This window comes from Flavobacterium sp. HSC-32F16, from assembly GCF_024171645.1.
GTDB lineage: Bacteria > Bacteroidota > Bacteroidia > Flavobacteriales > Flavobacteriaceae > Flavobacterium.
Window position 1 is genome coordinate 173,015 of record NZ_JALKAC010000008.1, and the last position, 103,348, is coordinate 276,362.

The following is a 103,348-nucleotide window of genomic DNA, read 5'->3' on the forward strand; positions in this document are numbered from 1 at the left end:
TATAAATGCTTTTTTTGAAGAAAAAAAAGTGCCCTTAGATCCAATTTATACAGGAAAGATGGTTTTTGGCGTTATAGATTTAATCAGCAAAAATTATTTTCCTGCCCATTCAAAAATTTTACTCATTCACACTGGCGGATTACAGGGAATTGAAGGGATGAATATAAAATTGAAGCAGAAGAAATTACCAATACTCAACACCAATGATTAAAAAAATTGTATTGCTCTTTACAGTTATAGTTTTGGCAAGTTGTTCGTCAAGCAAACCTGCTATCGCAACGACCAAAAAAGCGGCTGTGCACCAAACAAGAACTGCAGCTGCTAAAAAGCCTGTTTATTCTAAACCTACAGCTAAATATCCTTCTACCAATAATACAACTGAGGTTATTCAATCTACTTCAAAAACAGTTGTAACTACCGATTTAATCAATAATTATGTTTTGCAGTATAAAGATATTGCAATGGGAAACATGAAAACTTATGGTATTCCAGCGAGCATTATTTTAGCGCAGGGAATTCTGGAATCGGGAGCGGGAAGAGGAGATTTAGCGCTTGAAGCCAATAATCATTTTGGAATAAAATGCCATAAAGACTGGCTGGGAGAAAGTGTTCGCCACGATGATGACTCGGCTCAGGAATGCTTTAGAAAATACCCTCAAGCTTCAGAATCATATAAAGATCATGCTTTGTTTTTAGTTGGTAAAAAAAGATATGAAACTTTATTTACTTACGAAAAAGACGATTATAAATCTTGGGCAAAAGGTTTAAGAGCTGCAGGTTATGCCACAGATCCAAAATATCCAGATAAATTAATTAGTTATATTGAACGTTACAATCTGCATCAATATGATTGTCAGGTTACAGGAAGAAACTATGTGCCAATAAATACATCGGCTCCAACGAGGAGTTCTTCTTCAGTTGCCAATTCCGATCCAAAGATCAACATGAATTCATACGATCCAAATTCATATGAAGTTCAAAAAGGAGATACACTGTATTCCATTTCGAAAAAATTCAATTTATTAGTTGAAGATTTAAAGCAGAAAAATAATTTAACTGATAATGCCATTTCAATTGGACAGAGGTTAAAGGTAAAGTAATTTTTAATCGCAGTCTCAGTGGCAGTTTTCAGTTTGAGATAATCTAAAATCCAAAATAAGTTTTCAGTTTAAATTTATAATCTGAACTCAAAAATCTAAAATAAGAATGTTATATAAAAGAAGTAGTCAGCTTTTTGCTGCAGCAGAAAAAGTAATTCCGGGAGGAGTAAATTCACCAGTAAGAGCATTTAAAGCTGTTGGCGGAACTCCAATTTTTGTAAAAAGTGCCAAAGGTGCTTATTTATATGATGAAGATGGAAACAAATTAATAGATTACATCAACTCTTGGGGGCCAATGGTTTTGGGTCACGCTTATCAGCCGGTTGTTGATGCGGTAATCGAAAAAGCAAAACTGGGAACTTCATTTGGAATGCCGACAGAATTGGAAACAGAAATCGCAGCTTTGGCCGTTTCTATGGTTCCGAATATTGATAAAATTCGTTTTGTAAATTCAGGTACAGAAGCTTGTATGAGCGCGATTCGTCTGGCTCGCGGATTTACAAAAAGAGATAAAATTGTAAAATTTGCAGGTTGTTACCATGGACATTCTGATTCATTTTTGATTCAGGCGGGAAGCGGTGCGGTGACTTTTGGTTCGCCAAATAGTCCCGGTGTTACAGAAGGAACTGCAAAAGATACTTTGTTAGCGAAATACAATGATTTAGAGAATGTAAAAACTTTAATCGAAGCTAATAAAGGAGAAATTGCTGCGATTATTATTGAAGCAGTTGCGGGAAATATGGGATGTATTCCGCCTGCAAAAGGTTTTCTTGAAGGTTTAAGAGAATTATGTACTGCAAACGGAATTTTACTGATTTTTGATGAGGTAATGACAGGTTTCCGTTTGGCTCGCGGAGGAGTTCAGGAATTGTATAATATCAATGCTGATATTGTAACTTTTGGAAAAGTAATTGGCGGAGGGCTTCCAGTTGGAGCTTTTGCTGCTCGTGAAGAAATTATGAATCATTTAGCGCCGCTTGGACCAGTTTATCAGGCAGGAACATTATCTGGAAATCCGTTGGCGATGGCTGCAGGATTAGCTATGTTGAAAGCATTAGATAATGATCGTGAAATTTTTACTCGTTTAGAAGAAAAAACAGCTTATTTAGAAGCAGGAATTGACAGAGTTTTAAAAGCTAATAATGTTGTTTTTACCATTAATAGAGTAGGTTCTATGATTTCGGTTCACTTTGATGCAAATCCAGTTACCGATTTCCAGACTGCTGCAAAAGGAGATAACGAAACGTTTAAGAAGTTCTTCCACGGATTACTGCAAGAAGGAGTTTATATTGCACCATCTGCATACGAAACTTGGTTTATTACAGATGCTTTAACGTATGAAGATTTAGACTTTACTATTAATGCCATCGACAAGGTTTCGAAAATATTTTAATCAAAAAAAAAGAGGCTTTTAAAGCCTCTTTTTTTTTGATTAAAATTATTGTTTTTTGTCTTTTTTATGTTGTTTCATTTTGTCTTTGTGTTCTTTTTTAATGGCAGTCCATTTTTTATATTGATCAGCATTCAAAATAGATTTCATTTTAGCATCAGCAGCTTTGTGATCTTCTTCCATTTGTTTTTTCATGGCTTTTTTATCAGCTTCAGTTGGCTGTACACCAGAATCTCTTCTGCTTTTTTTCAGCATGGCCATTTTTGTACTTCTGTCAGATAAAAGTTCGCTGACTTGTTTTTGCTGATCGGAATTCAAATTTAAATCAGTCGTTAATTTTTGCAAATGTTCCTGATCACGTTCTTGTGGTGTTTTGTGATCTTTATGTCCGCCTTTTCCTCGATGATCTTTATGTTCTTTTTTAAGAGCCGTCCATTTTGTGTATTGATCAGTGTTTAAAATAGCTTTCATTTTAGTATCGTTGGCTTCTTTGTCAGCTTTCATTTGTTTTTTGAAAGCTTCTCTTTCAACATCAGTAGGTTTTGTTTTACTGTCCTTTCTTACTTCTCTAAACTTTTCTGCTTTCGCATTTCTTTCAGCCAAAAGTTGTTTCACTTGTTCCTGCTGTTTTTTATCTAAATTCAAATCAGAAGTTAATTTTTGCAAATGTTTCTCACTGCGCTGTTCCGGAGTTAATTTTTCTCTTTGATCGCGTGTGGGTTTCTGATTGATGTCTTGCGCAAAACTTACTATTCCAACGAATAATAAAGCAGCAATAAATAATTTTTTCATTTTTCGTCTTTTTTAAAGGTTTATAGCAATTAGACTTCTACAGGTTTATTAAGTTTAATTTGATTTTCAGGTTTATCTTTTATTTAACAATTAATCTTAAAATTCAGTTTTAAGATTTAAGACTTGATGTTCTTGCTAATTAATATACCTAATTGTATTTTTTATTTAAGTAATTGCCTAGCTTTGAAAGCTTGATATATAGGGTTTATGAGGTTAAGAAAGATAACAATAAATGAAAATATTTATTTGTATAAAATACAGGGAGAAGTAAATCCTGTAACAAAAAACAGTGTGTTATCAATAAAAATATTTTTAAATGATTACAAGCTGACTCCTTTATTGCTAAATTTTCATACTTGGGATGATCCTATAATTGGTTTTCCATTGAATCATGGTTTTCCGCTTTTTAATTCCTTTACAGATACAGAAGAAAAAGTTAATCTTAACAGGCCAAAATATATCAGAGAATGTGTTTTGTACGGTGAAAAAAAAGGCTGGAACGGTAAAAACAAACTAGAACCGCTCGATGGTTTAAAAATGTTGAAAGATTTAGGATATGATATTTCTGTTCTTCTTCCTAAAATAGAATAAAAAAAGAGGCTTGAACGGCCTCTTTTTTGTAAACTAAAATTAGTTGTTTTCTTTTTTGTACTCTTTCATTTTTTCTTTGGCTTTGTCTTTATTTTTTTCTTTTAAAGAATGCCATTTTGTGTACTGATCAGCAGTTAAAATTGTTTTCATTTTAGCATCATTAGCTTCTTTTTCAGCTTTCAGTTCATTTTTAACAGCTTCCCTTTCAGCTTCAGTCAGTTTAGTGCTGCTGTCTTTTTTATCCTTTCTTTCCTCTCTGAGTTTTTCTGCTTTTGCGCTTCTCTCAGCCAGCAATTGTTTTACCTGAGCTTGTTGATTGGCGTTTAAACTCAATTCAGAAGTCAGTTTTTGTAATTGTTTTTCATTACGTTGTTCCGGGGTTAATCTTTCCTTTTGTTCACGTGCTGGTTTTTGATCTGTATCTTGTGCAAAGCTTGCTATTCCAACAAATAACATTGCAGCTATAAATAATTTTTTCATGATTTGTCTTTTTAAAGTTATAGGGGTTAGACTATAATAAACTGAATTGGTTTAATTTATATTGTTTAGATTGTGTATTTAACTTTTGAAATGAAACCGCTTATACATTATAAGATTGAAAATATTTTCTTATTTTTAAGCTATCAACAAATTAAAATCCAGAAAACATTATGAGTAAAATTGCTTTTTTCTCAACTCAGCCTTACGACAAAACTTTCTTTAATAAATACAATACTGACTTTGGTTTTGAATTAGACTTTTTCGAAACACAATTGAATCCACAGACCGTAATTTTAATTGAAAACGCTGAAATTGTTTGTGTATTCGTAAATGATATTGTAAACGAAGCAGTAATCAAGCAATTGGCCGAAAAAAATGTAAAAATCATTGCGTTACGTTGTGCAGGTTTTAATAATGTTGATCTGGAAGCAGCAAAAAAATACAATCTTAAAGTTTGTCGTGTTCCGGCTTATTCGCCGCAAGCAGTTGCGGAGCACGCAATGGCGATGATTTTAACTTTAAATAGAAAAACACATAAAGCGTATAACAGAGTTCGTGAACAAAATTTCTCTCTAAACGGATTGTTGGGTTTTGATTTGTTTGGAAAAAAAATTGGAATCATAGGAACGGGAAATATTGGAAAAGCGTTTGCCAAAATAGCTTTGGGATTTGGCTGTAAAGTTTTGGCTTATGATATTGTTGCAAATGATGAAATGATTAAAGATGGTGTTTCTTTTACTGGCTTAGAAGAGATTTTTAAATCGAGTGATATTATTTCGCTTCATTGCCCTTTAAATGATCAGACTAAACACATTATAAACAAAGATTCTATTGTTTCAATGAAAGATAATGTTATGATTATCAATACAAGTCGCGGTGGATTAATAGAAACTTCGAGTGTAATTGAAGGTTTGAAAGAAGGGAAAATTGGTTATTTAGGAATCGATGTTTACGAACAGGAAGAAAAGCTGTTTTTTAGAGATTTGTCTGCCGATATTATTCAGGATGATGCCATTCAGCGTTTAATGAGTTTTCCAAATGTTTTGGTAACGGCGCATCAGGCATTTTTTACTAATGAGGCTTTGACACAAATTGCGTTGGTGACTTTTAATAATATAAAATCGTTGTTGACCCAAAATTATATTGAGAATAAAGCGGCTCTGCTGGTTTAAATTACCTTAGGCGGAACCCGAAAACCCCGAAGCCTCGGGATGAAACCTGTCAGGTTTGGAAAAAAATATAATTTAAAATATCAGATTATGAAAAATAAAGTTCTAATTCTAGTTTCAATTCTGGCATTATGTTCATGTCAGAATAAAAACGAATCCAAAAATATCATCAAAACTATTGTTCAGGATACATTATCTAAAACAATAGGAGGAACGGCAGATTTAAGTGATGCTCCGCCAAGAGATGATAAAGCAGTTGAATTGATCAGGAAACAATTAAATGTTCTATTAAAAAAAGACATTCCTGCAATGACAAAAGAGGATCGTTATTTTTATTATGAAGAATTTGATCTAAATAACGATAAGAAAAACGAATACTTTGTTGGTTTTTCTAATTCCTATTTCTGCGGAAGCGGAGGTTGTTCAGGTTATATTTTGAATAATGACGGAAGTGTACTTAATCATTTTACCGTAACCGATTTTCCCATTTATGTGACGACTTCATCAACGGAAAATTTTTATGATCTTTTGATGAAAAGCGGTGGCTTATTTCATCATATAAAATTGAAAAATGGAAAATATCCTTCGAATCCATCAATAGAAGAAAAATGGAAAGGTGATGTTCCAAAAGAAAGTACTAAGGTTTTGGATGTTCATGATCAAAAATATGAGAAGTATTCATTTTAAAAAACAAAACCCGACAGGTTTTAAAACCTGTCGGGTTTGATATATTAGTTAATTTTAGAATTTCTAAAAATCAAATTCTCCAATGAGAATTTTACTATCGCTTTCACGCTTGTTTTCTTTCTGGCTCTGGAAAACAGCAATTTTTCGCTCTTGTCTTCCGTCAGAATAGTATAAGTATACTTCTGCCATTACAGTTGTTGGACCAGAAAGAATATTCTGTCTCTCACCGAAAAAATTGGTTTTAATTTTATATTTCCCTTTGACAGCTTTTTTGAGTAAAAATTGTTCAGGACCAAAACCCTGAGTGAAATCGTTACTTAATCTTCCTCCAATTTCCGTAGATCTATGTGAGTAAGAACAGTCTTCTCCTTTAGGATCTGTAACCCAAAGATCAATATCTGTATTGTCTTTATTCCAGTTAATTACAACGCGGATGTCTACTGGAAGATTTGCTTTTAATCGATCATCGACTTTGCTTGCATCAACGTTTTTGTTTTGGCTCAAAATATTATTGATTTCCATAATCAAAATCTCTTCAATACCAGTATCTCTAACAGAAATTTCATCTGTATATTCCTGATATAGCATAGCTTTATAAACATTAAGAGCTTCTTGAGGTTTTTTATTGTCAACCAAAGCCAATGCATAATCTCTATGACTTTGAGGATCAAATGGTCTCCATTCTAGAATCTTTTGGGTAATCCACAATTCTTTGTCATAATTACCTCTCTGTTTCAATAAATAAGATATCGTTTTGTATAGTTCTTCATTCTCCAAATCAAGTTCTGCTAATGTGCTTAAAACCTTTAGAGAAAGTACTTTGTCACCTTTTTTGAATAGCAGTTTAGAAACATCAAAATAGTACGTTACCTGTTTTTCATATTTAGGACGATTTTCAAGATATTTTTGGTAAATCAATTCAGGCGACTGTAAAGTCTGAAAATCTTTCATGTACTCTTGATTGCTTTCTACATCTACCAAAGTTATTTTACCTGTGGATGTTTTTTTATCGGCAATGGAGTTCCTTGTTTCAGCACTTGCAGCATATACAGCATTGTCGCTAACAGCACTTTCTTGTCCCGATTTTAATGACTGCTTAGACAATGTAGGATACTGTTTCTTTTCTGTAGGTTTAAATTCGGTATTCCACCAAGTTGTCAGTTCGCGTGTTTTATCAAAAGCTTTTGATAGAAGATTTTTTCTTTGTTCTAAAATTTGTCTTTTATTCTGGGAAACGATTTTATTGTATTCTGCTAATAATTCTTGTGGAGGAGTGATGCCAAAACGTACATAATCATTGACATCATCCAATACTATAAGACTGGTATTTTTGCTTACCACTCCAAACTGTTCGCTCAAATTTCTGATTTCATCACTGTTTTGAGTTGAATTAAGTTCAAGATCATTAATTTTTCGTTGTGCCCAAAATTGTGCAATTGGCCATTTATCTTCTTGTACAGCTGTATTAAAATCTACAGGGACTTCAAATTTTTTGTTTCCTACAGAAAAAACAGCAGTAAGCTTGCCCAAATTTGCAGATGCAATTCCAAATATATTGACAGGCTCATTTACTGCAGTTCCCACATTTGGAAACAATTCCTGAATTGTATTAGTTTCTTTAAAACCTAAAAATATGATAGGAAGTCTATTAAAAGTTTTTAAAGCAGATGGAGTATCTAATTCGTTAAGATTGATAAAATTTCCTCCAGATTGCGATGCTAAAAGTTTAAGCAGGTTAAAATCAGAAGTTGGAGTGCTTGTTATACTGTTGAGCGGTTTTTTGAATTTTAAAGTTAAATCTCCAAAATTTGAAATTCCGTCAGAAAATAAAAGATATTGGTCTATTTGCGGTATTTCTTTTAAAGCACTAAAGTCAGTTCCTCCATCATATTTCAGATTAAGGATTCTGTCTTTTAATGCGCCCCAGTTTCCTCCAGAAACAGTAAATTCTTCAGTTTTCTCTAGAGTATTATTTAAGAGAGCAAAAGATACAGCAATATCCTTGTTCTCTAAAAAATAAGCATTAAGAAAGTCCAGTTCTTTTTGGTGATTTCTCTTTGATCCGCTGAATGAATTATCCCAAATAATAGCAATTTTTTGAGATTTTGTTTTTTCTTTTACAGGGAAATTCATTGAAACACTTGCAGCAAAATAAAATTTATCGTCAGAGGCTTTTTTAAGCAGTACATTGGACGACTCGTTTACTTTTGGAATACTTATTTTAAGACTTTCATTTGGCGTGAAATTTGTTTTGTTAATCTCAGCAATCCATTGATTTCCTTGCTTTTTAAAAGTAAAATTTCCGTCTGGATTTTCCGTAATTTTAGGAGTAGCCTGACTTTCAGTAACTAATACTTTTAGATTGAATTTTGGAACATTAACTGCATTGGCAAAACTTAAAAAATAGAGATACTCTGTTGCGGAATTTTTTAATTCCTGATTGTATGTAATCTTAATAGTTCTGCTGCTTCTAGCGGTAATTGGATAGATTCTGGTTCTAAAATTATTTCCGGCTACTTTTTCAATAATACCAGGATCTACATTTCTTTTTTCAATACTTTCAAATACTTCTTTAGCTCGTTCTTTTGGAACAGGAACCGCGTCTCTTAAGCTTCCGTTTATGTCTAAAGCATAACCGCTTACACTTACTCCTTCAGGTAACGGAATGGTAAGTTTTCCTTCTAAAATTCTGTCACCAGGATTGTAGAATTTATATGTTGCAGTTGTTGCTGCAAGATTTCCTAAAATTTCAGTTTCAATTTTTACTTCCTGTAAGACTACAGTATTTTTTTTCTGATTTTCGACATCCAGAGTTGGAATCTGTGAAAAAACGACACTAAAGAACAGTAGTGCGCAGATATTAAAAATTTTATTCATAATTAATAAGCGTGATTTTTTATTTGACTGTAAATGTAGGAAAATTCCGTGCAATTAAAAGCTTTTTTTGCTTTTTCAAACTAAAGAGAGTTAATATGTTTAGCCACGATTCCAAAATTTATACCCTGAACCTGATCTACTCCACTGAAATTAACTGCAATCAGTTGGCCACATTCATTAAAAACCGGTGCACCGCTGGCACCATGCGTAGAGGTTATACTATATTGAATTTTATTACCGTCTGACTCTTTACTTATTTGGCCATTATAAAGCTGTACTTTTAGTCCTGAATTTGTCTGTGCCAAATCCATTCCCAGCGGATAACCCACCATTATCGCTTTTTGACCAGGAGCTAAAGATGCATCATCTTCAATGGCATTATCCAGATTGATAATATTAGTAACAGTTTCTGGGGTTTTATGATTGGTTAGTTGTAAAATGCCTAAATCAATATTGGCGTCTTCTGAAACTTTTTTAATTTCACAATTAAGCCACTCATTATCAGAATTATGAATAGCTATTTCGATGTCTAAGGTTTTTACATATACTTCAATATTTTCCATAGAAACATATTCTTTTACCGGAATAGATGCTGCAATATCTGTTGATACTTGTGATGTATCTGTTTCTGTTTCATTAGAACTAACAAATTCTTCACCTCTGGACTCGCTAGGTTCTTCATAATCTCCATCACCTTCACCTTCGCCTTCACCATTGTAGGATACTGAAGCATCTTTCCAGTTTCTGTGAATAAAACTTTCATATTCATCTTCAGAAATATCAGTAGTAAGAATAGAAGCAATCTTCATTGTTAGATTTCGTATAGTAGTACTTACTTTTTCACTGTCTTCCTCGGATGAATTCCATGGTTGTAAAACATGACTATTGGTTATCATATTTCCGTTTGTATCTACAAAAAAACCAGTCCCGTAAATTGTTTCTTCTTTGGCGTCCTGAACAGTAAGTTGGAATTCTTTCCCATTAATCTTTGTAAAATAGCCGTATCTATGTTTTATAAGTACAACAGCATCTTTGTAGCTTTCATAGATTTTTGTGTCTGTACCTAAACAAATTGGATTAGTGTTATTAGTTTCAGTTTTAAAATATTTATATCCCAAAAATGATGTGGTCGAAATAAAGATAATAGTGATGAGAACAAATTTGAAACGCTTTCTTCTTTTGTTATAAGCTGTAGCTAAATCTTCGTTATTTTTTATTTTTCTAATTTTCATTTATTAGTATTATATGGTTGTAAAATGTTAATTTTTTGTATTTGGCTTAAAAAAAAATAGACTTTATATGAGGTCTAATTTTTTTCAAATGTAGTAATTTGTTTGCTAAAAAAGTGTAAATACAGAATCAATTCTGTATTGAATAATAATCTCAATTTTGATTAATTTTATTAGAATATCTCAGTATTTAGTAATGTATTTTGCTGTAAAATAATTTTTTGATATTAAATCATTGTTTTTCAGTTTTTTGTAAATATGGATTGATTCTGGTCTTAATTTTTCAATATATAAAAGTATCCTTAATAAAAATAAAAAACCCGACAGGTTTTAAAACCTGTCGGGTTTGTACTTATAAAAAATCAATTTGGAATTTTAAAAAAAGTTATCCGGCCAATTCTACAGTTTTAAATTCGCCGTCAACGACAACTTTAGTCAAACCATGTTTAGATAAGTTTTTCATAGATGCATCCCATTTTTTACCACTTAAGTTAGCGGTAACTTTTAGCTGCGACAATTCCATTTTATTTTCGTTTCCTTTCAATAAAGTAATGATTATTTTTTCTTCGTCAGACAATTCAATCTGAGCTAGTTTTTTCTCAGGACGCATTTGCGGGAACAATAATACTTCCTGAATAGAAGCATTGTTTGTTAAATACATAATCAAACGATCCATTCCAATTCCCATTCCTGACGTTGGAGGCATACCATATTCAAGAGCTCTTAAGAAATCCTCGTCAATGATTCCATTTGCTTCATCGTCTCCTTTTGCTGCCAAACGCATTTGATCTTCAAAACGCTCACGCTGATCAATTGGATCATTTAATTCAGAATATGCATTTGCAATTTCTTTACCACAAACCATTAGTTCAAAACGTTCTGTAAGTTCAGGATTGTCGCGGTGTTCTTTACAAAGCGGCGACATTTCTTTAGGATAATCAGTAATAAAAGTTGGCTGAATATAATTTCCTTCACATTTAGCTCCAAAAATTTCATCAATCAATTTTCCTTTACCCATTGTTTTGTCAACGTCAATTCCCATTCCTCTTGCCGCTTCAAACAATTCTTCTTCGGTTTTTCCTGAGATATCAAAACCAGTAAAATGTTTGATAGAATCGGTCATTGTAACGCGTGCATAAGGCGCTTTAAAGTTAATTTGGTGTTCACCAAAAGTCACTTCGCTAGTGCCATTTACAGCAATTGCACAATGCTCAAGCAAACCTTCAGCAAATTCCATCATCCAGTTGTAGTCTTTGTAAGCTACATATATTTCCATTGCGGTAAATTCAGGATTATGTGTTCTGTCCATTCCTTCGTTACGAAAGTTTCTTGAGAACTCATAAACACCTTCAAAGCCGCCAACAATTAATCTTTTTAAATATAATTCATTCGCAATACGCATATAAAGCGGAATATCAAGTGAATTATGATGTGTAATAAAAGGTCTAGCCGAAGCACCACCAGGAATTGACTGTAAAACCGGAGTATCAACTTCCAAATATCCTGCGTCGTTAAAATAACCACGCATTGCAGTAAATAATTTGGTACGTTTGATGAATGTTTCTTTTACGTGTTGATTCACTGTTAAATCTACATAACGCATTCTGTAACGTAACTCAGCATCATTAAATGCATCGTGAATATTTCCTTCTTCATCGACCTTAGGTAAAGGAAGCGGACGTAATGTTTTACTCAAGAAAGTAAATCCGCTTACACGAATACATTTTGCACCAACTTGCGTAGTAAACAATTCTCCTTCAATACCAATAAAGTCACCTAAATCAGTTAATTTTTTAAATACCTGGTTGTATAAAGTTTTATCGTCACCTTCACACAAAACATCGCGGTTTACGTACAATTGAATACGTCCTTCGCTATCCTGCAATTCAGCAAAACAAGCTTTTCCCTGATCTCTCACGCTCATCAAACGACCCGCAACAATAACCTTCTTACCTTCTTCAAATGACTCCTTTATTTGCTTAGAAGTATGATTTACAGGAAAAAGATTAGCTGGATAAGGATTGATTCCCAGACTGCGTAAGTTTTGAAGTTTTTCTCTTCTGATGATTTCTTGTTCTGATAATGCCATTTTGTGCTCTTTTTTTAAGTGTGCAAAGATAAAGAAAAGAATGTAGATTTTAGAATGCAGATTTTAGATTTTTTACAGCAACAATTTATTGGGTTTCAATCTGTAAAATGATTTAGAAATGGTGCGCGGATTTTGCGGATGGTTAGGATTGAGCAAGTTTTTTTTATTACAGTTAGGAATTTCGTCAAAGTTTAAGACTTTGGCAAAGCAGGAGCAAACAAAAATAGCGGCTTAAATCTCTGCCACCCGTAAAATTTCTGGGTACCTTATGTCAAAAACAATTTCCAATCTCAGCAGCTTAGAATCTCAGAACCTCAGAATCTTTAAAAACAAAATAGAGTTCGTATATTTGATAAAAAATTATACTACGATGAAATTATATAAACTACTTAGTTTTTCTTTTTTAATAGCAGCTTTAACAAGTTGTACTTTCACCGAAAACATTCACATCAACGATAACGGAACAGGAAAATTTTCTGTAGACATGGATGGTTCTGCTTTAATGGAAATGGCTGGCGACCAGATCGGAAATCAAATGGGAGCCGATGCTAAAAAAGAGATCGATTCAAGTTTTACTTTTAAACAATTATTTGATGAGAAAAAAGACAGTATCTCAAAGCTGTCTCCCGAAGCTCAAAAAGAAATTAAAAAACTCGAAAACTTTGTAGTAAATACTAAAATGAGTTCTGAGAAAAAGCAGTTTCTAATGACGCTGTCTACGGATTTTAAAAACGTAAATGAAATGCAGGATATTCTGCAAACCCTCAGTACACTTCAAAAACTTGAAGGCGGAGCTGCTGCATCTCCCCTTGGAAGTGGTTTTGGAGATAATTACAGCAAATTGAGTTACAGTTACGATGGAAAAAAATTCACCAGAAAAGCAGTTATCGACACTCAAAAAAAGGCACAAAAAGCAAAGGATTCTGCCGCAGATATGTCTAAAATGGTGTTCGCTTCATCGACTTATGTGGTGAAATATCATTTTCCAAAAAAGATTAAAAAAGTATCCAATCCAAACGCATTATTCAGCGACGACCGAAAATCAATTACAATTCAATACTCTTTCACGGATTATATGGAGAATCCTGATAAACTTAACTTTGATGTTGAGTTTGAAAAATAATTAAAATGAATAAAACAATTCAACTTCAGGATCTGGGAAACAGAGATTATAAATCGACTTGGGAATATCAGGAAAAACTTTTTCAGGATATTGTTGATTTAAAAATCAAAAACAGAAGAGAAGAACTAGACTTGCCAACATCCAATTATTTATTGTTTGTTGAGCATCCGCATGTTTATACTTTAGGCAAAAGCGGTGATTTAGAAAACTTATTATTAAACGAAAAACAGCTCGAAGCAAAAGGAGCGACTTTTTATAAAATCAATCGCGGCGGTGATATAACGTATCACGGACCGGGACAAATTGTAGGATATCCAATTCTGGATTTAGAAAATTTCTTTACAGATATTCATAAATACCTGCGTTTGCTTGAAGAATCTATGATTTTGACTTTGGCAGACTACGGATTAGAGTCGGGCAGGAGCGAAGGTGAAACAGGAGTCTGGCTAGGAGTTGGAACTCCGTTTGCACGCAAAATATGCGCAATGGGTGTTCGTGCTTCACGATGGGTAACGATGCACGGATTTGCTTTAAATGTCAACGTAGATTTAGGTTATTTTGATAATATAATTCCGTGTGGTATTCGCGGAAAAGGCGTTACCTCTTTAAATGTAGAACTTGGCGTAGAAAAAGTAGATGAAGACGAAGTAAAGTCTAAAATCATAAAACATCTAACCCATTTATTTGAAGCAGAATTTATTAAATAAGCTTCCAAAAAATATAGGATGAAAAATGCTGAAGAAAATAACAATTACAGAATTGCGGTTCCTTCAGCATTTGAAACTGTTTTTTCGCACTTTTATTTTGCCGAAAATAAAACAGAATTTCCTATCACAAAAACCTTATTGCCGAGTTTTCAAACCATTCTTGTTTTTAACTTCGGAACAAAATCATCTTTAAAATCACAGCAGAATACTTTTTTGGAGGTGGAAAAATGCATTGTTTTAGGTCCGGTAAAACAAGCTTTTGATTATACTTTGGAACCTAATTCAGAAATTTTAGCAGCCAATTTTAAAGAAGATGCTTTTTACAGATTTTTTGGCGACGTCCTTTTTGATTCTCTCCCCATTCATCCTGATGATTTAATCAATGAAAATTGCTTTACTCTTTTGTGGGAAGAACTTCAAAAACTTTCTGATACAAAAGAACGTGTTGATTATATTTTAGATTTCTGTAAACCCTATTTGAGAGAACAAAAAGAAATTACGACACTTTTGACAGATTTTCAGAACGAGAATCTAAATCCGATAAAAACAATTGCTTCGCAGATTAATCAAACGGAAAGAAATATTCAACTCAATCAAAAAAAGATTTTTGGATATACGATTAAAGAAGCCAATCGGTACGGAAGGTTTCTAAAAGCAGTAAATAAAATTCAGAAAAATATAATAAACGAGTCTAAAACAGATTGGATAACGATTGTTGACGAATGCGGTTATTACGACCAAAGTCAGCTTATTCATGACTTTAAATATTATATGAATATTTCTCCAACGAAATTCCTCAAATTTCAAAACGATATATGCAGCTCAAAAGAGCAATAAAGCCGATTTCGTTTTCTTACAATTGCTGCCCAAACAAGCGTTTTACATTTGTCATGTTCAATCTTTAAAAATAAAAAACATGAAAAATTTAATTATTTACGCGCACCCAAATCCAGCAAGTTTAAATCATTTCTTTAAACAAACAATTCTTGAAATTCTAAAAAAATCAGGAGAAGAAATCGTAGTTCGGGACTTAAATGAAATCAATTTTAATCCGGTTCTTTCTTTAAACGATATGCACGGACAAAGAATGGGACAAGTTTCTGAAGATGTAAAAAAAGAGCAGGATTTTATTTCCTGGGCAGATCAGATTATTTTTATTTATCCTATTTGGTGGACAGGAATGCCAGCTGTTATGAAAGGTTACATCGATCGTGTTTTTAGCTACGGATTTGCATATAGATATGATCAAGGCGTTCAGAAAGGATTATTGACCGGAAAGCATACCGTTATTATTAATTCGCACGGAAAGTCAAATACTGAATATGAAGAAATGGGTATGGATAAAGCTTTGGCATTAACTTCCGATACTGGAATTTTTACATATTGTGGTTTAGAAATCAAAAAACATTTTTATTTTGATAAAGCAGATCGTGCTTCTGAAGAAGATATATTAAAATGGGAAAAGGATCTTAAAATGTTTTTTGAGAAAAAAGCGTTGTGTGGTTAACTTGGTGTTTCGCTATAGATTATTTTACTTTAAAAAAGACTTATCGTTTCTAGATAAGTCTTTTCTATTATTCGAAAAAATTAAGCTCTAATTGATCTGGTAAAAGCCTAAAACTCATTCGATGATATTTTGTTGTGCCATATTTTTTAATGGCTTCACGATGTTCTTTCGTTGGATATCCTTTGTTTTGTTTCCAGTTATACATTGGAAATTCTTCATGAATTTGATCCATATATTCGTCCCTATATGTTTTTGCTAATACAGAAGCGGCAGCGATACTTAGAAATTTTGCATCCCCTTTAATGATACTTTGATTTGGAATTGATTTTAATAATTCAATTTCCTTGTCAGAGAATTGTTTCCCAAAAGTATTTTTAAGTCCCAATTTAGCGTTTAAGGATCGGTTTCCATCCACAATAATATATTCTGGAATATGCTTTAATTTAAGAATGCATTCCTGCATTCCTTTCATTGAAGCGTTTAAAATATTGATTTCGTCAATTTCGTTGGGGAATAAATGAGTCACAGAAAAACAAAGAGCCTGTTCTTCGATTATAGGTTTTAAAAGTGCGCGTGCTTTTTCAGATAATTGTTTACTGTCGTTTAATATTTTATTTTCGAAAATAGTGGGTAAAATTACCGCAGCTGCGGTAACTGGCCCCGCTAAACATCCTCGTCCAGCTTCGTCAGTTCCTGTTTCTAAAGAAAAACCTGAGTAGTTAAGTTGCAGCATTTTTAATTTTTTTGAAGCACAAATATTATATTTTTTTTTCAAAAACCATTAAAAAGACACTTTGAAAAGAAAGAGAATAAAATCTTTTGTTTTGAAAAAATACTGGACATTTTTTTAGTTTTTAACAAAATGATTAAATTTAAAACGCTTGTTTTTTAAAAAACACTGAATTTAATTAAAAAATTGAGTGTATAATAATTTGAATAAATTTTAAGTTTTTTATTCCTTTATTTATATATTAAAGTAAGAAAAGTATTTATATTTAACGTTTTAAAATTTGTTTTGTAAGAAAATAAATTGATTTTTGTCAAGTTATTAACTTAAAATAATTTTAAAATGAGATTAAAATTTACGTTTATTTTAACATTGTTGATGTTGTTCTGTCTGCAGCTTTCATTTGCACAAGAAAGAACAATCTCAGGAGTTGTTACAGATGGAGGTGGAGTGGTTCCCGGAGTCAACGTGATTGTAAAAGGAACCAAAAACAGTGCCCAAACTGATTTTGACGGGAAGTATTCAGTAAAGGCCAAAACAGGAGATATTTTGATATTCTCTTATATGGGGATGCAGGATTTTGTTGCTGCAGTAGGAAGCAGTTCAGTTGTGAATGCTAAAATGCAGGAAGATGGTAAAGAATTACAAGAGGTAGTAGTTGTAGCATTTGGTACACAAAAAAAACAAGAAATTACAGGAGCTGTATCTAAAATTGATTCAAAAATGTTAGAGACTTCTCAGGCTTCTAATGCGGTACAATCACTAACAGGAAAAGTTGCTGGTGTACAAATTAGTGCAAATTCAGGTCAGCCTGGAGATCCTCCTCAGGTAAGGTTTAGAGGTATTGGGTCGATTTCATCTTCGAATGCTCCTTTATATGTAGTAGATGGCATACCATTTAATGGAGATATTAATTCTATATCAACTCAGGATATTGAATCAATTAGTTTTTTAAAGGATGCATCATCTAATGCATTATATGGAAGCAGGGGAGCAAACGGGGTAATCATTGTTACGACTAAAAAAGGAAAGAAAGGACAATTGTCAGTTACCTATGAAACTAAAATAGGAGTCAATTCAAGAGCTGTACCTGAATATGATATGATTAAAAATCCAGCTGATTACTACAAAACAGTATACAATAGGATTAGGAATGGATTAATTTATCAAGGGCAAACACCAGTTAATGCTTCAAATATAGCGGCTCAAAATTTAATAACTGGAGAGACGTATTCTCTTGGATATAATAATTACAATGTAGCAAATAATCAGGTTATTAATCCGGAAAGAGGAGAAATAAACGCTGATGCTAAGCTGTTATATCATGACGATTGGTCAAAAGCATTATTTAGAGATGCTATTAGACAAGAGCAATATTTAAGTTTGTCGAGCAGTACAGATAATCTTAATTCTTATTTATCTATTGGTTATTTGTCAGATGATGGTTATACTATCAATTCAAATTTTGAGCGTGTAACGTTGAGAGCTAATGTAGATTACAATGTTTCTAGTACAGTGAAAATTGGAACAAATGTAAATTACGCACATTCAAATCAAAATGCTCCAATTTCAAAAACATCATCTTCAACTTATAGTAATTTGTTTAGCTGGGCTAGAAATATAGCACCTATATATACTATTTGGCAAAGAGATGAAAATGGTAATATGGTTTATAATGAAAATGGTACTAAATCTTATGATTTTAATCAACAAGGAGACAGACCATATGGTTCAAATCTAAATCCATACGCAACTACATTATTAAATACAAAGTTAAATGAAGAAAATAAATTTGGAGCCAGAGCATATATTTCTATTGATTTCTTAAAAGAATTTAATTTCAGATATAATATTGGATATGATTTATTATCTGGTTATTACTTGACAAGTACAACAGGTGAAGGCGGAGATGATATGGGGGTTAATGGTAGAATAGGAACTGCTTCTAAAAATGAATATACACTAACTAATCAGCAATTACTATCCTGGAAAAAAAAATTTGGAGAACATACATTTGATGTATTAGTTGGTCATGAGTCATCTGATTTTACTTCAAAAATGTTAGCAGGACAAAAAAGTAATGTGGTAATATCTAATTTGCCAACTATTAGTAATGCAACTAAATATGGTTATTTAGACGGTTATAATGATCTATATAAAGTCGAAGGTTATTTTTCTAGATTAAGTTATAACTACAAAAATAAATATTTTGTTAACGGAAGTTTTAGAAGAGATGGATCTTCAGTATTTGCTCCTGAAAATAGATGGGGTAATTTCTATGGTTTTGGAGCTGCATGGTCTGTGATTAAAGAATCATTCTTTCCAAAAACAAAATGGATTACAGATTTTAGAATAAAAGGAAGTTATGGAGAGCAAGGAAATGACAATATAAATTATCCTGTTACTTCGCAAATTAGTCATCGCAGTTATTTTGGAAGTTTGAGAAACTATTATGCTTACGAAACCCAATATGAAATAGTACCGGATTCAGAGGGTAATGCAAGTGTTTTAAATGTTTTTGAAGCAGATAAAAGTGTTAAATGGGAAAAATCTAAAAATTTAAATGCTGGATTTGATATTAACTTATTTGATAGAATTTCTATTGAAGCTGAATATTTTGAAAGAAATGTTAGTGATTTGATATACAATTTTCCTATCGCTTTATCCACAGGAACTTCCTTTGTTTCAAAAAATATAGGAGATATGGGGAATAAGGGAGTTGAAATAAACTTAGGAATTGATATTGTTAAAAATGAAAATGTAGATTTTAATATTTGGGGTAATGGAACAAGTTATAAAAATAAGATAACATCGTTGCCAAAAGCATTCACAGATGGAATTTACCGTTTTGAGGTTGATGCTCCTGCTTATTCATATTTTTTAAGAGAATTTGCCGGAGTTGATAAGACAAATGGAGATGCGTTATGGTATAAAGACGAGAAAGATGCCGATGGAAACTTAACGGGAAATAAAGTAATTACAAATGTCTATGGAGATGCTGGAACATATCTAAGTAAAAAAGATGCCAATCCAGATGTTTATGGTGGTTTTGGAACTTTGTTTAGATACAAAGACATCACATTTCAAGCTAGTTTTGCTTATCAATTTGGAGGTTATATGTATGATGGCGTTTACCAATCTGCAATGTATTCCGGATCAGATAATATAGGTCAGAATTATCATAAAGATGCTGCAAAAGGATGGACAATTGATAATCCAAATTCTGAGATACCAAGAATTGATCATATTTCAACTTTTCAAATGGCTGCTTCTGATTATTTCTTAATAAAATCTGATTATATAAGCCTTCAGGATGTTTCAATAGGATACAATTATAACGAAACATGGCTTAGGGATTTAGGTATCCAATCTACAAAATTTACTTTGATGGGTTCAAATTTAGCATTATGGTCTAAGAGAAAAGGCATGGATCCAAGATTAAATAGATTAGGAGAAAGGGTAAATAATGGACAGTCTCTTAATGTATATGGTGTAATGAAAAGTGTTTCATTTGGTTTAACAGTAAATTTTTAAAAATGAAAAAAACAGTAATAGTAATTGTATTTCTATTGGCACTTACAGGATGTGATAAAGAATTTTTGGATACAGTCCCTGAATCGACAATTAATAAAGAACAATTAGCCACTTCTGCATCGGCTAATCAAGCTATCGTAAGTGGAATTTATTCTGCATTGAGATCATATGGATTAGCAATTGGAAGTAATCATGAAGATTATGGTCATAAATCCGTGCTGTCTGCAATGGATATGATGTCTAATGATATGCTAATGACGAAAGCAAGCTGGTATCAGTCATTCTATATTTATATTGGCAGACAACAAACTAACACAAGATCCAGATTGGTATGGAATACTTATTATCCTCAAATTAAATCAACAAATATTGTGCTTGGCGGTATTCCATCAAACACAAATGATGAAAAATTAAAATCAATTAGAGGTCAAGCTCTAGCCTTAAGAGGTTACTTTTATTTTATGCTGGCACGTACTTATGGGCCAACTTATGTTAATAATGAAGCTAAATTATGTGTGCCGCTTTATACAGAACCAACATTAGAAGGTAAGGCAAGATCTACAGTAACTGATATATATAGTCTAATAGAAAATGATTTGAAAGAATCAATTGAATTATTAGGATCATATAAACGTTCAAATAATGATTCTGTAGATCAGTCGGTAGCACAAGCTTTTCTAGCAGAGGTATATTTGGAAATGGGAAAATATGCAGACGCTGCAAATATGGCTCATTTGGCAAGACAAAAATATACTTTGCTTAATGAAGCGGAATGGATGAACGGTTTTTATATAACCAAATCTAATGAAACAATGTGGGGGGCAACATTAAATTCTTCAATTAGTACTTTTGTTGCAAATTTCTTTGGACATTTTGATAATACAAATCCATCTGGATACGCTGGAGGAATGGGGATTTATAAAAATATTGACAAAAATTTATATAATAGTATTTCAGAAAGTGATTTTAGAAAAAATGTCTTTGTTTCGCCATCTGGTAATACAACTTATCCATCTTTGCCAGCTTATGCAAATATAAAATTTAGAGATCCGACTATTGATTCGGGAAGTTATATTTATTTAAGATCTTCTGAAATGTATTATATAGAAGCTGAAGCACTTGCCAGATCAGGAAATGAATCTTCGGCTAAACAAGTACTATACGAAATAACAATGACGAGGGATCCAGCTTATGTGCTGTCTACAAATTCAGGTTTGGAATTAATTAATGAAATAATTCTTCAAAAAAGAATTGAATTATGGGGAGAGGGCTGTGCCTGGTTCGACATGAAACGTTTAGGAGTCGCTTTAACAAGAGATTATAATGACTCAAATCATCCTGCATTTGGCAAGTTTAATATTCCGGCAGGCGATAATAGATTTATTTTTCAAATGCCACAAGCAGAAATAGATGCCAACCCATTAATAGTTCAAAACCCATTGTAATTACATTTTTATAATTTGATGTTAAACTGCCCAAAATGTTGGGCAGTTTTTTTTTATTTAGCATTAAAAACTTCTCAATACTAACAATTTGTTTTTTTTCGTTAATACGTTTTTATCTTTTACCTTTGCTCAACAAATTTTGCCGAAATAATTTTATATAACGCTATCAAATGAGAATATTCATTTTTCTATACCTATTAATTATACCGACTTTATTGTTTTCTCAAGAAAAAACTACTTCAAAAGGCAGTTTAGATATGAATTCACAATATTCAAGTATAACAGACACTGTTAAAAAGAAAAAGTCATTAGTAGCCAAGATAGATCAATATCAGATTATTACGTTGGAGCATGATACTATACATGTTGATACTTCTCTGACTATAAAAAGTGCTTACAAGCAAAATCATCTTAGAAAAGATCTTTTTGGTCTTTTAGAATTTCCTAATATAGGACAGCCGTTAAATATCTTACAGTATAGTTTAACAAGTTATTCACCGTATCCTGAAATTGGTTTCAGTGCTAAACATTATAACTATATTCAAGCAGATGAGGTAAGATATTATTCAGCTCCAACACCCTTAACAGAATTGTTTTTTAATACAACAATTAATAAAGGACAAAATGTAGATTCGTTTATTACGCTGAACACATCAAAAAATCTTAATTTTTCTATCGCTTATAGAGGATTACGTTCAGAGGGGGATTATATAAATCAACTGGTAAGTGCCGGGAATTTTAGATTTACAACAAGTTATGCCACTACAAACAGACGATACGCATTAAATGCACATTATACCTATCAGGATAATTCAAATGAAGAAAATGGAGGTATTACAACACCAGAAGATTTTGAAAGCGGTAATCCTGATTTTAAAAACCGTCAGCGTTTGCAGGTTTATTTAACAGATGCAAAATCATTTTTAAAAGGAAGACGTTTGTTTTTTGATCATGCTTTTAGAATAAATCCCAGAAACGGAAATAATAACTTATATATAAACCACCAGTTTAACTACGAAAATAAATTTTTCGAGTACAACCAGCCCACCGTTCTTTCAACTGTTGATGGACTTCAGGAACAAGTACAACGTTTTGGAGAATCTTACGTAACAAGCAGTATAAATGATCAAACGCATTTTGAAAGACTTTACAACAGAGTTGGAGCGGCTTATGAAAATTCTCTTTTAGGAAAATTCAATTTCTTTGTTGATGATTATAGATCAAATTATTCATATAATCGAATCTTGAGAGATAGTTTAGGAAATGTTACTCCTGATAATTTATTTTTACAGATCAATAATTTTGGAGGACAATATGAATACCAAAAAAACAAATGGAATGGTCGGTTTTTGTACACCAGATCAATCACCAACCAGTCACTTTCAGATCTTGATGCTAAATTGCGTTATGCTTTAAATGAGAAAATACAATTCGATTTTAGATATAGAAATATAAATAAACTGCCTAATAATAATTACAATTTATACCAAAGCAGTTATGTGCAATACAACTGGTCGAACAATTTTAAAAATGAAAAAATAAATTTGTTAGGAGCAAATGTTTCAACACCATGGGTAAATGCCGAAGTTCAATATACAACTTTAAAAGACCATTTGTATTTTGTAGATCAGGCAACACCTGAGCAAATGGCAGTTCGAACACAAATAGTAAAACCTGCCCAATATGGTAATGTGATTAACTATTTAGAGATTAAAGCCAATAAAGAATTTAAATTTGGAAAATTTGCCTTAGATAACACCTTGTTGTATCAAAAAGTAGATCAGTCAGATTTGATTTTAAATGTGCCTGATTTTGTAACCAGAAATACGATTTATTACACGAACTACTTTTTCAAAAAAGCATTATATGCTCAGGGAGGAGTTGTATTTAACTACTTTACCAAATATTATGGAAATAGTTACAACCCGGTTATTGGAGAGTTTTTTGTACAAAATACTAAGGAAATTGGCAATTATGCCACCTTTGATGTTTTTATCAATGCTCGAATTCGTCAAACACGTTTCTATGTAAAAGCCGAACATATAAACGCTCTATTTTCAGGAAGCAATTATTATTCAGCTCCTGATAATCCGTATCGTGATTTCGTAATCAGATTTGGTTTGGTTTGGAATTTCTTCCAATAAAACCAATTTAATTTATTTTAATACCACATAAAACTTAAATAAAAATGGACTTTTCAAATAACATTTTAGAAACAATTGGTAATACACCATTGGTAAAACTCAACAAAATTGTTGCTGAAATTGATGCGTTAGTATTGGCAAAAGTCGAAACATTTAATCCGGGAAATTCTGTAAAAGACAGAATGGCCGTAAAAATGATTGAAGATGCTGAAGCTGATGGCCGACTTAAACCTGGAGGAACTATAATTGAAGGTACTTCTGGAAATACTGGAATGGGACTGGCACTAGTTGCTATTATAAAAGGTTACAAATTGATCTGTGTAATTTCAGATAAACAATCTAAAGAAAAAATGGACATTCTTCGTGCTGTTGGAGCAAAAGTTGTCGTTTGCCCTACAGATGTTGAACCTACAGATCCTCGTTCGTATTATTCAGTTTCAAAGCGTTTAGCCGAAGAAACACCAAATTCATGGTATGTAAATCAATACGATAATATGTCAAATTCATTGGCACATTATGAGCAGACGGGACCAGAAATCTGGAAACAGACAGAAGGAAAAATTACTCATTTTGTGGTGGGTGTTGGAACTGGCGGAACAATTTCGGGAGTTGGAAAATACTTAAAAGAGAAAAATCCAAATATTAAAATTTGGGGAATTGATACATACGGTTCTGTTTTTAAAAAATATCATGAAACAGGTATTTTTGATGAAAACGAAATCTATTCGTATATAACAGAGGGAATTGGAGAAGATATTCTTCCAAAAAATGTTGACTTTTCTTTAATTGACGGTTTTACAAAAGTAACCGATAAAGATGCTGCAGTTTACACAAGAAAAATTGCTCTTGAAGAAGCTATTTTTGTTGGAAACTCTGCCGGAGCTTGTATAAAAGGATTACTTCAGTTAAAAGAGCATTTTAAACCAGATGATGTTGTGGTTGTTTTATTTCACGACTCCGGAAGCCGTTATGTAGGTAAAATGTTTAATGACGACTGGATGCGTGAGCGTGGTTTCTTAGAAGAAAATGTTACTAAAGCAGAAGATGTTATCAAAGATCATATTGATAAAGAATTAATTGTTGTTCGTACAGAAGAATTGGTTTCGCATGCAATCGAGCGTATGCGTAAATACAAGATATCACAGATTCCAGTTGTGGATATCAACGGTTTTGTAGGTTCTGTTGATGAAACGGATTTATTTAGAAGTTATGTTGCAGATAAAAACGTGGCCGAAAAACCAATTAAAGAAGTAATGGGGAAACCTTTCCCGATTGTAAAATTAGGAACTCCAATCGAGGAAGTATCAAAACTTTTTAGCAAAGAAAATGATGCCGTTCTGGTTGATTTAGGAAACGGAAATCATCATATCATTACTAAATACGATATTATTGGTTCGATTAAATAAGAACTTAAATACATATTTTATCCATAAATCTAATTGTACTGCAATTGGGTTTATGGATTTTTTATCTCTTAAAAGACTAAATGAATTTTACAGCTATAGATTTTGAAACTGCAACAGGATATCATCCCTGTTCTGTTGGTATTGTTACCGTTGAAAACGGAATTATCATTGATGAGTTTGTTACTTTAATAAAGCCGCCAAAAAACGAATACAATCCATTTACTATTCGTGTTCATGGTATTTATCCAAAAGATACTATAAACTCAAAATCATTTTTGCAAGTTTATCCTGAGATTGAAAAAAGATTAAAGAACAGAGTTGTAGTAGCTCATAATGAAAGTTTTGATCGTAACGTTTTAGTTAAATCTATGTTGCTGTACGGTTTAAACTATGAAGATTTGAATATTGCTGTAAAATGGGAATGCACGATGAAAATTTATAAAGCAAAAGGTTTGAAGCCAACTAAATTAAGTGACTGCTGTCATGAAATGAAAATACAATTAAATCATCACGAAGCACTTTCTGATGCCAGAGCTTGTGCCAAACTATATATGCTTCGTTAAAAATAATTATTTTATTTGTAAGAATAATATTAAATTTTTATTATTTTTAGATTTTTGTAATACTATAAAATCTAAAAAATGAAAGAAGACTTCCTTCATTATCTCTGGAAATTCAAGAAGTTTGATACTTTGAATTTAAAAACTGTACAAAATGAATCCATAACAATCATTAAAACAGGTGATTATTTAGAACTTTCGGGACCGGATTTCTTCAATGCGCAAATAAAAATTGGAGATCAAAAATGGGCCGGAAATGTTGAGATTCATTTAAAATCTTCCGATTGGTATTTGCACAATCATGAAAAAGATCCTGCTTATGAAAACGTGATTCTACATGTAGTCTGGGATAATGATACTGCAATTTTTAGAGAAAATAATACCGAGATTCCAGTTTTGATACTTAAGGATTATGTCTCTCAGGAAATAATAGAAAGTTACAATGCACTGGTTTCTCCAAAGACATGGATTTCCTGCGAGAAACAAATAAGTGAGATTAATGATTTTGTTTTTAAGAACTGGCAGGAAAGATTGTTTTTTGAACGTTTAGAGCGCAAATCCACATTTGTTTACAATCTTCTGGAAGAAACAAATCAAGATTGGGAAGCGGTTTTATTTTGTCTGCTTGCTAAGAACTTCGGTTTGAATGCAAATGGTTCTTCTTTTTTACAAATGTCAAAATCAATTCCTTTTTCGACTATAAGAAAAGAAAGCTTTGAAGTTGAAAATCTGGAATCATTACTCTTTGGAACTTTAGGTTTATTGAATGATGAGAAAGAAGATGTTTATTTTCAGGATTTAAAATTCAGGTATTTTTATCTTCTTCATAAATATCAATTAGAAAAAACGTTTATTGATCCCGTTCAGTTTTTTAAACATAGGCCAGATAATTTTCCAACGATTCGGCTTTCGCAGCTTGCGAATTTATATTGTAAGCATCAAAACTTCTTTTCTAAAATAATTGCATTAAAATCGGTCTCAAGCGTTTATGAATTATTGAATGTTTCAGTAAGTTCATATTGGAAAAATCATTACCAATTTGATAAGGTAAGTCCAAAGAAAGCCAAAATATTATCCAAATCATTTCTTGATTTAGTGATTATAAATACCATAATTCCAATTCAGTTTGCTTATTCAAATATAATGGGAGAATCAATTTCTGAAGATTTAATCGAATTTATGAATCAAGTAGCGCCAGAGAAGAATGCAATTATAGATAAGTTCAATTCTTTCGGTATTAAATCAAAAAGTGCATTTGAAACACAGACTTTATTAGAACTAAAAAATGAATACTGTAATCATAAAGCTTGCTTGAAATGTGCTGTAGGAATGGAGCTTTTAAAAAATGATTAGATAATTGACAAATTAGATAATCAGAAATTAGTATTTTTGTAATCTAAAATTAAAAAAATGTCAGCTATTTTAAAACTAAAATTCTTTTTTGAAAAATACGGTTTTCATGTATCATCAAGACTGGCAGATAAGCTGGGAATGCGTGTAACGAGCGTTAGGCTTTTTTTTATCTACATATCATTTGTTACGGCAGGTTTAGGTTTTGGAGTGTATCTTACGTTGGCTTTCTGGATTCGTCTAAAAGATCTAATCCGCGCTAAAAGGACTTCTGTATTTGATTTATAAACCAATTACTGAGCATAAAAAAAGGGATCATAATTAATTTATGATCCCTTTTTTAAGTTATATCAGAATTATTTTTCCGGATTATTTAATTTACTGTTTTTCTTACCGTAAACAAAGTAAATAAGAATACCTAAAGCCATCCAAATTACAAGTCGTGCCCAGCTCTCATTTGGTAAAGAATACATTAAAGCTAAACAAATAACAATTCCTGCAATTGGAACAAACGGAACCCAAGGAGTCCTGAAAGATCTTGGCGCATCTGGCATTTTTTTACGCATTACCATAACACCAACGCAAACCAATACGAATGCTAATAAAGTTCCAATACTTACCATGTGTCCTAAATCACTTACTGGTACAAGTCCAGCAAATAAACTTACGAATACTAAAAAGAAAAGATTAGTTTTCCAGGGAGTACGGAATTTAGCGTGAATTTCACTAAAGAAAGGAGGTAATAAACCATCTTTACTCATTGTATAGAATACACGGCTTTGTCCCATAAGCATTACTAGCATTACAGAAGTATAACCAGCTAAAATGGCAATAATTAAACCAGTTTGTAAAAAGTCATATCCAGTTACAGCAAACGCAGTAGCAGCAGGTTTTGCATCTCCGGCAAATTTATAGTAAGGTACAAGTCCTGTCATAACATGAGAGAACAATACATATAATAAAGTACAAATTACTAATGAACCCAAAATACCAATTGGCATTCCCTTTTGAGGATTTTTAGCTTCTTGTGCGGCTGTAGAAACAGCATCAAAACCAATAAAAGCAAAGAATACAGTACCGGCTCCGGCAGCAATTCCAGACCATCCAAATTTTCCAAAAACACCTGTATTTTCAGGAATATAAGGAATATAGTTTGTTGGGTCAATAAATTTCCATCCTAGTACAATAAAGATAATAACTACAGCTACTTTTACAACTACTAATATATTGTTGATAGTTGCAGATTCTTTTGTTCCTTTAATTAACAATAAAGAAAGAAGAGAAACGATGAAAATAGCAGGTAAATTTATAATTCCGCCTTCAATTACAGTACCGTTGCTCAATGTTAAGGTTTCCCAAGGAGAACATATTAAATCCGGCGGCAGATGAATGTTAAATTTAGCAAGTAACTCGAGCAGGTATCTAGACCAGCTGACTCCCACGGTGGCGGCGCCCAAAGCATATTCTAAAACTAAATCCCAACCAATGATCCAGGCCATAAATTCTCCCATAGTCGCATACGAATAAGTATAAGCGCTACCGGCAACAGGTATCATTGAAGCAAATTCAGCATAACAGAGTCCTGCAAATGCGCATCCTACTGCTGCTAAAACAAAAGAAATTGTAACGGCTGGACCAGCATGATCTGCTGCTGCAATTCCTGTTAGCGAAAATAATCCCGCTCCAATAATTGCTCCAACTCCAAGTGCAACAAGCGAACGTGAAGATAAGGTTCTTTTTAGTCCTTTTTCAGATTCGGATGCTTCACCAAGCAATACCGAAAGAGGTTTAGTTTTCCAAATTGACATACTATAATATTGGTTTATTTGTTATTAAGCTCCAAATGTATTGTTTTTTGTAAAAAATAAAAACATTTATCATATTTTAAGTTATAAATTATTTAATTTTTTGCGGAAACGTGAAAACAAGATTGTTTGTGAGCTGAAATTCATCAATTTAATTGAGAAGCACCTGTAGGGCATATAATTCTGCTAAAAATCGATTTCTTACTATTTTTCTTAATAAATTAATTTGTTTTTTGTTATTTTATACTTTTTATATACGGTCTATATTATAGTTAAAATGAATTTTAAAGCACTCAATGCCTATTTTAGGTATACAAATCAACAGAGAAAAGGTCTTTTTTTATTTTTTACTGTTGTTATTTTATTGCAGTCAATTTATTTCTTTTACGATTTTACTCAGCCAGAAGAAAATATGTCTGCCGAAAAAGATTGGTTGTCTTTACAAAAAGAAGTTGATGCGGCTAAACTATTGAAGTTAAATGGTGAACAAAAAGTTTACACTTTTAATCCCAATTTTATTTCCGACTATAAAGGATATAAACTTGGAATGTCTGTTCAGGAAATTGACAGATTGTTAGCTTTTAGAAAAGAAAATAAATATGTAAACTCGGCTGCGGAGTTTCAGGAAGTGACTCAAATTTCAGATTCGCTGTTAAAAGTGCTTTTGCCTTTGTTTAAATTTCCGGACTGGACACAAAAGAAAAATGATTTCAAAGCAGAGAAAAAAGAATATGCTCAAAAAACTTTTGTGAAAAAAGAAAAGGTTGTATTAATAGATATTAATCAGGCTGGTCAGGAAGATTTAATTAAGGTTTACGGAATAGGAGAAGCATTGTCCTCCAGAATACTCAAACAAAAAGAAATTTTAGGAGGTTTTGTCTCTATGGAACAGCTTGGAGATGTTTGGGGATTATCGCCTGAAGTAATAATTGAATTAAACAAATATTTTAAAGTTATTGTGCCTGCAAATTTTAAAAAGATACCTATAAATGATGCATCCTTAAAGGAGTTATCTCAATTTCCTTATTTTAAATATTCTCTTGCAAAACAAATTGTAACCTATAGAAGTATGAATGGAAATTTTAATAATATTGAGGATTTGTCAAAAATTAAAGGTTTTCCTGTTGAAAAAGCAAAAATAATTAGTTTATATTTGGAGTTCTAAAAAATTACTAAAATGAATTTTGAATATAACGAAATGCAGTTAATGATTGCGCAATCTATAAAGGACTTTGCAGAAAAAAACATTAAACCTTATATAATGGAGTGGGATGAGGCGCAGATTTTTCCTGTCGACTTATTTAAGAAATTGGGTGAAATGGGATTTATGGGAGTTTTAGTTCCAGAGGAATACGGAGGTTCAGGATTAGGGTATCATGAATATATTACGGTAGTTGAAGAAATCTCTAAAGTTGATCCTTCAATTGGATTATCTGTTGCTGCACATAATTCGCTTTGTACTAATCATATTTTGACCTTTGGAAATGATGAGCAAAAGAAAAAATTTTTACCAAAGCTGGCAACGGCAGAACATATTGGAGCATGGGGACTAACCGAGCATAATACAGGTTCAGATGCAGGAGGAATGAATACAACAGCTGTAAAAGACGGTGATTTCTGGGTAATTAATGGGGCTAAAAACTTTATTACTCATGCTGTATCAGGTGATGTTGCGGTTGTGATTGTTAGAACGGGAGAAAAAGGCGATTCAAAAGGAATGACTGCTTTTGTGTTGGAAAAAGGAATGGCAGGTTTTTCATCGGGTAAAAAAGAGAATAAATTAGGTATGCGTGCAAGTGAAACTGCCGAATTGGTTTTTGATAACTGCCGTGTGCCTGATGCAAATAGATTAGGTGAAGTAGGTCAGGGATTTGTTCAGGCCATGAAAATTTTGGATGGAGGCCGAATTTCAATTGGTGCTCTATCTTTGGGGATTTCAAAGGGAGCTTACGAAGCAGCATTGAAATATTCAAAAGAAAGACATCAGTTTGGGCAGCCAATTAGTAATTTTCAGGGCATTTCATTTAAATTGGCAGATATGGCGACTGAAATCGAGGCATCAGAGTTGCTTTTGCATAAGGCAGCTTATTTAAAACAGCAGCATAAACCAGTAACTACATTAGGCGCTATGGCAAAAATGTATGCATCAGAAGCTTGTGTGAAAATTGCAAATGAAGCTGTTCAAATACATGGAGGCTATGGTTATACTAAAGATTTTCCGGTAGAAAAATTTTACAGAGATTCTAAATTATGTACCATTGGAGAGGGAACAACTGAAATTCAAAAATTAGTTATCTCTAGAAATCTTCTGAAAGAATAAAGAATAAAGAAGCTCTGTCTATTTTCTATTCTCTATTCTCTCACAAAAAAAAATCACAATTTATAACTCATAATTCATAATTAATTTCTACATTTGCAGCCTTAACGAGAGGAGGTGTCTATATTATGTTAATTATACCAATTAAAGACGGAGAAAATATCGATAGAGCATTAAAGCGCTATAAAAGAAAATTTGATAAAACAGGAACTGTTCGTCAATTAAGAGCACGTACTGCTTTTATTAAGCCTTCTGTTGTAAAAAGAGCTCAAATTCAAAAAGCTGCTTACATTCAAACTTTAAAAGATAGTTTAGAAAGTTAGTATTTTGCTTTTAAAAAATAATTACCGTTAGTGATCAAAATGTATTAATTTTGATTCTAACGGTTTTTTGTTTTTAAACCTTTTTTAATTTGTTAAAGATATGAAATCGAATAAACAGGCATTTCAGGATTATTTGCAGTTTGAGAAAAAATATTCTCCTCATACTGTAAATGCTTATTTAAATGATTTAGGTTTTTTTGAAAGCTTTAATAAAGAACGTTTTGAGCAGGATTCTATTGAGAAAGTGAATTATAGTCAGATTAGGAGTTGGATTGTTTCTTTGGTGGATCAAGGGGTTTCTAATGTTTCTGTAAATCGCAAAATGGCTTCTTTGAAGGCTTTTTATAAGTTTCTTTTAAAAGTAAAGCAAATAGAAGTAAGTCCAATGCTTAAACATAAAGCGCTTAAAACTCCAAAAATTGTTCAGATTCCGTTTTCTGAAAAAGAAGTAAATGATTTGATGCAGGGGGTTGTTTCTCCGGTAGGGTTTGAAGAGATAAGAGATAAGCTTATTGTTGATTTGTTTTATACAACGGGAATGAGGCGTGCAGAGCTGATAGGTCTGATGTTTAGAAATGTTGATTTGTCTTCAAGTGTTGTAAAAGTTTTAGGTAAAAGAAATAAAGAGCGTATCGTGCCGTTGTTGTCAATTGTTACGGATCAGATTTATTTGTATTTAAAAGAGAGGGAACGGCTTGAGCAGATTGTAGATTCTGATTATTTTTTTATTTCGAAAAAAGGGTTAAAATTAAGCGAATCTTTTGTGTATCGTTTAATAAATTGCTACTTTAGTAGAGTCTCTGAAAAGGTAAAAAAAAGTCCTCATGTGCTTAGGCATACATTTGCGACTCACTTACTTAATAATGGGGCGGATTTAAATTCAGTTAAGGAGTTATTAGGGCATTCGAGTTTGGCATCTACGCAGGTTTATACTCATAATAGTTTGGCAGAGTTAAAAAAAGTGTATTCAGACGCACATCCTAGAAATAAATGATAACTCCAAAAGTTTAACCCTAAAATTATTATTATGAAGGTAGATGTTCATGCAGTTAACTTTACTGTCGACAGAAAATTAGTGGATTTTATTCAAGAGAGAATGGATAAGCTTGAAAAGTATTACGACCGAGTAGTTTCGGCTGATGTTTTTTTAAAGGTTGAAAGAACAAGTGAGAAAGAGAATAAGGCGGTAGAGATTAGGATTAATGTTCCGGGAGATGAGTTTTTGGTAAAAAAACAATGTAAAACCTTTGAGGAGGCTGTTGAGCTTTCGGCGGAATCATTAGAACGTTTGCTGGTTAAGAGGAAAGAAAAAATAAGAGCGCATATATAATTGAAATTTTTTTTAAAAAATGTTTTGATTAAAAGATAAAATAGCTACATTTGCAGTCCGTTAGAAATAGCGGACTTTTTTAATGTATTCGCCGATGTAGCTCAGCTGGCTAGAGCAGCTGATTTGTAATCAGCAGGTCGTGGGTTCGAGTCCCTCTATCGGCTCAAAAATATTTCAAATGCGATTTGAAATAAGTTCTTTTAAAGTGTTGAAAAATAAGAATTTGTGATTTTATTGATGATTGTGGGTTAATCTGGAATCTGATATTAAAATTATAAGTTATTCGGGGAGATACTCAAGCGGCCAACGAGGGCAGACTGTAAATCTGCTGTGTGAACTTCGCAGGTTCGAATCCTGCTCTCCCCACAAAAAAAGAAGTTAAGATTTTGGATTGTAGCTTTTGGTTTTAAAAATCTAAAAGCGAAATTCAAAAATCTAAAATCAGAACTCTCTGCCGGTGTAGCTCAGGGGTAGAGTGCTTCCTTGGTAAGGAAGAGGTCTCGGGTTCAAATCCCGACATTGGCTCAAGTAAGTAGGAAATTGAAAATTAATATATAACTAAGATTAAAAATTAAGTAAAATGGCAAAGGAGAATTTTAATCGTTCCAAACCGCACTTAAACATAGGTACAATTGGACACGTAGATCACGGAAAAACTACATTAACTGCTGCAATTACAAAAGTATTGTCAGATGCTGGTTACTGTCAAGCAAAATCGTTTGATCAAATCGATAACGCTCCAGAGGAGAAAGAAAGAGGTATTACTATTAATACATCACACGTAGAGTATGAAACTGCTAACCGTCACTACGCTCACGTTGACTGTCCTGGTCACGCGGATTACGTAAAGAACATGGTTACTGGTGCTGCTCAAATGGACGGTGCTATCTTAGTAGTTGCTGCTACAGATGGTCCAATGCCACAAACTCGTGAGCACATCCTTTTAGGACGTCAGGTTGGTATTCCAAGAATCGTTGTTTTCATGAACAAAGTGGATATGGTTGATGATGCTGAGTTGTTAGAGCTTGTTGAAATGGAAATTAGAGATTTATTATCTTTCTACGAATATGATGGAGATAATGGTCCTGTAGTTCAAGGTTCTGCTTTAGGAGGATTGAATAATGATCCTGCTTGGGTACCAAAAATCATTGAATTAATGGAAGCTGTTGATGCTTGGATCGAAGAGCCAGTGCGTGACGTAGCTAAACCATTCTTGATGCCGGTTGAAGACGTATTTACAATTACTGGTCGTGGAACTGTTGCTACAGGTCGTATCGAAACTGGTATTGCTAATACAGGTGATGCTGTTGAAATCATTGGTATGGGAGCTGATAAATTAACTTCTACTATTACAGGAGTTGAGATGTTCCGTAAAATCCTTGATAGAGGTGAAGCTGGAGATAACGTAGGTTTATTGTTAAGAGGTATTGATAAAGAATCTATCAAAAGAGGAATGGTTATCATTAAGCCAGGATCAGTAAAACCACACGCTACTTTTAAAGCTGAGGTTTATATCTTGAAAAAAGAAGAAGGTGGACGTCATACTCCATTCCACAATAACTACCGTCCACAGTTCTACGTACGTACAACTGACGTAACTGGAGTTATTACTTTACCAGAAGGAGTAGAGATGGTAATGCCAGGAGATAACTTGACTATCAATGTTGCTTTATTAAGCCCAATCGCAATGAGCGTAGGTTTACGTTTTGCTATCCGTGAAGGTGGTAGAACTGTAGGTGCAGGTCAGGTGACTGAAATCGTAGGATAATCCTATAAAAAACTATAAAAAGCCAGTTGATTTTCTTAACTGAAATCACTGGCTTTTAATTACGGGCGTAGTTCAAGGGTAGAATAGCGGTCTCCAAAACCGTTGATGGGGGTTCGAATCCCTCCGCCCGTGCAATAAAAAAATAGATCAAATGACAAAAGTTACTAATTATTTATCAGAGGCTTTCGAGGAATTAAAGTCAAATGTTACTTGGCCTGCTTGGGCTGAAGTTCAAAAATTGACAATTGTTGTGGCTGTATTTTCGATTCTTTTCGCTTTGGCAACTTGGGGAGTAGACGAATTTTTTGCAAAAGCTTTGGCTGGATTTTTTAACTGGTTAAAAGGATAATTTTTTTGTGATGGCAGATAATAATGTGAAAAAATGGTATGTGGTTAGAGCTGTAAGCGGCCAGGAGAACAAGGTTAAAGCTTACATCGAAACTGAGATTGCCAGACTAGGGATGGAGGATTATGTTTCCCAGGTTTTAGTGCCTACTGAAAAAGTAGTTACTGTAAAAGAGGGAAAAAAGATGTCTAAGGATAAAGTATATTTTCCTGGATACGTTATGATTGAAGCTAACTTAGTTGGTGAGATACCTCATATTATTAAGTCTATTACTAGTGTAATTGGTTTTTTGGGGGAAATTAAAGGAGGAGAACCTGTTCCTTTGAGACTTTCTGAGGTAAATCGTATGTTAGGTAAAGTGGATGAACTTGCTGTAAATACAGATACAAGATCGATTCCATTCAGCTTAGGAGAGACAGTAAAAGTGATCGATGGTCCTTTTAATGGTTTTAATGGTACGGTTGAAAAAATCAATGAAGAAAAGCGTAAACTTGAGGTAATGGTTAAGATTTTCGGAAGAAAAACTCCATTAGAATTGAGTTTTATGCAAGTTGAAAAAGTATAATTTTTTGTTACATATAATATCCATCGCAATCGCTTCCAATTGATTGTGGTGTTAAATTTTTTAAAAATGGCTAAAGAAATTAGTAAGGTAGTTAAACTACAAGTTAAGGGAGGTGCTGCGAACCCGTCGCCACCGGTTGGACCTGCTTTAGGAGCTGCTGGGGTTAATATCATGGAGTTTTGTAAGCAATTTAATGCTAGAACTCAGGATAAACCTGGCAAAATTTGTCCAGTGCAAATCACTGTGTACAAAGACAAATCATTTGATTTTGTTGTTAAGACTCCTCCAGCGGCAGTTCAGTTAATGGAAGCTGCAAAGCTAAAATCTGGTTCTGGTGAGCCTAATCGTAAAAAAGTAGCTAGTGTTACTTGGGAACAAATTAGAGCTATTGCTGAAGACAAAATGCCTGACTTAAATGCTTTTACAGTAGAAAAAGCAATGAGTATGGTTGCAGGAACAGCTAGATCTATGGGTATAACCGTATCAGGAGATGCTCCTTTTTAATTAAGAAAAAGACATGGCAAAATTAACAAAAAAGCAAAAAGAGGCTGCTTCAAAAATTGAAAAGAACAAATTATACTCTCTTAAAGATGCTGCGGCATTATTGAAAGTTGTTGCTTCTGCAAAATTTGATGAGTCTGTTGATATCGCAGTTCGTTTGGGTGTAGATCCAAGAAAAGCGAATCAAATGGTAAGAGGTGTGGTAACATTACCACACGGAACAGGAAAAGATGTTAAAGTATTAGCATTGGTTACTCCAGATAAAGAGGCTGAAGCAAGAGAAGCTGGAGCAGATCACGTTGGTCTTGACGATTACTTACAGAAAATTAAAGATGGTTGGACAGATGTTGATGTTATCATCACTATGCCAGCTGTAATGGGTAAATTAGGTCCATTAGGTCGTATTTTAGGACCTAGAGGTTTAATGCCAAACCCTAAAACAGGTACTGTAACTATGGATGTTGCAAAAGCTGTTCAAGAGGTTAAAGCTGGTAAAATTGACTTTAAAGTTGATAAAACTGGTATCGTTCATGCAGGAATTGGTAAAGTTTCTTTTGGAGCTGAGCAAATTGTTGATAACGCACACGAAATTATTCAAACATTAATAAAACTTAAACCAACTGCTGCTAAAGGTACATACATTAAAGGTATTCACCTTACAAGCACTATGAGTCCTGCGATTGCATTAGACCCAAAAGCAGTATAATTGGTAGTTAAAAATTTTTAGTATGACTAGAGAAGAAAAATCAATCGCGATTGAAAATTTAACTGCGCAGTTAGCTGGTACAAATATCATTTATGTATCTGATATTTCTGGTTTAAACGCAGAGACAACTTCAAACTTGCGTAGAGCTTGCTTTAAAGCAGGTATTAAATTAGAGGTTGTTAAGAACACTTTGCTTGCAAAAGCAATGGAAGCTTCTGCTAATGATTATGGTGATTTACCTACAGTTTTAACTGGTAACAGTGCTATATTTATTTCTGATGTGGCTAATGCACCTGGAAAAATTATCAAAGATTTCCGTAAGAAATCTGATAAACCAGTTTTAAAAGGAGCATACATCAATTCTGAAGTATATATTGGAGACAACCAATTAGAAGCATTAGCGACTATTAAATCTAAAGAAGAGTTACTTGGAGAACTTATTGGATTATTACAATCTCCAGCTCAAAGAATTATTTCTGCTTTACAAAACAAATTCGCAGGAAGCGAAGAAGAAACTGAAGCATAATAATCAAAACAAGGGAGCTTGCTGCCTTGTTGCTTAATTAGCGCACAATAATTAAATTATATTTTTACAAATCATTTTAAACGATAGAAAAATGGCAGATTTGAAACAATTCGCAGAACAATTAGTTAACTTAACAGTTAAAGAAGTTAACGAATTAGCAACAATATTAAAAGACGAGTATGGTATCGAGCCTGCTGCTGCAGCTGTAGTAGTTGCTGCTGGTGGTGGAGAAGGTGCTGCTGAAGAAGCACAAACTGAATTTACAGTTGTATTAAAAGAAGCTGGTGCTTCTAAATTAGCAGTTGTAAAATTAGTAAAAGAACTTACAGGTTTAGGTCTTAAAGAAGCTAAAGATGTAGTTGACGGTGCTCCAAGTAACGTTAAAGAAGGTGTTTCTAAAGAAGAGGCTGAAGGTCTTAAAAAATCATTAGAAGAAGCTGGAGCTGTTGTTGAGTTAAAATAACAAAACACAGTTTAGAACTAGGTTTAGACCTTGGATGGGATCATCCAAGGGTCTAAACCATTTTTCGTATAATAAAATATATTAAATTTTATTATCAAATTAGTTTAAAATACGAAAAAGTTTTTGATCAATACGAAGAAAAAAAATTGAACTGAATTCTTAGTTTATTTTTAAAGATGTATTGATTTTAAAAAGAAAGTATAAACTACGCAGTGTGTTTTTACACAAAAAAATTACTTTTTTTTAATCAAAATTTTGTCCATTGATGATAACAAATCAGACTGAAAGATTGAATTTTGCCTCTACAAAAAATATTCCTGACTATCCGGATTTCTTGGATGTTCAGGTTAAATCTTTTAAGGATTTCTTCCAATTAGAAACGAAATCTGACGAAAGAGGCAACGAAGGGTTATACAATACCTTCATGGAAAACTTCCCTATTACAGATACGAGAAATAACTTCGTATTGGAATTCCTAGATTATTTTGTTGATCCGCCACGTTATACAATTCAAGAATGTATAGAGAGAGGTCTTACTTATAGTGTGCCTTTAAAAGCCAGGTTGAAACTATACTGTACAGATCCAGAACACGAAGATTTTGAAACTATTGTACAAGATGTTTATCTTGGAACAATTCCTTACATGACTCCTAGTGGTACTTTTGTAATAAATGGTGCCGAACGTGTTGTAGTATCTCAATTACACCGTTCTCCAGGGGTTTTCTTTGGACAATCATTCCACGCAAATGGAACTAAACTTTATTCTGCCAGAGTAATTCCTTTTAAAGGTTCTTGGATAGAATTTTCTACAGATATCAACAGCGTTATGTACGCTTATATCGATAGAAAGAAAAAATTACCTGTTACAACTTTATTCCGTGCAATTGGGTTCGAAAGAGATAAGGATATCCTTGAAATTTTCGACTTAGCAGAAGAAATTAAAGTTTCAAAAACTGGTATTAAGAAATATATTGGAAGAAGACTTGCTGCACGTGTATTGAATACATGGCACGAGGATTTCGTTGATGAAGATACTGGTGAGGTAGTTTCTATCGAACGTAACGAAATCATCCTTGATCGTGATACAATTATCGACAAAGATAATGTGGAAGAAATCATCGATTCTAACGTTAAATCTATTTTGTTACACAAAGAGGATAATAACCAGGCAGATTATGCTATTATCCACAATACATTACAAAAAGATCCAACAAACTCTGAAAAAGAAGCTGTAGAGCACATTTACCGTCAGTTGCGTAACGCTGAACCGCCTGATGAGGAAACTGCTCGTGGTATTATAGATAAATTATTCTTCTCTGATCAACGTTATAACTTAGGTGAAGTTGGTCGTTACAGAATGAACAAAAAATTGAATTTAGATATCCCTATGGATAAGCAAGTGCTTACCAAAGAAGATATCATTACAATTGTAAAATATTTGATCGAATTGATCAACTCTAAAGCAGAGATTGATGATATTGATCACTTATCAAACCGTCGTGTTAGAACAGTTGGTGAACAATTGTCTCAACAATTCGGTGTTGGTTTAGCACGTATGGCTAGAACTATTCGTGAGAGAATGAACGTTAGAGATAACGAGGTGTTTACACCAATTGATTTGATTAATGCTAAAACATTATCATCAGTTATCAACTCTTTCTTTGGAACTAACCAGTTATCTCAATTTATGGATCAAACGAATCCATTAGCTGAGATTACGCACAAAAGAAGACTTTCTGCACTTGGACCAGGTGGACTTTCGAGAGAGAGAGCTGGTTTCGAGGTTCGTGACGTTCACTATACACACTATGGTCGTTTATGTCCGATTGAAACTCCAGAGGGACCAAACATTGGTTTGATTTCATCTCTTGGTGTTTATGCAAAAGTAAACGGAATGGGATTCATCGAAACTCCATACCGTAAAGTAACTAATGGTGTAGTTGATTTAGAAAGTACTCCAATTTACTTAAGTGCTGAAGAAGAAGAAGGTAAAATGATTGCTCAGGCAAACATTGAAATGGATGAAACTGGTAAAATTACAGCTAGCAATGTTATTGCTCGTGAGGAAGGTGACTTCCCGGTTGTTGAACCATCAGTAGTTCATTATACAGACGTTGCACCTAACCAGATCGCTTCGATTTCTGCGTCATTGATTCCTTTCTTGGAGCATGATGATGCGAACCGTGCGTTGATGGGATCTAACATGATGCGTCAGGCGGTTCCTTTGATCCGTCCAGAAGCACCAATCGTTGGTACAGGTTTAGAGCGTCAGGTGGCTTCAGATTCAAGAGTATTAATCAATGCTGAAGGGCATGGAACTGTTGAATATGTTGATGCAAATATCATTACTATTAAATACGATCGTACAGAAGACGAGAGAATGGTTAGTTTTGATGCTGATGAGAAAACATACAACCTTATTAAATTTAGAAAAACCAATCAAGGTACAAGTATTAACTTGAAACCAATCGTAAGAAAAGGTGACAGAGTTATTCCTGGACAAGTATTGTCAGAAGGATATGCTACTCAAAATGGAGAATTAGCTTTAGGTAGAAACTTAAAAGTTGCGTTCATGCCATGGAAAGGGTATAACTTCGAGGATGCGATTGTAATTTCTGAAAAAGTAGTTCGTGATGATATTTTTACATCTATCCACGTTGATGATTATTCATTAGAGGTTAGAGATACTAAGTTAGGAAATGAAGAGTTAACAAACGATATTCCTAACGTTTCTGAAGAAGCTACTAAAGATTTAGATGAAAACGGTATGATCAGAATTGGAGCAGAGGTTAAACCTGGCGACATTTTGATCGGAAAAATTACACCAAAAGGAGAATCAGATCCTACTCCAGAGGAGAAATTGCTTCGTGCAATCTTCGGGGATAAAGCAGGTGATGTAAAAGATGCTTCATTAAAAGCTTCTCCATCTTTACATGGTGTAGTTCTTGATAAAAAATTATTTGCAAGAGCCGTAAAAGATAAACGTAAACGTACTCAGGATAAAGATGCTTTAGGCGCTTTAGAAATGGAATTCGAAACTAAATTTGTTGAATTAAAAGACAGATTAGTTGAGAAATTATTCTTGATCGTTAACGGAAAAACATCTCAAGGTGTAATGAATGATTTGGGTGAAGAAGTTTTACCAAAAGGTAAAAAATATACTCAAAAAATGCTTTACGCAGTAGAAGATTTTGCTCACTTAAGCAAAGGTCAATGGGTTGCTGATGACGCTACAAATAAAATGGTTAATGATTTAATTCATAACTATAAAATTAAGCTGAATGACTTACAAGGATCTTTAAGAAGAGAAAAATTCACTATTACAGTTGGGGATGAATTACCATCTGGAATCTTGAAATTAGCGAAAATTTATATCGCTAAAAAACGTAAATTGAAAGTGGGGGATAAAATGGCAGGACGTCACGGTAACAAAGGTATTGTTGCAAGAATCGTTCGTCATGAAGATATGCCTTTCTTAGAAGATGGAACACCGGTAGATATCGTATTGAATCCACTTGGGGTACCTTCACGTATGAACATTGGTCAGATTTATGAAACTGTTCTTGGATGGGCTGGTATGAACTTGGGTAGAAAATTTGCTACTCCAATTTTTGACGGTGCTTCTCTTGACGAAATCAATGCTTTGACTGATGAAGCTAACGTACCACGTTTCGGACATACTTATCTTTATGATGGTGGAACTGGAGAGCGTTTTGCACAAAAAGCAACGGTGGGTGTAATTTACATGCTTAAATTAGGACACATGGTTGATGATAAGATGCACGCACGTTCTATCGGACCATACTCATTGATTACGCAGCAACCACTTGGAGGTAAGGCTCAATTTGGAGGTCAGCGTTTTGGAGAGATGGAGGTTTGGGCACTTGAGGCTTATGGAGCTTCTAGTACACTACGTGAAATCTTAACTGTTAAGTCTGATGACGTTATTGGTAGAGCTAAAACTTACGAGGCTATCGTTAAGGGTGAAACTATGCCAGAACCAGGTTTACCAGAATCATTCAATGTATTAATGCACGAATTGAAAGGTCTAGGTTTAGATCTTCGTTTGGAAGAATAAATAAAAGTTTCTAGTTATAGTCTCAGTATTCAGTCCCGCACTGAAAACTGAGACTTTTGACTGAAACAAATGTTAGAAGTTTTTAAAGATTTATACCCGTAAACCGTTCCGATTTTTTATAATAATGTAAGCCATTTTATAATTAGCACTTCAAATTTAATTTTGAGGTTTAGAGAAGTAACCCGAGGTAGTAGCTGAATGATTAACTCTTTGTTTTTAAAGAGTAGATTATAAATCTAAATTCAATTTTTTAATTGCAAATAAATCAATAGTAAAAACTATGATGAATAACAGAAACAATAATAAAGATAAAAATCCAGTTAAAAGATTTAATAAAATCTCTATTGGATTGGCTTCACCAGAATCTATCCTTAAAGAATCAAGAGGAGAGGTTTTAAAGCCTGAAACAATTAACTATAGAACTCACAAACCTGAGCGTGACGGACTTTTCTGCGAAAGAATCTTCGGACCAGTAAAAGATTTCGAATGTGCTTGTGGTAAGTATAAAAGAATTCGTTACAAAGGTATCATCTGTGACCGTTGTGGTGTTGAAGTTACTGAGAAAAAAGTACGTCGTGACAGAGTAGGACACATCAACCTTGTTGTGCCAATTGCTCATATCTGGTACTTCCGTTCTCTTCCAAACAAAATTGGTTATATCCTTGGTCTTCCATCTAAAAAATTAGATATGATCATTTACTACGAAAGATACGTAGTAATTCAGGCTGGTATTGCTAAAAATGCAGATGGAGAATCTTTACAAAGACTAGATTTCTTAACTGAAGAAGAATATTTGAATATTTTAGATACTCTTCCACAAGAAAATCAATATTTAGATGATATGGATCCTAATAAATTTGTTGCCAAAATGGGAGCAGAATGTATTATGGATTTATTAGCTCGTATCGACTTAGATGAATTGTCTTACCAATTGAGACATAGTGCTAACAACGAAACATCTAAACAACGTAAAACTGAAGCTTTAAAAAGATTACAAGTTGTTGAGTCTTTCCGTGAGTCTAACTTAAACCGCGAAAACCGTCCTGAATGGATGATTATGAAAGTGGTTCCAGTTATCCCGCCAGAATTACGTCCGCTTGTGCCGCTTGATGGAGGTCGTTTTGCAACTTCAGATTTAAATGACTTATATCGTCGTGTAATCATCCGTAACAACCGTTTGAAAAGATTAATGGAGATTAAAGCTCCAGAAGTTATCTTAAGAAACGAGAAACGTATGTTGCAAGAATCTGTTGATTCATTATTTGATAACACTCGAAAAGCTTCTGCTGTTAAAACAGAATCTAACAGACCATTAAAATCATTATCTGATTCCTTAAAAGGTAAGCAAGGACGTTTCCGTCAAAACTTACTTGGAAAACGTGTGGATTATTCTGCTCGTTCGGTAATTGTTGTTGGTCCTGAGTTAAAATTATTCGAATGTGGATTGCCAAAAGATATGGCATCTGAGTTATACAAACCTTTTGTTATCCGTAAATTGATTGAAAGAGGTATTGTAAAAACAGTAAAATCTGCTAAGAAGATCATAGACAAAAAAGAGCCTGTAGTTTGGGATATCCTTGAAAATGTAATTAAAGGTCACCCAGTATTACTTAACCGTGCTCCTACGTTACACAGGCTTGGTATTCAGGCTTTCCAGCCAAAATTAATTGAAGGAAAAGCGATCCAATTGCACCCATTAGTATGTACGGCTTTCAACGCCGATTTTGATGGGGATCAGATGGCAGTTCACTTACCATTAGGACCAGAGGCTATTTTAGAGGCACAATTATTAATGTTGGCTTCTCACAATATTCTTAACCCTGCAAATGGTGCTCCAATTACTGTACCTTCTCAGGATATGGTCTTGGGTCTATATTATATGACCAAAGAACGTATCTCTACACCAGAACACATAATTTTAGGTCAAGACTTAACTTTCTATTCTGCTGAAGAAGTAAATATTGCATTAAACGAAGGAAGATTAGAATTGAATGCTCGTGTGAAAATTAGAGCAAAAGATTTTAATGACGCTGGAGAATTAGTGTACAAAATTATTCAAACAACTGCAGGACGTGTATTATTTAACGAAGTAGTACCTGAAGCAGCTGGATATATCAATGACGTATTGACTAAGAAAAACCTTAGAGATATTATCGGACACATTTTGAGTGTGACTGATGTACCTACAACTGCGGCTTTCTTGGATAATATGAAAGATATGGGTTATAAATTTGCATTTAGAGGAGGTTTATCATTCTCTTTAGGTGATATTAGAATCCCAGAACAAAAAACGAAGTTAATTGCAGATGCCAGAGAGCAAGTTGAAGGTATCTCAACTAACTATAACATGGGTCTTATTACAAATAACGAGCGTTACAACCAAGTTATTGACGTTTGGACTTCAGCAAATGCTCAGTTAACAGAATTGGCAATGAAAAATATTAGAGAAGACCAACAAGGTTTCAACTCTGTATATATGATGCTTGATTCTGGGGCGAGGGGTTCTAAGGAACAGATTCGTCAGTTAACTGGTATGCGTGGTTTGATGGCGAAGCCTAAAAAATCTACTGCTGGTGGTGGTGAGATTATTGAAAACCCGATTCTTTCTAACTTTAAGGAAGGTCTGTCGATCCTTGAGTATTTCATTTCTACTCACGGTGCTCGTAAAGGTCTTGCGGATACGGCTCTTAAAACAGCCGATGCTGGTTACTTGACAAGAAGGCTTCATGACGTTTCTCAAGATGTTATTGTTAACATTGAAGATTGTGGAACTTTAAGAGGTGTTGAAGTTGCTGCATTGAAGAAAAATGAGGAAATCGTTGAGTCGTTAGGAGAAAGAATTTTAGGACGTGTTGCATTGCAAGATGTTATAAATCCACTTACTAATGAAGTAATAGTTCAATCTGGCCAGCAAATTACTGAAGCAATTATGAGAACTATAGAAGCTTCTCCAATTGAAAAAGTAGAGGTTAGATCTCCATTAACTTGTGAGGCTTTAAAAGGTATTTGTGCTAAATGTTACGGTAGAAACTTAGCTACTGGAAAAATGACACAAAGAGGTGAAGCTGTCGGAGTTATTGCTGCTCAGTCTATTGGAGAGCCAGGTACACAGTTAACACTTCGTACGTTCCACGTTGGAGGGGTTGCTGGAGGTATTTCTGAAGAATCAAGTATCATTACAAGATTCAACGGTAGACTTGAAATTGAAGATTTAAAAACTGTTAAAGGTGAAGACAGCGAAGGTAATGCGGTAGATATCGTAGTATCACGTTCAACTGAATTAAAATTAGTTGACGAAAAAACTGGAATCGTCTTAAATACACATAACATTCCTTACGGTTCTAGTATCTTTGTTAAAGATGGAGAAACTGTAGCTAAAGGAAGTGTAATCTGTAAATGGGATCCATATAATGGTGTAATTGTTTCTGAGTTTACAGGTAAGATCGCTTACGAAGATTTAGAGCAAGGACAATCATTCATGGTTGAGATCGATGAGCAGACTGGTTTCCAGGAAAAAGTAATTTCTGAGGCTAGAAACAAAAAGTTAATCCCGACTTTATTAGTTTATGGTAAAGAAGGTGAATTAATTCGTTCTTACAACTTACCAGTAGGTGCACACTTAATGGTTGAAAATGGTGAGAAAATTAAAGCCGGTAAAGTATTAGTAAAAATCCCTCGTCGTTCTTCTAAAGCAGGCGATATTACGGGAGGATTACCAAGAATTACTGAGTTGCTTGAGGCTCGTAACCCTTCAAATCCAGCAGTTGTATCTGAAATTGATGGTGTTGTTTCTTTTGGAAAAATCAAAAGAGGTAACCGTGAGATCGTTATCGAATCTAAATTTGGTGAAATTAAAAAGTATTTAGTTAAGCTTTCAAGCCAAATCTTAGTACAAGAAAATGACTTCGTAAGAGCGGGAGTGCCATTGTCTGATGGTGCAATTACACCAGATGATATCTTAAGAATTCAAGGACCGGCTGCTGTTCAACAGTACTTGGTAAATGAAATTCAAGAGGTTTACCGTTTACAAGGGGTAAAAATTAATGACAAGCACTTTGAGGTAGTAATTCGTCAAATGATGCGTAAAGTAAGAGTTGAAGATCCAGGAGATACTTTATTCCTAGAGGACCAATTGATTCACACGAAAGACTTTATCCTTCAAAATGATAAATTATATGGTATGAAAGTGGTAGAGGATGCTGGAGATTCTTCAGTATTGAAACCAGGTCAGATCATTTCTCCTCGTGAGCTTCGTGATGAGAATTCATTATTGAAACGTACAGATAAAAATCTTGTTGTAGCAAGAGACGTAATTACTGCAACTGCAACACCAGTTTTACAAGGTATTACAAGAGCTTCGTTACAAACTAAATCATTCATTTCTGCGGCTTCATTCCAGGAGACAACGAAAGTACTTAACGAAGCTGCAGTAGCTGGTAAAGTAGATGATTTAGAAGGATTAAAAGAAAATGTAATTGTTGGACACAGAATTCCTGCTGGAACTGGTATGAGAGAATATGATAACACTATCGTAGGATCTAAAGACGATTACAACGAAATGATGGCTAATAAAGAAGAATACATTTATTAATTAGGGAAACTATGAGTAATCCGAAACAACAACAAGAGCAAATTAATATTGAGTTAGACGAAACTATTGCAGAAGGAATTTATTCTAATCTGGCAATTATTAATCATTCATCTTCAGAGTTTGTTTTAGATTTTGTGAGCATTATGCCAGGTATTCCTAAAGCCAAGGTAAAGTCAAGAATTGTCTTGACACCACAACATGCTAAAAGATTATTACGAGCAATTGGTGAAAATATCCATCGATTTGAAGCCGCTCATGGCGAAATCAAAGAGACAGAGCAAGCGCCAATACCGCTTAATTTTGGTCCGGCAGGACAAGCATAATTTTCAAAAGCCCCATTAAAAATGGGGCTTTTTTTTTTGATATCCTATTTAGAATTAAATGTCGTTTGTCTGATTTAATTTACTTTAGTCGACAAAATTTCTTTTTAAAGTTCTATTATTCTAAATTGGCAGTTCCTATGATAGATTAATTTTTGAAATATAATGACTTAGTAAGGTTGATTTAATTCAAAGTTTAAGAAAGCACTAATGTAATTAGTGCTTTTTTTTTGTCTGAAAATGAGTTGATTGAGTTTTTATTTGAAAAATATTTCATTTCTTCCCAACCTTTTTATGAAAAATGTACTCTATATAAGTAAGAACCCCTTTTGAAGGTTTTTAACCTAAATAAAGTATTATATGAAAAAGAAATTCACTCTAGAAATAGCAAGTCCCTGTTCTGAAAACTTTGATAAAATGATTCCTAACGCAAGCGGTTCATTTTGCAATTCCTGTATGAAAAATGTAATTGATTTAAGCAAGAAAACCAATTCAGAAGTTGCTAGATTTATTGCTGAGAATAAAGATAAGTCTATTTGTGCGAGGTTAAAAACAACTCAGATGGAAGAACAGTTCGAATACAACGAAATTTCTAAGATTAATACTTTAAAATATGCGGCAGTTGCGGCATCAGTTTTACTTGTATCTAATCTTTCAGCACAAGAAAAACAACCTGTAAAAACAGAAATAAACTGCCCAAAACCTAATGTTTATAAGCTAGGTAAAGTGGCTTATAACCAAACTGTAAACAAAGAAGTATCCATAACGATTAAAGGAAAGTTATTAGAAGCAAAAACAAATAAACCTTTTAACAGCAAAATATATCCTAACTTAATGCTTTCCGTTGATGGCTCACAAAACCCTGTAAAAGTAAACCCTAAAACAGGGGAGTTTTCTATAGAAGCGAAAATTTTAAAATACAGTAAAACTTTAATGGTTACAATTACTGGAAATGATTATTATTTATCAAAAGAAGTATATGTTGATGCTAATTCGGCTAAGAATAATGTTTTGACACAAAATATAATCGTTGGAGCAGACGAACTCACTAAAATCTATATTGCCGGCGGATTGGGAATTAATTATACCGGTCAATAATTCAAATTTACATTTTGGGGAATGTAAATAAAAAAGGCTGTCTAAATAAAATTGACAGCCTTTTTGCTTTTTATCTGAAAAGAATATTAATCAAATTCAGAAGTAAAATATAATTTCACGGTTGGATATTTGCTTTGCGTCATTTGAATAGTAAAATCAGAATCGGCTAAAAATACCAGCTGACCATATTTATCATGAGCAAGGAATTTTTGTTTAATTCGTTTAAACTCTTTAAATTCTTCGTTTTTAGCATCATCTGGTTTTACCCAGCAGGCCTTATGAACAGGGAAATTTTCGTAAGTACATTTAGCACCATATTCATGCTCTAAACGGTATTGAATTACCTCATATTGAAGTGCTCCAACTGTTCCGATAATTTTACGATTGTTCATTTCTAATGTAAACAACTGAGCAACACCTTCATCCATCAACTGGTCGATACCTTTGTCTAATTGCTTAGCTTTCATAGGATCGGCGTTGTTAATGTATCTAAAGTGTTCTGGTGAGAAACTTGGAATACCTTTAAAACTCATTATTTCGCCTTCTGTTAAAGTATCTCCAATCTTAAAGTTTCCTGTATCGTGTAAACCAACAATATCGCCGGGATAAGAAATATCAACGATTTCTTTTTTCTCGGCAAAAAAGGCATTCGGGCTTGAGAATTTTAAATTTTTCTTTTGACGAACGTGATAATAAGGTTTGTTTCTTTCGAAAGTTCCAGAAACAATTTTTATAAAAGCTAAACGGTCACGGTGTTTCGGATCCATGTTAGCGTGAATCTTAAATACAAAACCAGACATTTTTTCTTCTGCAGGATCAACCAAACGAGTTTCAGAATCTTTTGGTCTTGGAGACGGAGCAATGGTAACGAAACAATCTAATAATTCACGAACTCCAAAATTATTCAAGGCAGAACCAAAGAAAACGGGCTGTATTTTACCATCTAAATAATCCTGACGCTCGAATTTTGGATACACTTCATCAATCAATTCTAATTCCTCACGAAGTTTTTCAGCTGCTTTTTCACCTACAATTTTATCTAATTCCGGATTATTTTGAACATCAGAAAAAGCGATGGTTTCTTCAATATTTTTGCGACTGTCTCCGCTGAAAAGATTGATGTTTTCTTCCCATAAATTATAAATTCCCTGAAAATCATAACCCATACCGATTGGGAAACTTAATGGAGTAACTTTTAAACCCAGTTTTTGTTCTACTTCATCCATCAAATCGAAAGCATCTTTACCTTCACGATCTAATTTGTTGATGAAAACAATCATAGGAATGTTACGCATTCTACAAACCGAAACCAATTTTTCAGTTTGTTCCTCAACCCCTTTTGCAACGTCAATAACCACAATTACACTATCAACAGCAGTAAGAGTTCTAAAAGTATCTTCGGCAAAATCCTTGTGTCCCGGAGTATCAAGGATATTGATTTTTTTATCTTTATAATTAAAAGCAAGTACAGAAGTCGAAACCGAAATACCTCTTTGGCGTTCGATCTCCATAAAGTCACTCGTTGCTCCTTTTTTAATTTTATTATTTTTTACAGCTCCAGCTTCCTGAATAGCCCCTCCAAACAACAGTAATTTTTCCGTTAATGTTGTTTTACCGGCATCGGGATGCGAGATAATTCCAAATGTTCTTCTGCGTTGTATTTCTTTTAAAAAGCTCATATTTTGTATAAATAGGTTGCAAAAGTACTATTAATTACGGCTTAATAAAAATATTCAGTTCTTAAATTGAAAGCGATGATTTTTCAAAACACTACTTTTTGTGAAAAAATAAGGCTGTTTTTAAAAACAGCCTTAAATAGATATTAAAAAATAAATTATTGGTTAATTGACCAGACAGAATATCCTTTTGGCGGACATTCTATTTTTACCCATTTATCAGCCTGAGTTGTAGGATACCAGGTTGAGTTTCCTGTAAAGTCTTTAATCTGAGTATTTGCCCAATTGGTTTGAATCCATCTTTCCTGCCAAGCATCAGAATTGTTAATATAAACTACTAATCCTGGATTTCCATTGTAACCATTTCTTCTTGCCACATATTCATCATTATCAGAATATAAAATAGAAGTTGTCCCTGTCGCTTTATTATTATGAATCCAGATTAAATTGTTCAATTTGTTTTTATCCAGCCATTCTTCATAATCTCTATAGAAAATTGTTGGATAACCTTCGTGAGTTAATATATAGGAGTATGCAAGCATTTTGCTGTAAATTTCATCAGTATCATGATTGGTTACAAAAGTTACTGCTTTGTACGGATTTCGTTTCCACATCATATCATCATTTAAAAGAGCCAGATTATTACCGTCAAAAGCATCATTCATTTTATAATAACAAGCAAAATCAAATACAGAACTATTGGCATTATTGGCCCAGTAATTCAATACATTCACATTCGAATCCCATAATTCTCCAACCGAAAAACCGCCTACATTCGCATTCCATGCATTTACAACCCATGCTCCAAATCCTTTTACATAATCAAATCTCCAGCCGTCAAATTTCATGGTGTTTTTATAATATTTACCAACTCCGTCAGCTCGCAGCCAAAGCCAGTCTTGTACATTTGGAGCTGCATGGCATAAATCAGGAAATCCTCCAAAGGCTCCTTCATCATTATTTCCGTAGCTGTTTTTATAAAAATCGTTATAAGTACGTTTAAATTTTCCAGAAGAAATTCCGGTAAAATTAGTCCATGTATTAGTTCCCGTAAATGGATTGGCTTCAGATTGACCGCCGCTATTGTGATTGATAACAATATCAGCATAAACTTTCATATTTTCAGCGTGAGCATTCGTAATTAAATTTACCAATTCCGTTTTTGAACCAAATCTGGTTTCAACGCTTCCATTTTGATTGTAATCACCAAAGTCAAAATAATCCGTTGGGTCATATCCCATAGAAAAAGCTCCGTTTTGCGCTTTTGATGCCGGAGGCAACCAAATAGAACCAATTCCGGCATTTGACCAAGCGGTTACTTTACTACTTACAGTATTCCACCAATTTCCTCCAGCTGGAACATCCCAATAAAAAGCCTGCATCATAACGCCCCCGCCTGGGTTATCAACATATTTTCCGGTTAAAGAAGATGAAGATTGACCGGTGCTGAAAGGTTTTCCATCGTGGTTGGTAACATTGATGATTTTAAACTGCTGACTTTCAGCTTTAGAATCATCATCATTTGTTTCATTTTGCGAACAAGAATACAGAAATCCTGCAATTGTCATAACAAAACATAATCTTGCAATAGGTTTTTTCATAATAGATGTGGTTAAGGTTAAAATGTAAAGTTTTGTAATTGCTTAATTTTTGGATTAAAAATCAAAGGAATTCCTGATTTTCAACATCATAAATTGTTAATTACGCATCTAAAGTAGGAGTTTTTTGATTTGGTTTGTTTTTGTAAGAAAATAGTTTATTACGAAAACGTTGTAGTGTTTAAAACTTTTTTTTAGTGAATTATAAATTAGTGGTTTAAGTTTTTGTTGATTTTGGAAGAATATGATTTTAATAAAGAAAAAGAGTAAAGAATGAAAGTTGAGATATTGTATTTAATTAGGTTCCACATAATTTTTTGTTAATACTATGGCTGATAGTTGTATTATGTAATTGAATTGTTATTTTTGTTCGTTTTATATAAGAGAAATAGAAGTTGATTGTTTGATTTTTCAGAATAGCTTTTGAAAGAATAGATGATAACTGATTAAAATTTTAAAGTACAGATCTTTAACATCCAAATTAAATTTAAAATAATGTTATTAAAAAAATTACAGCTAAAAACTATTGATTATAAGTTAATCGTAACAATGTGTTTTTTACTTTTTTTCACTTCAATAGTTTCAGCTCAGGAAATTATTAAGGATGTTGTAGCTGAGAAGCCTGTAGAACCGGTACATGGCAGACAAAAAATTGACGGTATTATCGCTACAGTTGGAGATTATATTGTTTTAGATTCTGATATTGATAAAGGTTATTTAGAGATTGCCAGCCAGGGAGGTAGTATAAAAGATATTACAAGATGCCAGATGCTTGGTAAACTTTTAGAAGATAAATTGTATGCACATCAGGCCATTCAGGATAGTATTATCGTGAGCGATGCCGAAGTGAGAGGTATGATGGAAGAACGTTTGAATTATATGATTCAACAAGTTGGTGACATCAACAAAGTAGTTGAATACTACAAAAAAAGTTCTGTTGAGGAATTTAAAACTTATTTTGCAGATATCTTAAAAGAGCAAAAATTAGCCTCAGAAATGAGAGATAAAATTGTTAAAGATGTAGAAATTACGCCAGAGGAAGTTAGAAATTTTTTCAAAAAAATCCCTAAAGATGAATTGCCGACTTTTGGAGCTGAGATGGAAGTAGCGCAAATTGTGGTAGAACCAAAAGTTTCCAAAGAAGATAAACAAAAAGTAATTGATCGATTAAATGCTATCCGAAAAGATGTTTTAGAAGGATCAAGTTTTGCAACAAAAGCAGTTTTATATTCACAAGATCCAGGATCTGCTCCTAATGGAGGATATTATAAAATGACTCGTAAAACACCTTTCGTAAAAGAGTTTAAAGATGTTGCTTTTAGTTTGCAGGAAGGTGAAATTTCAGCACCGTTCGAAACGACTTTTGGATACCATATTATTATGGTTGATAAAATAAAAGGCCAGGAAGTTGAATTACGTCACATATTAATTTCTCCAACCGTTTCTGATAGTGCTTTGAAAGAAGCTAAAGAAAGAATTGCAAACATCAGAGCTAAAATTGTAAGCAAAGAACTTACGTTTGCTGAAGCTGCAAGAACAGAATCTGATGAAAAAGAAACCAGAGCAAATGGAGGAACATTAATAAATCCAAATACACAAGATACTCGTTTTGAATTGACTAAAATGGATCCAACCTTATATGGTCAGGTTTCAAATTTAAAAGATGATGAAGTTTCTCAGCCGCTTTTAAATACAGACGATAAAGGAAAGAAAACGTATAAGTTAATTACTGTTACTAATAGAATTGATGAACATACAGCTGATTATGCTAAAGATTATACTAAAATTAAAGAATTAGCATTAAAAGAAAAACAAATCAACGCAATTGCAAAATGGTTTGATACAAAGATTAAAGATACTTACATCAAAATTATTGGAGAATACAGAGATTGTACATTTGCTAACAATTGGTTGAAAAAATAATTTTTATTAAATAAAGAAAAAGAGTTAGTTTTATGAATTCATTAAACTAACTCTTTTTAATTTTAAATATACTCATAAATGTCTGACGTAACAGCAATTCACAACTTAGTTCAGAAACGTAACGAATTAAAAAACGAAATAGCAAAAATCATTGTAGGGCAGGATGCCGTGATTGACCAAATTTTACTTTGTATATTTTCAGGCGGACATGCACTTTTAATAGGTGTTCCGGGTTTGGCAAAAACCTTAATGATAAATACTTTATCTCAGGCTTTAGGTTTAGATTTTAAGAGAATTCAATTTACTCCTGATTTAATGCCTTCGGATATTTTAGGAAGTGAAATTTTGGATGAAAACAGACAATTTAAATTCATAAAAGGACCAATTTTCTCTAATATTATTTTGGCTGATGAGATTAACAGAACGCCGCCAAAAACGCAGGCCGCTTTACTTGAAGCAATGCAGGAACGTTCGGTAACAATTGCAGGTCAGAATTATAAACTAGATTTGCCTTATTTTGTATTGGCAACACAAAACCCAATTGAGCAGGAAGGAACATATCCTCTGCCAGAAGCTCAGTTAGATCGTTTTATGTTTGCTGTTAAACTAGAATATCCCACTTTTGAAGAAGAAGTAAAAGTAGTTAAACAAACAACATCTGATAATAAAGTAGAAATAAGACCTTTATTTACTGCTCAGGAAATTATTGATTTTCAGCATTTAATTCGTCGGATTCCTGTGGCCGATAATGTTATAGAATATGCGGTAACTTTAGTTAGTAAAACTCGTCCCGATAATGCTTTGACAAACGATTTTGTAAAAAATTATCTGGATTGGGGGGCAGGACCAAGAGCTTCGCAAAACTTGATTTTGGCAGCAAAAGCTCACGCAGCTTTCAACGGTAAATTTTCGCCGGATATTGAAGATGTAAAAGCAGTGGCAACCGGAATTTTACGCCACAGAATTATTAAAAACTACAAAGCAGACGCTGAAGGAATAACAGAAGAAGTTATTATTAAAAAGCTGATGTAAGATATATCTAAAAAGCCTGATTTTTAATCAGGCTTTTTTTTTATTTCAATTCTTTAATACTCGTTTCGTTTATCAACCGTACCGTTTTGTTGTGAAAAAGTTTTAGCAGTAAAACTTCTGTAAGCGACGTGTATTTTTTATTGTCATATTCGTACCACCAATAAGAGAAATATCTAATATTATTCTTTTCCAATTTTGTGAGCCATATTTTTTCATTTCTTCTCATGATTTCTTTAGACTCAATGATTTTATATCCGTTACCTGTCCAGCAAATTAAAGGCTTGTGAATAGGTGTTTTGATATAAATTAAGGTTTCTGGAGCGGCAATTTTAAAAACTTCATTATTGACCCAAACTCCTTTTTTAATATTATAATGAGGGTTGAGATTTTCTAACAGCGAATAATTTTGTTCCTTTTTAAGCTCTAAACTAGTAATAAACAATATTCCGGTCGCAATTATCATTGGTAAAAGTTTTGGAAAAAATGAATTGTCGGTTATGTTTTCTTTTTTTGGATTAAAGAATCGTATTAGAAATAGAAGAGGAACAATTTGATAAAATACAAAACACATAATTCCAATAGCGTGATGCAGTATATTTTCTTCGGTACAATTGAATAAAACCAAAGTAATAATTCTGAAATAATTGGAAATAATATTCAGGATTACTATTACACAGCAAAACAATAAAATTTGCAGAATATTGAAATACTTTTGGTTTTTACGTTCTTCTAAAGTCAATAAAAAAGCGCCGAATAATAATCCTGTTTTAAACATCGACAAACCCATACAAGCGGTATCTATCGAAACTTTCGCATTATTGATATAAAAATTAACGCCTTCAATTTTAGTTATCGGAATGAAATTTTTTAATGTTAAATACACTCCGTAACAAAGTGCCTGTTTTATTTCGACAGTTAAATAATTGAATAACTGATCAAAAACTGACGAAAACAAAAAGAGACAGATAAAAGCGATAAAAGAAATTTTTTGTGTAAAGCTGTAATAAACAAAACAGGCAAATAGTAAAAGAGCATGAAAATGCAATGACTTTGTATGCAGTCTGTAACTTATAAATTCTAATAAAAAAATTAACGCAAGCAGCGGATAACTGATACTTAAAGTAGTTTTTCTTCCTGCATAAAGAAATAGGAAAATAGAAAATATAACGCCAAAAAAATTATTGTCTAATCTTGTTGATACAATACTATAGTTTAGAACTAAGAGCATAATTATAGCAAGAATAGCAATTAATTTGGCGTGTGGCTGCAGTAAAACTTTCATTAAGCTTTTTGTTTTTTGTTCCTTTGATAGTAAAATAAAAGTGTAGTCAGGCCAATAATAATCATTACCCATTCATGAGGTTCCGGAACCGCACCGTCATTTTTAATTGAAGCATTTCCGAGAGTATCCACATTTTTTTCAATTCCGTTATTTTCATAATCGGCATCCGTTTCCAAAACAATTAAAGACGAAATTGGTGTTACCACATTGGCATCTTTTGCAAGGGTTACGTATTTATTTGCTGCTAAAGTATCATTCTGAATTTTAACTTGTTCTTCTAAAACTTTTCCAAAAGCATACATTCTGTAAATATGATTTGGTCCGTTACTTTTAGAAATACTGTCTTTAGCTGTTTCCTGAATCGAAATATTTGCAGGTTCAATATTAACTAAGTTTTCATCGGTTTTATACAATACAAACTGATTCTGATTTATCATTTGTAAACTCTTTTGAAGAGAAGCCTGATAATAATCAAGATATTTTTGCTCTTTCACAGTCTGCCAAAACGGATTAATTTCTCCGGAAATATTAATCACTTTTAAATTTTGCTGTTTGGTTCCTGTTTTTATTTTGTTTAAATATTGAGATTCATTTAGTTCTTCAAAATTGGCCGAAAATGCACCAGATTTAGTAATAATCAAACTGTTTTTAGCAATCTTATAAAGCGGCAGTAATGAATAATGCAGATTTTTAAATTCCCATTGAATTTCTTTAAAATTCTCTTTAGTTATTTCTTTTTTTTCTTTGTCGCTATATACATAAATTGATTTTCGTGGTAAGTTGACAAATGACTCTATTTCGTTTAAAGTCCAGCTGCTATTTAAATCCAGAATAATTTCTGAAGCTGTAAATGGAACATTCACTTTTTGAATTTCTTTCACTTTATACGTCTTATCTTTCCATGTAAAAGAACTCGAATTGATTTTATTTAAAGGTATAGCGGCTTCCCAGTCATCTAACCCTTTTGATTCGTTAACATAAAAATTATTTTTAAACTCAAAGTCTTTGGTTGTTCTGACTTTTGCATTGCCCGCAATCTGAATTCGGGAAAGAGTAGAAGCATTTGAAATGTTAGGGCCTTTTATCGAAAGACTTTGATATTTCATTTCATTATTACCCGCTTGTAAAGGAGTCGTAAAACCACATTTAAACGTTCGGGGTTTTTCGTGACTTACAGGAAAAACGCGAACCACAATTTTGTTTCCTTCTTTCCATTGCATCAACGACGGATCACGACTTTCTACTCCAACAATTTGTTTATAAGCAGCCTGCGCTTTTTCTTTAGTTGTTAAAACACCTTTACGTTCTATGCCGTTTACCCATAAAGAAAGAGAAGTAGCAACAGAACCTTCCGGAAGTTGAAAAGAATAAATAGCTTCCTTGTCTTGCCAGGATTCTTTCTCGCAGGCAATATTCATCGTAATTTCGGTGTAGGCTAATCTTGATTCTGGGTAAATTTTGACATCCTCTTTAATGTCTTTGGTAAACAAATCTTCGCCGCTCCATAATTGCTCTTCTGTCTCTAATCTTTTGTCAAAATTTGATTTCAGAATATTAATTCTGTCGTCAGTACTCAAATTAAGTTCGTTGCAAAAAGCATAAGCAATGTTTATAAACGGATTATGAACTTTTCTTTCATTATACTTAGAACTTCCAAATGAATCCAAGCCTCTAAAACTAAAGAAATCCTCACTGCTTTTGTAAACAATGTCTTTTTTAAGTAAAACTTCATTGAAAAAATTAGGCTCTAAATGCTGTGAAATCTTGATATAAGCTGGTAAATCATCATTATAATCAAATGATTTTGCAATTTCGTTTTGGCTAATTCTTTCACTTTCAATATTCAGTCGATAAGTAAAAACAAACAAAGCTATTAGCACGCTTAAAATACCACAGGCAAAAGAAATGAAGTATTGTCTGTCTTCCTGAAAGAATTTTGATAATCGTATTAAATGTCCTATTGAAATTATTGCCGGAACTAAGCCGTAAAATCCTATTCCTAAAACTATAATTCCAATCACAGAAATTAATGTAATAGGTAAGAGATATAAAGCGTAGTATAATATTAATGAATAAGATAATCCATTAATAAAGAAAAGTGCCAGAGCAGTATTGCTTTTATTTTGTGTAGAATAAATAAAGAAATTTGAAATACAAAAAGTCAAAGTAATGAGATAAACCCAAACCGGCAGATCTTCAAAAATAGAAAAGAAAACGTTAAGACAAAAGCACCCAATAAGCCAGTTTAAAAACAAAAAAGGAAGTAAATGAACGTATTTTTCTTTTTTTCTTAAAAGAAAAAAAGAGAGCGTAACACAATAAGTGAATTCAAATATCAGGCTTATTACACATAAAGGTTCTGCGCCGCGTGAATCGAAGGCAGAAAAGATTAATATAATGCAGAGTAAAAACAAGCAAATTGATGAAACAACTAAGCTCATTATGACTCCTTCATTTTGAATGTATTCTTTAAATAACTGTAATTTGTTTTTCATAGAGTTTTATTTTTAAAAGAACTTTGAATTGCAAAGTTAATAGAAAAATTGAATTACAAATATTTTGTGTATTTTTTTTTCATCCAAGATTTAAGTAAAATCTGGCTATTTAAAAAAGGCAGAATTTGGCGTTCAAAATCGCAACTATAACGTTATAATTATTTATTTAGAAAGATTCTTGGTTAAAACAGAAGTAAAATCCTACTTGCATTATAACATTAAATTTCGACTTTGTTAATGAAAAGATTTTAAAATATCAATAATTCATTTTTTTAATGCAAAATTGATGTTTTGATAAAAACAAGCAGTGAAAATCGTTTTTTAACAATAATAATTTTTGAAAAGGCTACTTCTATTATATTATTTTTAATTATCGGCTTTAATGCTTAAATTTGCATAAAAAAAATAAATCTGCCTTAACTATGAACATTTATAAGGATTATATCCAAGAGATTGAAGAACGTAAAAATCTGGGACTTCACCCAAAACCAATTGATAGTGCTGAATTAGTAAGCGAAATTATTGCACAAATTAAAGATTTAGATAACGAATACAGAGAAGATTCTCTTAAGTTTTTTATTTACAATACATTACCAGGGACTACAAGTGCTGCTGGTGAAAAAGCTGAGTTTTTAAAAGAAATTATTCTTGGTCAGGAAGAAGTAAAAGAAATTACTCCTGCTTTCGCTTTTGAATTATTATCTCACATGAAAGGCGGACCTTCTATTAAGGTATTGCTTGATTTAGCTTTAGGAAATGACGATGCTATTGCAAAAGATGCTGCAAAAGTTCTTAAAACACAAGTTTTCCTTTACGAGGCTGACACAGATCGTTTAATAGAGGCTTTTAAAAATGAAAATGCAATTGCAAGAGAAATCCTTGAAAGTTATGCGCAAGCTGAGTTTTTTACAAAACTTCCAGATGTAGCAGATGAAATTAAGGTAGTTACTTTTATTGCTGGTGAAGGTGATATCTCAACAGATTTACTTTCTCCGGGAAATCAAGCTCACTCACGTTCAGACCGTGAACTTCACGGACAATGTATGATTACACCACAAGCCCAGGATGAAATTAGAATGCTGCAGGCACAACATCCTGATGCAAGCGTAATGTTAATTGCCGAAAAAGGAACAATGGGAGTTGGTTCTTCAAGAATGTCAGGTGTGAATAACGTGGCACTTTGGACAGGAAAACAAGCAAGTCCATATATTCCTTTCGTTAACATAGCTCCTATTGTTGGAGGAACAAATGGTATTTCTCCAATTTTCCTTACTACTGTTGATGTTACAGGTGGTATTGGTTTAGACCTTAAAAACTGGGTTAAAAAAGTTGATGCAGAAGGGAATGTTATTCGTAATGAAAATGATGAGCCAATTCTGGAGCAAACCTACTCTGTTGCTACAGGAACTGTTTTAACAATTAATATTAAAGAGAAAAAATTATATAACGGCGATCAGGAATTAATTGACATTTCTAAGGCATTTACGCCTCAAAAAATGGAATTCATTAAAGCTGGCGGTTCATATGCTATTGTGTTTGGTAAAAAACTTCAAACATTAGCGGCGAAAATTTTAAATATTGAGGCTCCTCTTGTATTTGCTCCGTCAAAAGAAATTTCTTACGAAGGACAAGGGCTTACGGCTGTAGAAAAAATCTTCAATAAAAATGCAGTCGGTATTGCTCCGGGAAAAGTATTACACGCTGGTTCTGATGTTCGTGTAGAAGTTAATATCGTAGGTTCGCAAGATACTACAGGTCTTATGACTGCTCAGGAATTAGAATCTATGGCAGCTACGGTAATTTCTCCAATCGTTGATGGTGCTTACCAATCAGGTTGTCACACTGCTTCGGTTTGGGATAAAAAAGCGCAGGCAAACATTCCAAAATTGATGAAATTCATGAACGATTTTGGTTTGATCACAGCTCGTGACCCAAAAGGTGTTTATCATGCAATGACAGACGTTATCCACAAAGTACTTAACGATATTACTATCGACGAGTGGGCTATCATTATTGGTGGTGACTCTCATACAAGAATGTCAAAAGGTGTTGCTTTTGGTGCTGACTCAGGAACGGTTGCTCTTGCACTGGCTACCGGAGAAGCTTCAATGCCAATTCCAGAATCTGTAAAAGTTACTTTCAAGGGAGATATGAAAGGGTATATGGACTTCCGTGATGTCGTTCATGCTACTCAAGCACAAATGCTTCACCAATTTGGAGGAGAAAATGTTTTCCAAGGAAGAATCATTGAGGTTCACATTGGAACACTTACTGCAGATCAGGCTTTTACATTTACAGACTGGACTGCAGAGATGAAAGCAAAAGCTTCTATCTGTATTTCTGAAGATGATACTTTGATTGAATCATTGGAAATTGCTAAAGGCAGAATCCAGATTATGATCGATAAAGGTATGGATAACGATAAACACGTTCTTCAAGGATTAATCAACAAAGCAGATAAGAGAATTACAGAAATTAAATCTGCTGAAAAACCTGCTTTAACTCCAGATGCAAATGCTAAATATTATGCTGAAGTTGTTGTTGATTTAGATCAAATTTCTGAGCCAATGATTGCAGATCCAGACGTAAACAACGTTGACGTTTCTAAAAGATATACTCACGATACTATCAGACCGTTATCGTTTTACGGTGGAGTGAAAAAAGTAGATCTTGGATTTATTGGATCTTGTATGGTTCACAAAGGAGACATGAAAATCCTTGCCCAGATGCTTAAAAATATCGAAGGACAAAAAGGTAAAGTAGAATTCTTGGCACCGCTTGTAGTAGCACCTCCTACATATAATATCGTAGACGAGCTTAAAGCTGAAGGTGACTGGGAAGTTTTACAAAAATATTCAGGTTTCGAATTTGACGATAACGCTCCAAAAGGTGCAGCTCGTACAGAATATGAAAACATGTTGTATTTAGAGCGTCCAGGATGTAATCTTTGTATGGGTAACCAGGAAAAAGCAGCAAAAGGAGATACTGTAATGGCAACTTCAACTCGTCTTTTTCAGGGTAGAGTTGTAGAAGATACAGAAGGTAAAAAAGGAGAGTCATTGCTTTCATCAACACCAGTTGTAGTGTTGTCTACAATTTTAGGCAGAACTCCAACATTAGATGAATATACAACTGCAGTTGAAGGTATTAACTTAACTAAGTTTGCGCCTTCTAATAAATCGTTAGTAATGTAATTTTACGATTATTAATATATAAGAAGCCTGAGTGATAAACTCGGGCTTTTTCTTTTATGGCTCTTCTATTTTTCGTAACTTGTGATGTCAAAATAAAACAGAAAAACAAAAAACAATTATATACTTATGGCTTTTGATATTGAAATGATTAAAAAAGTGTATGAGAACATGCCAGGTCGTGTTGATAAAGCACGCGAGATTGTTGGTCGTCCACTTACTTTAACAGAGAAAATTTTGTACAATCACCTTTGGGATGGAACTCCAAACCAGGCATTTGGAAGAGGTGTTGATTATGTTGATTTTGCACCAGATCGTGTAGCATGTCAGGATGCAACAGCACAAATGGCATTATTACAATTTATGCATGCTGGAAAATCTAAAGTAGCAGTTCCTACAACAGTGCACTGCGATCACTTGATTCAGGCAAAAATAGACGCCGCAACCGATTTGGCCAGAGCAAAAACACAAAGTAATGAAGTTTTCGATTTCTTATCGTCTGTTTCTAATAAATACGGAATTGGTTTTTGGAAACCGGGAGCCGGAATTATTCATCAGGTAGTGCTTGAAAACTACGCTTTTCCAGGCGGAATGATGATTGGTACCGATTCTCACACCGTAAATGCCGGAGGTTTAGGTATGGTGGCTATTGGTGTAGGTGGAGCCGATGCTGTAGACGTTATGTCTGGTATGGCTTGGGAGCTTAAATTTCCTAAACTAATTGGAGTTAAATTAACTGGTAAATTATCAGGATGGACAGCTCCTAAAGATGTTATTCTTAAAGTTGCAGGTATCCTTACCGTAAAAGGTGGTACGGGGGCTATTGTTGAATATTTTGGCGAAGGTGCAACTGCTATGTCATGTACTGGTAAAGGAACAATTTGTAACATGGGGGCTGAAATTGGAGCTACAACTTCAACTTTTGGTTATGATGCTTCAATGAGTCGTTACCTGCGTTCTACAAACAGGGCTGATGTGGCTGATGCTGCAGATAAAGTAGCTTCTTACTTAACTGGAGATCCAGAGGTTTATGCTAACCCGGAAGAATATTTTGATCAGGTTATCGAAATCAATTTATCTCAATTAGAACCACATTTAAATGGTCCTTTTACTCCAGATTTGGCTACTCCAATTTCTAAAATGAAAGATGAAGCAATCAAAAATAACTGGCCGTTACAAATTCAGGTTGGATTAATTGGTTCTTGTACAAATTCTTCTTACGAGGATATTGCGCGTGCAGCTTCGTTAGCTAAGCAAGTTGCGGCTAAAAACTTAAAAACCAAAGCTCAATTTACTATAACTCCGGGTTCTGAAGTTGTTCGTTCTACAATTGAAAGAGACGGATTTATTGATACTTTTAATAAAATAAACGCCACTGTATTTGCTAATGCCTGCGGACCATGTATTGGTATGTGGGATAGAGAAGGGGCAGAAAAGGAAGAAAGAAATACAATCGTTCACTCTTTTAATCGTAACTTCTCAAAACGTGCAGATGGTAATCCAAATACTTTAGCCTTTGTAGGTTCGCCGGAATTGGTAACAGCCTTAGCTATTGCGGGTGATTTAGGATTTAATCCTTTAACAGATAAATTAATTAATGAAGATGGTGAAGAAGTAATGCTGGATGCTCCAACAGGAGATGAGCTTCCTTCTAAAGGTTTTTATGCCGAAGATCCGGGATTTCAGGCTCCCGCAGCAGATGGTTCAGGTGTTCAGGTTGTAGTTAGTCCTACATCTGAGCGTTTGCAGTTATTAGCTCCTTTCAATGCCTGGGATGGAAAAAATATTACTGGCGCGAAATTGTTAATTAAAGCATTTGGAAAATGTACTACTGACCATATTTCTATGGCTGGGCCATGGCTGCGTTTCCGCGGGCATCTGGATAATATTTCTAATAATATGCTCATTGGTGCTGTAAATGCATTCAATCAAAAAACAAACTCGGTTAAAAATCAATTGACAGGAGAATACGATGCTGTTCCTGCTGTAGCTCGTGCATATAAAGCAGCCGGAGTTCCATCTATCGTTGTGGGAGATCACAACTATGGAGAAGGATCCTCTCGTGAGCATGCTGCAATGGAACCTCGTTTTTTAGGAGTAAAAGCAGTATTAGTGAAATCTTTCGCTCGTATCCATGAAACAAACCTTAAAAAACAAGGTCTTTTAGGATTGACTTTTGCAAACGAAGCAGATTATGATAAAATTCAGGAAAACGATACAATCAATTTTACTGATTTAACTGAGTTTGCTCCGGGGAAACCATTAACGTTAGAGTTTGTTCATGCAGATGGTACAAAAGATATTATCCTGGCCAACCATACTTACAACGCAGGCCAGATTGGATGGTTCGTTGCAGGTTCCGCACTAAACTTAATTGCAGCTGGAAAGGCTTAATTTTTTAAGATTTGATTATACTAAAAGTGCTCTGTGAAAACAGAGCGCTTTTTTTATTTAGGTATTTTTTAAAAAAGAGAAGAATGTTGTGTCTTGTTTTTAAAAGAAAATTAGATTATAAAATTGTTATAAAAATCAAAAACGTAATCATCAGAAAAACTATAAGTTACGGTTTTTTGAAATTAAAGGTGTAAAATTGAAGTAAATTAGTTGTTAAAAAACGTGTGAAATTTACTTTAAAAAGTTAAATTCGCTTTTTAGGCAATATATTTGTGCTTTTTGAGTTTCAAATGAGTGTCTAAACTTAAAAAAGGAGTAAATAACTTTAATAGGTGAGTATGGTTTTTAGATTAATTATAGTATTGTTTTTTTTTAGTGCGGGTGTTTTTTCTCAGGAAAAATTTATCAAACATAAAATTTCAAAAGGAGACAATCTTACTGTAATTGCTAAAAAATATGGAGTAAAAGCAAAAGATATTCAAGAAGCAAATCCTAATGCTCCTAAAATTTTAAAACTAAATTCGGTTTTACTTATTCCGAATAAAAATGCAAAACCTGCTCAAGCCCCGGTACAAGTTGCAATAAATACTACTCCAGGATCACACGAAGTTTTACAAAAAGAAACGCTTTGGGGAATCTCTAAAAAATACAATGTTTCTGTCGATGATTTAAAAAAAGCCAATCCGGCCTTAGAAACCGAAGGATTAAAAATAGGACAGCAAATCGTTATTCCAACTAATACTAATATAGCGGCGGTTTCTGAAAACATTCCTAATACTGAAACAGAAAAGCCGGAAATAATCCCTTCTACAGATGTTGAGCTTGCAGTTGAAGTACAGCCAAAAGAAACTAAATACGCAATAGCTAAAAAATACGGAATAACTGTAAAAGAGTTAGAGCGTCAAAATCCACAAATAAAAGCAAAACTTCCAGTTGGTTATGTCTTGAAAATAAAGACAACCAAAGAAAAAGCAGATGCGATAAATGCTTCAAATGCCCCTAAAACTTTATTAGATGAAAACTTTGGTTCTGAACCTCAAATAGCAGATAATACAGCAGTTAAAAAAGATTCAACATTTGTTTACAATGGAAATCATTCTGATTTAATCGACCAGATTATTGTAAGTGCAACCGAAAATATTGGAACCCGTTACCGTTCAGGCGGTACTACAAAAGCAGGTTTTGACTGCTCAGGGTTAATGTTCTGCACCTTTGGAAATTTTGATATAAAATTACCAAGAAGTTCAATAGAACAATCTCGTATAGGAACAAAAGTAGCTTCTGCCGAAGCGCAAAAAGGAGATTTAATTTTCTTTAAAACAAACGGAAGACGCCATATTAATCATGTTGGAATGGTAGTTGAAGCCGGCGATGGCGAGATTAAATTTGTACATTCTTCAACACACGGAGGTGTTATAATTTCTTCTACTAAGGAAGCTTATTATCAAAGATCTTTTTCTCAGGTAAATCGTATTTTAGAATAAGAAACTATTTAAAAATTTCTTTTTCAGTTCGTCAATAGGAATAGGTTTGTTTAAAAAATCTCGAACGAATTCATTTTTTCGAATCTGTTCTATTTCATCAGAATCTAAAGTAGAAGAAACCACATAAATTTGAGTTTCTTTTTTAATCTCCTCATTAAGCGTTTGAAAAATATCCAAAAATTCAAAACCATCCATCACAGGCATTTGTATATCTAATAGAATAACTAGCTTTTGCTGCGTTTTTTTATTTTTTATAATCCACTGTAAACCTTCTAATCCATTATTGGCTATAAAAACCTGATTGATATCAAGAACTTTTTTCAGCAGTTGTTTGGTAACAAGCTGGTCAATTAAGTTATCTTCGATTAATAAAATAGTGGAGCTAAATTCCATATGAAGTGGGTATTGCAACAATAAATTTACTGCCAATATTGTTTTCTGAAATAACAGAAATGTTTCCTTTGATGTTTTCTACAGCTTCTTTTACAATATAAAGCCCTAATCCTGAACCTTTATTTTTGTTTGTTCCAAAGTACATTTCAAAAATATAATCTTTGCAATCGTCCTTAATGCCAATTCCATTATCAGAAACCTCAATTCTGTTAAAACCTTCAGAAATATAAGTTTTAATAGAAATAAACATTTCCTGCTTGTTGTTGTCAGCATACTTAATGGCGTTAGAAAGTAAATTGTTTATGATGATTTTTAAACGCAGGCCATCGCTCTGAATTTGATCTATCTGTAATTCTTGCGTAAAAGTAATTTTGTTTGCATTTTCAATATGCATTAATTGTAAAATGGCTTCATTGAATATTTCTTTAAGACTTACAGGTTCAATAATAATTTGTTTTCTTTTGTTTTTAGAGTAGTCAATAATATCACTTATAAATTGATCCTGCTTTGTTAAGCTCTGATGCATTAATTGTAGATAATCTTTTATTTGACTTATGTCGTCTTCTAATTGTGTAATCTCAATTAATCCTTTTAAAGAAGTTATAGGAGATCTCAAGTCGTGAGAGGCACTGTAAACAAAACGGTCTAATTCATGATTAACTAAAGTTAAATTTTCATTTTTAACCTCAATTTCCTTTTTGGAAATTGTTAATCTTTTTACCATTATCGAATAATACGAACAAACGCTCAATACGATTATTAAAATAAAAACAATGTTAGTTATAGTTAAAAGTGTTTTTATTTTTCGGGTTCCTTCACCCAGAGTATTCGAAAAGTTGCGTTGATTAATCGTAAGCTTATCGCTGATTTGACTTATTTTAGAAATGAATTTTTTCTGATCCGCTTCGGTTAATGAATTGTGTTCGATTTTAGCATTAATTTGAGTTCCAATTATAAAAAGTTCATTAATTAAATTATCTCCCTGTTCCCATTCGTGAATTGCTTTTGCAAGGAATGAAACCTTTTGAAAGTTTACAAATAACCAAACAAGATCGTCCAGATCATCTTTATGATTACGTCCGGCTAAAAAGCCCTGCCTTGCTACTAGATTATCGCCGGCTTTTAAAAGAGTTTTTCGGGCAATTCCATCTCCTTGAGGTACTTTTAATTCTTTATTATACAGTTTCCATTGATTTGGATCTTTGTTGTAGAGGTAAGTTATAAGATGACGCGAAGCATCTTTCTGTCCTTTTGAATAATGAGATTCACCATTAACATAAGCTCTGTTGGCAGATAAAATTTTGATCGTAAAAAAATTAATGCATATTAATAATGCACAAGAAATGAATACGATTAATATTAGGACAAAAACATTTGGCAAACGGAGGTTCTGTAAAGATCGAACCTTATGCATGATTTTCATATTAGTAGGTTTAATATTAATGTTCTGCCTTATATTTAGTTGCATTATTTTTTTTCTTTTAAATCATCTTTGAGGCTGATTATTTAAAAGAGCTAAAAATAAACAATTGTTAATGAAAATATATAAAATTTAAGACTAATATAGTCTTTTATCAAATTTAGTAAAAAATACGAATCTTTTTACAAGACTCATTATTTTCTCAATTATTTTTTATTTTGATATTAATTTATTGATTATCAGTATTTTTATTTTTTATTTTTTTAAAAAAAAATAGAAGTTTTTATTTTTTTTATTTTACTGCTAAAATTAAAATAGATGATTATACTGGTTTTTTGTTTAATATAGAGAAGGCTTAAAAGAAAGATTTTATTTAAGACTTTGATGATCAATATTTCGCTTGGTGCCAAAAATGACCACATCCATTTTTACATTCTGTATTTCTTCTTTCGGTATCGATTATTTTGAAAATCCAAAGTAATGCAGTTATTGTTTTTTATTTTCAGATTCAGGAAGTAGAACTAATTTGGCAAATGCAATTTTTGTGCGAAAGGTTTTAAGAAGTACAATTGATGTGAAAGTTGATTTTAAGGGAATTGTATTTATTGCGGTTTGATAAGTTTCAGAATAATAATCAGTTTTATTTGGGATGGCATTGATGATATAATTATTTAAAGCTGTAAATAACGTTTGAAAATTATATTGATCATTATCTAATAAAAGCTTTAAACCTAGTTCAAAATCTATTTTATTTTGTGCAATCTTATTGATTAACTGTTCTTGTGGATTCATTATCATGGGAAAAAATCAATAGTTTTTAAAATAGTTTGTTTTGCTAAAGTATTAAATATGAAATTGGTATTGTAAAAATTAAACAAAGAAAATAAGATCTGACAGGGTGTAATTTTTTAGTTATGATTTTTAATCCGAAATTTTAAAACTTATAACATAAAATCCAAATTTTCAGAAAAAAGTATATCTTTAACCAACCCTAAAACCAAAAAAATGCAAGAAGAGAACCAAGAAAATTTTAAAAGAGAACTCGGATTATTAGACGGGACCATGCTTGTGGTCGGTTCCATGATTGGATCTGGAATTTTTATTGTAAGTGCTGATATTGCCAGGCAAGTAGGATCTGCCGGCTGGCTGACTTTAATTTGGCTGATTTCCGGATTAATTACTATTATTGCTGCAGTAAGTTACGGAGAGTTGAGCGCAATGTTTCCAAAAGCGGGCGGCCAATATGTTTACTTAAAAGAAGCCTACAATAAGCTTATTGCCTTTTTGTATGGCTGGAGTTTTTTCGCTGTTATTCAAACAGGAACGATTGCAGCAGTAGGAGTAGCTTTCTCAAAATTTGCTGCTTATTTATATGAACCACTTAGCGACGAAAATATACTTTATGAGTTAGGCTCTTTCAAGTTGAATGCCGCGCAGCTAGTTTCAATTTTCACTATTATTTTATTGACTTATATTAATAGCCGAGGCGTTAAAAACAGTAAAACTCTTCAAACGGTTCTTACAATTATTAAAATTCTATCGTTACTTGGATTAATTATTTTTGGATTAACATTGGCGGCAAAAGCTTCTGTTTGGGATGCTAACTGGGCTGATGCATGGAACACACGTTCGTTTAACAAAGACACTGGTTCATGGCTTCCAATTGGCGGAACAGCCTTAATTACGGGAATTTCGGCAGCAATGGTTGGATCATTATTCTCTAGTGATGCCTGGAACGGAGTTACTTTTATTGCTGGAGAAATTAAAAACCCGCAGCGTAATGTTGGTTTAAGTTTGTTTCTGGGGACTTTTATTGTAACGATTATTTATGTTTTAACCAATATTATGTATTTGGCTGTGATTCCGTTAGATGAAATCGCAACAGCAAAATCAGATCGTGTTGCCGTTGTAGCCTCTCAATATATTTTCGGGAATATTGGAACACTGATTATAGCCCTCATGATTATGATTTCCACTTTTGCCTGCAACAACGGATTAATTATGGCTGGAGCAAGAGTATATTACACAATGGCAAAAGATGGTTTGTTTTTTAAAAAAGCCGCTGTTTTAAATAGTGCCAGTGTTCCTGCATGGGCGCTTTGGGCGCAGTGCGTGTGGGCTTCGGCTTTATGTTTGACAGGGAAATATGGAGATTTATTAGACTTTGTAATTATCATTGTTTTGATTTTTTATATTCTAACAATCTACGGAATCTTTATTCTGCGTAAAAAAATGCCAAATGTGGAAAGACCATATAAAGCATTTGGATATCCGTTTTTACCATTATTATACATCATTATAGCAGCTGCGATTTGTGTTTCTTTATTAATTACAAAATTCTCAACCTGCGGATGGGGAGTGTTAATTATGCTGACAGGAATTCCGGTTTATTACTTAACGAAACCAAAAGAGTAAAGTTTTTTAGTTTTAGATTTGAAGCTTTAACTCAAAAAAAATCTAAATAAAAAAAAGCGCCTTTGATAATCAAAGGCGCTTTTTTTTAAACAAATTTATAACCAAAACTAAAAAGCGGCATCAAGTCTTTATTAACAGCTCACGGATTTAAGATAAAACGGATTGAGAAACATTCTTAACTATGCGATTCAGTTAACTAAAGAACACCAAAAAAACATTTACTCAATAAAATCTGTAGGTAAATAACTAAAAAATAATTATTTAACAGAATAAGGAAGCGAAAGATTACCGCTTGCAACGGTATAGACTTTATAAACGCCAAGCATTGGTTTTTTCCCGCCGCCTTCATGTGAACCGCCTTCGCCCGTGCTTACTTCCATATAACAGCTTACGGCATCAAATTTGAAATTAGTTTTGTTATTGATTCTAAAATTAGGAACAATCACTTTTATCGAATTTCCTTTAGTCACAATATTAAAACCCGGACTGTCCATATACATTGCCATTCCAGGATTTGTTGGAGGCAAAATAACACTTGGATCACCTTTTGTAAATTCTTTAACCGAAAGTCCGCCGCCAACACGTTTGTCTTCTACCAATAAAACCCAGTGTGCGTGCCAAACCAAACCATCATTGAGATAATTTCCGTCAAGACTTTCATCCCAAAGCGGTGTATCTTCAAAATCCGGATGTGAGGTTAAAGCCAAAGCAACAATTCCTTCGGCTTGACCGAAACCAATATCAGATGATTTTAAAGTGGTAGGGAAAACATAAGCCAAAACTGGTGCTCCATTTAACTGTCCAGCAGGTTTAGGCGTTGTATTACCAGCGGTTCCTTCTACTTTAATATCCCAAACTGTAATGCCCAAATCTGCTTTGTGAGTAATCGTTGCCGATTTTATCTTAAAGTCACTGTTGTTATAAGTGCCGCATTTATCGCAGGCTTTGATAATAGTGTAGTTAAAAAAAATAAAGCATAAAATAAATATTGATTTTTTCATAATTCATCATGGTTTAATGTTAATTATCTTTAAGAAACCAATTGATGTGCCACGTAAAGAATGTCCTATATTAGGAGCTCAAGAGATTTTTTTCTTTATGATGAGGTGCTATATTTCGAGAATAGAATTCTATTTCGTGAAATTTCGCTGCAAGAAAGACTGGAATTAAAGAGTAGAAAATGCAAAAAAACTCGCAAAACAGCCGAGATGGAAAGTTTTATTTTCTTGATATTTTTGAGTCTTTGCGACTAATAAGCTTTATAAAAGACATAAAAAAAGACACTGCTAGAAAACAGTGTCTTTTAATATCAAATAATCTATTGAGGTTGTTATACAACAGCAGGCTCAACAGATGATTTTATAGTTGAATTAATAATAGAAATAGTAAGGGGATCAATTTCTCCGGAGAAAAAAGCATCTAATATTTCCTGAAATACAGGATTAGTATTTTCTACTAAAGAAAAAAGCGTCATTGAAGAACGTAATTTTCTTGCATCTAAATCCCCTAAAATTCCATCAGCAGATTTCATTTTAAAGGTCAATAATAATTCTGAAATTTCGATAAGATGTTTTCCTAAAATTGGATGATCTAAGTATTCAGAAGCTTCTTGAAGATCGGCAATCGCATAAAGATTTGACGTATCACTAGTGCCTAAACCTTTAATTTGAGGAAAAATGAACCACATCCAGTGTGTTTCTTTTTTTCCTTTTTTAATTTCAGCAAGGGCAGTAAGATAAAGTTTGTTCTGCGCATCTAAAAAGCGCATTAAATCATTGTTTGAATAAGCCATTTTGGTATTATATTTTAAAAAAGGGTTGCAAAAGTAGTAAAAAAGAAAGGGTCTACCTAATAAAACATGCATACAGTCAGTAATTTAACTTTTTTCGACAGAATTTTCCTCATCGTAATAGAGTTAAAAAACACGCTTGTTTTTAGTTATTAATAAATTACAGATTTCGATGCGTTTGTCTAAAAGTTAAATTTATTCTGGGTAAAACATTCCGTGCTGTTTTGGGAACCTGATGCTGCCAAAAACTATTTGTAGTTCCAGCCATCAATAAAAAGGAACCATGATGAAGCGGAATTTCGACCTGTGGAATCTCCTTGCTGAATTTATGACGGAGCTTAAACATTCTGGTTTCGCCAAAAGTTACTGAAGCAATAACCGGATTTGGTCCTGAATTATGTTCCTTATCGCTGTGCCATCCTACGCCGTCATTTCCGTCTCGGTATAAATTTAGCAGAAGACTGTTAAAATCAAGCTGAGTTTCTTTTTCGACACGGCCTCTAATGGTTAGTAATTCATAAGTCCAGTCTGGCCCTTTTAAATCTGCTCCGGGATTATCTTTGTCTTCATACCATGAAATCATTCGGGGAACCGTATAAGTTTTATCATAAATTTCCATTTCATACTCTCTCCATTTGGTTTTGCGAAGAATTCTTTCATAAAAACGATCCGATTCTTCTTTTGTAAAGAAGTTATCAATCAAAATCAATTCAGAATCAGGAATGTCAAATACTTTTTTTCCTGCCAAACCAGCGGTAAATAATTCGGTGTCGTTAAATAATGTCATTTTTCCATTCATTTTATGTCAATTTCAATCCAAACAGGAGCATGATCGCTTGTTTTTTCCCAGCCTCGCACATGGCGGTCAACTCCGCCGGAATTTAATTGTTTTGCAATTTGCGGACTTAATAAAAAATGATCAATTCTTAAACCGGCATCTCTTTCGTAAGCATTTCTAAAATAATCCCAAAAAGTGTAAATTTTCTCATCAGGATATAATGTACGAATGGCATCTGTCCATCCCTGCGAAACAATAGCTGCAAAAGCTTTTCGAACTTCGGGTCTAAAAAGAGCGTCGTTAACCCATTTTTCAGGTTTATAAACATCCAATTCTGTTGGCATGACATTATAATCTCCAATTAGTACTACTGGAATTTCTAAATTCAATAATGTTTTTGCACGTTCAGCCAGACGATCAAACCATTTCAACTTATATTCAAATTTTGGTCCCGGCAAAGGATTTCCGTTTGGAAGATAAAGACAGGCAATTACAATTCCATTAATTAAAGCTTCGATATATCGGCTTTGAACATCTTCTTCATCTCCCGGAAGAATGCGGGTTACTTCTTCAATTTCCATGTTTCGGGCCAGAATTGCAACACCATTCCATTGTTTTTGTCCGTGCCAAATCGCATTGTAACCGGCATCATTAATCGCTTTAAGCGGAAAATTATCCTGTGGCGCTTTTAATTCCTGCAGGCAGACAATATCTGGTGTGGTTTCATCAAGCCAGCGCAATAATACAGGCAGGCGTCCGTTGATTCCGTTTACGTTATATGTTGCTATTTTCATGGTACATTTAATTAGTTGTATTATTAAATTTACTGATTATTAAGCATTTAATCGAGATTGATTTAATATTATTATTTCAGAAACTGTTTGTTAAAGAACACTTTACCCGGATATTTTTCTGCGTAAGCAAAAATTAAATGTTCAATATATTGATTGCTTTTATAAGGTTCGGTATAGTTTTTTACTTCTAACGGATCATGAATTGAAATATCTGACGGAATATATCCCATACCATGAAAATGTCCGTTTTCAATCCAAATACAACTGCGCTCATCCTTCGATCTTCCTTTATCAATAATTGCAAAAGTGGGTCTGTTAGTCAGTAAAAAATCAATAGCATTGTCAACTTGTTCATTGTGAAGCAAAACATCAGGTAGGTTTTTGGTATCATTATTTTGCGGAAGTTCTCCTTCTTCAGGTCTGGAATATTTGCAGAATCGTTGATCAATTTTAAATTGTTCAGACAGATCTCTCAGTAAATCTATAGCGTTATACAAACTATTAAATTCATGAATACAAGTCTGAAATTTGCTTAATTTTCCAACAGCCAAGTATTTATATCCGTTTCTTGCTTCGTATTCATAAATGCCAAATTTTGCTTCAAAACGTTTTAATGCTCTATTGTAGGTTGGCCAAAGTTGTTTAATTTCAGTACATTCTAATAAAAGTGCCATTAATTCGGTAGCACAAACTTCAAATGAGATTCCATGAATATCCCTTAAAAAATGCTGTCTTTGCGGATTGATTTTATGACCGCTAAAATGAGAAGCGACGCGTTTTTTTAAGTTGATTGCTTTACCAACATAAATCACTTTTTTTACTTGATTATAAAAATAATATACACCTGGTTTTTCGGGTAAATTATTAAAATCATCAGGAGGGAGATTAGGTGGTAAACGCTGATCTTGTGAAGTCATCTTGACCATTTTTGCAATCTCGCCTTCATCATCCCATTCCAGCAATTGCGAAAATAATATTGCCGTAGCATCTGCATCTCCGCCCGCACGATGTTGATTTTCTAAAGGTATATTTAGCGAATAGCAAAGTTTGCCTAAGCTGTACGATGGCAGTCCTGGTTTAATTTTTCTGGCTGCGCGAACAGTACAAAGTTTTCTGGCAGTCCATTTAAAACCTGCCTGTTCAAGCTGATGACGAACAAAAGAATAATCGAAGTTGACATTATGAGCGACAAAAATACGATCAGTCAGCATTTCTAGTACTTTCTCTGAAATGTCGTCAAAAATAGGCGCGTTGGCGACCATTTCATTATTAATTCCCGTTAATCCAAAAATAGACAGCGGAATATCTTTTTCTGGATTTACAAGAGTTTCATAACGGTCGATTACATTTTTACCATCATGAATAATAATGGCAATTTCTGTAATCCGGCTGCCACTGGCGTTCCCGCCTGTGGTTTCAATATCGACTATGGCATATTCCGTATTTTTCATCTTTATATAACGTAAAACCTATTGTTTTTCTGTTGTTTACACTTAAACGTTAACCGTAATAACATCCTTGAGTGAAGTAGAAAATTTTGGAGATAATCTGTTCTGCTTCATTTTCCATTGCCGTCCCAACGACTGTACGCCGAATTTAATTTTATTATTACCGTAACTCTGATTCATTTTATCAATTACACTCATTAAAGGCTGATGTTTAGGATTTGAAGTTTCGAATAAACTAAGCTGTGTTTCACTATTTGGCGTTAAGCCCATTACAATTACACCTGCTTTTTTATAACGATATCCTTTTTTAAAAATAGCTTTAAATCCTTTTTGTGCGGCCTCATTAAGTTCTATTGTCGAATTCGTTGGAAAATCAGTAGTGATGGTAATACTTCGCGAATATTGCGAGTTCTCGTCTTTTAAAAAACTAGTTTGTATAAAAACAGTTACCATATTACAATGACATTCCTGACGTCTTAATTTCTCGGCACAAGAGGCTGTAAACGTGCTGATTCGTTCTGATATTTCTTCAAAAGTAGTATATCTTTTTTCAAAAGATCTTGTAGTAGCAATCATTTTGCGGTCTGCTGCTTCTTCTAAGTCTAAAGTTGGTTTCCCTTCTAATTCATGTTTTAAACGAAGTCCCACTACAGACATTTCTTTTCGTACCCATGCATCTGGAAGTTGCGTAAATTCATAAGCGGTGTTAACTTTTCTTGCTTTCAGTCGTTTAGCGAGCTTTCTTCCAATTCCCCAAACGTCTTCAATTTTAGTCCATTTTAATGCTTTAATTCTTTTTTCTTCAGTATCCATACAATAAACGCCCTGCGTACGATCTGCAAATTTTCGAGCAATTTTATTCGCCATTTTTGCCAAAGCTTTGGTAGGCGCAAAACCTATACTAACAGGAATTCCCGTTCCTTGTGTCACTTCTTTTCGCATTTTTAAACCCAGCGTATTCAGATCAAATAAATCATAACCTGAAAATTTCAGGAAAGCTTCATCGATGCTGTAAATCTCGATTTCGGGAGTATAAGTTCGAAGCAGGTTCATTACCCGATTACTCATATCGCCGTACAATGGATAATTGGAAGAATACACAAAAATGTTTTTTTCTTTAAAAATAGATTCATACTTAAAAGCCGGAATAGCCATTGGAATACCCAGAGCTTTAGCTTCATCAGAACGCGAAATAACACAACCATCATTATTAGAGAGAATAACGATAGGTTTTCCTCTTAAATGCGGTTCAAATACTCTTTGGCAAGAAGCATAAAAATTGTTACAATCGACTAAAGCAAACATTTTCTAAATGTGTTTTTTATTTTTATTTTAAATCTTTGGGGTAATCATTTTTAAACACATAGAAACATAGTTCTTGGAACTGTATAAAGGCGTTTCACTTGCATTAACACACATAGAACTATGTGTGAGAAACTAGTTTCTTTTTTGTATTCTTTTTACGCATTTAAAATCTATGTTTCTATGTGTTTAATTATTTTTCACGAACTATATCACTAACAGGTTATTTTAAAAAGTTTTAATACAATGAACCACAATTCCCCAAATCACAAAATTATTTTCCGGAGTTACTTTTATAGGCTGATAATCTTCATTTTCGGCAATTAGCCAGATGATGTCTTTTTCTATTTTAATACGCTTTACAGTAAATTCGCCATCGATTTGGCAGACAGCAATTTTATTATTCTGCGGTTCCAGACTTTTATCAATAATCAATAAATCGCCATCATTGATACCGACATTTTTCATAGAATGTCCTTTAACTCTGGCAAAATAAGTAGTGTATTTATGTTTGATAAATTCTTTATTGAGATCAATCGATAATTCGATAAAGTCATCTGCAGGCGAAGGAAAACCTGCGCTGATACCAACGTCAAAAAAAGGTATTTTTACTTCCGAACTTAGATCCGGAATGTACAATTCTATTGATTTTGTGGTATTTATATTGCTCAATTTCATAATCACTTCAAAAAAATGTTTTTTTGCATAAAGCAAAATTAGCACAGTTGATAACATTTTTTCATATATTTGCTGTTCCAAATTATAACAAATTAATTATGTCCTTATTTTCAGATAACATCAGAGCATTGAGGGTTAAGCATAAAATATCGCAGGAGAAATTAGCTGAAAACCTTAGCATTACCAGAGGAAGATACGTTAAATACGAAGATGGAACTTCGGAAGCACCGTATGATATTTTAAAGAAAATTGCCTTATATTTTCATATGAGTATTGACTTAATATTATCTGTCGATATACGCAAAATTGATGTGCAAAATTTGATAAAACTGGAAGGCAATCGACTTATTTTACCCATTCAAGTGGATAGTTTTGGAGAAAACTTTATTGAAATTGTATCTCAAAAAGCAAAAGCAGGTTATCTAAACGGATATGCTGATCCAGAATATATTGAAAGTTTACAGCAGATTACACTTCCTTTTTTAGGACCGGGAAAACATCGCGGATTTCCTGTTGAAGGGGATTCAATGCCTCCACACGAAGACGGTTCTATTATTATAGGCCGTTATGTGGAAAAGCTGGGAGAGGTGATGGACGGAAAAACCTATATTCTTATTACTAAAAATGAAGGAATGGTATATAAGCGTCTCAATAAAAACAAAAAGAACGCTTTGGTTCTAGAATCAGATAATAGTTTTTATCCGAATTATGAAGTGAAAGCTTCTGATATTTTAGAAATTTGGGAATACGAATGTAATATTGGCCGTTCGGATAAAAAACAAGAAATAACAGAAACGGGAGCAATGAAGGATTTGCTTTTAGAATTAAAAAGAGAAGTTAGGGAGATTAAGAATAATACTTCGAATACGTAAAAATATTTGTCAGTCTGAGCGAAGTCGAAGACCTTTTGTTGGTATAAAGCCTTCGACTTCGCTCAGACTGACAATCGTAATTAGATAAACAAAATATTAAACATGTTTTCTAAAACTCTAAAGAAATATTTTGACACATTTTTAAGTCCCGAAGGGACGATTCATATTGTAGGGCCGGATTTTAATCCGGTTAAAAAATAAATTCGTAATACAAAATATTCATATCGTTTAATAAATAGACTGGATTGAAATCCAGCCCTACAATATGGATCGAGCCTACGGCTCTTTTTTAATATAATTCGTGAAAATTTGTGTAATTCGTGGCAAACCAACTACACAAAGTCATTCAAAAATCCTTCTAATCTGTAAAATCTGTGATAAAAAAAAACTAAACCTTCAAGGAAAACCAAAACGTGCTTCCTAAGCCTAAATTGCTTTCCACACCAACGCTTCCGTTTTGTGCCTCAATAAATTCTTTACTAATTGCCAATCCCAATCCCGTTCCTGATTTCTGACTTCCCGGAACTTGAAAATACTTATCAAAAACTTTGTCTTTATATCTTGTATCAATTCCTTTTCCAGTGTCGATAACCTGAAATACGATTTGATTATTTTCTTTTTTTAATTTGATGATAATTGTGCTTTTTTCAGAAGAATACCGAATTGCATTCGACAAATAATTAATCAAAACCCAGCCTGTTTTTTCGCTGTCGGCTTTTACGTCTTGCAGATTTTCATCGGCATCAATTAAAATATTTATTTGTTTTTGATCGGCTTGAACTTTTACAGCTTCAACAGCATAATGTACAATTTCATGCGGATTACTTTTTTCGATATTCAGCTGAATATTTCCAGTTTCTAATTGAGACAGATTAAGCAATTCTCCCGTAATTTTCAATAAGCGCTGACTATCATCTTTTATACTTTCGACCAATTGTTTCTGATCATCGTTCATGTCGCCCGTTTTTCCATTTTCAAGCAATTGAAGACTTAATTTTATAGAAGCAATAGGCGTTTTTAATTCGTGTGAAACAGTTGCAATAAAATTGGTTTTCGCAAAATCAAGTTCTTTAAAAAGCGTAATATTTCGCAGAATAATAACATCGCCAATATTGATTTCCTTTTCTTCACCTGTTGGGATTATAGTAATATTTAGGATTTCTTTTTCGAAATAACTTTCTTTTCCGTGCGCATAGATTTTAAGAGGTTGCTTTTTAGGAGAATCTGTGTCCTCTTTTAAAATCAAAGAACGAATTAAATCATTTGACAAAGCTAGAGTAGAAGCCGATTTCCCTATAACATCTTCCAGTTTCAAACCAATAATTTTAAGTGCTTCATCATTGGCAAACAAAACTATTCCTTCATTGTCCAGACCAATAATGGGATCGTTCATATTATTGATTAAAGTTTCCAGTCGTTTCTTTTCGAAAAAGAGTTTGTACAAATTACTGTCGTTGTATTCCTGAAGTTTCTGCGCCATTGTATTAAACGATTTAGCCAAATCTCCAAATTCGCTATGACTCGTAAAATGAACACGTTCTGAATAATTTTTATTGGCAATTTCCTTAATACTCATTGTCAATTCCTTTATTGGATTGGCAATATTATTAGGCAGATTAATTAATAAATTAAAGGCAATTAAAAAGCATAAAGTTCCCACAATAGCAATCCATAAATTAGCATTTTCGGCGGTATGTTTGGCAATATCGCTTTTCTGTTTTATGGCATCCAGATTCAGTTTCATAATCGCAAAAATGTCCTGTCTAACTTGTGCTTTTAAAGCTTCATTAGAGCCGTTTTTTTCTAAAAGAGCAAAACTTTTTTCAAGACTGGCGGTCGCTTCTTTTTCTCCTGGTTCGGTAACATTTTGTGTTTGTTTTTCAAGATATTCCTTGAAAACATGAATCTTACTATCAGGGCTCGCTTTAATTTCATCCAAAGACAAAATCATATTTCGCGAATATTCCAGCGTATTATAATTTGCTTTCAGAATATTTTCTGTATCCGCTTTTATCAAAAAAACAGAATAACCGCTCACTAACGAAAGTATAATGATCATTAAAAATAATAATCCAACTCCCAGATTCAATTTGGTTTTAATTCTCATTTTATAAAACTTTTTTTTGAACCATATAAGTAATATAAGAAAATGTAAGTACAGCTGATTAAGCATTCTGTTTAAATGAACTTATATAACTTATATGGTTTAATTTTTTTACGACAGAATAACAAGATCAACATTTGATAAAGACAGTTTGTTTAGCAAACGCCTAAAAATTGTTGTAGACAAAATTACTTTAAATAAATTCAAATGCGGTTTTCCTATGCAGACAGTTGTAATTTGTTTTTCTTCTGCTGTAGTCAAAATCGCATCGGCAATATTTTTGTTTTCTAGTTTAATAACTTCTGCGCCTAATTGTACAGCGAGTTTAAAATTATTAATTAAATGTCGTTGTTTGTCCAAAGCAATTTTTGTACTGCTTTCCTGTGGCGTTTCCACATACAAAACATACCACGATCCGTTGTAATAACTAGCCAGTCGTGCCGCTTTTCTAATTACAATTTTGGCCGTTTTATCATTACTGCTAATACAGGCCAACAATTTTTCATGTCGTAAAGCATGAAGATTCGGAACTTCATTTTCAACTTTTCGAACGACCTGACTCGCTACTTCTTTCAAAGCCAATTCCCGAAGTTGTAAAATCTGTTCCGATTTAAAAAAGTTCGTTAAAGCCGTCTGAATTTTATCCGGAGTATAAATTTTTCCTTCTTTCAAACGCGCAATCAAATCTTCTGAAGTCAAATCGATATTGACGACTTCATCCGCCAATCGCAAAACATTATCCGGAATTCTTTCCTGAACATCAATGTTGGTAATGCGTTTTACGTCTTCATTTAAACTTTCAATATGCTGAATATTGACAGCCGAAATTACATTAATACCCGCTTCCAGAATTTCTAAAACATCCTGCCAGCGTTTTTCATTTTTGCTTCCTTCAATGTTTGTATGTGCTAATTCATCAACAATAACCACTTCTGGACGAAGGTTGATTATAGCTTGAACATCCAGTTCTTCTAATTCTTTTCCTTTATAGAAAATGGTCCGTCTCGGAATTATAGGCAAACCCGCTAATAATTCATGCGTTTCCTTTCGCATGTGCGTTTCGATGTAGCCAATTTTCACATCGATTCCGTTTTTCAATAACGAATGCGCTTCCTGAAGCATACGAAAAGTTTTGCCCACACCGGCGCTCATTCCAATGTAGATTTTAAACTTTCCCTTTCGTGATTTCTGAATTAAATCGAGAAAGTGCTGCGCGTTATTTTCTTTTTCTTCTCTCATGTTTTTTTGCCACTAAGGCGCTAAGTCACAAAGTTTTTTTAGCCACAGATTACACAGATTAGAAGGATTATTAATTACTTTGTATTGATTTTTTTGCCACGAATTACACAAATTTCCACGAATTATATTTAATAAAAATTAGTGAAAATTTGTGTAATTCGTGGCGAAAAAAAATCCTTTTAATCTGTGTAATCTGTGGCAAGAAATATTTTTCTAAAAACTAATCGCCAGCGAAGTCGTTACAAACGTATTTGTATCCGTTGGAAGATTATCTTTGTTTGTGAAGATTTGATCTTTACTTGAAAGATTTCTGGCTTCAATTCTAAACATAACATTATCAGTAACTAAGTAATCAAAGTTAGCTGAAATACCGCAAGTTTTAAAACCGTTTGGCGTTTCCGTTGCGATAATTACACCTTTTTCATCACTATAATATTCACCGCGCGCTGCAAGTTGAATTTTATCTGTTGGCTTATATTGCAAAATCAAAACTGGTGAAAACCAAGTGTCGTATTTATTACTGCTTTTAGCCGATTGCTGTGATCCAACATCAAAACCAGCCGTAACATTTGTTTTCTCCGTTACCTTAAACTGTCCGTAAAAGTTATTAAAATAACGCCATTTTTTGTCAATATCCGGCTGTTCATTTCCAACATAAGTACTCCAGTTCAAAGCAACCCGATCAGACGGTTTGTAAGTAACCTGAGTCCCAAAAGCAGGCGTTTGATTTTCTTCTACTTTCTCAATTCGCTGCCAGCCATTTAAGTACATACCCGCCAAATACCATTTTCCAGATTCTGATGTATAACCAATTTTAACTCCCGTTTCATAATAAGGAGAATTCTCAGCCAGAATACTTCTCGTTAAAGTCTGGCAATCTTTTCCAATCGCACTTTCAAAACCAATATGAGAAGGCATAATTCCCGCATCAATCCATAAATTATGACTTTTCGAAATCTTTACACCAACATTCGCTTCGTAAACATTTTTTAACAAACCTTGCTCAGCAGCCATATTATATTCGGCATAAGTTCCCGCCATTAAAGCAAAATTTCCTCGAATATTTTCTTTCGAATAATTCACTTTTGCCATTCCTAAATTCAGGTTTACCTCGTTGCTTTTATTATAACTGTAAAAAAAGTTTGGCCGTGTATGGTTTTCAGGTTTCCCAAAATCATAACTGTAATAAGCGTCTACATATCCTGAAAATGTTAGTGGACTTTTTGATTCTTCTTGTGCATGTAAATTGCTAAAACCAAAAGCGATTAAAGCAGTAAGTATTATTTTTTTCATTTTTGTGGTATTCAATTATTTATTAGTAGATTTTTTAGGAGCTAATCCCGCTATCCGTTTCAATCTTTTGTGTCTCGTTAAAGAAACGAGACACAAAAGGATTTCCACTACTATCGGGGCTAGGGCATTTGGGGTAAAAAAGGCGTTTTGTTTCCTGCAATCCCGAAGCTTCGGGACAAAACCTTGTAGGTATTAATTATAAGTTTCAGTTTACGTTTTGTTTGTCATCCTGAGGAACGAAGGATCACACTAGTAGCTCGACAAAGATTGGCGATCATGCAGACGGAGTTTCTCATGTGATCCTTCGTTCCTCAGGATGACAAACTACACGGTTACTTCATGATAATACTTGATGTCGATTTTCATACCTACAAGGTTTAGAAAACCTTGCAGGAGAAAAACCTTAGTATCTTAGCAGCTCAGAACCTCAGAACCTTTTTTATCGAAGCTCATCCAAAGCCGCATTCAATTCCAAAACATTAACCGTTTCAGGACCAACTACAGCCGAATTAATTTTAGATTCAACCAAAGATTTTACTTTAACTTCATCTAGTTTTCTTTCTTTAGCAATTCGTTTTACCTGAATCAAAGCACCCTGCGGAGAAATATTAGGATCTAAACCACTTCCTGAAGCCGTAACCATATCTGACGGAATATCAGATTTTTTCAAATATGGATGAACCAATAAAAGTGTATCAATTCTTTTTTGAACCAAAGCCAAATAATCGGCGTTGCTTGGGCCTTTGTTGCTTCCGGCACTTCCGGCCGCATTATAATCAACAGCTGATGGTCTTCCCCAGAAATAATTCGACTTATCGAATTTCTGACCAATTTTTTGGTAACCAACGACTTTTCCGTTAACAGAAATCGTTTCTCCTTTCCCTTGATTTGGAGCCAATTGTGCGATTCCGTAAATCGCTAAAGGATAAATAACCGCAAACAAAATCAAAGTAAATACGGTAAGTTTTAATAGTGAAAATAGATTTTTCATTTTTTTGAAGATTCTAAGGGACTAAGTTGCTAAGGTTCTAAGTTTTTTTTCAGAAGCTTAGCAAATCGAAGTCATGTTTTTAATTTGAGTTTTTAAAGATTCCTGAATTTTACGATTCTAAGAGAAAAACCTTAGTCCCTTAGAATCTTAGCATCTTAGAACCTTACATAAAAAGTGCTACCAGCAAATCAATTACTTTAATTCCGATAAAAGGAACAATCAATCCGCCAAGACCATAAATTAAAAGGTTTCTTTTTAAGATCGCACTAGCTCCAATTGGTCGATAGTCAACCCCTTTCAGCGCAAGCGGAATCAATATCGGAATGATAATCGCATTGAAAATTACAGCAGATAAAATCGCACTTTCAGGACTATGCAAATGCATGATATTTAAACCTTGAAGCGCAGGAATCGCAGTAATAAAAAGAGCAGGAACAATAGCAAAATATTTCGCAACGTCATTTGCAATAGAAAAAGTAGTTAAAGTTCCGCGAGTCATTAAAAGCTGTTTTCCAATTTCAACAATCTCGATTAGTTTCGTTGGGTCATTGTCAAGATCGACCATGTTTCCGGCTTCTTTTGCAGCTTGAGTTCCGCTGTTCATCGCAACACCAACATTTGCTTGGGCAAGGGCAGGAGCATCATTTGTTCCGTCACCCATCATGGCAACCAATCTTCCTTCGGCTTGTTCTTTTCTAATGTAATTCATTTTATCCTCAGGTTTAGCCTCGGCAATAAAATCATCAACTCCGGCAGCTTCGGCAATAAATTTGGCCGTAAGTGGATTATCTCCGGTAACCATTACCGTTTTGATTCCCATTCTTCGTAAGCGCTCAAAACGTTCTTTCATTCCGGTTTTGATAATATCCTGAAGTTCGATAACACCTTGAACTTCATTGTTTTTAATCACAACTAATGGAGTTCCTCCGTTAGACGAAATGGTAATTACTTGTTGTGCAGTATCTTCTGGAAATGCATTTCCGGCTTGCTGTGCAATGTTTTTTGCAGCGTCTTGTGCTCCTTTTCTAATATTTGTTCCATCTTTTAATACCACTCCAGAAGTTCTGGTTTCGGCAGTAAATTTTATACTGTGTGAGATGTTTTCTGTAAGAAGTGAAATGTCTGACTGCATTTTACTATTCACATCTAACATTTTACCGAGCTCGAGAATACTTTTCCCTTCCGGAGTATCGTCTGCAAGCGAACTCAAAACAGCCGATTTCACAAAATCATCAAAAGAAATTCCTTTTGTTGGATAAAAATTGGTTGCTTTTCTGTTTCCAATTGTAATGGTTCCGGTTTTATCCAAAAGCAATACATCAATATCTCCCGCAGTTTCAACCGCTTTCCCCGATTTTGTAATTACGTTAGCACGCAACGCTCTGTCCATTCCAGCAATACCAATCGCAGAAAGTAAACCTCCAATTGTAGTTGGAATTAAACAAACAAACAAAGCAATGAAAGCCGCGATCGTGATGGGTGCGTTGGCATAGTCGGCAAACGGTTTTAGCGTAACACACACAATCACGAAGATTAAAGTAAATGCGGCTAATAAAATAGTTAAGGCAATTTCGTTTGGTGTTTTCTGACGGCTTGCACCTTCAACCAAAGCAATCATTTTATCTAAAAAGCTTTCGCCAGGTTCAGAAGTGACTTTTACTTTGATTTTATCAGATAATACTTTTGTACCTCCGGTTACTGAAGATTTATCTCCGCCAGCTTCTCTAATTACAGGAGCACTTTCTCCAGTAATGGCACTTTCGTCGATTGTAGCCAGACCTTCGATAATTTCACCATCGGCAGCAATTAAATCGCCAGCTTCGCAAACGAAAATATCGTCTTTTTTTAATGCCGAAGAACTGATGTTTTTGATTTCTCCATTAGGTAAAATTTGTCTTGCCGGAGTTTCTTCTCTTGTTTTTCTTAAACTGTCGGCTTGTGCTTTTCCTCTTGCTTCGGCAATTGCTTCGGCGAAATTGGCAAATAAAAGTGTTGCCAGTAAAATCAAGAACACAATTAGGTTATAAGTAAAACTACCTTGGTCATTTGCACCCATTAATATTGAAATACAAACGGCAAACATAATGGCAGTTCCAATTTCTACGGTAAACATTACCGGATTTTTGATCATCATTTTTGGATTCAGCTTAACAAAAGATTGCAATAAAGCTTCTTTTACCTGCTTACTTTCAAACAATGATGTGGATTTATTAGTTGTCATTTTCTTGTAAAAAGTTAAATGTTATTTGTTAAATGTTATGCGCTAAAAACACATAGATTATAGAACATAGCCAGCGGTTTCAACCGCTGGGACGCAACGTATATCATAATCTTTGTCTCTGCAATTCGTTTCCCGTGGTTGAAACCACGAGCTATATTGAAATGCGAATGGTAAAATCGTTATTCTAACTATGTGTGAAAACGAGTTTTCTTTTTATTCTTTTTTATAGATTTAAATTCTATGTTTCTATGTGTTTAAAATATCCAGTATTTTTATTTTAGTGTAAAATACTCCGCCAAAGGACCAAGCGCCAACGCTGGGAAGAATGATAAAGCAGCGATAATTGCGATTACAGCAAAAGTCATGATTCCGAAAATTGAGGTATCTGTTTTTAAAGTTCCTGCACTCTCTGGAATGTATTTTTTACCTGCCAGCAAGCCTGCAATTGCCAATGGACCAATGATTGGAATAAAACGGCTTAACAGTAATACAATTCCAGTTGTGATATTCCAGAACGGATTATTGTCTCCTAAACCTTCAAAACCAGAACCGTTGTTAGCAGCACTTGAAGTATATTCGTATAACATTTCTGAGAATCCGTGGTTTCCAGGGTTGTTTAGCCAGCCTGTTGCGTTTCCGTTAAACCAATAGCCCATTGCAGTGTCATGCGCAGCAAAATAAGAGGCTAAAGCAGTTCCTGCTAATATTAATAAAGGGTGAAGAATCGCGATAAAAGCAGCAATTTTTACTTCCCGCGCTTCGATTTTCTTCCCTAAAAATTCAGGAGTTCGGCCTACCATTAATCCGGAGATAAATACAGCCAGAATAATGAAAATGTAATAGTTCAAAATACCAACACCACATCCGCCGTAAAAGGCATTCACCATCATAGATAATAATTGCATAGCGCCAGAAACTGGCATTGAGCTATCGTGCATACTGTTTACAGAACCTGTAGAAATTACCGTTGTGGCAATACTCCAAAAACCTGACATTGCGGGACCAAACCGAACTTCTTTTCCTTCCATCGCTCCGGTTGTTTGTGCAATACCCATTTTTTCAATAGCTGGATTTCCGTTGATTTCACTCATAACTGTTGGAACAACCAGAAGCAAAAAACCAACTGTCATTACGCCAAATATGATGTTTGATAATTTTCTTTTGTTTAGGAAAAATCCAAGTGCAAAAATCATCGCAAACGGAATAATCATCTGTGCCCAAAGCTCCACTCCATTTGTAAAATAAGTTGGGTTTTCTAATGGATGCGCTGAGTTGGCTCCAAAAAATCCACCACCATTTGTACCAATATGTTTAATAGCAATAAAGGCTGCTGCAGGTCCGCGAGAAACTTCGACATGATCACCTTGAAGCGTTGTAATAGCATCTTTACCTTCAAAAGACATAGGAGTACCACTAAAAACTAATGCAATAGCTACAATTACTGAAAGGGGTAATAAAATACGAGTACAGCTTTTGATGAAATAATTATAAAAATTACCCAATTGTTCTGTCGTTCTTTCTTTCATTGCCGTAAAAATCATTGCGGCAGCAGCCATCCCGATACCGGCAGAAACAAATTGAAGGAACATCAAGACAATTTGTGAAAGATAAGAAACCCCGCTTTCGCCCGAATAATGCTGTAAGTTACAATTGACTAAAAATGAAATAGCAGTGTTAAATGCCAAATCGGGTGTCATCGATGGGTTATTATCTGGATTTAAAGGCAAAGAACCTTGAAACAATAAGACAAAAAAGCAAAGAAAGAACCAAACCATATTAATACTTAAAAGTGCTTTTAAGTGTTGTTTCCAGTTCATTTCTTCAGTGGAATTAATACCGCTGATTTTAAAAATAAATTTTTCAATTGGATTGAAGATCGGGTCAAGAAGTGTTTTATCTCCCAAATAAACTTTAGCAATATATTTTCCTAATGGAATCGCTAAAACAATGGTTACGATAAAAATACCAATGACGCCTAATAATTCTGTGTTCATAATATGTGAGTTTTTGTAAAATGTAAGATGTAATTTGTAAAAATGAGACGGACGCATAACATCTAACATCTCACTTATAACTTTTTACATTATTAAAATTTTTCGGGTTTGATTAATACATAAACCAAATACACGAAAACGGCGATTGAAATAATAAATAGTGCGGTCATGATTTAGATTTTTTCAAAAAATTCAACAGAGAGAAAACAAATGGCAAACAGCACAACGGCCAGTCCGAGTAAAAGAAAAGTGATCATAGGATAATTATTTTAGAATTCAGATTTTAGATTTTAGATTGTTTTGGAGCGATTAAACAATTAAACAGTTAACCGATTAAACACCAGAGGCATTAACCTGCTTGATATATTCCGCTTTAAGCGTTTGTGGAAAAAGATGTGAAATATTGCAGTGACGCACTTCCATAAAAGAAGAAACCGAAAAAACATACACATTAGAAATGGCATTTTTAGTTTCGATGCTTCCGGTTATAAACAAACGTTCGGCAAGAGCCAGACATTTTTTGGCACGAACGATATTTCCAGAAATAATCGATTTTTTAGTGATTTCGGCAAAGCGTTCAGCTTGTTTGTAGATTGAGGTAACTTGAGTTTTCATTTGGAATGAATTTTTAATGTTCTCTCTCGTTATGCCAAAATATGTTCCGAAAAAGTCAAGTTACAGCTAAAGTGCTGTCAATAAAAGGAATGTAGTTGTGTGCCAAAAATCAGGAATAAAAAAAGCCTATCAAAATGATAAGCTTTTATTGAAATGATAAGGTTTATGTTGAGAATCAACGTCTCCTGCAAGGTTTTCAAAACCTTGTAGGTATTCTACTTAATTATAAAGTTCAAATTATTTAAAATTTAAACCTACAAGGTTTTGAAAACCTTGCAGGATCACGGCTGTATATTATACTCTTCCAGCTTTCTATACAAAGTCGCAATTCCAATTTCTAATAATCGTGCCGTCTCGGCTTTATTTCCTTTTGTATAATTTAAAACCTTTTGAATATGAAGTTTCTCAACACTTTGCATAGAAAAAGCCGACATTGATTTGGTAGTTTTCTCCGCTTGATGTTGCATTTCGTACGGAAGAACATCCGAAGTTAAAGTATCGCCATTACTCAAAATAACCGATCTTTCAATGATGTTTTTAAGTTCGCGGATATTTCCAGGCCAGGAATAATTTTCTAATTTCTGCATAAAATCATCAGAGATTTGTAATGTTTTTTTATTCGTTTTTTCAGAAAATTGTTTGACAAAATGATGCGTCAATACTGCAATATCTTTAATTCTTTCTCTTAAAGAAGGCAATTTAATTTCGAAGATATTTAAACGGAAATATAAATCAGAACGAAAACGATGCTCATCACTTTCTGTTTTTAAATCTCGGTTTGTAGCTGCAATTAATCTGAAATTTGATTTTTTTGGAGTGGTGTCGCCAACGGGAATATATTCGGAAGTTTCTAAAACACGCAACAATTTGGCTTGAAGATCAATTGGCATTTCACCAATTTCATCTAGAAATAAAGTTCCGCCATTGGCTTCTTCAATAAAACCTTTTTTATCTTTTACAGCTCCCGTAAAAGCGCCTTGTTTATGACCAAAAAGTTCACTTTCTAAAATTTCTTTGGTGAAAGTACTGCAGTTTAATGCCACAAAAGATTTTCCAACACGATTACTGTTTTCATGAATCGCCTGTGCAAAAACTTCTTTTCCCGTTCCTGTTTCGCCGGTAAGTAAAACAGTCGAATCTGTTTTAGCTACTTTTTGTGCGAGATCAATAACCTGTTCAATTCCTTTCGATTTTCCAATAATGGTATTGAAAGAATATTTATCGTTGATGCGTTTTTCAAGTTGCTGTACTTTCTTTTGCAAATGCACTTTTTCAACCGCTTTATAAAGAAGCGGAATAATTTTATCGTTATCGTCGCCTTTTACAATATAATCGAAAGCGCCATTTTTCATTGCCTGAACGCCATCTGGAATATTTCCAAAAGCAGTTAACAAAATAACTTCTGTCAAAGGAAAACTTCCTTTTATGTTTTGAAGAAAATCAACACCATTTCCGTCGGGTAATTTTACATCACACAAAACAACATCAATATCCGTTTGTTCCAGTTTCTTAAAACCCGATTTTAAATCTTTGGCTTCAAAAACTTCAAATCCTTCCGATTTTATAATACGCGCCAGCAGACTTCTCAGTTTTTCTTCGTCGTCTATAATTAAAATTTTGTGTGTCATTTTGCAGATAAGCTAAAACCGAATTGGTATTTTGATGTACAAATGTAGGTTTTAAATCATTTTCCTTTTTTGATTCAACGGAAATTCTTGCGAAAATTCTATTTTCAAAATCGTTCCATTATTATTTTCGATTGTTAATTTCCCGTCAAGATCATCGCTTAAACCTTTTATCAGCATCATTCCGAAAGAATTAGTTTTTTTATCGCTGAGGTTCAAATCAAAACCAATTCCGTTATCAGAAATAGTCAAAACATATTGATTTTCAGCTATAGTTTCAAGCGTTATATAAATCATTCCGGTTCGGTCATCGGGAAAAGCATATTTGATGGAATTCGTAATCGCTTCATTTAAAATCAATCCAAGCGGAACTGCGTGTGCCACATCTAATTCCAGCGGATCAACTTTTACTTCAAAACGAATTCTCTGCCCAAGCGAAAAAGAATCTCGTAAATATTCGACCAATTCCTTAATATAATTCGGCATATTAATCGTCGAAATATTTTCAGAATTATATAATTTCTGGTGAATCAAAGACATCGAATGAATTCTGTGCTGACTGTTTTTAATTGCAGACAAAGCCATATCATTTTCCAAATAAGCGGACTGCGAATTCAAAAGGCTGATAACTGTCTGCAGATTGTTTTTTACACGATGATGAATTTCTTTCAAAAGCCATTCTTTCTCATCCAATAAATGTTTCAGATTAATATTTTTCTGGTTGATTTCTTTTTCTTTTATTTCCAGTTTGGCGTGATTTCGTTGTTTTAAACGGTATCGATTGTATAATAAACCTACCGTAATTAAAAGTAAAACCAAACTCCAGATAGAAACACTATTGAGCATTTTAGATTTTTTTAAAGCAACTTCTTTTAAATTAGATTCTTGATTTAAAAGTTTGATTTTCTGTTCTTTATTTTTGGTTTCGTAATCTATTTTAAGTTCTTCAATTTGTTTGTTTCTGTTAATTCCGCTAGTAGAATCACTAAGTTTTTTTACATTTCTGTAATGCTCTAAAGCCCCAAGATAATTTCCGCTGAGCGAATCAATTTTATATAAAGAATATTGAAAAATTTCTGAATTATAAGGTTTGCCAGTAGTTTTAGAAAGTGTAAAAACTTTATCTGCATAATATTTTGCTTTTTTCGCATTATTAGTGAAAGCATAAAAATAAGACATAGTGGCGTAAGAATGAATTACTTCTCTAAATGTTTCAGGTGTATTTAATTGTTTAGCATAAGAATCCATTTCTATAAAATACTTTTCTGCCAGATTATATTCTTTTAATATGGCATAACAATTGGCTTTTGCAGAAGCTACCAGCATTTTATCAAAAATACTTTTTGGAGGATATTCGGCAGTTATCGTATTGATATATTCAATTGCTTCTTTGTTTTTTTTCTTAAACGATAAAGCGGCGGTTGCACTTAAAAAGCTCTTGTACCAAGTTCCGGTATTTAATGTTTGCTGTCCAATTTTGATACTTTTTTGATACAATTCAAGCGCCTCTTCATGATGGCCGTAAGTGTTGTAAACATCTGCAAGGCGATTGTAAAAAATATCACCAAAAGTATAATCTTTTTCGGCTTCCATTCTCTTAACGCTTTTCAGCGCATAATAGAGCGCATTTGGAATGTTATGTTGCCCTAATTCAATAAATACAATTGTTGTTTCGGCAAACTGCTCATGTGTGAAACCAATTTTACGAAGATCAGCCAGATTTTGATACAATCTTTTTTTGGCTTCATTTATTTTTCCGCCCCAAAAATAAATGGTTGTGATTTTCATGTAATTTTCAATCCTTTTTTCTTCCATTCCTAAAGAAGCATAAAGCGAAACGGCTTCTTGTAAAATCTTTTCTTTTTCAGGATCTAAATTGAACAGAAGAGTTCCGTAAACGTCTAAAGCTTCCGCAAGCGCTTTTTTATCATTTTGTTTTCGGCATTCGGCTATAAGCTGTAAAAATATTTTTTTGCCTTCCGGCTGATTATTAGCCTGAAAATAATATTTACCTAAAAGAAGCAGACTCTGTTGCTGCCATTTTTTGTTTTTAAGCTGATTGCTTGTGCGCACTGCATCGTCAATATATGTTTTTGCATTTTGAAGATCTTCTGGTTTTGCACCCGATTTAAAAAGATAAAAATTTCCTAGTTGAAGTAACAACTTGATTCTGTCTTCTCCTTTGGTTTTAGCCAGCAATTTTTTTACAGAATTAATATTCCCTTTTTCTATTAAATCTTTTCCAATTATATATGATCCATCATTAAAACCTTCATCATAAGCAAGTGTAACAGGAAGTTTATATGCTTTGCAAGCCACAACAATAGAACTATCTGCATCAATAGCGCCTTGATTTGCATTAAACAAATACATGGAAGAAACTTGAATTAGTAATCTTTTCTTGGGAAGATCATATTTGGCAACAGAAGGAGATAATTGCCCAAGCGAAGAATAACTTACAAGCAAAATCAAGTAGAAAATGATTCGTTTCATAATAGGTTATAAATTAGGTTTTTGGATTGGTTTTGGAAAACAAATATAGAAATAAAGAAGTCTGATTATTTTGAAAAATATCAAGAAAATTCACATTAAATGTGATTTTTTTTATACAAAAATTCCAAAACATTGAAATTACTGGGGTTATTTAACTAATTTTATGCCAGTGAATTACAGGGTTATAATATAAATAATACTACATTTATGGAAGCGGTCTCTGAAAACAGCACCCAATCTCAAAAAAAACACTTTCAAAAACAAATTTTAATTGTTGAAGATCAATTTATCGAAGCGCATGATTTGCAGTTAATTCTTGAAAAAGCAAATTATAAAGTAATCGGAATTGCACGTTCAGTAGATCAGGCTTTGGATGCAATTCAGACGCAAAAACCAGATTTGGTATTTGTAGATATTATGCTCAAAGGAGAAAAAACAGGAATCGATCTCGCTCATATTTTAAAAGAAAAAAATATTGGCTTTATTTTTATTTCTGCCAATTCAAGCAAGCGAATTTTAGATCAGGCCAAAACCACACATCCCTACGGATTTATTGTAAAACCATTTAGAGAACAAGATATTTTAACGACTCTGGAAATTGCCTTTTACAGACAAGAATATAGTTTAGAGTCGCAGTTAATGCAGCAATTGGAATTGAAAAACAAGATTTCAGAAGTAATTAATTCCAATATTAAACTCGAAGATGCTTTATTGGCTTTTGCCAAAAATATTCAGACTTTTATTTCTTTCGATTATTTAGAAGCTGGATTTGTAAATGCAGAACAATATTCAAACCTCGGAATCATCCGAAAAAATATTGATCAATATCAAATTATCAATGTAGAAAAGCTTTCGCAGATTGCCGAAATTTCGATTCGGGAATTAAATGAAACGTATATAAAATCGCAGATTGACATTAAACCAACTATTTACAGTGAAGAATCTTTGATTAATAATTTTCAGACTGCGCCGATTAAAGGTATTATTTCACATAATTTCGGAATCAAATCGTATTTGGTTTTTCCGCTTTCAATTGCCGTTTCGCAACGATTTTGTTTTACTTTTTACAGCAGAAATTTTAATATTTATTCAGATGAAAATCTGAAATTATTATCGAATCTTGAAAATACATTTTCGCAATTTATTTCCCGTTTTTATTCTGCTGAAAAAACAATTGTTGAAGCAAAAGAGATTCCGCAGAAAAAAGAAAAAATAGAAAATATAAAATCGAGTTTTGAAGGCATAATTGGAAACAGCTCGCAAATGGTAACGGTTTTTAATTATATCAAAAAAGTAGCGCCGTCTGATACTTCTGTTTTAATTTTGGGTGAAAGCGGTACCGGAAAAGAAAAAATTGCCAAAAGCATTCACGATTTATCGCCAAGAAAAGACAAACCATTAATTATTATAAACTGTGGTGCCATTCCTGAAAACCTTGCAGAATCACTTTTGTTCGGACATGAAAAAGGCGCTTTTACGGGAGCAACTGAAAAGCGAATCGGGAAATTTGAACTCGCAAATGGCGGAACAATTTTCTTAGATGAGATAGGAGAGATGCCATTAGAACTTCAGGTAAAATTATTGCGTGTTTTACAAGAACGCGAAATCGAACGTGTTGGCGGATTAATGCCTATAAAAATTGATGTCCGTATTATTGCAGCAACCAATAAAAACCTTGAAGAAGAAGTTGCAGCAGGACGTTTTAGAATGGATTTATATTATAGACTTCATGTTTTTCCAATTCTAGTGCCTTCATTAAAAAAGCGAAAAGAAGATATACCAGATTTGGCAGATCATTTTATAAATATTTACAGCGAACGTATGAATCGAAAAGTGCCGGCACTTTCTGAAAATGCTTTACAGCAGATTACAAATTACGATTGGCCGGGGAATATCAGGGAACTCGAACATCTTATTCAGCGTACTTTATTATTGACAGAAGGAAATACAATTAAATCTATTGAATTCTCGCCTTCCTCAAAAATACATGCACAGCAAAGCACCGATTCATTTTCAATAAAAACGATTATGGAAAACGAACGTGACTACATTTTATATATTCTTAAAAAATGCAACGGAAAAATCTCCGGCGCAGGCGGTGCAGCAGAAATTCTGGATATTCATCCTTCAACCTTAAATTCAAAAATCAAGAAATTAGAAATTAAGAGAGAAATAAGCTAATATTTTTAGCACCGAAAATTGCTCGCAAAGTCGCCAAGTCGCAAAATTTAAACTTAAAAAAAGAAAAAACTTGGCGTCTTTGCGTCTTTGCGAGATTCAAAAAGAAAGAATTAATAAATTTAAGTAACTTTTTCAATCCATTTTGCCACAGATTCTGCGACTTCCTGCCATTCGGGATGAAGAATTACAAAATGATTTTTATTTCTGAATTCTTTATAACAAGTTATGGAATGTATATTTCTATGTTTTCTAAAATTCCATTGAACCAATTTCGGAGGAATAATCTGGTCTTCAGAACACGAAATAAAAAATAGAGGAACGTGTTTTTTTCTACAATTGATTTTGGCATGTTTTGAGAATAAATTTCGTAACGCTTTCTTAGATTCAGGAATAATGAATTTATCATATTTATTTTTTTGTACTTCAATGGATTGAATATTAAAGAATGTATTTTTCCAATTTTCGAATGGCAAAAGGAACGTTTTTTTAGAAGAAAAAATACCGAACGAAAAAGAAATAATCTTTTTATAAAATGAAAATTTTGAAGTCGTAAAACCTTTTTGAGGAAAAGAATTAATGCAGATTCCTGCTTCGGCTAAATCTTTCTGAACTAATAATTGCACTAAAAGTCCGCCATAAGAATGTCCCACTAAAATGGGTTTTTCGGGAAGTTTTTCAATGATTTCGGTATAATAACACAAAAGATCAAATAAAGAGATCGATCCAATTTTTACACATGGATTCTGTTTTCTTAAATTTTCAATCGAATCATTTTTGTGAAGCCAGGGCGGAGCAACCACTTTATATCCTTTGTTTTCAAAAAACGTGAGCCATTTCCCCCAATAAAAATGGCTCACAAAAGCTCCCGAAATAAACACTATCGTTTTGGTAGTTGAAAGATACATAACAGGATTTTTTAGGTAAATTTTAAAATGCAATCTGTATGCCTGTTTCTTGAAGTATTAATTTTTATAGGGTTAACGTGATTTCGTTCTTTTTCGAATTATTATATTTCGTTAAATACTTTTTTGAGTATTGAAATATCATTTTTTAAATATCTTTAGAAAATCTAATTCTAACATTAAAATGACACGACCACATTCTCAAATAAAGCCATTTTTATTCACCTTAGTTCTTCTGATAAATTCAGTTTTTGTTTGTTTTGGAAATGATTTGAATTCTAAAATCGATTCTTCAAAAACGAAAACTATTTCTTTTAAAATCAAATTAAAATCAGACGCTAAAGTCAAAATAAAACCTTCTCCTTTAAAATTCAACAAACATTTTGCTTACAGTTTTACGCTTGACGATGGTTATCGATCTGCTTATTTAACTGCATTTCCGTTATTAAATGGAGGAAAAATTAGCAATCCCGATAAAAATGAATGGAAAATTGATCAAGGCGGAGATGGAACAACCTCAAAAGGTGTTTTTTATTCAGACGGATTCGGGAATAAAATTCCGTTTAAATTGGCTTTAGCCATCAATGGAGGATCAATTCGTGATTTGCCCGAAAACCGCGGACATCTTTCTTGGTCAGAAATTAAAGAAATGTACAATGCGGGCTGGGATATTTTGAATCACAGTTTTCATCATGCAACTAAACACGGAACAAATTATAAAACAGAAGTGACAGAAAACACTACTTCGATAAAACAAAATCTAAACTTCATCATGTCACACTTTGTCGTTCCTGGCGGAGAAGGCGATCCTGATTATCATTTGAAATACGAAAAAGAAGCATTAACAAACGGATTTCTTTCTGTTGCTTCTTATAAAGGTACGGGTCCAGTTTATAAAGTAAATTCTAAAGTCGATTTAGATAAAATGATTTCTGCAAGAACTTTTGTATTGAGTTCAAAAGATACAACTAGTTTCAAAACAATGGATGTTTTTTTAAGAAATATAGATTCAATTGTAAAACAGCCAGAACCAGTTTGGTTTAACGATTTCACACACGGAACCGGAAATACAAATTTGTGGAATTTAAGTATGCGTTTTCCCGAATTTAAATATTATATGACAACGCTTGCCAACAACTACGGAGCAAAAGGAAACGATTCTATTTGGATGGCGCCGTGGCAGGAAGTTTACGAATACATTTGGTTAAGAGACAGAATTAAAGTCGATTACAAACAAAAAAACAAAGAAATAGAAGTTACGATCGAATTGCCTGAAATCCCGCAAAACTTTCGATATCAAGATATTTCATTAAATATAGAAACGTCATCTAAATTTGAAATCGAATCCAGTAAAGATTTGAAAATAAAAGACGACGGAAAAACAACCCACAAACAGATCTTCATTCAATTTAAATAATTTTTTTGCCACGAATTCACGAATTTCTCTAATTCCTATTTTTTGAATGGTTTTTATTTCAAACATAGCCCGTGGTTTTAACCACGGGTATACAATATATAATTACATCTATTCGTAACGTTTCCCGCGGTTGAAACCGCGAGCTATATTTTGAGCATTTGCGAAAAACTAAAATTAAAAATTAGTGGAAATTCGTGGAATTCGTGGCAAAAAAAACTAATCAATTTCTTTCACGTTGTCCTTTATAAAAGTATCAATATTCATTAAATACGGATCAACAACAATACCTTGAGGTTTTGTTCTGAGTTTGATTTTTCCTTCAACTTTATTGTTTTTTATGAAGAAAGAATAACGAAATAATTTTCCGTTTTCATCATAAATACCAATATCTATTGTGGCATCGTTTGCTATTAGTTTTCGTTCTCCAGTTGCATTTTCTTTATATTTTTTAGAATCAGCTTTAAAAGAAACCTCATAAAAACCATCTTTTTTAATACTTGAAACAGATTCTATTTTTGAAGAATAAGTAATAATCTGCTTAAACATTTCATCTAATTTAGAATACACTTTTTTATCCGTAACAGCATAAATCTCTTTTAATAAACTTTCAGAATCAGGAAATGGATTTGGATATTTATAATGATTCAGAAAATTTTTCAAAGCCAGATTTACCTTTTTCTCACCAATTAAAATCCGAAGCTGATGCATTATGAGCATTCCTTTATCATAAGGTAAATGCGGCGTATCGTAATTTGTTTTATACAAAGGCGTTTCAGGATCATAACTTCGGCTGCTCAAATATAAATCCAGATGAATTTTTAAAGTTTCGAGTGCTTTTTCCAAACCATGTTCTTTTTCATAAAGTATGAGTTCCGTGTATTGCGCCAGAGTTTCAGTCAAAATCCAGCTTCCTTCTTTTTGTTCCGGATTGATCTGCGAATTTCCCCACCATTCGTGCGACAATTCATGAGCCGTTAATTGATTAATTACATCTTCTTTATCCTTATTATTTAGGTTGCTGTAAAAGCCAAAATTCTCTTTCATAAAAACCGTCGACGGATAAGAAGTCGCAGCAAATCCATCAGCGAAAGCAGAAACTTCGGCATAACGAATTGTTTTGTACGGATACTTTCCAAAGTTATTCTGGCAATAATCTAAAGTATTTTTTACATCCTGAATTAGTTTTTTAATGTTTCTCGAATGTCTTTTATCATAAAAAACTTCAATCGAAACACCTTTATAATTCGTTTTTTGAATTTCATATTCGGCAGAAGAAAAAGCAAAACGAAACGGAATTTTACCATTAGATTTATAATGAAAATAATTGCGGTCGTCTTTTTTCCAATTCCCAATTAAATCTCCAACACCAATCGCCGTTTGATTTTTAGAAGTCGAAACCACAGCATCATAATCAACAAAATCATATTTAATTTCCGATTTGTCTTCCAGTTTTTTAAGAGGCGTTTGAGGATTTAAATATCTTTTTCTTCTTTCTCTTTTACTGCTGATTTCATTCGATTCCTGATAGCCAAAAAGCGGAAAGTAACGGCTTATTCGCATAAACGATCCATTTTTTATAATAGAATTAAATGCAGTATGTCCTTTAAATGGCGACCATGATGATTCAAAAGAAAAATTCATTTTCATTTTCTGTTGAGGCTCTAAAGGTTTTTCCAATCGATACCAATAATGTTGAAATGCCGAAACATCGTCCATGTTTTTAGAATTAGGAATTTCAATAGAATTCAGTTTTGAATTTCGATCTATATATAGGAGTAAACTATCAATTGGTTTTTCAGAATTATTGATCAATTCATAAGTGCCTTTTACTTCATAACTATTTTCCTCAGGAAATAAATCGACTTTACTTTTTACAGAAACAATCGTAGGCTGAGCAAGATTGGTATATTTTTTAAATTGAGTTTCATATTTCTCGCTCCAGTTGTTCTGATCTTCTTCGGTCAAATACGGATATTCAATATTAGTTTTATAAAAAAGATAACTTCCAAAACCAATAAATAGAATAATTCCGAATGTAAAAGTTGCTGTTTGAATGCCATTAAATGAATTTCTTCGAAAGGTTTTTACAATTGAAGCGTTTCTTTTCCACAAAATTCCAGTCAAAGTAAGAAGCAGTAAAGCCAATCCAAAATTGTACAACATTGAGATATGAAACGGAAAAGTGTATTTTCCAAAACCATTCAAATCAAAATATTCCATTTTAAAAGCATTTCCAAATCGGAATAAAGGATGCGAAATTCCCAATTGTTCTCCAATTCCCGTACAAAACAAAATGCAGACAAAAGTAGCAACCGAAAGTCCTATATATTTATTTTTAATAAAAGTCTGAATCGCAATTACCAAAATCGCAATCAGCAACAACGGAAATCCGAGATAATAAAACAAAGAAAGATAAAGACCAATTTCGATTGGGGCATTTGAATTCACAATCTGAAATGCACATCCAATCAAAATACTAATGCTTATAATGAATAACGGAATGATAAAAAGTGCTGTCAATTTCGAAAGTAAAACTACAAATTGAGAATATGGTGCAGTATTTTCGAGCATTTCAAATCTCGAATTCTCACTTCGATTTAATAATTCACTGCTGTAAAAAAGCAGAATCAAGATCAGAATAAAAGGCAGACGATCCATTATAGTTGAAATCATCAAAGCCGTATCCGTAATTTTTTCGGCTAATCGGATTCCGCCGTCAATTTCATCCGAAATCTCAATCATTAATAATCCCGAAAACAAAAGAACAATCAATAAAAAAGGAATTCCTTTTAAAACTAAAAAAATATCCAGTTTGATATTGCTTTTAAAAACAGCAAAATTATGTCTGAAAGTTTTGAATTCAATGTTTTTTGGAATTTCCGAAGAAAAGATTTTTGCTTCTTTTGAAATAATTTTAGGCATTTTTATCTCTTTGGTTTTCGTTTTTCGGAAAGAAAACAAGCGATAGGAAATAAAAAGTAAAAGCAGTGAAACCGAAATCCACAACAATCGATTAAATAAAAAGTTTCCCGAAAGCGAAACTAATTCAGTATTTTTTTCAATCGAAGTCCAATATCTCGTTTGTTCTAAAAAAGCTGCCAAACCAAACGGATCTATTTTTGCAACCAAAGACATGGCTTTCGCCGAAGATGGAGAAGCATTTGCAAAGATGGGCGAATTGGAAAAAATGGAACCCGCTATATATAAGATGTAAATTAATAAACCGCCAACATAAATAAAAAGTTTACTTCGCGTAAGCCAAGCCAAAGCCGTCAATATTGAAAGACACAGAAAAATATTCGGAATCACAATTACAAAATACGGCCAGAGATAATTTATAATTTCAAAAGAACCAATTTCGCTTTTAGAAAGCCAGGACATTTGATGTCCAACGATCATTCCGACGATAAACATTCCAAAAGAAACTACGGCGATTATAAACGCAATAATAAATTTTGGAGCCAAATAATGAAACTTAGAAATTGGAGAGGAGAAAATAATAGAATCGAATTTCGTTTCATATTCCTTTAAAAAACGCTGCGCGACCTGAAGTGTAATCGAAAATATTGTCATTAACGAAATCAAACCAATCGCATAAGTCAATACATACGGACTATTTTTGTAAGCACCCGAAAAAGAGAAATTCGCAAAAGCACTCACAAAAAATCCTAAAACCAAATAAATTATAAATGTGGCATAAAAAGTCCAGCTTCTGGTGTTGTTATGCCATTCAAATTGAATTAATTTAGAAAGCATAACACTATTTTTTAAGTTGATTTTGAGCTAAAACACTAAAATAAACATCGCTTAAATCTGGCGATATCAATTCGAAACCAGAATCTGGCTTTTCGTCTGAAAAAACATGAATATTGATTTTCCCTGAATTTAAGTTGGATGAAATGATATTAAAGTTCGATTGATGTTCTTTCAGTTCTGTTTTATCAATCGCCTTCATCCATATTTTATCTTTCAAAGAATCGATCGCTTCGTTTGGTTTTCCTTCCAAAATCAATTTTCCGTTAGAGATAATGGCCATTTTTGGACATAAATCACGAACGTCTTCCACAATATGCGTCGATAGAACCACAATAATGCTTTCGCCAATTTCACTCAGCAAATTATTAAATCGGTTTCTTTCCTCCGGATCAAGTCCCGCAGTAGGTTCATCTACAATAATAATCTTCGGATTTCCTAATAAAGCCTGAGCAATTCCAAAGCGCTGACGCATACCGCCGGAAAAAGAATGAACCGCTTTATCTTTATGCTGGAGTAAATTGGTCTGCTGCAACAAATACAAAATTTGATCGTGTCGTTCCTTTTTATCGACGATTCCTTTTAAAACTGCCAGATGATCGAGCAGGCGATAAGCAGAAATTTTAGGATAAACACCAAATTCCTGTGGCAGATAACCCAGATTTTGCCTGATAAACATTGGATTTTCCAGAATATTAATTCCGTTAAATTCAATACTTCCCGATGTGGGTTCCTGCAAAGCAGCAATAGTTCGCATTAATGTCGATTTTCCGGCGCCGTTTGGGCCAAGTAAACCAAACATTCCGTTTGTAATTTCAAGCGATAAATTGTCAATCGCTTTTGTGCCGTTCTCATACGTTTTGCTGAGATTTTGGATTGATAAACTGTTCATTTTTTTTATTGATTTTGATGATTGAATTAAATTATGATTTGAAAAATTTAGGCAATAGAATGCCTGTCGGCTTCAAAAACCGATTTATTAAGAGTGAAATAAGATTTAAAAGAAAGCTATTCTGCCACGTATTCTAAAATATCACCGGGCTGGCAATCCAATATTTTACAAATAGCTTCGAGAGTATCAAACCGAATTCCTTTTGCTTTTCCAGTTTTTAGAATCGATAAATTAGCAGGTGTGATATCTAGTTTTTCTGCCAATTCTTTACTCTGCATCTTGCGTTTGGCAAGCATTACATCAACATTTACAATTATTGGCATAATTATATAAATAAGTCTTGTTCGTTCTGAAGGTTTAAACCTTGTTTAAAAATGGCGGCTAAAAAGTAAGCGAAAACACCAAGCATTCCGTGCAACAGAATAAAAAGCGAAACTTCATTATCCAGCGGAACAAAAAAGAAAGCCACAAATATTACAATAACCGGAATTAATAAATTGGATAAATAGAAACGCCTCAAATGAGAAATTCCATTCACAGTAAATAATTTAGGCTGAAAAAATACTTTAAAAACATTACTACTCAATAAAAAGAAAAGTCCGTACAAACTCAACGGCGCCAAAAAATCAAAAAGAATATAAGGCAGGTTGTAATCGCCAAGCATCAAAGGATGAGAAGTAAAAGGATAACAAATCTGAAAATACTTTCCGTTGTCCTTAAAAGTCAAAAATAATCCCGTAATTAATGTAAAAACTGAATATGCGGCCAAAAAGAAATAAACCACAGACAAAAATCGGGTAAAATAAAATAATATTTTGGATACAATATGAGTTGTCTTCATATAATGAAAAGTTAGATTGATATTGCAAATGTATAATTAATTATCGTAAAACAATAATTAATTATTAAAAAAGAAACTTTTAGATAGTTTTAGAAATATTATAAATCTATTAACATTAGAAAACAAAAGGCATCCATATAAATGAGTTAATTTTGTAGACTAGCATTTTTTTATATGAAAAACCCAATTTCAGTCTCATTATTAGACCTCGCTATCATCACTCAGGATAGCAATGCCACAGAAACATTTCAAAAAACAAAAGACATAGCGCAATTAGCAGATACTTTAGGATACAAGCGGTTTTGGCTTGCAGAACATCACAATATGGCACACGTTGCAAGTACAGCAACGGTTGTTTTAATTGGTTATGTAGCAAGTCAGACCAAAAATATCCGTGTAGGTTCTGGCGGAATTATGCTCCCGAATCATTCTCCTTTAGTAGTCGCCGAACAATTTGGAACGCTCGAAACACTTTATCCCAACCGAATCGATTTAGGTTTAGGAAGAGCGCCGGGTACAGATCAGCCAACCGCCGAAGCAATTCGAAAAGACTTTTTTGAGCAGGCACAGCGTTTTCCGCAAAACGTAAGCAAACTCCAAGAGTATTTTTCAAGCGAAAATGAAATAGGAAAAGTACGCGCATTCCCAGCTGAAGGACTAAAAGTTCCAATCTGGATTCTGGGATCAAGCATGGATAGTGCAGCTTTGGCCGCTGCCTACGGATTACCTTATGCTTTTGCCGGACACTTTGCGCCAAAACTGATGATTCAGGCATTTGAATTTTACAGAGAAAATTTCCAGCCTTCAGAATATTTAGACAAACCAAAGACAATGGCTTGTCTGAATATAATCGCAGCAGACACAAACGAAGAAGCAGAATTGTTATCTACAAGTTTGTATCAAATGTTTCTAAACTTAATTAGAAACGACCGCAAAGGTTTACAGCCGCCAGTTCCGTCACTAGATGATATCATGAACGAACAAGAACGTTTCCATGTCAATCAAATGACAGCTGGAACTTTCACAGGAAACAAAGAACAATTAATAACCGATTTGAAAAAGTTTATCAACTACGCAAGAATCGACGAACTAATGGTAACAAGCCCAATCTTCGATCATCAGGCAAAACTAAAAAGCATTCAAATCACTAAAGAAGCTATCGACAGCTTAAATGATAGTATACATATATAAGTATACATATATATAAGAGTAGATTTCATTATCACAACCCGACAAGTTTTCAAAACCTGTCGGGTTTGTTTTTTATACATATATATATATGTATATATAATCATGAAATCATAATTACGTTCCAATTTTCCATAGAGATGCACAGCAGTGCGTCTATGTCACGTGTAAAATACAGCGCGTCGATACAGAAAATCCAATTCACGAAGACTATAATATATAGGAATGTCCAGCTGAGCGGAGACGGAGCCCTTTTAAGTTTGAAATTTAATTAATGAGCTAATCCCGCTATCCGTTCCAATCTTTTTGCGGCGAACCCCGCCACAAAAAGGATTTCCACTACTATCGGGGCTAGGACATCGGTTTTCAAAGAAAATTTGCGAAGGAAAAGACATTTCCAAAAGAAAAAACAAAGAAAAAATAAAGACTTATTGCCTCACGGACTCTGCGAGATTAAAAAAAATAGAGCAAAAACGAGACTCTGGGTCTTAGTGACTTCGCGGCAGAACTAGACAAAACAGGCTAAAAAACCAAATAACCCCAAAAGGACGAAAAAAACTTTGCATTGTAAAAAACGTAAAACCAGCGAGTTACAAAAAAGATTGAAATTATATAAAAAAAAGTCTTGCAGATGTAAATAAAGAGTGTACTTTTGCACCCGCAACAGCGATAAACGTTCACTGAAATACCGGCAGGCAGTTAAGATTTGAAGAAAATTTATTTTCAAAAAAAGATTAAAAAAAGCTTGCGGGAAAAGAAAGAAAGTTTTAAGTTTGCACCCCGCAAAACACGGAAAGTTCATTGATAGATTGGTAATGTTTGAGAGGAAAAAAGAAAAGAAATTTTCTTTAAAAAAACTTCAAAAAACATTTGCCGGTTAGAAATAAGTTTTCTACTTTTGCACCCGCTTTGAAACACAAGCGAAGACAAAAAGAAATACACGTTCGTAGACATATTGAATTGACAGCCGTTTTAACAGAGATGTTAAAAC

Annotated in this window: 78 protein-coding genes, 4 tRNA genes and 1 pseudogene (1 of these 83 only partly in view); 47 read left to right on the forward strand and 36 right to left on the reverse strand. The window is 33.4% G+C overall.

Going from position 1 to position 103,348, the window contains the following annotated elements; all coding sequences use genetic code 11:
- The 3 genes from L1276_RS19685 to hemL form a co-directional block, all read left to right on the forward strand.
- A protein-coding gene (locus L1276_RS19685; RefSeq protein WP_253790871.1) for a 1-aminocyclopropane-1-carboxylate deaminase/D-cysteine desulfhydrase crosses the window boundary here: on the forward strand, positions 1-211 show its 3' portion. 698 nt of this gene lie to the left of the window's left edge; only the last 211 of its 909 coding nucleotides appear in the window; the start codon falls outside the window, past its left edge; the stop codon is at positions 209-211.
- Positions 204-1,100, forward strand: a complete 897-nt coding sequence (locus tag L1276_RS19690; RefSeq protein WP_253790874.1) for a glucosaminidase domain-containing protein — start codon at positions 204-206, stop codon at positions 1,098-1,100. The genes L1276_RS19685 and L1276_RS19690 overlap by 8 nt, the downstream gene beginning before the upstream one ends.
- A gap of 106 nt (positions 1,101-1,206) precedes the next feature.
- A complete protein-coding gene (gene hemL / locus L1276_RS19695; RefSeq protein WP_253790876.1) occupies positions 1,207-2,493 on the forward strand; it encodes a glutamate-1-semialdehyde 2,1-aminomutase in 1,287 nt (428 codons plus the stop codon).
- A gap of 45 nt (positions 2,494-2,538) precedes the next feature.
- On the opposite strand, the gene L1276_RS19700 is transcribed toward hemL, so the two are convergent.
- Positions 2,539-3,282, reverse strand: coding sequence for a hypothetical protein (locus L1276_RS19700; RefSeq protein WP_253790878.1), 744 nt, complete (start codon positions 3,280-3,282; stop codon positions 2,539-2,541).
- 207 nt (positions 3,283-3,489) lie between these two features.
- On the opposite strand from L1276_RS19700, the gene L1276_RS19705 reads away from it, so the two are divergent.
- Positions 3,490-3,873 (forward strand): hypothetical protein, encoded by a 384-nt coding sequence (locus L1276_RS19705; protein ID WP_253790880.1) that lies wholly within the window; start codon positions 3,490-3,492, stop codon positions 3,871-3,873.
- 39 nt (positions 3,874-3,912) lie between these two features.
- Here the strand turns inward: L1276_RS19705 and L1276_RS19710 are convergent, their stop codons facing one another.
- A complete protein-coding gene (locus L1276_RS19710; RefSeq protein WP_253790882.1) occupies positions 3,913-4,353 on the reverse strand; it encodes a hypothetical protein in 441 nt (146 codons plus the stop codon).
- A 170-nt stretch (positions 4,354-4,523) separates the two neighbouring features.
- On the opposite strand from L1276_RS19710, the gene L1276_RS19715 reads away from it, so the two are divergent.
- Together L1276_RS19715 and L1276_RS19720 are read left to right on the forward strand one after the other, a co-directional pair.
- Entirely contained in the window at positions 4,524-5,525 is a 1,002-nt protein-coding gene (locus L1276_RS19715; protein ID WP_253790884.1) for a 2-hydroxyacid dehydrogenase, read from the forward strand.
- Positions 5,526-5,612: 87 nt separating this feature from the next.
- Positions 5,613-6,209 carry a hypothetical protein gene (locus tag L1276_RS19720; protein ID WP_253790886.1) on the forward strand — a complete coding sequence of 199 codons (597 nt, stop codon included), beginning with the start codon at positions 5,613-5,615 and terminating at the stop codon, positions 6,207-6,209.
- Between the two features lie 63 nt (positions 6,210-6,272).
- Here L1276_RS19720 and L1276_RS19725 read toward each other — a convergent pair whose 3' ends face one another.
- The 3 genes from L1276_RS19725 to lysS all read right to left on the reverse strand — a co-directional run bounded on the left by L1276_RS19725 (position 6,273) and on the right by lysS (position 12,404).
- On the reverse strand, positions 6,273-9,086 hold the full coding sequence (locus L1276_RS19725) for a VIT domain-containing protein (RefSeq protein ID WP_253790888.1): 2,814 nt from the start codon (positions 9,084-9,086) through the stop codon (positions 6,273-6,275).
- Positions 9,087-9,166: 80 nt separating this feature from the next.
- Complete coding sequence (locus tag L1276_RS19730) at positions 9,167-10,318, reverse strand: serine protease (protein ID WP_253790890.1); 1,152 nt, start codon at positions 10,316-10,318, stop codon at positions 9,167-9,169.
- A 382-nt stretch (positions 10,319-10,700) separates the two neighbouring features.
- On the reverse strand, positions 10,701-12,404 hold the full coding sequence (gene lysS, locus L1276_RS19735; RefSeq protein WP_253790892.1) for a lysine--tRNA ligase: 1,704 nt from the start codon (positions 12,402-12,404) through the stop codon (positions 10,701-10,703).
- Positions 12,405-12,774: 370 nt separating this feature from the next.
- On the opposite strand from lysS, the gene L1276_RS19740 reads away from it, so the two are divergent.
- The 4 genes from L1276_RS19740 to L1276_RS19755 all read left to right on the forward strand — a co-directional run bounded on the left by L1276_RS19740 (position 12,775) and on the right by L1276_RS19755 (position 15,741).
- The gene (locus L1276_RS19740) at positions 12,775-13,527 is read left to right on the forward strand and encodes a hypothetical protein (protein WP_253790894.1); all 753 of its coding nucleotides are present in this window, start codon (positions 12,775-12,777) and stop codon (positions 13,525-13,527) included.
- A 5-nt stretch (positions 13,528-13,532) separates the two neighbouring features.
- Entirely contained in the window at positions 13,533-14,234 is a 702-nt protein-coding gene (gene lipB / locus L1276_RS19745) for a lipoyl(octanoyl) transferase LipB (RefSeq protein WP_253790896.1), read from the forward strand.
- A gap of 18 nt (positions 14,235-14,252) precedes the next feature.
- A complete protein-coding gene (locus L1276_RS19750; RefSeq protein ID WP_253790898.1) occupies positions 14,253-15,071 on the forward strand; it encodes a DUF6597 domain-containing transcriptional factor in 819 nt (272 codons plus the stop codon).
- Between the two features lie 79 nt (positions 15,072-15,150).
- Positions 15,151-15,741: an NAD(P)H-dependent oxidoreductase gene (locus L1276_RS19755; RefSeq protein WP_253790900.1), complete on the forward strand. Its 591-nt coding sequence runs from the start codon at positions 15,151-15,153 to the stop codon at positions 15,739-15,741.
- A 67-nt stretch (positions 15,742-15,808) separates the two neighbouring features.
- On the opposite strand, the gene L1276_RS19760 is transcribed toward L1276_RS19755, so the two are convergent.
- Complete coding sequence (locus L1276_RS19760; RefSeq protein WP_253790902.1) at positions 15,809-16,474, reverse strand: ribonuclease HII; 666 nt, start codon at positions 16,472-16,474, stop codon at positions 15,809-15,811.
- A 336-nt stretch (positions 16,475-16,810) separates the two neighbouring features.
- Here L1276_RS19760 and L1276_RS19765 point away from each other — a divergent pair, with 336 nt between their 5' ends.
- The 7 genes from L1276_RS19765 to L1276_RS19795 all read left to right on the forward strand — a co-directional run bounded on the left by L1276_RS19765 (position 16,811) and on the right by L1276_RS19795 (position 27,195).
- Positions 16,811-20,002 carry a SusC/RagA family TonB-linked outer membrane protein gene (locus L1276_RS19765; protein WP_253790904.1) on the forward strand — a complete coding sequence of 1,064 codons (3,192 nt, stop codon included), beginning with the start codon at positions 16,811-16,813 and terminating at the stop codon, positions 20,000-20,002.
- A 65-nt stretch (positions 20,003-20,067) separates the two neighbouring features.
- Entirely contained in the window at positions 20,068-21,447 is a 1,380-nt protein-coding gene (locus L1276_RS19770) for a RagB/SusD family nutrient uptake outer membrane protein (protein ID WP_253790906.1), read from the forward strand.
- Between the two features lie 170 nt (positions 21,448-21,617).
- Complete coding sequence (locus tag L1276_RS19775) at positions 21,618-23,591, forward strand: putative porin (RefSeq protein WP_253790908.1); 1,974 nt, start codon at positions 21,618-21,620, stop codon at positions 23,589-23,591.
- A gap of 44 nt (positions 23,592-23,635) precedes the next feature.
- Positions 23,636-24,997: a pyridoxal-phosphate dependent enzyme gene (locus tag L1276_RS19780; protein WP_253790910.1), complete on the forward strand. Its 1,362-nt coding sequence runs from the start codon at positions 23,636-23,638 to the stop codon at positions 24,995-24,997.
- 80 nt (positions 24,998-25,077) lie between these two features.
- The gene (locus L1276_RS19785; protein ID WP_253790911.1) at positions 25,078-25,560 is read left to right on the forward strand and encodes a 3'-5' exonuclease; all 483 of its coding nucleotides are present in this window, start codon (positions 25,078-25,080) and stop codon (positions 25,558-25,560) included.
- A 78-nt stretch (positions 25,561-25,638) separates the two neighbouring features.
- The gene (locus tag L1276_RS19790; protein ID WP_253790913.1) at positions 25,639-26,910 is read left to right on the forward strand and encodes a DUF2851 family protein; all 1,272 of its coding nucleotides are present in this window, start codon (positions 25,639-25,641) and stop codon (positions 26,908-26,910) included.
- 57 nt (positions 26,911-26,967) lie between these two features.
- Positions 26,968-27,195 carry a PspC family transcriptional regulator gene (locus L1276_RS19795; RefSeq protein WP_007810860.1) on the forward strand — a complete coding sequence of 76 codons (228 nt, stop codon included), beginning with the start codon at positions 26,968-26,970 and terminating at the stop codon, positions 27,193-27,195.
- 68 nt (positions 27,196-27,263) lie between these two features.
- On the opposite strand, the gene L1276_RS19800 is transcribed toward L1276_RS19795, so the two are convergent.
- Positions 27,264-28,715, reverse strand: a complete 1,452-nt coding sequence (locus L1276_RS19800) for an amino acid permease (protein ID WP_253790915.1) — start codon at positions 28,713-28,715, stop codon at positions 27,264-27,266.
- Positions 28,716-28,989: 274 nt separating this feature from the next.
- Here L1276_RS19800 and L1276_RS19805 point away from each other — a divergent pair, with 274 nt between their 5' ends.
- The 20 genes from L1276_RS19805 to L1276_RS19900 all read left to right on the forward strand — a co-directional run bounded on the left by L1276_RS19805 (position 28,990) and on the right by L1276_RS19900 (position 47,644).
- Positions 28,990-29,877 carry a helix-hairpin-helix domain-containing protein gene (locus L1276_RS19805; RefSeq protein WP_253790917.1) on the forward strand — a complete coding sequence of 296 codons (888 nt, stop codon included), beginning with the start codon at positions 28,990-28,992 and terminating at the stop codon, positions 29,875-29,877.
- Positions 29,878-29,889: 12 nt separating this feature from the next.
- Positions 29,890-31,032, forward strand: a complete 1,143-nt coding sequence (locus L1276_RS19810) for an acyl-CoA dehydrogenase family protein (protein WP_253790919.1) — start codon at positions 29,890-29,892, stop codon at positions 31,030-31,032.
- A 125-nt stretch (positions 31,033-31,157) separates the two neighbouring features.
- Positions 31,158-31,352, forward strand: a complete 195-nt coding sequence (gene rpsU, locus L1276_RS19815) for a 30S ribosomal protein S21 (RefSeq protein WP_012024008.1) — start codon at positions 31,158-31,160, stop codon at positions 31,350-31,352.
- A gap of 100 nt (positions 31,353-31,452) precedes the next feature.
- Positions 31,453-32,346 carry a tyrosine-type recombinase/integrase gene (locus L1276_RS19820; RefSeq protein ID WP_253790921.1) on the forward strand — a complete coding sequence of 298 codons (894 nt, stop codon included), beginning with the start codon at positions 31,453-31,455 and terminating at the stop codon, positions 32,344-32,346.
- Positions 32,347-32,379: 33 nt separating this feature from the next.
- Positions 32,380-32,682, forward strand: a complete 303-nt coding sequence (hpf, locus tag L1276_RS19825) for a ribosome hibernation-promoting factor, HPF/YfiA family (RefSeq protein WP_253790923.1) — start codon at positions 32,380-32,382, stop codon at positions 32,680-32,682.
- A gap of 90 nt (positions 32,683-32,772) precedes the next feature.
- A tRNA-Thr gene (locus L1276_RS19830) sits at positions 32,773-32,846 on the forward strand.
- 121 nt (positions 32,847-32,967) lie between these two features.
- A tRNA-Tyr gene (locus L1276_RS19835) sits at positions 32,968-33,048 on the forward strand.
- Positions 33,049-33,135: 87 nt separating this feature from the next.
- Positions 33,136-33,207: transfer RNA gene (locus L1276_RS19840), tRNA-Thr, on the forward strand.
- 55 nt (positions 33,208-33,262) lie between these two features.
- Positions 33,263-34,450 carry an elongation factor Tu gene (gene tuf, locus L1276_RS19845; protein ID WP_056205346.1) on the forward strand — a complete coding sequence of 396 codons (1,188 nt, stop codon included), beginning with the start codon at positions 33,263-33,265 and terminating at the stop codon, positions 34,448-34,450.
- 61 nt (positions 34,451-34,511) lie between these two features.
- Positions 34,512-34,582 (forward strand) — tRNA-Trp (locus L1276_RS19850).
- A 19-nt stretch (positions 34,583-34,601) separates the two neighbouring features.
- A complete protein-coding gene (gene secE / locus L1276_RS19855) occupies positions 34,602-34,799 on the forward strand; it encodes a preprotein translocase subunit SecE (protein WP_008466927.1) in 198 nt (65 codons plus the stop codon).
- Positions 34,800-34,809: 10 nt separating this feature from the next.
- Positions 34,810-35,361 carry a transcription termination/antitermination protein NusG gene (nusG, locus tag L1276_RS19860; protein ID WP_012024012.1) on the forward strand — a complete coding sequence of 184 codons (552 nt, stop codon included), beginning with the start codon at positions 34,810-34,812 and terminating at the stop codon, positions 35,359-35,361.
- A gap of 66 nt (positions 35,362-35,427) precedes the next feature.
- A complete protein-coding gene (gene rplK, locus L1276_RS19865; protein ID WP_026713295.1) occupies positions 35,428-35,865 on the forward strand; it encodes a 50S ribosomal protein L11 in 438 nt (145 codons plus the stop codon).
- Between the two features lie 13 nt (positions 35,866-35,878).
- A complete protein-coding gene (gene rplA, locus L1276_RS19870) occupies positions 35,879-36,568 on the forward strand; it encodes a 50S ribosomal protein L1 (protein ID WP_012024013.1) in 690 nt (229 codons plus the stop codon).
- Positions 36,569-36,590: 22 nt separating this feature from the next.
- Complete coding sequence (gene rplJ, locus L1276_RS19875) at positions 36,591-37,094, forward strand: 50S ribosomal protein L10 (RefSeq protein ID WP_253790926.1); 504 nt, start codon at positions 36,591-36,593, stop codon at positions 37,092-37,094.
- Between the two features lie 91 nt (positions 37,095-37,185).
- Positions 37,186-37,557 (forward strand): 50S ribosomal protein L7/L12, encoded by a 372-nt coding sequence (gene rplL, locus L1276_RS19880; RefSeq protein ID WP_007807437.1) that lies wholly within the window; start codon positions 37,186-37,188, stop codon positions 37,555-37,557.
- A gap of 265 nt (positions 37,558-37,822) precedes the next feature.
- Positions 37,823-41,635: a DNA-directed RNA polymerase subunit beta gene (gene rpoB, locus L1276_RS19885; RefSeq protein WP_253790928.1), complete on the forward strand. Its 3,813-nt coding sequence runs from the start codon at positions 37,823-37,825 to the stop codon at positions 41,633-41,635.
- 280 nt (positions 41,636-41,915) lie between these two features.
- Positions 41,916-46,226: a DNA-directed RNA polymerase subunit beta' gene (gene rpoC / locus L1276_RS19890; RefSeq protein ID WP_253790930.1), complete on the forward strand. Its 4,311-nt coding sequence runs from the start codon at positions 41,916-41,918 to the stop codon at positions 46,224-46,226.
- An 11-nt stretch (positions 46,227-46,237) separates the two neighbouring features.
- Positions 46,238-46,549, forward strand: a complete 312-nt coding sequence (locus L1276_RS19895) for a DUF3467 domain-containing protein (RefSeq protein ID WP_012024017.1) — start codon at positions 46,238-46,240, stop codon at positions 46,547-46,549.
- 357 nt (positions 46,550-46,906) lie between these two features.
- Complete coding sequence (locus L1276_RS19900; protein WP_253790932.1) at positions 46,907-47,644, forward strand: hypothetical protein; 738 nt, start codon at positions 46,907-46,909, stop codon at positions 47,642-47,644.
- An 86-nt stretch (positions 47,645-47,730) separates the two neighbouring features.
- Here the strand turns inward: L1276_RS19900 and L1276_RS19905 are convergent, their stop codons facing one another.
- Both L1276_RS19905 and L1276_RS19910 read right to left on the reverse strand, forming a co-directional pair.
- Positions 47,731-49,323: a peptide chain release factor 3 gene (locus tag L1276_RS19905; RefSeq protein WP_253790934.1), complete on the reverse strand. Its 1,593-nt coding sequence runs from the start codon at positions 49,321-49,323 to the stop codon at positions 47,731-47,733.
- Between the two features lie 155 nt (positions 49,324-49,478).
- Complete coding sequence (locus L1276_RS19910; protein WP_253790935.1) at positions 49,479-50,921, reverse strand: alpha-amylase; 1,443 nt, start codon at positions 50,919-50,921, stop codon at positions 49,479-49,481.
- Positions 50,922-51,413: 492 nt separating this feature from the next.
- Between L1276_RS19910 and L1276_RS19915 the strand changes: the two genes are divergently transcribed.
- Both L1276_RS19915 and L1276_RS19920 read left to right on the forward strand, forming a co-directional pair.
- Positions 51,414-52,841 carry a peptidylprolyl isomerase gene (locus L1276_RS19915; protein WP_253790936.1) on the forward strand — a complete coding sequence of 476 codons (1,428 nt, stop codon included), beginning with the start codon at positions 51,414-51,416 and terminating at the stop codon, positions 52,839-52,841.
- A 78-nt stretch (positions 52,842-52,919) separates the two neighbouring features.
- A complete protein-coding gene (locus tag L1276_RS19920) occupies positions 52,920-53,873 on the forward strand; it encodes a MoxR family ATPase (protein WP_253790938.1) in 954 nt (317 codons plus the stop codon).
- Between the two features lie 40 nt (positions 53,874-53,913).
- Here the strand turns inward: L1276_RS19920 and xrtN are convergent, their stop codons facing one another.
- Both xrtN and L1276_RS19930 read right to left on the reverse strand, forming a co-directional pair.
- Positions 53,914-55,155 (reverse strand): exosortase N, encoded by a 1,242-nt coding sequence (gene xrtN / locus L1276_RS19925; protein ID WP_253790940.1) that lies wholly within the window; start codon positions 55,153-55,155, stop codon positions 53,914-53,916.
- Entirely contained in the window at positions 55,155-57,650 is a 2,496-nt protein-coding gene (locus L1276_RS19930; protein ID WP_253790942.1) for an XrtN system VIT domain-containing protein, read from the reverse strand. Before L1276_RS19930 ends, xrtN begins: the two co-directional genes overlap by 1 nt.
- A gap of 422 nt (positions 57,651-58,072) precedes the next feature.
- Between L1276_RS19930 and L1276_RS19935 the strand changes: the two genes are divergently transcribed.
- The 3 genes from L1276_RS19935 to L1276_RS19945 all read left to right on the forward strand — a co-directional run bounded on the left by L1276_RS19935 (position 58,073) and on the right by L1276_RS19945 (position 64,719).
- Positions 58,073-60,844, forward strand: coding sequence for a bifunctional aconitate hydratase 2/2-methylisocitrate dehydratase (locus L1276_RS19935; protein ID WP_253790944.1), 2,772 nt, complete (start codon positions 58,073-58,075; stop codon positions 60,842-60,844).
- A gap of 126 nt (positions 60,845-60,970) precedes the next feature.
- Positions 60,971-63,235, forward strand: a complete 2,265-nt coding sequence (locus tag L1276_RS19940) for an aconitate hydratase (protein ID WP_253790945.1) — start codon at positions 60,971-60,973, stop codon at positions 63,233-63,235.
- A gap of 338 nt (positions 63,236-63,573) precedes the next feature.
- Positions 63,574-64,719, forward strand: a complete 1,146-nt coding sequence (locus tag L1276_RS19945; protein WP_253790946.1) for a C40 family peptidase — start codon at positions 63,574-63,576, stop codon at positions 64,717-64,719.
- Here the strand turns inward: L1276_RS19945 and L1276_RS19950 are convergent.
- The 3 genes and pseudogenes from L1276_RS19950 to L1276_RS19960 all read right to left on the reverse strand — a co-directional run bounded on the left by L1276_RS19950 (position 64,711) and on the right by L1276_RS19960 (position 67,330).
- Positions 64,711-65,148, reverse strand: coding sequence for a response regulator (locus tag L1276_RS19950; RefSeq protein WP_253790947.1), 438 nt, complete (start codon positions 65,146-65,148; stop codon positions 64,711-64,713). The genes L1276_RS19945 and L1276_RS19950 overlap by 9 nt on opposite strands.
- A complete protein-coding gene (locus tag L1276_RS19955) occupies positions 65,102-66,580 on the reverse strand; it encodes a HAMP domain-containing sensor histidine kinase (protein WP_253790948.1) in 1,479 nt (492 codons plus the stop codon). Before L1276_RS19955 ends, L1276_RS19950 begins: the two co-directional genes overlap by 47 nt.
- Before the next feature lie 340 nt (positions 66,581-66,920).
- A pseudogene (locus L1276_RS19960) lies at positions 66,921-67,330 on the reverse strand (DUF5958 family protein).
- 207 nt (positions 67,331-67,537) lie between these two features.
- Between L1276_RS19960 and L1276_RS19965 the strand changes: the two are divergent.
- A complete protein-coding gene (locus L1276_RS19965; protein ID WP_253790950.1) occupies positions 67,538-68,947 on the forward strand; it encodes an APC family permease in 1,410 nt (469 codons plus the stop codon).
- A 257-nt stretch (positions 68,948-69,204) separates the two neighbouring features.
- Here L1276_RS19965 and L1276_RS19970 read toward each other — a convergent pair whose 3' ends face one another.
- From L1276_RS19970 to L1276_RS20000, 7 genes are all read right to left on the reverse strand, one after another.
- Positions 69,205-69,948: a hypothetical protein gene (locus L1276_RS19970; protein WP_253790951.1), complete on the reverse strand. Its 744-nt coding sequence runs from the start codon at positions 69,946-69,948 to the stop codon at positions 69,205-69,207.
- A gap of 329 nt (positions 69,949-70,277) precedes the next feature.
- Positions 70,278-70,739 carry a DUF1810 domain-containing protein gene (locus L1276_RS19975; RefSeq protein ID WP_253790952.1) on the reverse strand — a complete coding sequence of 154 codons (462 nt, stop codon included), beginning with the start codon at positions 70,737-70,739 and terminating at the stop codon, positions 70,278-70,280.
- A 157-nt stretch (positions 70,740-70,896) separates the two neighbouring features.
- Complete coding sequence (locus tag L1276_RS19980; protein WP_253790953.1) at positions 70,897-71,523, reverse strand: alpha-ketoglutarate-dependent dioxygenase AlkB; 627 nt, start codon at positions 71,521-71,523, stop codon at positions 70,897-70,899.
- Positions 71,524-71,531: 8 nt separating this feature from the next.
- Positions 71,532-72,308: an exodeoxyribonuclease III gene (xth, locus tag L1276_RS19985; protein ID WP_253790954.1), complete on the reverse strand. Its 777-nt coding sequence runs from the start codon at positions 72,306-72,308 to the stop codon at positions 71,532-71,534.
- 71 nt (positions 72,309-72,379) lie between these two features.
- Positions 72,380-73,759 (reverse strand): exonuclease domain-containing protein, encoded by a 1,380-nt coding sequence (locus L1276_RS19990; RefSeq protein ID WP_253790955.1) that lies wholly within the window; start codon positions 73,757-73,759, stop codon positions 72,380-72,382.
- A gap of 42 nt (positions 73,760-73,801) precedes the next feature.
- Positions 73,802-75,061, reverse strand: a complete 1,260-nt coding sequence (locus L1276_RS19995; protein ID WP_253790957.1) for a Y-family DNA polymerase — start codon at positions 75,059-75,061, stop codon at positions 73,802-73,804.
- Between the two features lie 225 nt (positions 75,062-75,286).
- A complete protein-coding gene (locus tag L1276_RS20000) occupies positions 75,287-75,736 on the reverse strand; it encodes a LexA family transcriptional regulator (RefSeq protein WP_253790959.1) in 450 nt (149 codons plus the stop codon).
- Between the two features lie 98 nt (positions 75,737-75,834).
- Between L1276_RS20000 and L1276_RS20005 the strand changes: the two genes are divergently transcribed.
- Entirely contained in the window at positions 75,835-76,608 is a 774-nt protein-coding gene (locus L1276_RS20005; protein ID WP_053472327.1) for a LexA family transcriptional regulator, read from the forward strand.
- A gap of 388 nt (positions 76,609-76,996) precedes the next feature.
- Here the strand turns inward: L1276_RS20005 and L1276_RS20010 are convergent, their stop codons facing one another.
- From L1276_RS20010 to L1276_RS20055, 10 genes are all read right to left on the reverse strand, one after another.
- The gene (locus tag L1276_RS20010) at positions 76,997-78,715 is read right to left on the reverse strand and encodes an ATP-binding protein (protein ID WP_253790961.1); all 1,719 of its coding nucleotides are present in this window, start codon (positions 78,713-78,715) and stop codon (positions 76,997-76,999) included.
- 108 nt (positions 78,716-78,823) lie between these two features.
- Complete coding sequence (locus tag L1276_RS20015; protein WP_253790963.1) at positions 78,824-79,951, reverse strand: universal stress protein; 1,128 nt, start codon at positions 79,949-79,951, stop codon at positions 78,824-78,826.
- Between the two features lie 213 nt (positions 79,952-80,164).
- Complete coding sequence (locus L1276_RS20020; protein WP_253790965.1) at positions 80,165-81,244, reverse strand: porin; 1,080 nt, start codon at positions 81,242-81,244, stop codon at positions 80,165-80,167.
- A gap of 439 nt (positions 81,245-81,683) precedes the next feature.
- Positions 81,684-82,235 carry a K(+)-transporting ATPase subunit C gene (locus tag L1276_RS20025; RefSeq protein ID WP_253790967.1) on the reverse strand — a complete coding sequence of 184 codons (552 nt, stop codon included), beginning with the start codon at positions 82,233-82,235 and terminating at the stop codon, positions 81,684-81,686.
- Positions 82,236-82,398: 163 nt separating this feature from the next.
- Positions 82,399-84,456, reverse strand: coding sequence for a potassium-transporting ATPase subunit KdpB (kdpB, locus tag L1276_RS20030; RefSeq protein WP_253790969.1), 2,058 nt, complete (start codon positions 84,454-84,456; stop codon positions 82,399-82,401).
- A gap of 272 nt (positions 84,457-84,728) precedes the next feature.
- Positions 84,729-86,450, reverse strand: coding sequence for a potassium-transporting ATPase subunit KdpA (gene kdpA, locus L1276_RS20035; RefSeq protein WP_253790971.1), 1,722 nt, complete (start codon positions 86,448-86,450; stop codon positions 84,729-84,731).
- A gap of 92 nt (positions 86,451-86,542) precedes the next feature.
- Positions 86,543-86,620 (reverse strand): K(+)-transporting ATPase subunit F, encoded by a 78-nt coding sequence (gene kdpF, locus L1276_RS20040; protein ID WP_081909388.1) that lies wholly within the window; start codon positions 86,618-86,620, stop codon positions 86,543-86,545.
- 163 nt (positions 86,621-86,783) lie between these two features.
- Positions 86,784-87,065 (reverse strand): hypothetical protein, encoded by a 282-nt coding sequence (locus tag L1276_RS20045; protein WP_071636641.1) that lies wholly within the window; start codon positions 87,063-87,065, stop codon positions 86,784-86,786.
- Positions 87,066-87,346: 281 nt separating this feature from the next.
- Positions 87,347-88,693: a sigma-54 dependent transcriptional regulator gene (locus L1276_RS20050; RefSeq protein WP_253790973.1), complete on the reverse strand. Its 1,347-nt coding sequence runs from the start codon at positions 88,691-88,693 to the stop codon at positions 87,347-87,349.
- 51 nt (positions 88,694-88,744) lie between these two features.
- Positions 88,745-91,183 carry a sensor histidine kinase gene (locus L1276_RS20055; protein WP_253790974.1) on the reverse strand — a complete coding sequence of 813 codons (2,439 nt, stop codon included), beginning with the start codon at positions 91,181-91,183 and terminating at the stop codon, positions 88,745-88,747.
- 207 nt (positions 91,184-91,390) lie between these two features.
- Here L1276_RS20055 and L1276_RS20060 point away from each other — a divergent pair, with 207 nt between their 5' ends.
- Positions 91,391-93,364: a sigma 54-interacting response regulator gene (locus L1276_RS20060; protein ID WP_253790976.1), complete on the forward strand. Its 1,974-nt coding sequence runs from the start codon at positions 91,391-91,393 to the stop codon at positions 93,362-93,364.
- Between the two features lie 119 nt (positions 93,365-93,483).
- Here the strand turns inward: L1276_RS20060 and L1276_RS20065 are convergent, their stop codons facing one another.
- Entirely contained in the window at positions 93,484-94,269 is a 786-nt protein-coding gene (locus L1276_RS20065) for an alpha/beta fold hydrolase (RefSeq protein ID WP_253790978.1), read from the reverse strand.
- A 181-nt stretch (positions 94,270-94,450) separates the two neighbouring features.
- Between L1276_RS20065 and L1276_RS20070 the strand changes: the two genes are divergently transcribed.
- Positions 94,451-95,683 carry a polysaccharide deacetylase family protein gene (locus tag L1276_RS20070; protein ID WP_253790980.1) on the forward strand — a complete coding sequence of 411 codons (1,233 nt, stop codon included), beginning with the start codon at positions 94,451-94,453 and terminating at the stop codon, positions 95,681-95,683.
- A 216-nt stretch (positions 95,684-95,899) separates the two neighbouring features.
- Here the strand turns inward: L1276_RS20070 and L1276_RS20075 are convergent, their stop codons facing one another.
- From L1276_RS20075 to L1276_RS20090, 4 genes are all read right to left on the reverse strand, one after another.
- Positions 95,900-99,439: a M1 family aminopeptidase gene (locus L1276_RS20075; protein ID WP_253790982.1), complete on the reverse strand. Its 3,540-nt coding sequence runs from the start codon at positions 99,437-99,439 to the stop codon at positions 95,900-95,902.
- 4 nt (positions 99,440-99,443) lie between these two features.
- On the reverse strand, positions 99,444-100,328 hold the full coding sequence (locus tag L1276_RS20080; protein WP_253790984.1) for an ABC transporter ATP-binding protein: 885 nt from the start codon (positions 100,326-100,328) through the stop codon (positions 99,444-99,446).
- A 116-nt stretch (positions 100,329-100,444) separates the two neighbouring features.
- Positions 100,445-100,651: a helix-turn-helix transcriptional regulator gene (locus L1276_RS20085; protein WP_012024053.1), complete on the reverse strand. Its 207-nt coding sequence runs from the start codon at positions 100,649-100,651 to the stop codon at positions 100,445-100,447.
- Between the two features lie 2 nt (positions 100,652-100,653).
- A complete protein-coding gene (locus tag L1276_RS20090; RefSeq protein ID WP_253790986.1) occupies positions 100,654-101,169 on the reverse strand; it encodes a DUF2975 domain-containing protein in 516 nt (171 codons plus the stop codon).
- Between the two features lie 174 nt (positions 101,170-101,343).
- Here L1276_RS20090 and L1276_RS20095 point away from each other — a divergent pair, with 174 nt between their 5' ends.
- Positions 101,344-102,360: an LLM class flavin-dependent oxidoreductase gene (locus L1276_RS20095; RefSeq protein ID WP_253790988.1), complete on the forward strand. Its 1,017-nt coding sequence runs from the start codon at positions 101,344-101,346 to the stop codon at positions 102,358-102,360.
- The last annotated feature ends 988 nt before the right edge of the window (positions 102,361-103,348 follow it).

Coding starts and splice junctions, on each gene's coding strand:
- L1276_RS19760 (WP_253790902.1), bottom strand. CDS start 16,474: ATGCTGCAACTTAACTACTCAGGTTTTTCTTTAGAAACAGGAACTGAC.
- L1276_RS19820 (WP_253790921.1), top strand. CDS start 31,453: ATGAAATCGAATAAACAGGCATTTCAGGATTATTTGCAGTTTGAGAAA.
- L1276_RS20085 (WP_012024053.1), bottom strand. CDS start 100,651: ATGCCAATAATTGTAAATGTTGATGTAATGCTTGCCAAACGCAAGATG.
- L1276_RS20075 (WP_253790982.1), bottom strand. CDS start 99,439: ATGCTTTCTAAATTAATTCAATTTGAATGGCATAACAACACCAGAAGC.
- L1276_RS19970 (WP_253790951.1), bottom strand. CDS start 69,948: ATGAAAAAATCAATATTTATTTTATGCTTTATTTTTTTTAACTACACT.
- nusG (WP_012024012.1), top strand. CDS start 34,810: ATGGCAGATAATAATGTGAAAAAATGGTATGTGGTTAGAGCTGTAAGC.
- L1276_RS20060 (WP_253790976.1), top strand. CDS start 91,391: ATGGAAGCGGTCTCTGAAAACAGCACCCAATCTCAAAAAAAACACTTT.
- L1276_RS19975 (WP_253790952.1), bottom strand. CDS start 70,739: ATGGCTTATTCAAACAATGATTTAATGCGCTTTTTAGATGCGCAGAAC.
- L1276_RS19730 (WP_253790890.1), bottom strand. CDS start 10,318: ATGAAAATTAGAAAAATAAAAAATAACGAAGATTTAGCTACAGCTTAT.
- L1276_RS19805 (WP_253790917.1), top strand. CDS start 28,990: ATGAATTTTAAAGCACTCAATGCCTATTTTAGGTATACAAATCAACAG.
- L1276_RS19945 (WP_253790946.1), top strand. CDS start 63,574: ATGGTTTTTAGATTAATTATAGTATTGTTTTTTTTTAGTGCGGGTGTT.
- L1276_RS19895 (WP_012024017.1), top strand. CDS start 46,238: ATGAGTAATCCGAAACAACAACAAGAGCAAATTAATATTGAGTTAGAC.
- L1276_RS19705 (WP_253790880.1), top strand. CDS start 3,490: ATGAGGTTAAGAAAGATAACAATAAATGAAAATATTTATTTGTATAAA.
- rplJ (WP_253790926.1), top strand. CDS start 36,591: ATGACTAGAGAAGAAAAATCAATCGCGATTGAAAATTTAACTGCGCAG.
- L1276_RS20080 (WP_253790984.1), bottom strand. CDS start 100,328: ATGAACAGTTTATCAATCCAAAATCTCAGCAAAACGTATGAGAACGGC.
- L1276_RS19920 (WP_253790938.1), top strand. CDS start 52,920: ATGTCTGACGTAACAGCAATTCACAACTTAGTTCAGAAACGTAACGAA.
- L1276_RS19710 (WP_253790882.1), bottom strand. CDS start 4,353: ATGAAAAAATTATTTATAGCTGCAATGTTATTTGTTGGAATAGCAAGC.
- L1276_RS20025 (WP_253790967.1), bottom strand. CDS start 82,235: ATGAAAAATCTATTTTCACTATTAAAACTTACCGTATTTACTTTGATT.
- L1276_RS19795 (WP_007810860.1), top strand. CDS start 26,968: ATGTCAGCTATTTTAAAACTAAAATTCTTTTTTGAAAAATACGGTTTT.
- L1276_RS19750 (WP_253790898.1), top strand. CDS start 14,253: ATGAAAAATGCTGAAGAAAATAACAATTACAGAATTGCGGTTCCTTCA.
- kdpB (WP_253790969.1), bottom strand. CDS start 84,456: ATGACAACTAATAAATCCACATCATTGTTTGAAAGTAAGCAGGTAAAA.
- xth (WP_253790954.1), bottom strand. CDS start 72,308: ATGAAAATAGCAACATATAACGTAAACGGAATCAACGGACGCCTGCCT.
- hpf (WP_253790923.1), top strand. CDS start 32,380: ATGAAGGTAGATGTTCATGCAGTTAACTTTACTGTCGACAGAAAATTA.
- rplA (WP_012024013.1), top strand. CDS start 35,879: ATGGCAAAATTAACAAAAAAGCAAAAAGAGGCTGCTTCAAAAATTGAA.
- L1276_RS19725 (WP_253790888.1), bottom strand. CDS start 9,086: ATGAATAAAATTTTTAATATCTGCGCACTACTGTTCTTTAGTGTCGTT.
- L1276_RS20055 (WP_253790974.1), bottom strand. CDS start 91,183: ATGAAACGAATCATTTTCTACTTGATTTTGCTTGTAAGTTATTCTTCG.
- L1276_RS19990 (WP_253790955.1), bottom strand. CDS start 73,759: ATGAAAAATACGGAATATGCCATAGTCGATATTGAAACCACAGGCGGG.
- lipB (WP_253790896.1), top strand. CDS start 13,533: ATGAATAAAACAATTCAACTTCAGGATCTGGGAAACAGAGATTATAAA.
- L1276_RS19765 (WP_253790904.1), top strand. CDS start 16,811: ATGAGATTAAAATTTACGTTTATTTTAACATTGTTGATGTTGTTCTGT.
- secE (WP_008466927.1), top strand. CDS start 34,602: ATGACAAAAGTTACTAATTATTTATCAGAGGCTTTCGAGGAATTAAAG.
- L1276_RS19785 (WP_253790911.1), top strand. CDS start 25,078: ATGAATTTTACAGCTATAGATTTTGAAACTGCAACAGGATATCATCCC.
- L1276_RS19755 (WP_253790900.1), top strand. CDS start 15,151: ATGAAAAATTTAATTATTTACGCGCACCCAAATCCAGCAAGTTTAAAT.
- kdpA (WP_253790971.1), bottom strand. CDS start 86,450: ATGAACACAGAATTATTAGGCGTCATTGGTATTTTTATCGTAACCATT.
- hemL (WP_253790876.1), top strand. CDS start 1,207: ATGTTATATAAAAGAAGTAGTCAGCTTTTTGCTGCAGCAGAAAAAGTA.
- L1276_RS19715 (WP_253790884.1), top strand. CDS start 4,524: ATGAGTAAAATTGCTTTTTTCTCAACTCAGCCTTACGACAAAACTTTC.
- rplK (WP_026713295.1), top strand. CDS start 35,428: ATGGCTAAAGAAATTAGTAAGGTAGTTAAACTACAAGTTAAGGGAGGT.
- L1276_RS19995 (WP_253790957.1), bottom strand. CDS start 75,061: ATGTTTGCTTTAGTCGATTGTAACAATTTTTATGCTTCTTGCCAAAGA.
- L1276_RS19720 (WP_253790886.1), top strand. CDS start 5,613: ATGAAAAATAAAGTTCTAATTCTAGTTTCAATTCTGGCATTATGTTCA.
- L1276_RS19900 (WP_253790932.1), top strand. CDS start 46,907: ATGAAAAAGAAATTCACTCTAGAAATAGCAAGTCCCTGTTCTGAAAAC.
- L1276_RS19955 (WP_253790948.1), bottom strand. CDS start 66,580: ATGCAACTAAATATAAGGCAGAACATTAATATTAAACCTACTAATATG.
- L1276_RS20070 (WP_253790980.1), top strand. CDS start 94,451: ATGACACGACCACATTCTCAAATAAAGCCATTTTTATTCACCTTAGTT.
- L1276_RS20045 (WP_071636641.1), bottom strand. CDS start 87,065: ATGAAAACTCAAGTTACCTCAATCTACAAACAAGCTGAACGCTTTGCC.
- L1276_RS19905 (WP_253790934.1), bottom strand. CDS start 49,323: ATGAGCTTTTTAAAAGAAATACAACGCAGAAGAACATTTGGAATTATC.
- L1276_RS20095 (WP_253790988.1), top strand. CDS start 101,344: ATGAAAAACCCAATTTCAGTCTCATTATTAGACCTCGCTATCATCACT.
- L1276_RS19810 (WP_253790919.1), top strand. CDS start 29,890: ATGAATTTTGAATATAACGAAATGCAGTTAATGATTGCGCAATCTATA.
- L1276_RS20015 (WP_253790963.1), bottom strand. CDS start 79,951: ATGAGAGAAGAAAAAGAAAATAACGCGCAGCACTTTCTCGATTTAATT.
- L1276_RS19800 (WP_253790915.1), bottom strand. CDS start 28,715: ATGTCAATTTGGAAAACTAAACCTCTTTCGGTATTGCTTGGTGAAGCA.
- L1276_RS19780 (WP_253790910.1), top strand. CDS start 23,636: ATGGACTTTTCAAATAACATTTTAGAAACAATTGGTAATACACCATTG.
- L1276_RS19775 (WP_253790908.1), top strand. CDS start 21,618: ATGAGAATATTCATTTTTCTATACCTATTAATTATACCGACTTTATTG.
- L1276_RS19915 (WP_253790936.1), top strand. CDS start 51,414: ATGTTATTAAAAAAATTACAGCTAAAAACTATTGATTATAAGTTAATC.
- rpoB (WP_253790928.1), top strand. CDS start 37,823: ATGATAACAAATCAGACTGAAAGATTGAATTTTGCCTCTACAAAAAAT.
- L1276_RS19965 (WP_253790950.1), top strand. CDS start 67,538: ATGCAAGAAGAGAACCAAGAAAATTTTAAAAGAGAACTCGGATTATTA.
- rplL (WP_007807437.1), top strand. CDS start 37,186: ATGGCAGATTTGAAACAATTCGCAGAACAATTAGTTAACTTAACAGTT.
- L1276_RS20065 (WP_253790978.1), bottom strand. CDS start 94,269: ATGTATCTTTCAACTACCAAAACGATAGTGTTTATTTCGGGAGCTTTT.
- kdpF (WP_081909388.1), bottom strand. CDS start 86,620: ATGACCGCACTATTTATTATTTCAATCGCCGTTTTCGTGTATTTGGTT.
- lysS (WP_253790892.1), bottom strand. CDS start 12,404: ATGGCATTATCAGAACAAGAAATCATCAGAAGAGAAAAACTTCAAAAC.
- L1276_RS19940 (WP_253790945.1), top strand. CDS start 60,971: ATGGCTTTTGATATTGAAATGATTAAAAAAGTGTATGAGAACATGCCA.
- L1276_RS20005 (WP_053472327.1), top strand. CDS start 75,835: ATGTCCTTATTTTCAGATAACATCAGAGCATTGAGGGTTAAGCATAAA.
- L1276_RS20000 (WP_253790959.1), bottom strand. CDS start 75,736: ATGAAATTGAGCAATATAAATACCACAAAATCAATAGAATTGTACATT.
- L1276_RS20020 (WP_253790965.1), bottom strand. CDS start 81,244: ATGAAAAAAATAATACTTACTGCTTTAATCGCTTTTGGTTTTAGCAAT.
- L1276_RS19740 (WP_253790894.1), top strand. CDS start 12,775: ATGAAATTATATAAACTACTTAGTTTTTCTTTTTTAATAGCAGCTTTA.
- L1276_RS19790 (WP_253790913.1), top strand. CDS start 25,639: ATGAAAGAAGACTTCCTTCATTATCTCTGGAAATTCAAGAAGTTTGAT.
- rpsU (WP_012024008.1), top strand. CDS start 31,158: ATGTTAATTATACCAATTAAAGACGGAGAAAATATCGATAGAGCATTA.
- L1276_RS19935 (WP_253790944.1), top strand. CDS start 58,073: ATGAACATTTATAAGGATTATATCCAAGAGATTGAAGAACGTAAAAAT.
- tuf (WP_056205346.1), top strand. CDS start 33,263: ATGGCAAAGGAGAATTTTAATCGTTCCAAACCGCACTTAAACATAGGT.
- L1276_RS20050 (WP_253790973.1), bottom strand. CDS start 88,693: ATGACACACAAAATTTTAATTATAGACGACGAAGAAAAACTGAGAAGT.
- L1276_RS20010 (WP_253790961.1), bottom strand. CDS start 78,715: ATGAGAATTAAAACCAAATTGAATCTGGGAGTTGGATTATTATTTTTA.
- L1276_RS19690 (WP_253790874.1), top strand. CDS start 204: ATGATTAAAAAAATTGTATTGCTCTTTACAGTTATAGTTTTGGCAAGT.
- xrtN (WP_253790940.1), bottom strand. CDS start 55,155: ATGAAAGTTTTACTGCAGCCACACGCCAAATTAATTGCTATTCTTGCT.
- L1276_RS19930 (WP_253790942.1), bottom strand. CDS start 57,650: ATGAAAAACAAATTACAGTTATTTAAAGAATACATTCAAAATGAAGGA.
- L1276_RS19910 (WP_253790935.1), bottom strand. CDS start 50,921: ATGAAAAAACCTATTGCAAGATTATGTTTTGTTATGACAATTGCAGGA.
- rpoC (WP_253790930.1), top strand. CDS start 41,916: ATGATGAATAACAGAAACAATAATAAAGATAAAAATCCAGTTAAAAGA.
- L1276_RS20090 (WP_253790986.1), bottom strand. CDS start 101,169: ATGAAGACAACTCATATTGTATCCAAAATATTATTTTATTTTACCCGA.
- L1276_RS19700 (WP_253790878.1), bottom strand. CDS start 3,282: ATGAAAAAATTATTTATTGCTGCTTTATTATTCGTTGGAATAGTAAGT.
- L1276_RS19980 (WP_253790953.1), bottom strand. CDS start 71,523: ATGACATTATTTAACGACACCGAATTATTTACCGCTGGTTTGGCAGGA.